This window comes from Paenibacillus barengoltzii NBRC 101215 (assembly GCF_004000745.1).
Taxonomy (GTDB): domain Bacteria; phylum Bacillota; class Bacilli; order Paenibacillales; family Paenibacillaceae; genus Fontibacillus; species Fontibacillus barengoltzii.
Genome location: NZ_BILV01000012.1, coordinates 1 through 107,834, shown reverse-complemented (window position 1 = coordinate 107,834; position 107,834 = coordinate 1). Strand labels below are relative to the sequence as shown.

Annotated in this window: 95 protein-coding genes, 1 tRNA gene, 1 pseudogene and 1 other annotated feature; of the genes and pseudogenes, 28 read left to right on the top strand and 69 right to left on the bottom strand. The window is 51.6% G+C overall.

What is annotated here, in order from left to right; genetic code table 11:
• Positions 1 to 119 precede the first annotated feature (119 nt).
• Positions 120 to 338, top strand: a complete 219-nt coding sequence (locus tag PBA01S_RS05490; protein WP_009226010.1) for a helix-turn-helix domain-containing protein — start codon at positions 120 to 122, stop codon at positions 336 to 338.
• A gap of 99 nt (positions 339 to 437) precedes the next feature.
• A complete protein-coding gene (locus PBA01S_RS05485; RefSeq protein ID WP_127575513.1) occupies positions 438 to 941 on the top strand; it encodes a GNAT family N-acetyltransferase in 504 nt (167 codons plus the stop codon).
• A gap of 28 nt (positions 942 to 969) precedes the next feature.
• On the opposite strand, the gene PBA01S_RS05480 is transcribed toward PBA01S_RS05485, so the two are convergent.
• Complete coding sequence (locus PBA01S_RS05480; protein ID WP_127575512.1) at positions 970 to 2,535, bottom strand: carbohydrate-binding protein; 1,566 nt, start codon at positions 2,533 to 2,535, stop codon at positions 970 to 972.
• A gap of 475 nt (positions 2,536 to 3,010) precedes the next feature.
• Here PBA01S_RS05480 and PBA01S_RS05475 point away from each other — a divergent pair, with 475 nt between their 5' ends.
• A complete protein-coding gene (locus PBA01S_RS05475) occupies positions 3,011 to 5,170 on the top strand; it encodes an alpha-amylase family glycosyl hydrolase (protein ID WP_127575511.1) in 2,160 nt (719 codons plus the stop codon).
• A gap of 113 nt (positions 5,171 to 5,283) precedes the next feature.
• Here the strand turns inward: PBA01S_RS05475 and PBA01S_RS05470 are convergent, their stop codons facing one another.
• Positions 5,284 to 5,628 (bottom strand): winged helix-turn-helix transcriptional regulator, encoded by a 345-nt coding sequence (locus PBA01S_RS05470; protein ID WP_016311976.1) that lies wholly within the window; start codon positions 5,626 to 5,628, stop codon positions 5,284 to 5,286.
• A gap of 145 nt (positions 5,629 to 5,773) precedes the next feature.
• Here PBA01S_RS05470 and PBA01S_RS05465 point away from each other — a divergent pair, with 145 nt between their 5' ends.
• Positions 5,774 to 6,844, top strand: coding sequence for an LLM class flavin-dependent oxidoreductase (locus PBA01S_RS05465; protein ID WP_016311975.1), 1,071 nt, complete (start codon positions 5,774 to 5,776; stop codon positions 6,842 to 6,844).
• Positions 6,845 to 6,846: 2 nt separating this feature from the next.
• Complete coding sequence (locus PBA01S_RS05460) at positions 6,847 to 7,407, top strand: NADPH-dependent FMN reductase (protein ID WP_028537740.1); 561 nt, start codon at positions 6,847 to 6,849, stop codon at positions 7,405 to 7,407.
• Positions 7,408 to 7,467: 60 nt separating this feature from the next.
• Here the strand turns inward: PBA01S_RS05460 and sstT are convergent, their stop codons facing one another.
• Both sstT and PBA01S_RS05450 read right to left on the bottom strand, forming a co-directional pair.
• Positions 7,468 to 8,709: a serine/threonine transporter SstT gene (gene sstT / locus PBA01S_RS05455; RefSeq protein WP_028537739.1), complete on the bottom strand. Its 1,242-nt coding sequence runs from the start codon at positions 8,707 to 8,709 to the stop codon at positions 7,468 to 7,470.
• A gap of 103 nt (positions 8,710 to 8,812) precedes the next feature.
• Entirely contained in the window at positions 8,813 to 9,952 is a 1,140-nt protein-coding gene (locus PBA01S_RS05450; protein WP_085170302.1) for an NAD(P)/FAD-dependent oxidoreductase, read from the bottom strand.
• 98 nt (positions 9,953 to 10,050) lie between these two features.
• Between PBA01S_RS05450 and PBA01S_RS05445 the strand changes: the two genes are divergently transcribed.
• Positions 10,051 to 10,362, top strand: a complete 312-nt coding sequence (locus PBA01S_RS05445; protein ID WP_016311971.1) for a YbjQ family protein — start codon at positions 10,051 to 10,053, stop codon at positions 10,360 to 10,362.
• 78 nt (positions 10,363 to 10,440) lie between these two features.
• On the opposite strand, the gene PBA01S_RS05440 is transcribed toward PBA01S_RS05445, so the two are convergent.
• The 3 genes from PBA01S_RS05440 to PBA01S_RS05430 all read right to left on the bottom strand — a co-directional run bounded on the left by PBA01S_RS05440 (position 10,441) and on the right by PBA01S_RS05430 (position 13,316).
• Positions 10,441 to 10,896 carry a GNAT family N-acetyltransferase gene (locus PBA01S_RS05440; RefSeq protein WP_085170332.1) on the bottom strand — a complete coding sequence of 152 codons (456 nt, stop codon included), beginning with the start codon at positions 10,894 to 10,896 and terminating at the stop codon, positions 10,441 to 10,443.
• A 33-nt stretch (positions 10,897 to 10,929) separates the two neighbouring features.
• Positions 10,930 to 12,015, bottom strand: coding sequence for an aspartate-semialdehyde dehydrogenase (gene asd, locus PBA01S_RS05435; RefSeq protein ID WP_127575510.1), 1,086 nt, complete (start codon positions 12,013 to 12,015; stop codon positions 10,930 to 10,932).
• 78 nt (positions 12,016 to 12,093) lie between these two features.
• Positions 12,094 to 12,359: a binding site (T-box leader), on the bottom strand.
• A gap of 72 nt (positions 12,360 to 12,431) precedes the next feature.
• A complete protein-coding gene (locus PBA01S_RS05430) occupies positions 12,432 to 13,316 on the bottom strand; it encodes a helix-turn-helix domain-containing protein (RefSeq protein ID WP_244268291.1) in 885 nt (294 codons plus the stop codon).
• A 135-nt stretch (positions 13,317 to 13,451) separates the two neighbouring features.
• Here PBA01S_RS05430 and PBA01S_RS05425 point away from each other — a divergent pair, with 135 nt between their 5' ends.
• A complete protein-coding gene (locus tag PBA01S_RS05425; RefSeq protein WP_127575508.1) occupies positions 13,452 to 15,437 on the top strand; it encodes an alpha-amylase family protein in 1,986 nt (661 codons plus the stop codon).
• Positions 15,438 to 15,473: 36 nt separating this feature from the next.
• On the opposite strand, the gene PBA01S_RS05420 is transcribed toward PBA01S_RS05425, so the two are convergent.
• From PBA01S_RS05420 to PBA01S_RS05410, 3 genes are all read right to left on the bottom strand, one after another.
• Positions 15,474 to 16,070, bottom strand: a complete 597-nt coding sequence (locus PBA01S_RS05420) for a hydrolase (protein WP_127575518.1) — start codon at positions 16,068 to 16,070, stop codon at positions 15,474 to 15,476.
• Between the two features lie 33 nt (positions 16,071 to 16,103).
• On the bottom strand, positions 16,104 to 17,312 hold the full coding sequence (locus PBA01S_RS05415) for a multidrug efflux MFS transporter (protein WP_028537733.1): 1,209 nt from the start codon (positions 17,310 to 17,312) through the stop codon (positions 16,104 to 16,106).
• Between the two features lie 117 nt (positions 17,313 to 17,429).
• Complete coding sequence (locus tag PBA01S_RS05410) at positions 17,430 to 18,260, bottom strand: AraC family transcriptional regulator (RefSeq protein ID WP_127575507.1); 831 nt, start codon at positions 18,258 to 18,260, stop codon at positions 17,430 to 17,432.
• Positions 18,261 to 18,402: 142 nt separating this feature from the next.
• Here PBA01S_RS05410 and PBA01S_RS23445 point away from each other — a divergent pair, with 142 nt between their 5' ends.
• Complete coding sequence (locus PBA01S_RS23445) at positions 18,403 to 18,522, top strand: DUF6199 family natural product biosynthesis protein (protein ID WP_486187852.1); 120 nt, start codon at positions 18,403 to 18,405, stop codon at positions 18,520 to 18,522.
• Positions 18,523 to 18,566: 44 nt separating this feature from the next.
• Here PBA01S_RS23445 and PBA01S_RS05405 read toward each other — a convergent pair whose 3' ends face one another.
• From PBA01S_RS05405 to PBA01S_RS05395, 3 genes are all read right to left on the bottom strand, one after another.
• Positions 18,567 to 19,100 carry a polymer-forming cytoskeletal protein gene (locus PBA01S_RS05405; protein WP_016311962.1) on the bottom strand — a complete coding sequence of 178 codons (534 nt, stop codon included), beginning with the start codon at positions 19,098 to 19,100 and terminating at the stop codon, positions 18,567 to 18,569.
• Positions 19,101 to 19,323: 223 nt separating this feature from the next.
• Complete coding sequence (locus PBA01S_RS05400) at positions 19,324 to 20,001, bottom strand: SDR family NAD(P)-dependent oxidoreductase (RefSeq protein ID WP_127575506.1); 678 nt, start codon at positions 19,999 to 20,001, stop codon at positions 19,324 to 19,326.
• 180 nt (positions 20,002 to 20,181) lie between these two features.
• Positions 20,182 to 25,266: a discoidin domain-containing protein gene (locus PBA01S_RS05395; RefSeq protein ID WP_127575505.1), complete on the bottom strand. Its 5,085-nt coding sequence runs from the start codon at positions 25,264 to 25,266 to the stop codon at positions 20,182 to 20,184.
• A gap of 369 nt (positions 25,267 to 25,635) precedes the next feature.
• Here PBA01S_RS05395 and PBA01S_RS05390 point away from each other — a divergent pair, with 369 nt between their 5' ends.
• Positions 25,636 to 26,514 carry an ATP-binding cassette domain-containing protein gene (locus tag PBA01S_RS05390; RefSeq protein ID WP_127575504.1) on the top strand — a complete coding sequence of 293 codons (879 nt, stop codon included), beginning with the start codon at positions 25,636 to 25,638 and terminating at the stop codon, positions 26,512 to 26,514.
• On the top strand, positions 26,511 to 27,299 hold the full coding sequence (locus PBA01S_RS05385) for an ABC transporter permease (protein ID WP_016311958.1): 789 nt from the start codon (positions 26,511 to 26,513) through the stop codon (positions 27,297 to 27,299). The genes PBA01S_RS05390 and PBA01S_RS05385 overlap by 4 nt, the downstream gene beginning before the upstream one ends.
• A 58-nt stretch (positions 27,300 to 27,357) precedes the next feature.
• Here PBA01S_RS05385 and PBA01S_RS05380 read toward each other — a convergent pair whose 3' ends face one another.
• The 3 genes from PBA01S_RS05380 to PBA01S_RS05370 form a co-directional block, all read right to left on the bottom strand.
• Positions 27,358 to 28,161 (bottom strand): TetR/AcrR family transcriptional regulator, encoded by an 804-nt coding sequence (locus PBA01S_RS05380; RefSeq protein ID WP_016311957.1) that lies wholly within the window; start codon positions 28,159 to 28,161, stop codon positions 27,358 to 27,360.
• A 100-nt stretch (positions 28,162 to 28,261) separates the two neighbouring features.
• Positions 28,262 to 28,951 carry a VOC family protein gene (locus tag PBA01S_RS05375; protein ID WP_016311956.1) on the bottom strand — a complete coding sequence of 230 codons (690 nt, stop codon included), beginning with the start codon at positions 28,949 to 28,951 and terminating at the stop codon, positions 28,262 to 28,264.
• A 57-nt stretch (positions 28,952 to 29,008) separates the two neighbouring features.
• Positions 29,009 to 29,326 carry a thioredoxin family protein gene (locus PBA01S_RS05370; RefSeq protein ID WP_016311955.1) on the bottom strand — a complete coding sequence of 106 codons (318 nt, stop codon included), beginning with the start codon at positions 29,324 to 29,326 and terminating at the stop codon, positions 29,009 to 29,011.
• Positions 29,327 to 29,495: 169 nt separating this feature from the next.
• Here PBA01S_RS05370 and PBA01S_RS05365 point away from each other — a divergent pair, with 169 nt between their 5' ends.
• From PBA01S_RS05365 to PBA01S_RS05355, 3 genes are read left to right on the top strand one after another with little or no spacing between them, the layout of a single operon-like run.
• Positions 29,496 to 29,822, top strand: a complete 327-nt coding sequence (locus tag PBA01S_RS05365; protein WP_085278250.1) for a YnfA family protein — start codon at positions 29,496 to 29,498, stop codon at positions 29,820 to 29,822.
• A 16-nt stretch (positions 29,823 to 29,838) separates the two neighbouring features.
• Positions 29,839 to 30,765, top strand: coding sequence for a serine hydrolase domain-containing protein (locus PBA01S_RS05360; RefSeq protein WP_127575502.1), 927 nt, complete (start codon positions 29,839 to 29,841; stop codon positions 30,763 to 30,765).
• Between the two features lie 33 nt (positions 30,766 to 30,798).
• Complete coding sequence (locus PBA01S_RS05355; RefSeq protein ID WP_164744090.1) at positions 30,799 to 30,951, top strand: LysR substrate-binding domain-containing protein; 153 nt, start codon at positions 30,799 to 30,801, stop codon at positions 30,949 to 30,951.
• Between the two features lie 85 nt (positions 30,952 to 31,036).
• Here the strand turns inward: PBA01S_RS05355 and PBA01S_RS05350 are convergent, their stop codons facing one another.
• From PBA01S_RS05350 to PBA01S_RS05335, 4 genes are read right to left on the bottom strand one after another with little or no spacing between them, the layout of a single operon-like run.
• The gene (locus PBA01S_RS05350) at positions 31,037 to 31,852 is read right to left on the bottom strand and encodes a carbohydrate ABC transporter permease (protein ID WP_016311952.1); all 816 of its coding nucleotides are present in this window, start codon (positions 31,850 to 31,852) and stop codon (positions 31,037 to 31,039) included.
• 11 nt (positions 31,853 to 31,863) lie between these two features.
• Complete coding sequence (locus tag PBA01S_RS05345) at positions 31,864 to 32,736, bottom strand: carbohydrate ABC transporter permease (RefSeq protein WP_127575500.1); 873 nt, start codon at positions 32,734 to 32,736, stop codon at positions 31,864 to 31,866.
• A gap of 1 nt (position 32,737) precedes the next feature.
• Positions 32,738 to 34,024, bottom strand: coding sequence for an ABC transporter substrate-binding protein (locus PBA01S_RS05340; protein ID WP_127575499.1), 1,287 nt, complete (start codon positions 34,022 to 34,024; stop codon positions 32,738 to 32,740).
• Between the two features lie 11 nt (positions 34,025 to 34,035).
• Complete coding sequence (locus tag PBA01S_RS05335) at positions 34,036 to 35,175, bottom strand: LLM class flavin-dependent oxidoreductase (RefSeq protein ID WP_127575498.1); 1,140 nt, start codon at positions 35,173 to 35,175, stop codon at positions 34,036 to 34,038.
• A gap of 167 nt (positions 35,176 to 35,342) precedes the next feature.
• Between PBA01S_RS05335 and PBA01S_RS05330 the strand changes: the two genes are divergently transcribed.
• Positions 35,343 to 36,221 carry a helix-turn-helix transcriptional regulator gene (locus PBA01S_RS05330; RefSeq protein WP_016311948.1) on the top strand — a complete coding sequence of 293 codons (879 nt, stop codon included), beginning with the start codon at positions 35,343 to 35,345 and terminating at the stop codon, positions 36,219 to 36,221.
• A 5-nt stretch (positions 36,222 to 36,226) separates the two neighbouring features.
• Here PBA01S_RS05330 and ybaK read toward each other — a convergent pair whose 3' ends face one another.
• Both ybaK and PBA01S_RS05320 read right to left on the bottom strand, forming a co-directional pair.
• Positions 36,227 to 36,703: a Cys-tRNA(Pro) deacylase gene (gene ybaK / locus PBA01S_RS05325; RefSeq protein ID WP_127575497.1), complete on the bottom strand. Its 477-nt coding sequence runs from the start codon at positions 36,701 to 36,703 to the stop codon at positions 36,227 to 36,229.
• A gap of 98 nt (positions 36,704 to 36,801) precedes the next feature.
• The gene (locus PBA01S_RS05320; protein WP_127575496.1) at positions 36,802 to 38,112 is read right to left on the bottom strand and encodes an MFS transporter; all 1,311 of its coding nucleotides are present in this window, start codon (positions 38,110 to 38,112) and stop codon (positions 36,802 to 36,804) included.
• 150 nt (positions 38,113 to 38,262) lie between these two features.
• Between PBA01S_RS05320 and PBA01S_RS05315 the strand changes: the two genes are divergently transcribed.
• Positions 38,263 to 39,375, top strand: a complete 1,113-nt coding sequence (locus PBA01S_RS05315) for a DNA alkylation repair protein (RefSeq protein WP_127575495.1) — start codon at positions 38,263 to 38,265, stop codon at positions 39,373 to 39,375.
• 104 nt (positions 39,376 to 39,479) lie between these two features.
• Here the strand turns inward: PBA01S_RS05315 and PBA01S_RS05310 are convergent, their stop codons facing one another.
• Positions 39,480 to 40,190, bottom strand: a complete 711-nt coding sequence (locus PBA01S_RS05310) for a FadR/GntR family transcriptional regulator (protein WP_164744089.1) — start codon at positions 40,188 to 40,190, stop codon at positions 39,480 to 39,482.
• 167 nt (positions 40,191 to 40,357) lie between these two features.
• Here PBA01S_RS05310 and PBA01S_RS05305 point away from each other — a divergent pair, with 167 nt between their 5' ends.
• Positions 40,358 to 41,770 (top strand): FAD-binding oxidoreductase, encoded by a 1,413-nt coding sequence (locus PBA01S_RS05305; protein WP_127575493.1) that lies wholly within the window; start codon positions 40,358 to 40,360, stop codon positions 41,768 to 41,770.
• Entirely contained in the window at positions 41,767 to 43,131 is a 1,365-nt protein-coding gene (locus tag PBA01S_RS05300; RefSeq protein WP_255315294.1) for a (Fe-S)-binding protein, read from the top strand. The genes PBA01S_RS05305 and PBA01S_RS05300 overlap by 4 nt, the downstream gene beginning before the upstream one ends.
• A gap of 88 nt (positions 43,132 to 43,219) precedes the next feature.
• Here the strand turns inward: PBA01S_RS05300 and PBA01S_RS05295 are convergent, their stop codons facing one another.
• The 8 genes from PBA01S_RS05295 to PBA01S_RS05260 all read right to left on the bottom strand — a co-directional run bounded on the left by PBA01S_RS05295 (position 43,220) and on the right by PBA01S_RS05260 (position 51,940).
• Positions 43,220 to 44,143 (bottom strand): BadF/BadG/BcrA/BcrD ATPase family protein, encoded by a 924-nt coding sequence (locus tag PBA01S_RS05295; protein ID WP_016311941.1) that lies wholly within the window; start codon positions 44,141 to 44,143, stop codon positions 43,220 to 43,222.
• Between the two features lie 17 nt (positions 44,144 to 44,160).
• Positions 44,161 to 45,303: an exo-beta-N-acetylmuramidase NamZ family protein gene (locus PBA01S_RS05290; protein ID WP_127575492.1), complete on the bottom strand. Its 1,143-nt coding sequence runs from the start codon at positions 45,301 to 45,303 to the stop codon at positions 44,161 to 44,163.
• Positions 45,304 to 45,350: 47 nt separating this feature from the next.
• Complete coding sequence (locus PBA01S_RS05285) at positions 45,351 to 46,568, bottom strand: anhydro-N-acetylmuramic acid kinase (RefSeq protein ID WP_127575491.1); 1,218 nt, start codon at positions 46,566 to 46,568, stop codon at positions 45,351 to 45,353.
• Between the two features lie 16 nt (positions 46,569 to 46,584).
• Positions 46,585 to 47,445, bottom strand: a complete 861-nt coding sequence (locus tag PBA01S_RS05280) for a carbohydrate ABC transporter permease (RefSeq protein ID WP_016311938.1) — start codon at positions 47,443 to 47,445, stop codon at positions 46,585 to 46,587.
• Positions 47,446 to 47,466: 21 nt separating this feature from the next.
• Complete coding sequence (locus PBA01S_RS05275) at positions 47,467 to 48,390, bottom strand: carbohydrate ABC transporter permease (RefSeq protein ID WP_016311937.1); 924 nt, start codon at positions 48,388 to 48,390, stop codon at positions 47,467 to 47,469.
• Positions 48,391 to 48,474: 84 nt separating this feature from the next.
• Positions 48,475 to 49,929 (bottom strand): ABC transporter substrate-binding protein, encoded by a 1,455-nt coding sequence (locus PBA01S_RS05270; protein ID WP_016311936.1) that lies wholly within the window; start codon positions 49,927 to 49,929, stop codon positions 48,475 to 48,477.
• Positions 49,930 to 49,959: 30 nt separating this feature from the next.
• Positions 49,960 to 50,874: an N-acetylmuramic acid 6-phosphate etherase gene (murQ, locus tag PBA01S_RS05265; protein ID WP_127575490.1), complete on the bottom strand. Its 915-nt coding sequence runs from the start codon at positions 50,872 to 50,874 to the stop codon at positions 49,960 to 49,962.
• 202 nt (positions 50,875 to 51,076) lie between these two features.
• Positions 51,077 to 51,940, bottom strand: a complete 864-nt coding sequence (locus tag PBA01S_RS05260; RefSeq protein ID WP_016311934.1) for a MurR/RpiR family transcriptional regulator — start codon at positions 51,938 to 51,940, stop codon at positions 51,077 to 51,079.
• A 375-nt stretch (positions 51,941 to 52,315) separates the two neighbouring features.
• Between PBA01S_RS05260 and PBA01S_RS05255 the strand changes: the two genes are divergently transcribed.
• The gene (locus tag PBA01S_RS05255) at positions 52,316 to 52,747 is read left to right on the top strand and encodes a VOC family protein (protein ID WP_016311933.1); all 432 of its coding nucleotides are present in this window, start codon (positions 52,316 to 52,318) and stop codon (positions 52,745 to 52,747) included.
• A 20-nt stretch (positions 52,748 to 52,767) separates the two neighbouring features.
• Here the strand turns inward: PBA01S_RS05255 and PBA01S_RS05250 are convergent, their stop codons facing one another.
• The 10 genes from PBA01S_RS05250 to PBA01S_RS05210 all read right to left on the bottom strand — a co-directional run bounded on the left by PBA01S_RS05250 (position 52,768) and on the right by PBA01S_RS05210 (position 63,815).
• Positions 52,768 to 53,490 (bottom strand): N-acetylmuramoyl-L-alanine amidase family protein, encoded by a 723-nt coding sequence (locus tag PBA01S_RS05250; RefSeq protein WP_016311932.1) that lies wholly within the window; start codon positions 53,488 to 53,490, stop codon positions 52,768 to 52,770.
• 88 nt (positions 53,491 to 53,578) lie between these two features.
• A complete protein-coding gene (locus PBA01S_RS05245) occupies positions 53,579 to 54,955 on the bottom strand; it encodes an ABC transporter substrate-binding protein (RefSeq protein WP_016311931.1) in 1,377 nt (458 codons plus the stop codon).
• Positions 54,956 to 55,132: 177 nt separating this feature from the next.
• Complete coding sequence (locus tag PBA01S_RS05240) at positions 55,133 to 56,287, bottom strand: hypothetical protein (protein WP_028537707.1); 1,155 nt, start codon at positions 56,285 to 56,287, stop codon at positions 55,133 to 55,135.
• Positions 56,284 to 57,753, bottom strand: coding sequence for a sensor histidine kinase (locus PBA01S_RS05235; protein ID WP_127575488.1), 1,470 nt, complete (start codon positions 57,751 to 57,753; stop codon positions 56,284 to 56,286). The genes PBA01S_RS05240 and PBA01S_RS05235 overlap by 4 nt, the downstream gene beginning before the upstream one ends.
• Positions 57,754 to 57,756: 3 nt before the next feature.
• Positions 57,757 to 58,452, bottom strand: coding sequence for a response regulator (locus PBA01S_RS05230; protein WP_085169138.1), 696 nt, complete (start codon positions 58,450 to 58,452; stop codon positions 57,757 to 57,759).
• 148 nt (positions 58,453 to 58,600) lie between these two features.
• Positions 58,601 to 59,647: an HD-GYP domain-containing protein gene (locus PBA01S_RS05225; protein ID WP_016311927.1), complete on the bottom strand. Its 1,047-nt coding sequence runs from the start codon at positions 59,645 to 59,647 to the stop codon at positions 58,601 to 58,603.
• A 162-nt stretch (positions 59,648 to 59,809) separates the two neighbouring features.
• Entirely contained in the window at positions 59,810 to 59,950 is a 141-nt protein-coding gene (locus tag PBA01S_RS22685; protein WP_016311926.1) for a hypothetical protein, read from the bottom strand.
• A 19-nt stretch (positions 59,951 to 59,969) separates the two neighbouring features.
• A complete protein-coding gene (locus PBA01S_RS05220) occupies positions 59,970 to 61,139 on the bottom strand; it encodes a Ger(x)C family spore germination protein (RefSeq protein WP_127575487.1) in 1,170 nt (389 codons plus the stop codon).
• The gene (locus PBA01S_RS05215; RefSeq protein ID WP_127575486.1) at positions 61,132 to 62,238 is read right to left on the bottom strand and encodes a GerAB/ArcD/ProY family transporter; all 1,107 of its coding nucleotides are present in this window, start codon (positions 62,236 to 62,238) and stop codon (positions 61,132 to 61,134) included. The genes PBA01S_RS05220 and PBA01S_RS05215 overlap by 8 nt, the downstream gene beginning before the upstream one ends.
• Positions 62,235 to 63,815 (bottom strand): spore germination protein, encoded by a 1,581-nt coding sequence (locus PBA01S_RS05210; protein ID WP_255315293.1) that lies wholly within the window; start codon positions 63,813 to 63,815, stop codon positions 62,235 to 62,237. The genes PBA01S_RS05215 and PBA01S_RS05210 overlap by 4 nt, the downstream gene beginning before the upstream one ends.
• Positions 63,816 to 64,003: 188 nt before the next feature.
• Here PBA01S_RS05210 and PBA01S_RS05205 point away from each other — a divergent pair, with 188 nt between their 5' ends.
• From PBA01S_RS05205 to PBA01S_RS05190, 4 genes are read left to right on the top strand one after another with little or no spacing between them, the layout of a single operon-like run.
• Positions 64,004 to 65,602, top strand: coding sequence for a spore germination protein (locus PBA01S_RS05205; protein WP_127575485.1), 1,599 nt, complete (start codon positions 64,004 to 64,006; stop codon positions 65,600 to 65,602).
• Entirely contained in the window at positions 65,599 to 66,792 is a 1,194-nt protein-coding gene (locus PBA01S_RS05200; protein WP_127575484.1) for a Ger(x)C family spore germination protein, read from the top strand. The genes PBA01S_RS05205 and PBA01S_RS05200 overlap by 4 nt, the downstream gene beginning before the upstream one ends.
• Before the next feature lie 12 nt (positions 66,793 to 66,804).
• Positions 66,805 to 67,020 (top strand): hypothetical protein, encoded by a 216-nt coding sequence (locus tag PBA01S_RS05195; protein ID WP_009225966.1) that lies wholly within the window; start codon positions 66,805 to 66,807, stop codon positions 67,018 to 67,020.
• Between the two features lie 28 nt (positions 67,021 to 67,048).
• Positions 67,049 to 68,176, top strand: a complete 1,128-nt coding sequence (locus PBA01S_RS05190; protein ID WP_127575483.1) for a GerAB/ArcD/ProY family transporter — start codon at positions 67,049 to 67,051, stop codon at positions 68,174 to 68,176.
• A 3-nt stretch (positions 68,177 to 68,179) separates the two neighbouring features.
• Here PBA01S_RS05190 and PBA01S_RS05185 read toward each other — a convergent pair whose 3' ends face one another.
• Positions 68,180 to 68,956 carry an ABC transporter ATP-binding protein gene (locus PBA01S_RS05185; RefSeq protein WP_009225964.1) on the bottom strand — a complete coding sequence of 259 codons (777 nt, stop codon included), beginning with the start codon at positions 68,954 to 68,956 and terminating at the stop codon, positions 68,180 to 68,182.
• A gap of 146 nt (positions 68,957 to 69,102) precedes the next feature.
• Here PBA01S_RS05185 and PBA01S_RS05180 point away from each other — a divergent pair, with 146 nt between their 5' ends.
• Entirely contained in the window at positions 69,103 to 69,942 is an 840-nt protein-coding gene (locus PBA01S_RS05180) for a GNAT family N-acetyltransferase (RefSeq protein WP_016311918.1), read from the top strand.
• A gap of 57 nt (positions 69,943 to 69,999) precedes the next feature.
• On the opposite strand, the gene PBA01S_RS05175 is transcribed toward PBA01S_RS05180, so the two are convergent.
• Positions 70,000 to 71,724 carry an ABC transporter ATP-binding protein gene (locus tag PBA01S_RS05175; RefSeq protein ID WP_016311917.1) on the bottom strand — a complete coding sequence of 575 codons (1,725 nt, stop codon included), beginning with the start codon at positions 71,722 to 71,724 and terminating at the stop codon, positions 70,000 to 70,002.
• A 203-nt stretch (positions 71,725 to 71,927) separates the two neighbouring features.
• On the opposite strand from PBA01S_RS05175, the gene PBA01S_RS05170 reads away from it, so the two are divergent.
• On the top strand, positions 71,928 to 72,791 hold the full coding sequence (locus PBA01S_RS05170; RefSeq protein WP_016311916.1) for a class I SAM-dependent methyltransferase: 864 nt from the start codon (positions 71,928 to 71,930) through the stop codon (positions 72,789 to 72,791).
• Between the two features lie 3 nt (positions 72,792 to 72,794).
• Positions 72,795 to 73,565 carry an RluA family pseudouridine synthase gene (locus PBA01S_RS05165; protein ID WP_016311915.1) on the top strand — a complete coding sequence of 257 codons (771 nt, stop codon included), beginning with the start codon at positions 72,795 to 72,797 and terminating at the stop codon, positions 73,563 to 73,565.
• Between the two features lie 81 nt (positions 73,566 to 73,646).
• On the opposite strand, the gene PBA01S_RS05160 is transcribed toward PBA01S_RS05165, so the two are convergent.
• Positions 73,647 to 74,057, bottom strand: coding sequence for a MarR family winged helix-turn-helix transcriptional regulator (locus tag PBA01S_RS05160; RefSeq protein ID WP_016311914.1), 411 nt, complete (start codon positions 74,055 to 74,057; stop codon positions 73,647 to 73,649).
• A 119-nt stretch (positions 74,058 to 74,176) separates the two neighbouring features.
• Entirely contained in the window at positions 74,177 to 75,244 is a 1,068-nt protein-coding gene (locus tag PBA01S_RS05155; RefSeq protein ID WP_016311913.1) for a branched-chain amino acid aminotransferase, read from the bottom strand.
• A gap of 152 nt (positions 75,245 to 75,396) precedes the next feature.
• On the opposite strand from PBA01S_RS05155, the gene PBA01S_RS05150 reads away from it, so the two are divergent.
• Positions 75,397 to 76,317 carry a LysR family transcriptional regulator gene (locus PBA01S_RS05150; RefSeq protein WP_016311912.1) on the top strand — a complete coding sequence of 307 codons (921 nt, stop codon included), beginning with the start codon at positions 75,397 to 75,399 and terminating at the stop codon, positions 76,315 to 76,317.
• On the opposite strand, the pseudogene PBA01S_RS05145 reads toward PBA01S_RS05150, so the two are convergent.
• From PBA01S_RS05145 to PBA01S_RS05120, 6 genes and pseudogenes are all read right to left on the bottom strand, one after another.
• Positions 76,300 to 76,482, bottom strand: a pseudogene (locus PBA01S_RS05145) (helix-hairpin-helix domain-containing protein); the annotation flags it as partial. The gene PBA01S_RS05150 and the pseudogene PBA01S_RS05145 overlap by 18 nt on opposite strands.
• A gap of 90 nt (positions 76,483 to 76,572) precedes the next feature.
• Positions 76,573 to 79,011 carry a DNA topoisomerase IV subunit A gene (gene parC / locus PBA01S_RS05140; RefSeq protein WP_016311910.1) on the bottom strand — a complete coding sequence of 813 codons (2,439 nt, stop codon included), beginning with the start codon at positions 79,009 to 79,011 and terminating at the stop codon, positions 76,573 to 76,575.
• Between the two features lie 13 nt (positions 79,012 to 79,024).
• Positions 79,025 to 81,010, bottom strand: a complete 1,986-nt coding sequence (gene parE, locus PBA01S_RS05135) for a DNA topoisomerase IV subunit B (protein ID WP_016311909.1) — start codon at positions 81,008 to 81,010, stop codon at positions 79,025 to 79,027.
• 76 nt (positions 81,011 to 81,086) lie between these two features.
• The gene (locus PBA01S_RS05130; protein WP_127575515.1) at positions 81,087 to 82,076 is read right to left on the bottom strand and encodes an ABC transporter permease; all 990 of its coding nucleotides are present in this window, start codon (positions 82,074 to 82,076) and stop codon (positions 81,087 to 81,089) included.
• The gene (locus PBA01S_RS05125; RefSeq protein WP_174844464.1) at positions 82,069 to 83,055 is read right to left on the bottom strand and encodes an ABC transporter ATP-binding protein; all 987 of its coding nucleotides are present in this window, start codon (positions 83,053 to 83,055) and stop codon (positions 82,069 to 82,071) included. The genes PBA01S_RS05130 and PBA01S_RS05125 overlap by 8 nt, the downstream gene beginning before the upstream one ends.
• 42 nt (positions 83,056 to 83,097) lie before the next feature.
• The gene (locus PBA01S_RS05120) at positions 83,098 to 83,901 is read right to left on the bottom strand and encodes a GDSL-type esterase/lipase family protein (protein ID WP_016311906.1); all 804 of its coding nucleotides are present in this window, start codon (positions 83,899 to 83,901) and stop codon (positions 83,098 to 83,100) included.
• A 175-nt stretch (positions 83,902 to 84,076) separates the two neighbouring features.
• On the opposite strand from PBA01S_RS05120, the gene PBA01S_RS05115 reads away from it, so the two are divergent.
• Positions 84,077 to 84,149 (top strand) — tRNA-Lys (locus tag PBA01S_RS05115).
• A 158-nt stretch (positions 84,150 to 84,307) separates the two neighbouring features.
• Here the strand turns inward: PBA01S_RS05115 and PBA01S_RS05110 are convergent.
• The 9 genes from PBA01S_RS05110 to PBA01S_RS05070 form a co-directional block, all read right to left on the bottom strand.
• Complete coding sequence (locus PBA01S_RS05110; protein WP_016311905.1) at positions 84,308 to 84,814, bottom strand: DUF4178 domain-containing protein; 507 nt, start codon at positions 84,812 to 84,814, stop codon at positions 84,308 to 84,310.
• 33 nt (positions 84,815 to 84,847) lie between these two features.
• Entirely contained in the window at positions 84,848 to 85,519 is a 672-nt protein-coding gene (locus PBA01S_RS05105) for a PspA/IM30 family protein (RefSeq protein ID WP_016311904.1), read from the bottom strand.
• Positions 85,520 to 86,088: 569 nt separating this feature from the next.
• On the bottom strand, positions 86,089 to 86,634 hold the full coding sequence (locus PBA01S_RS05100) for a CAP domain-containing protein (protein ID WP_016311903.1): 546 nt from the start codon (positions 86,632 to 86,634) through the stop codon (positions 86,089 to 86,091).
• 146 nt (positions 86,635 to 86,780) lie between these two features.
• Positions 86,781 to 87,791, bottom strand: a complete 1,011-nt coding sequence (gene mglC, locus PBA01S_RS05095) for a galactose/methyl galactoside ABC transporter permease MglC (protein ID WP_016311902.1) — start codon at positions 87,789 to 87,791, stop codon at positions 86,781 to 86,783.
• Between the two features lie 22 nt (positions 87,792 to 87,813).
• Positions 87,814 to 89,319: a sugar ABC transporter ATP-binding protein gene (locus PBA01S_RS05090; protein WP_127575482.1), complete on the bottom strand. Its 1,506-nt coding sequence runs from the start codon at positions 89,317 to 89,319 to the stop codon at positions 87,814 to 87,816.
• A 168-nt stretch (positions 89,320 to 89,487) separates the two neighbouring features.
• Positions 89,488 to 90,525 (bottom strand): galactose ABC transporter substrate-binding protein, encoded by a 1,038-nt coding sequence (locus PBA01S_RS05085; protein ID WP_016311900.1) that lies wholly within the window; start codon positions 90,523 to 90,525, stop codon positions 89,488 to 89,490.
• A gap of 273 nt (positions 90,526 to 90,798) precedes the next feature.
• Positions 90,799 to 91,788 carry a substrate-binding domain-containing protein gene (locus tag PBA01S_RS05080; protein ID WP_016311899.1) on the bottom strand — a complete coding sequence of 330 codons (990 nt, stop codon included), beginning with the start codon at positions 91,786 to 91,788 and terminating at the stop codon, positions 90,799 to 90,801.
• Positions 91,785 to 93,575, bottom strand: coding sequence for a sensor histidine kinase (locus tag PBA01S_RS05075; protein WP_127575481.1), 1,791 nt, complete (start codon positions 93,573 to 93,575; stop codon positions 91,785 to 91,787). The genes PBA01S_RS05080 and PBA01S_RS05075 overlap by 4 nt, the downstream gene beginning before the upstream one ends.
• Positions 93,572 to 95,233: a response regulator gene (locus tag PBA01S_RS05070; protein WP_085278285.1), complete on the bottom strand. Its 1,662-nt coding sequence runs from the start codon at positions 95,231 to 95,233 to the stop codon at positions 93,572 to 93,574. Before PBA01S_RS05070 ends, PBA01S_RS05075 begins: the two co-directional genes overlap by 4 nt.
• 213 nt (positions 95,234 to 95,446) lie before the next feature.
• Between PBA01S_RS05070 and PBA01S_RS05065 the strand changes: the two genes are divergently transcribed.
• On the top strand, positions 95,447 to 96,037 hold the full coding sequence (locus tag PBA01S_RS05065) for a C40 family peptidase (RefSeq protein WP_016311896.1): 591 nt from the start codon (positions 95,447 to 95,449) through the stop codon (positions 96,035 to 96,037).
• A 148-nt stretch (positions 96,038 to 96,185) separates the two neighbouring features.
• Here the strand turns inward: PBA01S_RS05065 and PBA01S_RS05060 are convergent, their stop codons facing one another.
• From PBA01S_RS05060 to PBA01S_RS05020, 9 genes are all read right to left on the bottom strand, one after another.
• Positions 96,186 to 96,890, bottom strand: a complete 705-nt coding sequence (locus PBA01S_RS05060) for an ABC transporter ATP-binding protein (protein ID WP_085278226.1) — start codon at positions 96,888 to 96,890, stop codon at positions 96,186 to 96,188.
• Positions 96,887 to 97,693 (bottom strand): ABC transporter ATP-binding protein, encoded by an 807-nt coding sequence (locus PBA01S_RS05055; RefSeq protein WP_127575480.1) that lies wholly within the window; start codon positions 97,691 to 97,693, stop codon positions 96,887 to 96,889. Before PBA01S_RS05055 ends, PBA01S_RS05060 begins: the two co-directional genes overlap by 4 nt.
• Positions 97,690 to 98,985, bottom strand: a complete 1,296-nt coding sequence (locus PBA01S_RS05050; RefSeq protein WP_085169172.1) for a branched-chain amino acid ABC transporter permease — start codon at positions 98,983 to 98,985, stop codon at positions 97,690 to 97,692. Before PBA01S_RS05050 ends, PBA01S_RS05055 begins: the two co-directional genes overlap by 4 nt.
• Before the next feature lie 10 nt (positions 98,986 to 98,995).
• Entirely contained in the window at positions 98,996 to 99,979 is a 984-nt protein-coding gene (locus tag PBA01S_RS05045) for a branched-chain amino acid ABC transporter permease (protein ID WP_028537677.1), read from the bottom strand.
• Positions 99,980 to 100,017: 38 nt separating this feature from the next.
• Positions 100,018 to 101,232 carry a branched-chain amino acid ABC transporter substrate-binding protein gene (locus tag PBA01S_RS05040; RefSeq protein WP_127575479.1) on the bottom strand — a complete coding sequence of 405 codons (1,215 nt, stop codon included), beginning with the start codon at positions 101,230 to 101,232 and terminating at the stop codon, positions 100,018 to 100,020.
• Positions 101,233 to 101,527: 295 nt separating this feature from the next.
• On the bottom strand, positions 101,528 to 101,983 hold the full coding sequence (locus PBA01S_RS05035) for a GNAT family N-acetyltransferase (protein WP_016311890.1): 456 nt from the start codon (positions 101,981 to 101,983) through the stop codon (positions 101,528 to 101,530).
• Between the two features lie 116 nt (positions 101,984 to 102,099).
• A complete protein-coding gene (locus PBA01S_RS05030) occupies positions 102,100 to 103,893 on the bottom strand; it encodes an ABC transporter ATP-binding protein (protein ID WP_127575514.1) in 1,794 nt (597 codons plus the stop codon).
• Positions 103,894 to 103,952: 59 nt separating this feature from the next.
• Positions 103,953 to 105,722: an ABC transporter ATP-binding protein gene (locus tag PBA01S_RS05025; RefSeq protein ID WP_127575478.1), complete on the bottom strand. Its 1,770-nt coding sequence runs from the start codon at positions 105,720 to 105,722 to the stop codon at positions 103,953 to 103,955.
• A 252-nt stretch (positions 105,723 to 105,974) separates the two neighbouring features.
• Positions 105,975 to 107,834: dynamin family protein (locus PBA01S_RS05020; RefSeq protein ID WP_174844463.1), on the bottom strand; the 1,860-nt coding region annotated here is incomplete at its 5' end.

Genomic DNA, 107,834 nt, shown 5'->3' with positions numbered 1-107,834 from the left:
AGTTACTATAATCAATCTCCTTTGAAATATTTGGTATATGAATAGATTTTATGCGAAAAATGCATAAATCTCAATATGCAATTTTCGCATAGAGTAAACTTAGCATGGGTGATATATGAATGTATAAGAGGATAAGGGATTTAAGAGTAGATAGAGATTTGACACAGCAGCAATTAGCTGAGCATTTAAACATTTCACAAGCAACCTATTCGCGGTACGAAAACGGGAACTTGGATGTTCCGAGCTCTGTATTGATTAAGTTAGCCAATTTCTACAACGTTAGTATTGATTACATTCTGGGTCAAACAAACAACTCAAAGCGTTCTAATGAAAAATAACTATGTACTCGTGAATACCGCTTTTAATACTCTGATGCTGCACTTACGCAAGAGATTTTTTGAGCCTGTATTACCAAACCCACACCCCGAGGTGAGCCTATGATCACAATTAGACCGCTGCAACCCCATGAGTTCGATTTCTTCACGGATATGCACTACGAGTCGATTCATATCCCTCAGGGGAAGCCGCCGAAGGATGAGCTATTGAATGCGCCGCATCTGAAGAAGTATCACGAAGGTTGGGGGCGAAGAGGAGACCGAGCTTTCGTCGCCGTGAAGGACGATCAACATGCCGGGGCGGTATGGTATAGACTGTTCGATGAAACGAATCCAGGGTTTGGTTACGTCGATAACGAAACGCCGGAGCTGGGAATTGCTATACATCCGGATTTTCGGGGAATGGGAATCGGGCGGCTTTTAATGAATGAAATCATCAAGCAAGCAGCGCTTGATGGATACCATTCACTGTCCCTAAGTGTAGATCCCACCAATACTCCAGCCGTGGAACTCTATCAGAAATTAGGTTTTACCTACTTCGGGATCTCCGGAACCTCCTGGACAATGAAACTGGATCTTGCTCCAAAAACGAAACCCACGCCTTAATCCAAGACGTGGGTTTTCGTTTGCTCCCTTATTTCAACTTCCACAAGGCAGGTACATTCTCAGGCTCCCAGCCCGGAAGAGAGGTATGGGCTTGTAGGCAAATATAGATGTTTCCGTTGTAAGATACCTCGTCGTTAATATTGAAGGATACATAAGGTTGCCAAGGTTGGGCATCACCTGGAGAACCTGACGACGCCGTTGTCCCTTGAACTGTAGCTCCTGAGGAGACATTGCCGGCAGCATCTTTGGCTGTGACGGTAAATGTATACGTCGTGTTCGGTGACAAACCGCTAATGGTTGCCGTGGTATTCGTCGCATTTACACTTCCAGAGCCGTAGGAGATGGTATAACCAACAACCCCCACATTATCATTGGAAGCGGACCATTCCAGCGTGATACTGTTTGACGTAACTGCAGTTACCCGAAGCTGACTCGGGGCAGTTGGCGGCGTTGTGTCAGGAGTTGGATTCGGATCTGGGCCAGGATCTGGGTTCGTCCCTAAATTGTCTAAATATGCACGATGAGACCGAGAAAATTCAAAATTCGCCGCCTTGTCCCAGTTGATGGACCAGGTCATCAGGCCTTTGAAGCTGGGATAACCTTGCGGTTGACGTAATGTATAGCTTCCGCCAAACGATTGACCTTTAATCAGATAATCCAATGCTTTGTGTACGTTGGCTGGTGTCGTGTATCCTCCTCCCGCTGCCGCTTGCGTCGCCGGAAGGCCGATGAGCAGTTGCTCCGGACGTAGGGCTGGGAACTTGTAGTTCGCATTACCGCCGACATTAAACCCTTGCAATAGCATTTCAGCCATCGCCACTTGGAAGTCAGCGGTACCTTGAACGTAGGATCGGCCGTCTAACGCGGTCATCGGACCGGAGTTATAATGCTGCACGTGGAGATAATCCAGTTGATCCCGAAAAGCGTAAATCACCGGCAGATATGCACCCCATGGCCCGCCGTAGGCTACATAACCGCCTTGAACGTAAGCCGTTTCCGGCGCCATCGTCAACATGAAGTCCGAACCGTAGCTGTTCAAAATTTCACGTACTCCGGAAATCAAATTTACGATTCTCGGAGTCGTCGGATTTCGAAAATCCGTATCTCCCCCGTTTAAGGACAAAGAGCTGCCTTCGAGATCAATGTCCAACCCGTCAAAACCGTAAGTATCGATAATGCTCTTCATCGTCTGAACAAAAGTCTGCCGGGCTTGCTCACTGGACAGATCCACGGTCCCATTAGCGCCGCCCACGGAAATGAGAACCTTCTTGCCTTTGCCTTGCAACTCACGGATATCCGCCTTGAAGTCGTTGATGGAAGCGTTATACGGCGTAAATGCCATATTCCCGCTAGCAGGTCCCCCGACGGGCTCTGCGAACGCAACCTGAATGACATCAAAATCCGGTGAAACATCCCGCAGCCGGATATTCGCAGATCCGTTATCGAAGTTATGCCAATATCCAACAAGTATTCGTTCTCCTGTTGCTCCAACTGGCTTGGCTGCAGCATACGCTAAGGTTGAAAACAGCGGCACCACAAGTATCAAGGCGAGCAACCAAATCTTTGTCCTCCTTAATAAACTGACCTGAACCATAATTTTCCTCCTTCACTTGAATCGTCAATCTCTCAAGTCCCATGAAGTGTGAGATTGCAATAGATATCTTATTTTACATAATCATCCATTTTACCTGCTAGATTTTAGATAATTTTTATAGATTATGAGAAAATAGAGACTTGAAGTTTTGAGGATTGCTGCGAAATCGAGGAATTCAAGAGAGATAATCTAGCATTTGACAGCTTGGCACCCCTGATATAAAATGAAGTCACATCCTTAATTTGCCATATCTTACTGACTTAAGGATGAAAGTTGATCCCACAATTTGAGGGCGCTGCTTTCCTGATCCTCCCTATCAGGAACAACCCCGTAATCTTCCGTTGAAGATTGCGGGTTTTTTTTGTTTTGTAGCGGCGGGAAAGGAGGAACCGAACGATCCTACAGCGGTTGGCTTAAATTTCAAATGAAGTCTATGTTCAGAACAGTAGAAAAAGCTGGAAAGGTGGTTTGATCTATGAAACCGTTTTTAAAAAAATCCATTATCACACTCCTTGCTTCCACCTGTCTCTTTACAGCATGGCTCATCCCTTCCATCGCCGTACCGACGGCGAGCGCCGCTCCCGATACGTCGGTTCTTAACAAGCAAAGCTTCTCTACCGATGTCATCTATCAAATTGTGACAGACCGCTTCGCGGATGGGGATCCTAGCAACAATCCATCGGGCGCGGCCTATTCACCCGGTTGTACAAATCTGAAGCTTTATTGTGGAGGAGACTGGCGGGGGATCATTAACAAGATTAACGAGGGGTACTTTGCCGGAATGGGTGTAAGCGCTTTATGGATATCACAGCCGGTCGAAAATATTTACAGCGTCATTGACTACTCCGGTGTCAATAGCACGTCCTATCACGGGTATTGGGCCCGCGACTTTAAACGAACGAATCCGGCGTTTGGCAGCATGAGCGATTTTCAGGAGCTCATTAACACAGCGCATGCCAACAACATCAAGATCATCATTGATTTCGCACCGAACCACACCTCCCCTGCTTCGGAGACACAACCTTCCTTCGCCGAGAACGGTCGGTTGTACGATAATGGTAACCTGATTGCCGGCTACACGGGGGACACCAACGGAATTTTCCATCATAATCAAGGCACGAATTTCTCCTCGCTGGAGGATGGCATCTATCGGAATCTGTATGATCTGGCCGACATTAATCACCACAACAACGTAACGGATACGTATTTCAAAGATGCAATCAAGCTCTGGTTGGATATGGGGATCGATGGCATTCGGGTGGACGCGGTGAAGCATATGCCGGAGGGCTGGCAGAAGAACTGGGTTGCTTCGATTGCAGGATATCAACCGGTGTTTACCTTCGGGGAATGGTTCCTTGGCGTTGGCGAAAATGATCCGAACAACATCCGCTTCGCCAATGAATCCGGGATGAGCCTGCTTGACTTCCAATTTGGGCAAAAAGTCCGGCAGGTCTTCCGCGATAACACGGATACGATGTACGGCTTAAATAACATGCTGACTACAACAGCAGCCAACTACAAACATATCCATGACCAAGTCACGTTTATTGATAACCATGACATGGATCGTTTTAAGCTGGGCAACAACGACCGGCGATTGGAGCAAGCGCTGGCCTTCACATTAACGTCACGCGGCGTTCCGGCAATCTATTACGGGACAGAGCAATATATGACGGGCAATGGTGATCCGGCGAACCGAGGTTATATGAGTGGATTCTCGACTTCTACCACCGCATATCAAGTCATCGGCAAGCTGGCGCCGCTTCGCAAATCGAACCCGGCACTCGCCTATGGAAGCACGCAGGAACGCTGGATCAATCATGATGTATTTATCTATGAGCGAAAATTCGGCAATAGCGTAGCGCTGGTCGCCATTAACCGCAATACGACCACCGCCGCATCGATCACTGGCTTGCAGACCTCACTACCAGCCGGTACTTATACCGACGAATTAAACGGACTGCTGGATGGCGGCAGTATTACGGTAAGTTCTACGGGATCAGTCCCCGCCTTTAACCTGCCGGCAGGGGCTGTTGCAGTATGGCAATTTGCAGCCAGTGAGTCCGCACCGATCATCGGTAATATCGGAACGGACATGGGTAAAGCGGGCACAACGCTGACGATCGATGGCCGAGGCTTTGGGAATACGAAAGGAACGGTCTTCTTCGGTACAACGGCAGTCACCGGTAACCAGATCGTGCAGTGGGAGGATTCACAAATCCAAGTGAAAGTACCGGCAATCACACCGGGTCAGTATGACATCAAAGTCCGCAACGCATCCTCCGTGGACAGCAACAGCTATAGCAGCTTTAACCTGCTTACAGGAGATCAAGTCTCGGTTCGGTTCGTCATTAACAATGCCAACACCACGTTAGGTGAAAATGTCTATCTGACAGGCAACATCGCCGAGCTTGGCAACTGGGATCCGGACAAAGCGATTGGTCCGTTCTTTAACCAGATCATTCGAACTTATCCAACTTGGTACTTTGATGTCAGCGTGCCGGCGGGAACAACTCTGGAATTCAAGTTTATCAAAAAGAACGGGACATCCGTGACCTGGGAAGGCGGCTCCAACCACAGCTTTACAACGCCAACCAACGGTGTAGGCACGGTTGAGGTCGACTGGCAACCATAAGCAAGTTCATCTAACAACCAAATGAGCAGCTATGGATCAATTCCTTAGCTGCTCGTTTCTTATCTTTACGTAAATGCGCCCAACACCCGTGCCAATTGCACGGGTCTTATTTTTTATTTCACATGCAGTAACTTCTCTTCCTTCCGCAGCACATGACTGACCCCCCAACTGTGCATCGCGTCCAGAAGCGGCTCCAAACTTCTTCCATACTCTGATATCGAATATTCTACACGAGGCGGGACCTCGGGATAGACGATCCGTTCGATAATCCCCTCTTCCTCTAATTCACGCAGGTTCTGGGTCAGCATTTTTTGAGAAATGTCCGGCAGCTTGCGCTTAAGGTCACTGAATCTTTTTGTGCCTTCTTGCAACAACACCAACAGAATCATCGGTTTCCACTTTCCTACAATAATCTCCAATGCGTCACCGACGTGACAAAGCTCAGGTATCTTCTCCATAGCACAACCTCCTAGTTTCTTATTAGTTTCTTATAAGTAACTATACCACTAAAAAGTGCGTACTTACTATATTTTCGTAAGCTGATTATAATAAGCGCATAAGCAACATCACATCACCAAAAAATAAACAAGGGGTGAATTTCTCATGAACCAATATCGTATTGATCCCAGCAAAGGACTGGAGTTTGGCATATATACTTTGGGCGATCATGTGCCTGATCCCAAAACGGGAAAAAGCACTTCCCCACAAGAACGAATTCAACAAATTATCGAGTACGCTAAGCTTGCTGAACAAGCAGGTTTGGACTTCTTCAGTGTCGGAGAAAGCCACCAAAATTATTTCGCGACCCAAGCACACACGGTGGTGCTTGCTGCTATAGCTCAAGCCACAAGCAAAATCAAGATCGGCAGTACCGCGACGATTATCAGTACTTCGGATCCTGTTCGCGTGTATGAGGATTTCTCCACAATTGACCTCATCTCGAACGGCCGGGCAGAGATCGTGGCGGGGCGCGCCTCCAGAGTTGGACTTTTTGACTTGTTAGGTTACAATGTTCACGATTACGAGGAATTATTCGAAGAGAAATTCGATCTTCTGCGGTTGATTAATGAACAAGAGGTTGTCAACTGGAGTGGAGAATTCCGGGCACCGTTGCGAAATGCCAAGATCATCCCACGTCCGCTTAACGGCTCCTTGCCGATTTGGCGGGCGGTTGGAGGAAGTCCGGCCAGTGCGGTTAAAGCTGGTTTCGCCGGCGTTCCAATGGTAATGGCACATTTGGGCGGTCCCGCTTCCGTCTTCAAACGGACGGTTGACGTCTATCGGGAAGCCGCCAGAAAGGCTGGCCACAACCCGGACGAACTGCCTGTCGCCACTGCAGGCTTCTTCTACGCAGCCGAAACGTCACAACAGGCCCTGCAGGAGTTCTATCCTTACGTCAACGAAAGCATGATGAAATCGAATGGCCAAGGCTTCCATCGACAACTGTTCATGCAAGGCAGCGACCCGCATCACATCATTAATGCCGGTAGCCCTCAACAAATCATCGAGAAGATCCTCTATCAACATGAATTGTTTGGTCATCAGCGATATATCGCCCAAATCGATCTTGGCGGTATGCCGTTTGATCAAGTGAAACGGAATATCGAACTGATCGGCACAGAAATCTTGCCAGCCATCAAGAAATACACGAAAAAATCTGAAGGAGGTAAATAATGATGAAAGTCGTTGGATTGTCCGGCACCATCGTAGGTTCCAAAACCAAAACTGCCGTGGATTACACTCTAAAAACGATAGCGGAAAAGTACCCCGGCACGGAAACGAAGCTGATTGATCTGGCTGAATATCAAGTTCAATTTAGTGACGGTCGTAACTATTTGGATTATGAAGGCGATACGGGGATGATCACCCGAGCGATCATGGACGCCGACGTTCTGATTATCGGTACACCAATCTTCCAGGCATCGATTCCGGGAACGCTCAAGAATATTTTCGATCTGCTTCCACAATATGCTCTTAAGGACAAGGTGGTTAGTATCGTGGCTACCGCAGGCTCATCCCGCCACTTCCTCGTACCTGAACAGCAATTGAAGCCGATCCTGACTTACTTGAAAGCACAATTAGTACAGAACTATGTGTTTATTGAGGAACAAGACTTCTACCGTAAAGAGATTGTGAACGATGATGTTAAATTCCGGATTGAGCGTTTAGCCGAGGATACCATGATGTTGGCTGAAACCTATGCCAATATCCGAGAGGCTGCCTATAACGAGTTATGATAGCAAACCAAAGACTGCGCATGAAAAAAGGCTGACGAATCATCGCCAGCCTTTTGTTATTTAATCCAAGCTTGCCGTATTTGCGAGCGGAAGCGCCGCTTCCTTGCGTTTTTTGGCATATTCAGCCGTAGCCGTAAACAGCACGTCGGAGGAGGAATTCAGCGCCGTTTCGCACGAATCCTGCACGACCCCGATAATAAACCCTACCCCTACAACCTGCATCGCGATGTCGTTCGAAATCCCAAACAAGCTGCAAGCCAGAGGGATCAGCAACAGCGAACCGCCGGCCACACCAGAAGCTCCAGCAGCAGAGATTGCCGACAGAACGCTGAGAATTACCGCAGTACCGAAGTCCACCTCAATGCCTAACGTATGGACAGCTGCCAGCGTCAGGACCGATATCGTGACCGCTGCGCCCGCCATATTGATCGTCGCTCCCAATGGGATGGATACCGAATACGTATCCTTATTCAATCCCAATTTTTCGCTGAGACGCATATTCACAGGAATATTCGCCGCCGAGCTGCGGGTGAAGAACGCCGTGATCCCGCTCTCTTTCAAACAGGTGAATACGAGCGGATACGGGTTCCGACGTATGTTGATATAAACGATCAGCGGGTTGACGATCAACGCGATGAACAGCATGCAGCCCACCAAAACCACTAACAGCTTCCCGTAATCCAACAACGATTCCAATCCACTTACCGTAATCGATTCATATACAAGTCCCAAAATTCCAAACGGTGCGAATTGAATAACCCACTTGACGATTTGCGAAACAGCGTCGGAGGCGTGTGTAAGCAAGCTTTTGGTCTGATCACCTGCGCCCTTCAACGCTAGACCAAGCAAGATCGCCCAAGCCAAAATACCGATATAATTGGCATTCATCAGGGCATGGACCGGATTATCCACCACATTTAGCAGCAGACCTTTTAGCACCTCGACGATGCCTCCTGGCGGCGTTAAGCCTTCCGTAGCCCCTGCCAAGGACAGGCTGACCGGAAACAGGAAACTCGCAGCCACAGCGCTAGCCCCAGCCAAAAACGTACTGACTAAGTACAACACGAGAATCGACTTCATGTTGGTTTGCCGACCTTTTTGATGGTTCGCGATCGCAGCCATAACCAATAGCAGCACCAGTACCGGCGCTACGGCCTTTAGAGCGGACACAAACAGCGTCCCTAGGAGCGCTATGCCGCTGGCTTGGGGCACGATCAACGCCAAGAGGATCCCCACCACCAAGCCAACAAGAATTCGCTTCACAAGACTGATTTCATTCCATTTCTGTAAGATTGCCTTCATGTTTCTCCCCCGTATGTTTATGATGTCGCATCAGTGCATAGCGATAGTATACCACGTATTATGGACATCTGTCCTCCGAGTGGAAACATTTGTGCAATACTTTTCACAGATTGTCAGAAAATTCAGGCGAAAGAGCCAGATGAAGACGATAATTCTCCAATTGGATCTCCGTCTCCCGCCCTAACATGAGTTGGGCCAGCTGTGCGCCAATATACGGCCCCATCGTTAATCCTGAAGCTCCTAGGCCGTTGGCCGCATAGATCCCCTTCCATTCAGGTACCGTCCCGACGACCGGAAGAAATCCTGGTGTGAACGGACGAAACCCCACTCTCGCTTCCAAAAAACTGCCGTCCGCCAACCCCGGTGCCACCGACAGCGCCTTGTTGATCACTTCTTGCAAACCGCCCGCCGTCACACGGGTATCATAACCCTGCGGATCGTTTTCATGGGTTGCGCCAATCACAATCCGGCTGTCATCGAACGCCAGAATGTACTGATCTCCCGGCGGCATTACGACAGGCCAATGCTCGGTTGCAACGTCCGGCAGTGACAAATGAACAATTTGGGCTTTCTGGTAAGTGACCTGGAAGTCCAAACCTAGCGGAGTGAACAGTTGACGCGCCCATGCCCCGGCGCAAACGGCAACCGCATCAGCGTTGATCTCTTCCGTGCCGACGCGCACCCCGTTGACGGTGTTGCCGTCATGCAGAAGCGAAGCTTCGCCGCGGACGATCGTCGCCCCATGCCGTACCGCTGCCCTCAGAAGCGATTCGCGGAGCGCACGCCCATCAACGCGGGCGGCACCGCTCACATACAGGGCGTAGAACCCCTCATCCAACGGAGGAAACAACCGCTTTACTTCGTCCGGTTCAAGCAATCGAATCTCTCCCATCTCCGGGGCTTCTTGTCTACGGTCGACGGCCAGCTTCTCCAAGGCGACCAGCTTTTCGCGTTCCCGATGAAGACGCAGCGCCCCAACACGAGCATATCCTGTATCGTACGCTCCTTCCGCCTCAAGTTCATTGATGAAGGACTTGTAATAATGCGCGCCCGATTTGGCCAAGCTATACCAAGCTTTATTACGCCGTTGTGAGATCCAAGGGCATATTATCCCGGCGGCAGCGTCAGTGGCTTGTCCAGGCCCCCCACGGTCGACGACCGTAACCTCGGCTCCCAGCTTAGCCAACTGATATGCGGTTGAAGCCCCGAGAATCCCGGAGCCGATAACTATCATCTTTTTCACGTTAAAAGCCTCCCTTGCCTCCATTATAGTTTAAATTGAAACCATCACGGCATACCTTCGTAACAACCAATATGGCTCTAAAAAAAGGAGGACTCCCTATGATTATGACTACCACCCCAACCATTGAAGGATCTCCGGTCAAACGTTATCTTGGGATCGTGACCGGAGAAGTGATCATGGGCGCGAACGTGGTCCGCGATTTTCTAGCTTCGATCACCGATATCGTCGGCGGCCGTTCCGGTGCTTACGAGAACAAGCTTCAGGAAGCCCGAGACACCGCCTTCGCCGAAATGTCTGACCAAGCATCGCGCCTTGGCGCAAATGCGATTATCGGTGTCGATATCGATTACGAGGTCATTCGAGAAGGCATGCTGATGGTATCTGTCAGCGGAACCGCCGTCGTTGTATAGTCTCTGGAAAAAAATCAAAAACCCGCAAATTTGCGGGTTTTTGTGTGTTCCTGATTCGAATCGTTCATCTTTACTTGGTTATAATAACTTTGTCATAAATACGCTGTTCGGATCCTCGACATAATCTGCAAAGGGATCACAATACGTAAACCCAAAGCTCTCGTACAATTTACGGGCCGGAGCAAAAGCCTCCATCGAACCCGTCTCAAGGCTGATCCGCTGATAACCGCGTCGCACAGCCTCTTCAAGGATATGCGCCAGCATTTGCTTGGCAACGCCTTTCCCACGGTGCGGGATCGCAGTTCGCATCGATTTAACCTCACCGTGTTCGCGATTCAGCTCCTTAAGCGCACCGCATCCCGCGAGCTCGCCATCGATCCAGGCGCTCCAAAACGTGACATCCGGCTGCTTCAAGCCGTCTACATTTAACGCGTGGATGCTTTCAGGTGGAGAGGATTCCGCCATGTTCGCCAAGTGCTCGCCAATAAATGCTCTAATTTCAGGTCCGCTTAAATCATCCACTGTGATGGTGATCAACAGGCTCCCCCTCCCCCGGACAAACCTAGATTATTTCGCTTGAATATATCCTTCTGCTTTCAGCAACTCAGCAATCAATACCGCACCGCCTGCAGCTCCGCGCAGCGTATTGTGCGACAGGCCAACAAATTTATAATCGTACAACGAATCTTCGCGCAGACGGCCGACGGAAACGCCCATCCCTTGCTCAATATCGCGATCGAGCTTGGTTTGCGGACGATTTTCTTCTTCAAAATACGTGATAAATTGCTTCGGAGCGCTTGGCAATCCCAGCTCTTGCGGACGGCCTTTGAACTCAGTCCAGCGCTGCAGGATTTCTTCCTTGGACGGTTTCTTCTTAAATGACACGAATACGGTAGCCAAGTGACCGTCCGTCACCGGAACGCGAATGCACTGGGTGGTAATAATTGGAGAACTTGCTTTGACGATCTGTCCGCCTTCCACATGCCCCCAAATACGCAGCGGCTCCTGCTCGCTCTTCTCTTCTTCGCCGCCGATATACGGAATGACGTTATCCAGCATTTCCGGCCAATCGGTAAAGTTCTTGCCTGCCCCGGAAATCGCCTGATAGGTCGATGCCACAACCGTCGTTGGTTCAAAATCAAGCAAAGCGTTTAACGCCGGTACGTAGCTTTGAATCGAGCAGTTTGGTTTCACGGCAATAAACCCGGTGCTCGTACCAAGGCGCTTGCGTTGGGCTTCAATCACTTCAATATGTTGCGGGTTTACTTCTGGAATCACCATCGGTACGTCCGGCGTCCAGCGGTGTGCTGAATTGTTGGAAATCACCGGAGTGCCGGTTTTCGCATAGGCTTCCTCCAACGCTTGGATTTCTGCCTTCTTCATATCTACGGCGCAGAAGACGAAGTCCACGTCCGACGTCACTTCCTCAACCTTAGACGCATCCTGTACCACAATGGATTTCACGGCTTCAGGCATCGGCGTCGCCATTTTCCAACGTCCTTGGACGGACTCTTCATAGGTTTTACCTGCAGAATTGGCGCTGGCTGCAATCGCAGTCACCTCAAACCAAGGATGCTGATCCAGCAGCTGCACGAAACGTTGCCCTACCATTCCTGTTCCACCAACGATGCCTACTTTCAACTTTTGACCCATTTCTAACATCCAGTCCTTTCCTTGTGAGTATTGGAATTATGTCATAAAAAAATCCCGCCTCCAAGACGAGACTTTCGTCTTGGGGGCGAGATTGGTATGCTCGCGGTACCACCCCAGGTTCGCTAATATGTCGCCATATTAACCTCTTCAAGTACAGCCTGACGCTGCCAAGCGTATACTCTAGCTCTATAACAGGAGCTCCTGTCACACCATCCCGCCGATTTACACGTTCCGATGTGCTGCTCAGAGGCTTTCTTCAGTAAAGTCACGCTTTGCTCCTTCTCAGCGTACCGGAGCTCTCTGGAAAGGTTCGCTTTACTTACTCTTCTCGTCATCGCATTTACATTACATGTTGCGATAATATTACCAGATTCCTGGCGGAACGTAAACTGGTTTCAAGAAATTTTCAGCTTTACCTACTTGTCCTTTTCATCCATTTGAATGACGCGGAATCGGTTTCGGTAGGCTCCCGGGGTCAAGGACGTCTCTCGTTTGAACAATCGGGAGAAATAATTGGGGTCCGAGATCCCGCATTGCTCGCCGATCCGTTTGAGCGGCTCGTCCGTATGGGCAAGCAACCGCTTAGCCCGTTCAATCTGCTGATGATGACGGTATTGCAGCGGACTCATTCCCGTATGCTGCTTCAAACATCTTGCTAAATAATCAAAATGATAATGCAGGTCTCGCTCCAGTTCCTCTGCGTCAAACGGGAGGTGCAATCGTTCTTCCAAGTAAGCTGCCACCTGCTCGCTGAGATCCGCAGATCGGGATTGCGGACTGCCCTGCCGCATTCCCTGCTGTAACTGGAGGAGCAATTGTCCGAAGCGAAGCTGCAGCTCGAAGGAGCGATATGGCGTTAGCGTGCGATGCAGTGCAACCATCTCGTCCAGCATCGGGCGAATCGTTCGGAGATCAATGTCAGCGAACTTGGGAATGTCAATGATCGCCGGACGCGGTTCAGTGTCCTGATCCGTTCGGGCAAGGAGCGGTTGCTGCCAGCTCTGCTTGTCCACCAGCTTCGGCGGAAGATGCGGCGAGTGGCAAAAATGAATCCAATAGACCTCGGTTTCCTCCTCGGTTGGACGGGTTCCGCGGTGTCTTTTCCCCGCTTCCAGCACCAACATTTTGCCGGCATCCATCTCGTAGGAGCGCCCTTCCTCCTCCATATATAGAGCGCCTTGTGCGCAAACAATCAAGTCATACGCCTCAAAGACCCGTTCGGCATGGATCACCCCCGGCCGCCATACCGCACAGCCCACTGCGGCAATCAGCGGATACGGCGGTGCCGTGAACTCCAGCATAAGCAAATCCTCACCCCCTATGCGATGTAGAAATTGTACTACTTTTCGTCGTATTTATCAGCTGTAGCAAGCGGTGATTCTGCCTAGAATGGTAGGTAACGTACGATACTCATTTCTAGATCGGGAGGAACGTCCATGAGATTCCGTCAGGTTCATCTTGATTTCCATACCTCCGAAGCCATTGAAGGGATTGGCAGCCGCTTTTCCAAGCAGCAGTTCCAAGAAATGCTCCAGTTAGGCCATGTGGATTCGATTACCGTCTTCGCCAAATGCCATCACGGTTGGGCCTATCACCCTTCAACAGCCAACGAAATGCATCCGCATCTGTCCTTCGACTTACTGGGCGCCCAAATCGAAGCCGCCCACGAAATTAGCGTCAAAACACCGGTGTATCTCTCCGCCGGACTCGATGAGAAACTGGCGCGCCGCCATCCAGAATGGCTGATTCGCGATCCGCAGGAGAAGCTGAACTGGGCGCCCGATTTTATGACGCCGGGATACCATCAATTTTGCATGAACACCCCTTACTTGGACATTCTGGCTAACCAAGTTCGTGAAGTCGTCTCCAATTATGACGTCGATGGAATCTTCCTTGATATCGTTGGGGTGCGCGAATGCTATTGCCAATCCTGCGTCGCAGAAATCCGCAGACGAGGCGAAGATCCCCGTAACCTGGATGCGATGAAACTCCTTTGGGAGGAAACATTTCTTCGGTATGCCCAAACGATGGACGAAGCAGTACATCGCATCAAGCCTGGACTTCCAGTGTTTCACAACAGCGGTCATGTCAAGCGTGGCCGGCGGGATTTTGCGAAGCTGAACACCCATCTGGAGTTGGAATCGCTGCCGACGGGCGGCTGGGGCTATGACCATTTCCCGCTCTCAGCTCGCTATGCGCAAAGCTTGGGAATGGAGTTTCTGGGGATGACGGGAAAATTCCACACCTCATGGGGCGAATTTGGCGGCTATAAGCATCCGAACGCACTAAAATACGAGACAGCACTTAGCTTAGCAAATGGGGCCCGCATCTCGATTGGCGATCAGCTGCATCCAACCGGATGGATGGATCCGGCAACGTATGCGTTAATTGGGGAAGCATATCGGGAAGTGGAGGCTAAGGAGGAATGGTGCCGGGACGTGAACTCGGTCGCTGACGTGGCTTTGTTGTCCGCCGAGGCCGCAGGGGAGCCCGGAAACACAGCACAGCACGCCGATGCAGGAGCTGTCCGGATTTTGCTGGAGGGTCATTACCTGTTTGACGTTGTGGATACGGAAAATGATCTCAGCTCCTATTCCGTCGTCATCCTGCCGGACGTGATCACGGTCGACGAAGCGTTGAAGACGAAACTTACAGCTTTTATCGCAAATGGCGGCAAAATTTTGGCAACGGGACGCTCCGGCCTTTCGCCGGACGGTTCCCATTTCGAGTTGGATTTCGGCGCCAAACCTCTTGGGGATGCGGCGTTTAAGCCGTCCTACTTTCGCCCGGACTTCGAGCTGCCTTCATTACGTCATGCTTCCTTCGTGATATATACCGACGGTCAGGATATCGAACTTGAACCTCATGGAACAAAGCTGGGCAGCCGGGAAAATTCCTATTTCAACCGTGACCTGTTCACTTTCTGCTCACACCAGCATACGCCGTCTAACCTCCAGGACGCCGGTCCTGGTATGGTTGAAGGTCCCGCCGGCATCTATGCGGCTTGGAACCTGTTTGAGGATTACGCACTAAAAGGCAGCTTACCCGTCAAGGAGATTGTGCATTATGCCCTTGACCGCTTACTGAAACGTAAAACTGTACACACCAATCTTCCAGCACAAGGCGTGACGACATTGCAGGCTCAACCGTCCGAAAATCGCTGGGTGCACCACCTGCTTTATGCCTCGCCAGTGCGCCGAGGACTCAACGTCGAGGTCATCGAAGACCTGCCGGTTCTGAGCGACATCGAGGCCACGATCTCCGTGCCCGCACCAGTTCGAGAAGTGTATCTCGCACCGCAGGGTCTGAAACTCCCCTTCCGTCAGGCAAATGGCCGCGTCCATTACACCCTGCCGCCGTGGTCCTGCCACCAAATGGTTGTGCTGCAGTTTGAGCACGCAACCAACGCACAAAAGCCTTGAACCCCTTGGTTCAAGGCTTTCTTTTTTTCCACAAGCTTACTGCAGCGCCTCCAATACCTCTGCCGTCGACCGAATCTTGCCGATGCGTGGGAAGATATAGCGGCAGACGTAGTCATGCTCCTCTTTTGTTGATGCCGTCATGGCATCCTCGACGAAGATTTGATGGTACCCATGCTGAAACGCTTCGCGCGCGGTCGTGTCCACCCCGATGGAGGTGGAGATGCCGCAGAGCACGATCGTATCGATGCCCCGCCGCCGCAGCTGCAGACCCAGATCTGTGCCGTAAAAAGCACCCCATTGGCGTTTCGTCACGACATGGGTCCCTTGAATATTGGCCAGTTCTGGCACGATTTCATCCCAACCTTCAGGGTAAGCGCCTGGACTGAGATGACCGTCGGTATCAGGCTTGAGCATATCCTTGCCATCCAACGTAGATACGCGGACAAGCACCACAAATCCGCCTTCTTCGGCAAATGTCTGGGCCAACCGGCTCGCGTTTCTTACGACTTCCGCACTGTCGTACGGCGCACTTTGTCGGGACGGATGGCAAATCCCTTGCTGCAAATCGATAAGCACGAGTGCGGTTTTTTCCGCAAGGATCATCGTGTTCGTTTCGGGTTGGATCATTTCCATCATTTCTGCTGAACTTCCCTTCTCTTGTATACTTTACAGAGCTGCCGAATGGCTGGGCTCCCGCAGCTTTTTATACACCTTTGCATATACCCAAGCTGCGTTAATCAGGAGCAACACGCTGGTCAGCAGGAAGACATACGGGATGCCAAACCAAGCCGCAACTTGACCGCCCAGCACCGAACCGGCGAATACTCCCAAGTAGCCAGCCGCCATACTTAATCCAAATACCCGGCCGGTTAGATGCTCCGGGGTAATTTTCTTAATGAGGGTGTTCACCGAGGGATTGAGTCCCCCTGCAGCAGCTCCCAGCAGGAACCGCAGCCCCATCAACTCCCAGGGATTGCGTGCCATCGCCTGCGGGACAAACAAGATCCCCGAGACCAAGAGCGCTGCCAGCATCACTTTATGGGCGCCAATCCGGTCGGACAGCTTGCCTAGCTTAGGTGCTGCCAAGATATTGGCCAACCCGGATGCCGAGAAGATGATACCTGCCAGCAACGCCACATGGCTGCTGTTACGGGAGATTTCATTCACATAAACGGTAAGGACCGGCTCCACCGAATACATTGCAACACTCAGCATAAAAAACGTAGCAAACAGCGTCACCGTCAAGCCTTTTTCCGGCAACGCACTCCATACTTCCTTCATGCCTGCCACCTTCACTTCCGACCGTACAAACGTCTCTTTAACGAACAATAACGTCGTTATGAAGGCGATTAACATCAGTCCGCCAGTTAAGAAAAAGGTCTCTTCAATCCCGGCATGTTCAGCGATAAAGCCGCCGATCGTTGGACCTAGCAGCGAGCCGGCGATGTTGGACGTAGACAAGAGTCCTAGTGCCCAACCGGCATGGGCCTTGTCCGTCTGAGTAGCAATCAATGTCGTACAAGCAGTGCTGTAGCCGGTGATGATGCCCTGCAGGAAACGAAGGAAGATCAGCATATGGACATTGGTGACAAACCCCATACATCCAATGACAATCGCCATCCCGAGGCTGGCCCGTAAGAGCATCGGTTTCCGGCCAAATTTATCCGCCGCAAGACCCCAAATCGGCGAGAAAATCGCCGAGACGATAAACGTAATGCCGAAGGCTAGTCCGGAATACCGGGACACCGCATCCGCCTGATCCACCCCCAGCTCTTTGATGTATAGCGGCAAGATCGGTGCAAGCTGGCTCATGCCTATGCCGGTCACAAACATGCCGAACCAGCATACGATCAAATTTCTTTTCCAAATCGGCATACCCTTTAAGCCTTCTTTCTGTAACCCCCTGTCCTCTGCGCGTGCAGATGAACGTTAAGATGAACATTCTTGCAGAACAATATTAGCGCGAAGACTAGCTATACTCCATGCATTATCTTAAACTCCATGGACGATTTTGCTATAAAATTCCGATGGGCTCATCCCTTCGGTCCGTTTAAAGATGCGGCTGAAATAGAATTCATCGGCGAAACCAAGCTCCAACGCAATATCTTTAATTTTTTTATCACTTTCAAGGATCAACTCTTTGGCTTTATCAATTTTTAGTTTGTTAAAGTACTCAATGACGGTAAATCCGGTCGTCTGTTTAAAAGCTCGTGACAGGTAATACGTAGACAAATGCACCAGTTCCGACAGCTCTGCCAATGTAAGCCGCTCGCCCAGATGCTCACGCATGTACTGAATCACTTTCTCCACTTTGAGGGCAACCGCGTGGTTCTGATTTTGTCTTTGTGCATGGACCAAGATTTCATACAGCAGTTGCTCCAGTCCCGCTCTCGTCAGCAGCTCATACCCTGGCAATTTAGTGAACCAAGCAGCCGCCAAACGGCGAAAGGCATCCTCGACTAGATAACCGTTTTGCAGCACCTGCATGGATGGAAGCGGCAAATGCTCAGTTTCCTGCCCAATGGACCAGTTCCCGTCATCAAAGCGGATGCCCGCATAACTAAAATGGACGGAATAGAAACAGATCGGATCGGTTTCGTCCATCTGTATGTGATGAGGGAGACCCGCGTGGATGTAGAATAACATGCCTTCTTGAACGAGAAGTTTTTTGCGGTCCAACGTAATACTGCCCTTCCCCCCGGTGACGAGCAGTAATTCGTGATGCGTAAGTGTTCTACGGATGCTGCTTCTTAGCTGTTTACCGTCATTCGGCTGTTTACTGTTGCAATAATGGATATGAAAATGTAGATGGTTCAGGTTCATCACCGCTCGCCTCCTCAATGAGACTTCCTGTGAAGTTTCTATGCAGTTTACAGCTACTGCGATTAGACCATACGTACCGGTAAACCGCAACCTCCGCCGTGTGGAGACGTAAATATAGTATCTGATTAGGGGAGGAAATCATGTGGGGTTATGGGTGCGTGAGGCGGAGCCAAGTGATTTCTATTATCTCTCGTGCAAAATCAGCGGTATCGCGATTATTGGTATAGGGATCTATGTGTTCGTCCAATCGTTCTTCATCTAAAAAAAATAAGGCCAACCTCATGAGGTTGGCCTTTGGGTTTGCTGTTATTTCACTTCCGTTGCCCCTGTTACTTTACCGTCGATTTTCGCGCTGGCTTGCACGTCGGCATTGGCGAAGTAAAGGTTACCGTCGATCGTAGCGTTTTCGTACAGGTTGAAGCCGTTCGCTTCAACATAGACATCACCTTTTACGGTACCGCCTTGAATTCTCAGGTTTTCACTTTGAACCGTCAATTTCGGAACGGTTAAGGTGTAAGAAGCGGTCACGTTGTGGTCTTCATCTTGCGCATACAATGCGATCTTCCGGTAGATGTCTTTCGAAGCATCGTTTTTATCGTGGAATTCGCCAGCAACAACAACATCTTGATCCACCGTCAAGTCGTTGAGAATGGCGATGATCCAAGTCCCTTTCTCACTCACTGCATTCACGAATGCATCCGATTGATTGACGATTGAAGCCGATGTCGTAGCATCCGCTGGTTTATTGGCGTTAGCCGCCGAGTTCCCGTCATTTGAACCGCATCCTGCCAGCAGAGCCGCAGCAAGCCCGGCAACAACCAATCCTTTGACCATTTTCATATTGTTTCCCTCCTGTTTTTCTCTTCAGTTTGAATTATAAAAAAAAGTGGTTTTTGTTAATGTGATTTTTTTCACTTATATGTGCGAAATTTCACATTGCTAGTCACAGCTTGTTCATCTTTGACATTCCCTCCTCTAAATTTTCGTAATGGAAGCCGACCAACTCCCTGGCCGGCTTGTATCTATATGAACTCCCTCACGGGAGATGTATTTCATGCTTCGTTCATTCGAGCTGATGTGCTGGCGTCCCCATTGGCGAAGAGCCTGCGCCCCCGTCCACGCTGAATTCTGCACCAGTGACGTAAGATGAATCATCCGAAGCTAGGAATAACACCGCATTCGCCAATTCTTCCGGTTTCCCCATCCGGTTGAGCGGGATACTTTGCTTCAAATATTCTTCGAGCGGGCTAAATTCCGGAACCGATGTATCCCCCCAAATCGGTGTCTTCGTTGCGCCAGGAACAACGGTGTTCACGCGGATTCCCCGCGGCGCGAACTCTGCCACCAATACCCGTGCCATGCTGGTAACCGCTCCTTTACTTGCAGCATAAGCTGCATATCCTGGACTGCCGGCCTTTGCCAACACGGAGCCGTTTAAAATCACCGATCCGCCTTCTTTCAAATATGCGGAAGCTGCTTGAACTGTAAAGAACACTCCGGCGATGTTCACATCAAGGATCTTCTTGAACAAAGATGGATCTGCACTGCCAAGCGGCGTGTTGCCGCTGATACCGGCGTTCGCGAACACGATGTCTAACCGGCCAAAGCCGTCAACCGCTGCCGCGACGGCTTTCTCAGCACCCTCTGGATCTGATGCGTCTGACACTACGCCAATCGTGTTGGCACTACCCAACGCTGCAACAGCTTTATTCAATTTCTCCTGATCCCGGCCTATGTTCATTGACGAAAGGCTGCAATTGGACGCTTCCTCCTTTCATCCTGAGTTTATCATAATGAGAACGTTCGGTAAATTATTATTTTAGATTTATCGTTCTCGAATTATAAACTCAAAATAACAGCTCCCGGTAACGGAAGTATCCGTCCGGGAGCTGCGTCATTCTTACTTACTTCTATTCAACTTTTACCGATAGAGATTTAACTCGGCGATCGACCACCACCACGATGGCGTCGTGGAGGTTTGGATGATTTTCACATAACGCGCCGTTTGCCGAGGGAAGGTCGTTACGATCTGTTTGCTCGTTCCGACATCCTCAGCAACCAACGTCCAGTCCACCCCGTTCTCCGAGGCAAGGACTTGATAGCTGCGAGCATAGTCGTTGCCGCTCTCGCCCGAGTCCATGCTCAGTTTGCTGATCGTCCGCAGGCCGCCCAGATCAATCTGAATCCATTGGCCTGGTGTTTGCGCCTCACCGGACGTCCAGCGGCTGCGCAAATTGTCATCCAACATCTCCGAGATATCCGCAGTGGTAGAAGCGGTAACCATCCATCCAGAACGGTCCAGCACATTAAGGAAATCGTCCTCTCCCGCTAACGGTTCTGCAATCCATGGCGTCGAATCAGCGGTAAATACCTTCACATCATGAATAGACCACCAATGCGAATCGGTCCCCGTTTGTACGACTTTAAGGTAACGGGCCGTCTGCAGCGGGAAGGCTGCCGTTACGACGGGGCCATCTCCTTGCCCCGTAGCGACAGGTTCGCCCCAGGATTGACCGTCCAGCGAGACGTACACCTCATATCCGCGCGCATAATCCTCGTGGCTATGCGCACTGTCCATGACGATTTGGTCCACGGGCAGGGCCGTACCCAAATCCAGTTCGAACCATTCGCCGCCGCTTTGCTCGCGGCCGCTCGTCCAGCGAGTTGCTTCGTTGCCGTCCAGCATCGCTTCTGCTTCTTCACCGGAAGAAGCTGTAACGGACCAACCGTCAGGAATCAGTTCCTGTTGCTTGCCGATACCGTAATCATAGACGTTAAGCTCGGCAATCGACCACCAACGGTTAGCTTCGCCGGTTTGAACCAGCTTGAGATAACGAGCCGTTTGTGTCGGGAATGTAATCGACATGCGGCCCGATTGCCCTTGACCGCCGATCACCGGCTTGCCCCAGTTCTCCCCGTCGTAGGAGACATAGAGAAGATAGGAACGCGGATAATCATCACTGGCATGACCAGGATCAAGCACGAGAGAATCAAATTGATACACTGCGCCTAAATCCACTTTCACCCATTGTCCCTTCGCCTGATCGCGTCCATTCGTCCAAAGCGTGTCGCGATTGCCATCCAGCATGTTAGCCGGTACATCCCGGCCTTGCGAGGAGGAGGCAGTCACAACCCATCCAGAATGGTCTGCTAGAGAACCGTCCGATGGCAATGGATGCTGCGGCTCCGGATCTGGCTGCGGTTCAGGTTCATCCGGTTGCGGTTCTGGCTGTGGTTCGGGCTCCGGTTGTGGTTCCGGATCTGGCTGCGGTTCTGTCACTGGCGGCGTTACAGGTTCCATATTGCTGAATTCAGCCAGCTTCAGCTCCGTAATCGACCACCAACTGTCAGCAGGCTCTGTCAGCACAATCTTGATATAACGAGCCAGTTGCTTATCGAAGGATACAACCAAGCTTGGCGATACCCCAGTACCTGTTGCTACCGGTTCATTCCAGTTCTCGCCATCCGCCGATACGTAAACTTCATAACCATGCGCATAGTCGCCCCAGTTGGTGCCGGAGTTCATAAACAACGTATCAAACGCTTGCTCCGTGCCCAGGTCGATTTGCAGCCAGTCGCCAGGAGCTTGCAGTTGTCCCGAAGACCAACGGGTAGACAAATCGCCGTCCACAAGGCGCCCAACATCCTCAGAGCTGGAAGAAGCCGTGATCGTCCATCCGTTTCGATCGACGTATTTTACGCCTTGCGACGGATCCGGGCCTTCCAGCACCGTCTCTTCAAACGGATTCACTTTCGCTTGGGCTTTAGCATAGACCGTTGCCGATCCAAGCGGCCCATTGGCATTATAGAAATGCACCGTTTTGGCGCTGTCCGACGGGTTCCAGATTTGCGCCGTGTAGACACCATCTTTTTCATAGACGGTCACTGCTGGATCATCTGCCCAAATATCCATAGTTCGGGTACCTGTCGATACCATGCTATGAATAAACCAGTAGGCATTAAACACTTCGTTTTGCTGCATTTGGCTGGTATCCCATTTCGCCAGCGCCCCTTCCGGATCACCGATCGATTGGAACGGCCAAATAATGTGCTGCCAGGAACGTTCTTGCTGACCGCCGAGATCCTTAATCAAACCGGCGTACAGCTCGTTCGTTTTTTGCGGGTCCCGACCATAGTAAGTCATCCATTCTGCCGGCGGAAGCCAGTGAATGCCGTAAATCTGCTCCGGATCTCCGGAGAAATACGTACCAAACGAATAGGCGCTGCCGTAAACTTGGCCTACGGCTGCATGATTGAAGCCTTCCACCCAGTTGTCATGATCGTAGTTGAACCAATATTGTTCAGCAGCTTTTTCCTCAGTGGTGAAGCCCCAAATCCCGGTATCCCGGTATTCGTCATTGCCCGTCACAAGCCCCCACATATATTCGCCGACCCAGCTGAACAGAGCTTCGCCGGCAGCTTCCTGGTTATTGCCGCTGCGGTTGTCCGCATAGCCGCCTGCCCAGGAATGGCCTTCGTACGGGTCAAAGTTGCGGAGCCATGGGAACTGGCTGTCTGTTCTCGACGGGTTCGCATAGTCGCGAATCAGCAATTCGATCATATCGCGATAATCTTGAAGGAACTGCTGGTCATACGTCGCAAGAACTGCGGAAGCAAAGATGTAATAGCCGTACGTGAAGTGATGATCCGTTAAGCCGGTATTCACGCCAAAGCCGCTGCCATACGGGAAGATCGCGCCCCACTCATCCGAGTAATGGAAATAGTAGGAGTGCAATCGTTCTTCCGGCGAATAGGTATACCAGTCTGTCAAAATTTCCTTCAGCTTCGAGAGATAGAAATCTCTCCGTTCCGTATCACCAATTTGATCACTAATTAAGACACCTAAGGCCAAAGGATGAAGCTTCTTGCCTTGCCAATAAGGGTCATCACTCATGATGTCCCCCGACACATCCGCATCTAATTGATCCAAGTATGCGATTAACTGTGCGCGGGAGTAGGTTGGATCGTTAGGTTCTACGAACTGAGGAATGATTCCATAGAAACGGTCTTGTGTCGTAAAAGAGTTCCCTTCCCGAATCTTCAACAAACCACGGATCGAAGGGTAGCTTAAATCCGTTAACGGTGAGCTCGAAATCTTCCATTGATGCGGAAGCAGTGCCATGAGCGTCTCCGAAGAGAAGCCAGGTCGCTTCAGCTCTGTGATCGATTCAAAATCCGTTGTCACGAGCGAAGTCGCTTGATCGTAACGGTAGTCCACTCTCGTATCCGTGACGAAGGCATAAGCGTGCTGATAATATTTGCTAAGGTCTCTTGCCGACGGCAGTGTAGCCACAGACAAGTAATTTCCGCCTTGGCCGAATTTGATCTTAATCGTATTACCGAGCTTCATAAACACCGTGCCTTCTGGAGCATACACCCCGTAATGGCGAACGAACGTCTGCGGCTGCGGCGCTTTGTCCTGATTCGTCACTTCGATGCCGATGTGGTCCGTGGTCAGAGTGTCGCCGTCATTCAGCAGAATCGGCTGGTTGTTATCATCATACAGCCGGGTGATGAACTGTGACTGGAGAATCGCCGCATCCGGGTTTTCAAATGTGTTATAAAGGAACGGCGAGCCTTTGACGAACGTCGTGCTCATTTTCGCTGTATCATCGTCGCTCATGACAACCGTGGCTGAATAATCGCCATATCCGGAAATCTTCGTGACAACGTTAGCAGGGTTGATCGTATTCGTCGACAGAATCAGATCCGATTCGCCGTCGGCATCAATCGAACCTCCACCGCCCGATACGTAACCGGCTCCCGGATTCAAAATGTTCAGCCCCTGCTTGGTATACCAATTTTTCAGGGGAAGCGTGATCAAGCTGTTCCCGTCGCCCAGATTTGAAATCAGAATGTTTTGCCACCAGTCATTGGACGGGATGGGGCTTTGAATATTGGATGTGCGGTACTTCGGATTTTTAGGCTCCAGCATCGTTACATCGTTGATTTCATAACTGCCCGCACCAAGCTGAACGGCGGAAGTGGTTGGTACTTCCGGAATGTCATAAGTGGATTTCGGATCCCCTTCCCGGTAGGCATAAAGTCCAAACTCGTACAGCGAATACCCGTTCGTTGTGCCGCGGCCTAGACCCGCCATTTTCACGTAACGTGCTTTCGCGTACACCGGAATGTTCTCCCGTCCTCCCGATCCGTTGAGTTCACGGTAAACGGTGGTCCAGTTCTGCGCATCATCGGACACTTGGATATCGTAGGCACGTCCGTAAGCCGCTTCCCAATTGAAGGATACGCTGCCGATTTCGCTGACTTCACCAAGGTCTACGTAAATCCATTCGTTATCCTGATAAATGGAAGACCAGCGAGTATCGTTGCTGCCGTCGGTGACGTTGCTCGCCAAATAGTTCTTCTCTTCCATTTTGGCTTTATCCTCAGCCGATTTGCTTGGCTCATTAATCTCCAGCGAAGACGCCGTTACCGGCTTGCCCAGCGCCAGGTTGACGGCAGCTGGCTTCGGAGGAAGACTTACGCCGCCGGTGCCATAAACGTTAAATTCATAAATGGACACCCCGTAAGCTTCTTGAGCCCGCTTGGTGCTGTACACGCGGACATAGCGGCCTTGGGCAGCAACGTCCACCTCGGTCCATCCGCCTTTGCCTTCCGTAGTGGAATACACGGGCTCCCAATGAACTTCATCATCAGATACCTCAAACTGAAAAGCGCTGGCATAAGCGTTCTCCCATTTGACGGAAATCTTCGAAATGGTCGCGCTGGCGCCCAAATCGACGTAGATCCATTGCGGATCTTTCTTCCACACACTTTCCCACCGGGTGTTCTCATTCCCGTCAACCGCCATGTCCGGCGTGTTACCGCCCAGCGAAGAGGAACTGTAGACCGGTCTATATAGTGATAATAAATAATCGCCCTCAGCGGCATGAGCTGCCGGTGCCGGCAAGACTTGCACACTGCTGATCAATAAAATGATCGCGGTCAATAAATTCGCCCAGACAGTCCGGGCATGGCGCTTGCTCACGAACGCTCTTTTCATGATTTCTCTCCTTTGTTTTGATTAACTATAAAGCGCTCTACCACCGACTCCTACCCTATTTCTTCACGTTTACTACCTCTCCATCGGCACGTCCCCTCACTCTGCAAAAATGTTCTCGGAAATGGTCCTATCGTGGAAAAAAGTACCACTCCACATTGGATTATCGTCCGATGATTCACCAATTTGTAGAGCAGACATCCTGAATTCTAAAAAACAGGAATATAGTACCATATATTCGAGATCGTATTCCGTAAGTCTCAGAATCACATAACAATTGTCCTATTCACATTTGGATTGACTTAATTATTGTATACGTCATATACTGTTTATATAATATACAATAATTAAGATGGGAAAGGAGCCAACTTGATGAATGCAATCGAAGTGGACCGTTTGTACAAAAGCTTTGGCAATCAGACGATACTCAATGGCGTAGATTTGGTTGTCCCTGCAGGCACGGTATTTGCGCTGCTTGGCCCCAATGGCGCAGGTAAAACAACCCTCATTCGCATCCTCTCCACACTGACTGCGCCGGATGCAGGAACCGTACGGGTCGCTGGATACGATGTGGTCGCCGAGAAAAACGAGGTCAAGCGCTCGATCAGTCTCACCGGACAATTCACTGCCGTCGATGAGGTGCTGACCGGAGAGGAAAATTTGGTGATGATGGGCCGTCTCTCCGGGCTTTCCGCGAGAGCAGCCCGTTTGCGGGCGATGGAGCTCTTGGAACAGTTCGACTTGACGGCTGCGGCCCGTAAACGGGTAAAAACCTACTCCGGCGGTATACGTCGCCGCCTGGATCTGGCCATCAGCCTCATCGTAAGCCGCCCGGTCCTGTTCCTCGACGAACCTACGACAGGACTGGATACGCAAAGCCGCCGCGTGTTATGGGATGGTATCACGGAATTGGCCCAGCAAGGCCATACCATATTTTTGACAACGCAATATTTAGAAGAAGCCGATCAGTTAGCTGATACGGTGGCCGTTCTCAAGGACGGACACATTGTGGCGACCGGCACCGCGGAAGAACTGAAGGGGCAAGTTCACAGTGATCGGGTTGAAATTAGAGATGTCGAAGACCAACTGGTCTCCCGGGTGCCGACCGATGGGACTGTTGAGGATCTGCTTAGAATATTAAGCACATTGCACGCACAGGTGCCGTCGAATGCGAGAGTTACGATTCAACGCCCAACGATGGATGATGTGTATATTGCCCTGACTTCCGGTGAGAAGGAGGTATCGGCATGATCAAAGCCCAACTTTCCGCACGACAGCCCTCGGTATGGACCACCAATGCGGTATTTGTCGGCCGCGGTATTCGCCACAGTCTAAGAGATGTGGACACCATGGTCATGGCGATCCTGCTGCCAGTAATGTTGATGCTGCTGTTCACCTATGTTTTTGGCGGGGCCCTGGACCCTACCGGCAATTATGTCGATTATGTGGTCCCCGGAATTATCCTCCTTTGCGCCGGGTTTGGTGCCTCAGGGACCGCAGTGAAAGTTGCAGAGGACGTTACCAACGGGGTGATCGACCGCTTCCGGACGATGCCGATTCAAAGCCTGGGCGTAATTACCGGCCATGTCGCCGCCAGCCTCATTCGGAACCTCGTCGCCACGGCAATCGTCATCGGTGTAGCCTTACTGGTCGGCTTCCGCCCATCCGCTAGCTTTGGAGCGTGGCTCGGAGCGGCCGGCGTGATTATTTTATTTATTCTGGCGATCACCTGGTTGTTTGCTGCGATTGGGCTGGTTGCCGGCAGCGCTTCTGCTGCCAGCGGGTATGGATTCATTTTGCTGTTCCTGCCTTACTTGTCCAGCGCCTTCGTCCCAACTCAATCCATGCCGAAGTGGCTTCAAGGCTTCGCCACCCATCAACCCATCACGCCGGCCAATGAAACAATCCGCGCATTGCTGACCGGCGGGCCAATCGAAAACCATGCTCTGTGGGCAGTTACATGGTGCCTGTTTCTCATCGCCGGAGCCTTCATCTGGTGTCGAGTCGTGTTTCATCACCGTTCAGTACAACGCTAACAACTAAGTCATAAAAAAACAGGGAATCGAATCGCTTCGATTACCCTGTTTTTGCGTGTTACACCTGTCCCTTTGGCTTTGGAGCGAGGTTCAAATAATGCTCCACTCCATCTAGAATCCGTTCCAGCCCAAATTCGATGTCGTTGCCAATGTCGCTCTCGGCTTCATTTTCGCTGGTGTATTCCCCCGACATCACAAGCGGATGCAGATACGGAAAACGCTCCGGGGTCACGAGTTCCTTCAACGCCGCACTGTAGCTGAATCCGCTGAACTCGTCCAGACTGGTGCCTGAACTTAAGGCCCGGTCCATGTCCCGTTGCAAAATTCCACATGCCCGCGCATAGCTGCTTAGCAGCAAGATGATCGACATTTTCGCGTAACCGCTGATCGGAAACTTCTGCATTCCTTGCAAAGCCCAATCCACAATCCGCAAGCTGTTAGGGGTAATCGGAGCACCGTAAATCGGAAGGTCAGCAAACCAAGGATGGTCCTTATAGACCTGTACCGTACTCCAAACGAATGTGCGCATCATCCCCCGCCAGTCGTCCGGATCCGGGGACTCTGGAAGAGAAATGTCACAAACCGCCTCCTGCATTAACAACAGCAAATCGTCTTTGCTTGGGATATACCGATACAACGACATAGCCGTATACCCTAATGCCCCGGCAACCCGACTCATGGACACGGCAGCGAGTCCGTCTTTATCCGCAAGCGCCACCGCTGTATTAACAATCTCCGGAATGCTAAGCTCCCGTTTCGGCCCGCGTGTGGGTTCCGGAATTAATCCCCACGTTAAGGCTACCCCGTGTGGAAGACCTTTGGTATAGGTTCGCTCGTCCGCTTTATTTTCTTTTCTGTTCATGTCTAACGTCTCCTATATCTGCGAGAAGTTCATGGCCTAAACCGCTTATCCTATAAGCAATATACCATAAACTCCAGAGCATCAGCCATGAACACGTACGTTAAACCTCGGCTTCCATTCGTCCGGGCGCGGTTAACGAGAACTCATCCTGCGTTTGGAAACTTAATTGTCCGACGCCAGCCACAGTAAGTTCAACGGGGTAGAAACGTGCCGGGATACCATTGGAGAAAAACCACTCCCGCTGCTCCCTCACCACGATCAACAGCCCGTGTTCGTCGCCAATCGGAGTAAACGCAGGATCGTCCTCCTGAAAGTTCGTAAGCCCCGCCGCATTCAGCCGATGAACGAGCGGGAGGACCTCGGAGGTCACGATGCCGATTTCACTGACGCCCATAATATCTTCAATCGAGAAGTCATGGCTAAGCTCACTGGGCAAATTGTGCCGGGCGATTAATTCCAAGATATTGCCGGACGGATCTTTAAAGTACACCGCATGGGCATTCCAAGCAGTGAAAAACACTTCGTCCTTCCCCTGTTCTTCGATCAGCGGGACCCGCGCAGCCAACCACTGCTTCGCTTCCGCGAACTTATTTTCCGGTATATTCAGTGCAAAATGATAATATGGAGATTCATTCACCTCAGCGGAACGGAACGTAACCAGCGTCGCGCCCGCCTGAATCGTGAAATGCTCCAGACCGTGCTCAACTAAGGCGAACCCCAGCGTTTCGGTATAGAAGACTTCCGTCTCCTGAAGCTGCCCAGACCATAACGTCATGTGCGTAAATTTCATGTCCCTCATCCCCTTTTTTCGGTTGGGCGATGAACATCGCTTCTGCCGCTTACCGCATTAAGCCAAGTTCTCCAGGTATTCGCGGACTTGTCCCGGCGTCTTGGCAAATTTGCTGTGCAGATGGGCGATCTTCTCCCCATTTTTATACACGAGCAAGCTTGGAATCCCCCGCACCTCGTTAGCCTCAGCCAGCGGCTGGAATTCCTCTGCATCCATCGCGTAGAACTCTTTGTCCGGATGCTCCTGAATGATATCCCCGATAAACCGATCAAGGTTCTTGCAATCCGGGCACCAGGTCGTATCAAACTTGATCACCGTATATTGGTCTCTTTGAATTAATTGCTCGAATTGCGATTCCGATTGGACACGTTCCATCCGGATCCACTCCTTTAATTGTTGTTTTGATAGTTTAATTTTGAAGATTTGTTTACATTGATTATAGCGCATCCATGTAAAGAAGCCAGTATCTTCATCAAGGTTTCATCTTCGCGGATCCATGGTACAATCTTTGGTAAAAATAACGCGAAAGGACCTAAGCTGCATCATGCTCCTCGCCATCCTCTTGTTTATTGTCGCCGGACTCGCCGAAATCGGCGGCGGTTATTTAGTTTGGCTGTGGTTGCGCGAATCCAAACCGCTAGGGTACGGAATCGTCGGCAGCCTAATTTTGATCGTATACGGCCTGATCCCGACACTGCAGAAATTTCCGAACTTTGGCCGTGTGTATGCAGCGTATGGCGGCGTATTTATTGCGCTCGCAGTGTTATGGGGCTGGTGGGTGGACAAGAAAACACCCGACCTCTACGATTGGCTTGGCGCCGCAGTTTGTCTGATCGGCGTCTCCATTATCCTCTGGGCACCACGACATTAGAAAGGACATCCCGGATATGAATGTATCTTCCATTTCGGCAGCCATCGCGCCGCTTGATTTAAGAAGCTGTTTAATTCACACTCAAGGCAAGCTGGTGCTTGAACATTATCGCAACGATCAAATTGCGGACGAGCTCGCCAAAATTAATTCTTGTACAAAAAGCTTCCTCTCCGCCTTGCTCTGCATCGCCTGGGATCAGGGGCTCCTGCCTTCTCCCGACACACCGATTCGCCGCTTCTTTCCACAGCTGGAGAAAGATCCGGATGAGCGAAAACGTGAGATTACATTGCGTCATCTGCTCACGATGACGGCTGGGTGGAATTGGACGGAGTTTGGCGGACATAACTCGTTCCCACGTATGACCCGGTCGCCCAATTGGGTTCAGTTTGCGCTGGAGCAGCCGATGGCTGACCGCCCCGGGGACCGGATGGAATACAACTCCGGAGCGTCTCAGCTGTTATCGGCGATCCTTGTCCAAGTCACCGGCATCCCGGTGGCGCAATTTGCCGAGGAGCATCTGTTTGGCCCGCTGGGCATTGAGACGTATCGTTGGCAGCAGGACCCGCAGGGCATTCATACCGGTGGATTTGGCATGTGGCTTCGTCCGCAGGACATGTTGAAATTTGGTTTGCTTTACTTGCAGGGCGGCAAATGGGAAGGCCAGCAGGTGATCCAGGCAGAACTTGTGGCGGAATCCGTAAAGCCTGCGATCGATGTCGAATCCCCTTGGCGCGGCTGTTATGCTTGGCATTGGTGGGTGGACGTTTATGGAGAGGACGGGCATCCGAGATTTGATTTTTTCTATGCTCGTGGATACGGTGGGCAGTTCATATATGTCATTCCTAGCTTGGAGACGGTGGTTGTGCTGACCCAAGATCAACGGAAGCAGACACGTCCGCCAACAGAGATGTTCCGCTTATGTATTGCACCTTATTTAGTGTAAAAAAAGAACCGGTATTGCACGAAGACCATGGGCTTGGAACTCGATGGGCTTGCATGGATTCCGATTCAAGAAGAAGGCTGGCAATGGGAGCTCGGCCTGAAATGGCGAAAAGACCGTTACGTCTCACCGGCGGCTAGACGGTTTATCGAATACGTCAAAAGTCTGAGCGAGGAGAAGCAAAACTAGTGACATGAACAAGCCCATTCCACCATTGGAATGGGCTTGTTTTTCGATTAGACGCGGGTCAAGATGCCATCTGCACGCTAACTTATTATCCTTTCAACGATCCTGCCAATGCACCAGCAATAAAGTATCGCTGCAAGAACACAAAAATCACGATCATCGGAAGCGCCGCAACAACAACTCCAGTCATTAACAACGGATAATGGGTGACATACTCGCCTTTAAATTGAAGCAAAGCTAACGGCAAGGTCAGCTTATCTTTTTCCACAAGCAGCAGCATCGGGAATAACAGATCATTCCAAACGATCACAAATAAAAAGGCTGCAGTGGTTGCTAAGTAAGGAGCACATAACGGCACAACGATTTGCGTAAACAGCCTGAGTTCACTTGCACCGTCAATCTCCCCCGCTTCCATTAATTCTTTGGGCAATGTATTCACAAAACCCGACAGGATAAAGACGCTTAGCGGCAGCAAGATCGTCAAGCTGACCATAATCAGCCCGAAGTGGCTATTCGTCAGCGACCACTCCCGAAGCAACGCATAGATCGGGATCATATTCACCTGCGACGGAATCATCAAACCGATGGCGAACAGCGCAAATAATAGCTTCCCGACTTTGCTCTTTCCATACCTCATGATCGCATACGCCATACTGCTTGCCAGCAGCAATTCTGCCGCTACCGTAACGAAAGTAATCAACGTGCTATTCCAAAAATAACGCCACATCATTTGCTTGGCAAACAAGCTGCGCACATTATCCAAGGAGAATTGGTCCGGCCACGAAAGCGGGTTGGCATAAAACTCGGGATTCGTTTTTAAGGTCGTGATCACCACGATCAATAGAGGAGCCAGAATGACTCCAGCAAAACCAACAAGCATCACTTTTCCAACGATACGGAGCATTCTATCCCCCCTTAATAACTAACGCGATCTGTGCGCAGCAGCTTAAATTGGACAAAAGTAATCACTGCGACCAGGATCATAAAGTAGACCGAAGCCGTAGCCGCTTTACCAAACGTGTAGTTAAGAAAGGCAGAGCTATAAATATACGTAGATAAAATCTCCGTGGAGTAGTTAGGCCCTCCACCGGTCATCGTAAACACGAGATCAAACGCCTTAAAGGATTGGATTGTCGTATAGGACACCACCAAAGCTGCCGCCGGGGCAAGCAACGGCCAAATGATGCGAAAAAACAATCGAATCTGAGACGCTCCATCCAAAATGGCAGCTTCCTTCAATTCCTTAGGGATCGATAAAAGCCCGGCGATAAATAATACCGCCATCTGCCCAATATGAGCCCACGCTTGCACCGCAGCGATCGAAAAGATCGCGATTTTCGGATCGCCAAGCCAGTTTTGAGCCACGCCTCCTAACCCGATATTTTGCAACATTAAATTGACAGCACCCAAATTGGAATCATAAATAAATGTCCAAATAAACCCTACGGATACCGATGACAATATCGTCGGCAAGAAAAATAACGCGCGCAAGAAAACATTCCACTTAGTTGTTTTGTAAATCTGCAACGCTAAGAGCAAGGAGACAACGGTTTGCACAAGAACCACGGTCAACATAAACTTCACATTATTGCCCATAGCTTTGCGAAAGATGATATCTTCACTGACCTTCTGGTAGTTTTGCAAGCCGACAAACTGATAGGACGGTGATAAGCCGTCCCAATTCGTTAAAGAATAGTAGAGTGCGGAGATCGTCGGGTATAAAAACAACACCGCATATAAAGACAACCCAGGTAAAACAAACGGAAGCAATCGCAGATGTTTTCTCATGCTACTCCCCGATCTGCTGTTCCACGATCGCTTGCGCATCCGCCGCGGCTTTTTCCGCTGATTCCCCGCTTAGTACCGCCTGGATGGAATTGGTAACTGCCTTTTGAACTTCGGCGTTGGAGATCGTAAACCGCGGCTGGAAGCGGGTCCGCTTCTTCGTCCATTCGCTCACGATTTGGAGTTCTTCCGAAGTGTATTCCACATCTTTGACGGTGACGTTCTGACCTGTACCATTCGCATATTCCCCGGCGATATCTGGACGACTCAAAAATTCAATAAACAGCTTCGCTTCTTCAGGGTGCTTCGATTTACTATTGACCGCCAGCATAAATGTGGTGGTATGAATCCCTTCATAAACCGCCTGATCCGCAGATACGGTAATCGGGGCTAACAGACCTTGCTTTAGATTAGGGTTGCTCGCTTTATTCGAGGCAAGATGGTAAGAGCCGGTTGCCAGAATCGCGGCCTGCTCCTGCACGAACAAAGCGATGGAAGAATCCTGTTTCGCGCCGACGGCGTCCTTCTGAAAATACCCTCGATCATTCAGTTCCTTAAATTGCGACAAAGTGGTCACCCACCATCCATCAGTGAGCTTCGCTTCCCCGGCCTCCAACTTCACAAAAATCTCCTCATCCGGCGCATTATTCATCACCATGGAGTTCATGAGTTGCCCAGGCCCAATGTCCGCTCCTGGAAAAGCAATCGGCGTTAGGCCAGCCTGCTTAAACACCTCCATAGCTTCCAAGAAGCTGTTCCAATCCCGGGGAATATCCACGTGATACTTCTCAAACAGCGAAATATTGTAAACCGGAATATTATAGACCAACTGATACGGTAACGCATATTGTTTCCCATCCAATTGTCCAGCAGCGATTAAGTTCGGCTCGAAATGGTCCAGCCAGCTTTCAGTAGACAGATCCGTAAAGAGCCCTGCCTTGGCGATCGCTTGAAACTGCGCTCCTGGAAATACGGTGAATACATCCCCGACGGAGCCGTCGGCGATTTTAGCTTGAGCGGTCGATTGATATTGATCCGACGGGAACACCTGAGTCTCAACCTGGATGTTCGGATTTTCTTGTTCAAACTTGTCTATGATGCGGTCCAGCACTTCCACATCTTCGCCGCGCCAATGAATAAAGCTCAGTTTCACCTTCTCTTGTTGATCTCCGCCGCTGTTGGCATGACTTGACTGAGTCGTGTTTTGACTGCTCTGGCTACTGTCGCTGCCGCATGCCGATACGAGCAGCACCAGCGTAAGAATGATGATGTATCCGCTCCATTTTCTCATATCCGATCCTCCTAATCCTGCTTAACCAAGCCGCGCTCAGCCATTTTTTGCTTTAATACCGGCATCAGTAAGCGCCCTGAAATCTCCGCTTCCTCCAAATGAGGATAACCGGACAAAATAAACGAAGTCACACCAAGATCCACGAACTCAAATATCCGGTCTGCAATCTGCTCCGCTGTACCAACAAAAGCGACGGCACCGCCTCCGCGGATCGCTGACAATCCCGCCCACATATTTGGCGCAATCACATAATCGTCCTGAATCGATTGATAATACAGATCCATTTGCCGGTTTTGACCTACGGCATCGGTTTTCGCATGCAGCTTTTCTCTGGACTGAATGAGCTCTGGATCGGCTTTGCTTATTAGCTTCCAGGCCGCAGCCCAGGCTTCTTCCTCTGTTTCTCGGACAACTACTTGAGCACGCATGCCATACCTTAATGTGCGTTTGATCCCCTGCTCTCTCTCAAGTTCTTGCAGATAGTCTTTCATTTCTTCGATTTGCGATCGAATCCATTGAAGGGGCTCAGCCCACATTAAATATACATCCGCGGTCAAAGCTGCCGTCTTCTTGCCGGCAACCGAGCTTCCTCCAAAATAGATGGGAGGATGAGGCTGCTGCAAGACAGGGGGCTGACAGGAGCCGCCTTCAATAAGATAATGCTTGCCCTCAAAGTTAAACCCTCCATCCTTCGCATCCCCTGCTTCCCATACCCCCTTGACTACCTTCACAAATTCCAGTGTCCGTTCGTACCGTGCATCATGCTGGTCATACAACGGATCGCCGCAAGCCTTCAAGTCCTGTGGATAATGACCGGTCACAACGTTGAACATCGTTCTACCGCCGGTCATTTGGTCCAATGTGGCTGCATTGCGGGCTGCAAGAACTGGTGTGATTAGGCCTGGACGCAAGGCAACTAAACTCTTAAGCTTCGAAGTATGAGCAGCGATCCAGCTCCCAACGACAAAACCATCCCAGCAATCGCCCCCGGTTGGGATCAGGACAAACTCATAGCCCGCATGTTCCGCTGCCTTGGCAATCTCTGTCAGATACTCCGGAGAAGCCGGCCGTTGCGGAGGAATCCCTACATATTCGCCATCTCCGGTGGTAGGCAGGAACCATCCGAATTCCACATGCTGCTGTTCTGACATGACTTCGCCTCCATGTGAAAAATAAATAATTATTTTCCTATGTTTTTACTAGGTTTAATATGATATAAGTTAGAGTACACAAAGTTGTCACAAGTGTCTATGTCCTTTTGTTGCAGATTGATTTGTCTCTTTGTGGGGGAGTACCAGGCTTAAGGGGAGTGAGTGCAGTGGAATTGGTAAAGGGGATTCAACTTGAACATTGGAACGAACATGAGCATGAGTGGCTGGCGATTTATCCGCTTCAGCCCACCGATTTCGAGAAGCAGCATGGGATTTGGCCACTTCGCATCGGGGCGAATCTCGCCAAGCCTCACTATCACATCGGACCACGTGTTACCCATAATTATTATTTGTTGTGCGTATTGGAAGGAACGGGCACTTTTATCCAACAGAAGAAGCAGTATCACCTTCAGCCTAATGATATCTTCTGCCTGTTTCCTCAAGTGATACATGAATATTATTGCGATCCTCAGCAACCCATCAAGAAGCTGATCTTGGCCTTTGACGGTAAACAAGCGCTGGCGACATTGGCGCGGCTAGGGCTGACACCGGAGCATCCGCATATGCCCAATCGCGTGGTGGATCGAACCATTTCGGCTTTTCTCAACTTAATTCATCAACACCAGCAGGCGCTCGCGCGCCTGCACGGGATGTATGCCATCTTTCAATCGTTGGAACTACCAACCCCGCTGGTTCTGCAGCAAGATCTAACTCTGGACTGGCTTGATAAAGGAAAGCAGCTCATCGAGCACCATTTTTCGGAACTAATTACCATTGAGGAGATCGCCACTTCGGTTGGCATCGAGCGAACGCATTTTTCCAAAATGTTTCGCAAGACCTATGGCACTTCTCCCGTTAATTACCTGCTCCAACTCAGAATGCAGGAGGCTCAGCTGCTCTTGCAGCATACCAATTACACTATTGCCGAAATCGCTAGAGCTGTAGGTTACCAAGACATTTCTTCCTTCTCAAAAGCGTTTAAGAAGCGATTAGGGATATCTCCAATCGAATATCGTATGAATGGGAAAAAGGAGCAAACGAGCTAATTCTCTTACTCACGAATCAGCGGCGCGAACTTCCCCTTGACCTGGGCCGCCAGCTGATAAGGCGTCAGCTCCATCTGCAAACCAATCCGACCTGCCGATACAAGCATCGTTTCCAGTTGTTCGGCCGTTCTGTCGATAAAGGTGGGGAACTGCTTCTTCATACCGATCGGAGAGCAGCCGCCGCGGACATAGCCCGTGTATTGCTGCAAATCCTTTAGCGGCAGCATCTCGATCTTTTTGACCCCGGCGGCCTTGGCTGCCTTCTTCAGGTCCAGCTCCTCCGCAACCGGAACAATAAATACAAATAACGATGAGCCTTGGCGGGCTACCAACGTTTTGTAAACTTGTTCGACGGGCTTGCCGATCTTCTCCGCCACCGCGGTTCCATGAATTTGTCCGTCCTCGGCATCGTATGCAAAGATGTGATATGGGGTTTTCGATTTGTCCAGCATACGCATGGCATTGGTTTTGACTTCGGCCATGGTTTCCACTCCTCTAATCTTCCTGGGTCCTGTATTCAATTATCGTAGCATTTTTGCAGGAAGCAGGACAGGCCGGAAACGGATGAAGTTGTTTTTTCCTATGCCGTTACGGGCGGCTTCGGTTCAGAAGAAAAAGGATCGTTTATATCCCGCAAGGCATCCGCCTTTCCTCGGTTTAGGTTCAATCTCATCACGACAGCGATCCCTAAGCCAAAAAACAGCAGCAACGACAAGATCCCCAGGCGCGAATTGCCAGTGATTTGTCCAATGAGCCCAAAAGCAAACGGCCCAAAGATCGAGGAAAACTTGCTCGTAATGTTAACGAAGCCAAAAAATTCGCCCGTCCGGTTCGGCGGCATCAGTTCGCTAAGAATCGTGCGGGAAATCGATTGACTTCCCCCTTGCACAAGCCCCACCATAACAGCGAGTATGTAAAAATGCAGCGCGCTGCTCATGCCAAAGCCCAAGAGAACAATCACCACATAGGTCCACAGCGTGCCGATCAACACACGTTTGGAGCCGAGACGTGTTGCCGCTTTGCCGAGCAGGATCGTACTAGGGAATCCAACGAACTGCGTAATTAATAGAGCCAAAATCAAATCGCTGGTACCGATCCCCAAGGTCGTGCCGTAGATCGTGGCCATCAGGATGATCGTATTAATCCCATCATTGTAAAACCAGAAGGCCGCGATCATCCGAAATAGCTGCGGATAACGGCGAATATCCTTGAATGTACCGCGAAGCCGCTTAGAAGCAGCACGTACGTATCCTCCAGCCGTAAGACCGGTTGCTTGCTTCGGAAGGTTAGAGACGTTCCGCATTAACGGCAGTGAGAAGACGAGCCACCAAAGCCCCACGGTCAAGAAAGAAAGCTGGGTGCCCGCAAGCTCATCCCTCATCCCAAACCAGTGCGGCTGTTGGATCATCAGCAGGTTGACCGCCAGCAGGATCCCGCCGCCGATGTACCCGGCTGCATATCCTTTGGCTGAGACATCATCGCGTTTTGGCGATGGTACCAAGTCCGGCAGTAACGCATCATAAAAGGTGAGGCTCCCCGAGAATCCAACGGTCGTCACGACAAGCAAAGCCGAAGCGAGCAGCCAGTCCCCTGGGCCAACGAGCGCGAACCCCAACGTACCTACGATACCAAGCAGCGCAAACCAGGTCAGAAACGTTGTTTTGCGGCCAGATATATCCGCAATAGATCCCAGCAATGGAGAGATCACCGCCACCAACGCCATGCCGATGGAATGCGTATAGGCCAAATAGGAAGCCGCAGTCGTTTCACTTAACCCTTGCGCAGCCACCCCGGCATAAAAGATGGGCAGCACGGCAGCCAACACCGTTGTCGAATACGCGGAATTGGCCCAATCATACAGAATCCAAGCACGGATTGCCGATTTTTTCATTTGGGGCTTCCCCTTTCACTACCAAATGGTTAGATTATAATCAAATACGTTAACAGCGTGTATCATCATGGTTTGCGCTCAATTAAATCGTTATCGTAAAATAGACCCCTGAAACTTTCAACCTCAGTTTGGATAGAACGGAGAATAGACATGGCAGATACATTAAAATCAATTTATAGTGAGGAATTTCTGCGGGATTTCGGCAGCAAAGTGAAGGAAGCTTACGCTCCCTTTGATACGGAACGATTCGTGACTGACGTGATGGACGAAACTTGGGACAAGTTGGAGCTCAAGGCGCGGATGCGGCAGATCTCGTTAAAGCTGGGCGCTTTGTTGCCTGCCAGCTTTGGAGAAGCGCTGGACATCTTATATGCCATTGATGATACCTGCGTGGGGTTCCCCTACCTCTTCTTTCCCGATTTCGTAGAGGTGTTTGGTCAGGCCGAAGCGGACTGGGAGCAGGCGATGCAAGCGCTGGAGCGCTTCACGTCTAAATCGTCCGCGGAGTTTGCCGTCCGTTCATTTATTGAACGGGACCCCGAGCGGATGATGCGGCAAATGTTGGCCTGGGCGCAGCATAACAACGAGCATGTACGCCGCTTGGCCAGTGAAGGCTGCAGGCCGCGCCTGCAATGGGGACAAGCACTGCCGATGTTCAAGCGTGATCCCGCGCCAATTTTGCCGATCCTGGAGCAAATGAAGGCCGATCCGAGCTTGTATGTTCGCAAAAGTGTGGCCAACAACCTGAACGACATCGCTAAGGACCATCCAGACCTAGTGCTGGAGATCGCCCGGCGCTGGAAAGGCTCCCATCCGCACACCGATTGGATCATTCGACACGGCTGCCGGACGCTGATCCGACGCGGCAGCCCTGAGGTTCTGGAGCTGTTCGGCTACGCCACCGGCGAGGACAGTGAGCCTCTGACAACAGCTGCCTCGCTCGTAATTGAACCAAACGTACTGCGGATCGGTGAGGCCAGCGAGCTCCGTTACGAGCTGACCATCCGCTCAGGCGCCCCGGCCAAGGTGCGCATTGAATACGGCATCGATTTCGTCAAAGCCGGAGGCCGCACGTCGCGGAAGCTATTTTTATTGTCGGACAAAACGGTACCCGGCGGTTCACGCCTCAGCGGCACTCGGCGGCATAGCTGGGCTGACTTGTCCACCCGCCGCCATTACCCTGGCGAACACCGCATCGTGCTGCTGGTCAACGGCGTGGAAACGGCGGCAGCCCAACTCACGCTGCAAGCGGGCGAAGCATAAGAAGCTAGCAGACAACCGGGGGCAGCATGTAATACTTATACGTCTTGAATGCTAAAGAAAGACCTGATCGTAAGGAGTCAGGTCTTTTCGATGTTCGTATCCATTCAGTTGATTTCCGAAGAACTCGGTTGATCCGAAGCTCCCATCAGCGCTTGTCCAACCTTGGTTAGGTGCGTCCGCATCAGGTCTGCCGCTGCCTGCGGGTTCTGCTTGCGGATCGCCTCCAGCATTTGGCGGTGCTCCTGGAACAGACGGTGGGCCGATTCCTGCTCGCTGAACAGCCACAAGCTGCGGCTGTCGCGGATCGTACGCATCATCATGGTGGAGATGCTTTCCATCATTTGACGGAGCAACGGGTTTTGCGTTGCTTTGGCGATGGCTAAGTGAAAATTGACGTCATGCACCTGGCTGACTTCTTCGTTCCCGATCGCTTCCTCCATTAGAGCAACGATCTCCGAAAGTTCAGCCACATCGGCTTCACTCCGGTGGAGGGCTGCCAGCTCAATGCTTCCAACCTCCAGAATGCTGCGCACCTCCAGCAGTTGCTGCAGGTCCTCGCAGTTCTTGATTTGCTGGGCTGCCATTGATTCTAATGCCTGCGCCCGGACGTAGGTTCCGCCTCCCTGCCGCGTCTCCAGCAGGCCCCGGGCTTTCAAATGGCTGATCGCCTCGCGGACGGTGGAACGGCCAACGCGATAGCGTTTGGCCATATTTTCGATTGTCTCCAGCTTCTCTCCCGGCTTCACCTTCCCGGTTGCAATGATCCGCTCCAGTTCCTCGGTGATGATTTCGTAATTTTTTTTGCCTAAATCCATGATTACTCCCTCTTCCGGCCGCGGCCTTCCTAAAACAATCATCATTCTTAAATTACAGTCTATACAATTTACCAGCGATATGGTAGATTTATTTCAAATTTAAAATTCATCTGATGACCTGATTAATCTGATAATTTGTTTATACCAGAAAACGGGAGGAATGTGAATTGATCAGTCCCGAAGTGAAAGCACAGCTTCAAGCCCTCGTCGGGGACAAATGGGTGTTGGACCGCCCGGCCGATCTATACGCCTATTCCTATGATGCTACGCCGATGTACCAATCCTTACCTGACGCGGTCGTTTTCCCTGCCTCGGCTCAGGAGGTTTCCGGCATTTTGCGGTTAGCGAATACGCACCAGATTCCGATTATCACCCGAGGATCCGGTACCAACCTCGCTGGCAGCACCATTCCGATTCAGAGCGGGATCGTCCTTAACATGAACCGAATGAATCAAATCCACGAAATTGATACGGCAAATCTGACAGCGACCGTTGGCCCTGGAGTTGTCACCGCCAACTTGCATCATGCCGTCGAAGCGTTAGGACTGTTCTATCCGCCAGACCCAGGGAGTATGCGGATTTCCACGATTGGCGGAAATATCGCCCAAGGGGCCGGAGGGATGCGCGGACTCAAGTACGGCGTAACGAAGGATTACGTGATGGGCCTGGAATACGTGCTGCCGTCGGGCGAGATTCTGCGCTGCGGCGGGAAGAACGTCAAGGACGTCGCCGGATATGATATGACGCGGCTGCTCGTTGGTTCCGAAGGAACGCTTGCCGTCATCACGGAGGTTACGCTCAAGCTGCTCCCATTGCCGGAAACGAAGCGAACCCTGGTCGCTTATTACCGGAATTTGGTGGATGCCGCTAAAACCGTCGAAGCCATCATCGCCTCGAAAATCATCCCAGCCACCGTAGAGTTCATGGATCAAGGAACGATGAAGGTCGTGGACGACTTTGCGAAGCTCGGTCTCCCTTTGGAAATGAAGTCGATGCTCCTGATTGAACAAGACGGGCCGGCCGAAGTCGTTAACCGCGATATCGAGCAGATCGCGACCATCGCCCAAGAACACGGCGCTGCTGGAGTCGAAGTGGCCAGCACACCCGAGGAAGGCGCGAAGCTGCTGGCTGCGCGGCGTGCGGCGTTATCGGCCCTCTCCCGACTGAAGCCGACCACGATTTTGGAGGACGCCACCGTGCCACGGTCCCGTCTGGCGGAAATGGTCGAAGAAGTGGAACGGGTTGCCGAGAAATATGGGGTACAGATCTGTACGTTTGGTCATGCCGGTGACGGCAACCTTCATCCGACCTGTATGACTGATGAACGGAACCGGGAGGAAATCGAACGCGTGGAGAAAGCGTTTGAGGAGATTTTTCACGCGGCGATTCGATTAGGAGGCACGATTACCGGGGAACACGGGGTTGGGTTGGCCAAGAAGGACTTCCTGCACCTGAAAACGGGTGAAGCCGGCCTGGAACTGATGCAGCGCCTCAAAGCCGCTTTTGATCCAAACGGTATTCTCAATCCCGGTAAAATCGTTAACTTTACAAATCGGCGGAGATTGGTGGTGCAACGATGAGCGGAGAAAACCATTCATTATCTAAGGAGTTCGCCTCCCCTGCCTGCGGCGGAACAACGGTCCTCCCTATGACCCATACAGACAGCAACCGCCTGCAACCCTTTGATCTGGATGAAATCATGAACTGTATGCACTGCGGGTTTTGTCTGCCTACCTGTCCAACCTATCAGCAAACCGGGCTGGAAACGTACAGTCCCCGCGGACGGATTGCTTTAATGAAGGGCGTGGCAACCGGGCAGCTCCCGGTAAATGAGGAATTCGAGCAACATATGAACGCTTGCCTGGGTTGTCGGGCTTGTGAAACGGCTTGTCCTGCGGGTGTGCCTTACGGGAGCTTGCTGGAAACCGCACGTCATGTTGTGCAGGAAACGAAGCAAGAGACGGCGAAGCCCTCGGTACTGCGCAACTTGATTTTCGAACGAATTTTCCCGTATCCGAAACGTGTCCGTCGTCTGGGCAATGTCCTGTGGGGAGCTCAAGCGCTGGGTCTGCAAGCCTTCGCCAATCAAACCGGTCTGATCCGGGTGTTGCCGAAGTCGATGCGCGAAATGCAGAAGGCGGTCGAAACAGTTGCTTCCCCGCGCGAACGCCGCAAGCGGGAGCAACACATGAAAGCCGAAGGCGAAACCAAACTCACGGTCGGCTTGTTCACCGGATGCGTCATGGATGTGATGTTCTTCGAGACGAATCAGGCGACGGCGCGGCTGTTAACCAAAGCCGGCTGCGACGTCGTGTTTGTCGAAGCACAGAACTGCTGCGGAGCGATGCATGCCCATTCCGGCGAAATGGCTGGCGCCAAAGAACTAGCCAAGCGGAATATCGAAGCGTTTGAACGAGCCGGAGTTGACTTCATCGTGAACAATGCCGGAGGCTGCGGGGCGGCGTTAAAGGAATACGGGCACTGGTTCAAAGGTGATCCGGTGTGGGAGGAACGAGCCAAGCGGTTTGCTGCCCGCAACCGCGACGCGAATGAGCTGCTAGCCGAGCTCCCCCCTCTCCAATTCAGCAAGCCGCTGAATTACAAAGTCACGTATCAAGATTCCTGCCATCTTGCCCACGGTCAAGGTGTGCGTAACCAACCCCGTGAGCTGCTGCGCCGCATCCCGGGATTGGAGCTTGTAGAAATGCGCCATCCTGACAGCTGCTGCGGCTCAGCCGGGACGTACAACCTGACCCAATTTGAGATGTCGATGCAAATTTTGGACGACAAGATGGAAGAGGTCCGTGAGACGAAAGCTCATCTCATCGTTACCTCGAACCCGGGCTGTCTGCTACAGATGAAACAAGGCATTTTGCGAGCCGGCTTGGATAAGCAAATGGAAGCCGTGCATATTATGGATCTGTTAGACCGGGCTCTGTAAGCTCTGCTTGGCTGATCAGAGCACAAGGAAAGGCGTTTCCCTTCATGGATGCAACCTGAAGGGAAACGCCTTTTGTGCGCCGGGCGGCTTAGCCCCGCCCGGGCGCCAGCGCGCGCAGCGCCAGCATGACCGCGCCGTAGGCCGCGTCATGCTTGGGCAGCGTGCAGGTGAGCCTGGGGAAGCGCTCGCTGAGCGCTTCCCTAACGCCCGCCTGCACGTGCGCGCTGCGGAGCAGCACGCTCCCGGCCAGCGCCAGCTCGCCCTCCTCCAGGGCGAGCCGGCTGGCCACGGGAGCGGCCAGCTCCGCCAGAGCGATCGCGCTGCGCCGCGCGATTGCCAGCGCCGTGCTGTCGCCAAGCTCGCAGGCTTGCGACAGCAGCGGGGCTAGTGCGGCAATGTCCTTCTTGTTCGTGTCCTTGCTGTACACGAACCCGATCAGCTGCCGCACCGAATCGATCTCCAGCTGCGCATAGACCAGCTCCGTGATCGCAGTGGGACCGCTCCGTCCGTCCGCCGCCCGGACGACCGCGCTCAGCAGCTCGCGGCCAATGAAATAGCCGCTGCCTTCGTCATCGATCAGGTGACCGAAGCCCCCTGTTCGATGGGTTTCCCCGCGCGCATTCCGCCCGAAGCAGATGGACCCGGTCCCGGCGATCAGGATCATGCCGATCGAGCGATCTAACGCCCCGCACAACGCGGTTTCGTGATCGCCTACCAAGTCGAGCCCGCCGTGGTAACCGCCGGAGCGGATCAGCGTTGTCAGTCGCTCCGCAACAACCGGGTTGCTAATCCCCGCCGCGCCGAGACACATCTGCACACAATGATCAAGCCCGCCGCACACCTCGGTCGTAATCTGCAGGAGATGACCTAGCGTTTGTTCCACCGATCCGGCATCCTGACCGTTGAGATTCAGCGGACCGACGGCGAAGGAGCGAACGATGTTCCCTGTCTCATCGGCAACCGTTGCTTTCGTTTTCGTACCGCCGCCGTCGATGCCAACGACATATCTCATTTGAATCCAGCCTCCCCTCAGGCATAGAGGTGATATTGCTGCTTCATCGCAGCGAACGCCCGGCTCTCTTCCCGGAACTGTTCCAATAGCTCCGGAAGCGGCAAAGTCCCTTCGCGAAGCAGCTTGTCGCCGCTCAGCATATCGATGAAGGACAAGTGGTTCTCCTGCATCGGCGGCAGGAAAGCAAATTCCTCGTAGTTTCGACGAATGGTATCCAGCAGGATATATCCGGTCTCCACCGCATGCAGCGCCCGAGGATCGGTCACATACAACTGGACGCCGCCGCAGAGCTCCCTCTCGTGTTTGGAGGTCGTCGGCTTAAAATACACCGGCCGGAACAGCACGCCCGGCAATCGCTTCGCATTCATTTCCGCGGCCAGCTGCTCCGGCTGAATATAAGGCGCACCGATCATTTCAAACGGGAACGTCGTGCCGCGCCCCTCGGATAGATTTGTCCCTTCAAACAAGCAGGTGCCCCCATACAGCAAGGCGGTCTCAAACCTAGGCATATTGAGCGACGGATGTACCCAGATCCGCCCGGTTTCCGGATAGAGCATGCTCCGGTCCCAGCCTCGGCACGGGATCACATGCAATTCGGCATTCCAGCCCATTTGCTCGTTGACCATGCGGGCCACTTCCCCGGCAGTTAAACCGTACCGTACACAAAGTGGATAGTTGCCGACAAACGACTCAAACCCCGGCTTAAGCACATTGCCTTCCACCGTAACACCATCCAGCGGATTCACTCGATCCAGCACGACAAAAGGCTTGCCCGCTGCCGCACAATCCTCCAGCGCGTAAAGCATGGTATAGATGTAAGTATAGTATCGAATACCTACATCCTGAATATCATAGACGACGGCATCAACCTCATCGAGCATCTCCGGTGTCAGCCGCTTGGAATCTTGTCGGTAAAGGCTATGTACCGGCACCCCCGTGATCGGATCGATGTAGCTGTCGACCAGCGCACCAGCGGCCTGATCTCCGCGAACCCCGTGCTCGGGCGAGAATAAGGCCGTCAGATGAAACTGGTCATGCAGCACCTGAATTGTAGACCTAAAATCCGAGGTAAGGCCGGTCGGCGCTGTAATTAACCCCAGCCGATGGCCTTGCAGCAGATTGGCATATTCCGAAAGCCGATCAATCCCGTTTTCCACCATCCTATTAACATCCCCTCTCTACAATTGCACGTTGACCGACCGTCGAATTACCGCTTGGGAACTGAATAGCTGATCTTCCCCATCACCACGGGATGAGCGGCGCCGGTGACCCGCGGGAGATTGTTCGGCACCCCATCCAGCGTGCAGCCCGCTAATAACGCAAACGCTACCGCCTCTTTGGCGTCGCTGTGAAAGCCCAGCTCTTCCTGCGTCATCACAGCAACCCCCATCGCGTTCATCTCGTCCGCCAGTATGCTCATCAGCACTGGGTTATAGCTCCCGCCTCCCCCAACAATCAACACATCGGCTGCATGCTGGGCCCGAACAAACCGGCGATATCCTTCACCAATCGTCCAGGCCGTAAGCCGGGTGACCGTAGCCACCAGATCCTCTGCTGAAAGACCATACCGTGCCTGGTACTCTAACAGACGGTCAATGTAGGCCGCATTAAACAGCTCTCGTCCGGTTGACTTCGGAATCGGCTGCTCGTAGTAAGGCTCCTGCATTAATTCTTCAAGCAGCCTGGCATGCACTTGGCCGCGCCGGGCCAGACTTCCGCCAACATCCATCGTGGCTGCGCCTCCAGTCAGACGCGTCACCACACCATCGATCAATACGTTCCCGGGCCCCGTATCAAATGCATACACCTCATCTGATCGACAGTTCTGGGAAAGAACGGTCATATTTCCGATCCCTCCGATATTTTGCAACAGCAGCGTCCGCTTCTCCTCACGATACAGCAAATATTCCGTATATGGTACCAGCGGAGCTCCTTGGCCTCCCACGGCCATATCTGCGACGCGAAAATCAGAGACGCAAGGGATTCCTGTCCGGGCTGCAATCACCGCCCCTTCCCCGATTTGAACGGTATACCGTAAATCGAGGCCCTCCACGAGGCTCGCGTTCGGCGCATGATAAATGGTTTGGCCATGGGAGCCAATCCAGGCGATTTCACCGGGAGTTAACCCGGCTTTCCGAATCACCGCCAGCGCCGCTTGGGCGAACAACTCACCCAGCCACACGTTCAGACGACCTACCCGGTCGATCGTCGCTTGCCGGGGATCAAACATGGCAAAGATCTCTGCCCGAACCTGATCTGAATATGGCGTGTTTTCGTACGCTACCAATCGGACTTCCGGTTTTTCACTTCCATCTAGGTCACCGCGAATGGCGATCACAGCAGCATCGATGCCATCGACCGAGGTTCCTGACATCAAACCTACCGCATAGCGGTAAGCCGCAGAAGTTCCGCGAGGACGTCCCATCCCCTCACCTCCAGGTTCATCCCTTCACCGCGCCAACCGTGACGCCTTCCAGGAAATATTTTTGCAAGCTGAAGAACAAGATGAACATCGGCAAGGCCGAGATCGTCGCCCCCGCCATCATCGGAGCGAAATACGTGGTGTTCGCGAAACGGAAGTTTTTGAGCCCTACCTGAATCGTTTGCATGTCCATCGTGTTCGTAACCAGAAACGGCCAGAAGAACGTGTTCCAGCTATCCATAAAGGTGAGAATGGCCATGACCGCCATCACGGTTTTGGAGAGAGGGAGAACGATCTTCGTGAACATCTGAAGCTGGTTGCAGCCTTCCACCTTCGCGCATTCTAAAATTTCGGACGGAATGGAAGTCATGAACTGCTTGGCAAGAAAGATGTTAAATACGGTGACAAGACCAGGCATAATCAACGCACCGTACGTATTTTCAATCTGAAATACGTTCACGATCAAAATGTAAAGCGGCACCTGAGTCACTTGATACGGAATCATCATCGCGCAGAGCATGATCGAAAACAACAGCGATCTGCCGCGAAAACGGATTTTGGAGAAGGCGTAACCCGCCAAGGTCGCAAAGAGGACATTCGACACCATCACGCTGGTCGCCACAATTAGCGAATTCAACAACCAGCGATAGGAATACTCGCTATAGTCGAAGAAAAACTTGTAGGAATCCAGCGATATTTTGCCCGGCCACAACGAATAGCTTAAGGCCCCCGCTTCCACAGGATCACCGAAGGAGGAAATGATCATGAAGTAGATCGGAAACAGCGTCGCCAGCGCAAAAAGCAGAAGAACGATCATGAGCCCTGCGTTGCGGATTCGCCTCACGTATGGATGGCCGGTATGATTACTGTATAGTGCCATGGGTTCATCCTCCCTCCCACGCTAATATTCGATGTCGTTGCCCATAAATTTGAACTGGAGCAGGGAAATGCTTGCAATAATCACCGTTAGAATCAAGGATTGTGCCGCCGCCTCTCCGAATTCAAAATACTTGAAGGCATTGTTAAAAATCAGCAACCCCACCATCGTGGTCGCGTTATCCGGACCGCCTCCAGTCATCAGATAAGCGTTCTGGAACACCTGGAAAGAACCGATTACGCCGGTCACCAGCAGGAACAACGTTGTTGGCTTAAGGCAGGGAATTACAATGTACCAGATCTTCTGGAGGAACGATGCCCCATCCAGCTCCGCCGCTTCATAGTAACTGTGATCAATGCCAAGCAGCGCCGCCAAATAGATGATAATGCTCGTGCCGTGACTGGACAGCCAGGCCATCAACACCAGCGAGAACATCGCCGTTGAGCTGGAGCCCAGCCAGTTCTGGTTCGTGATGCCAAACAAGCCCAGCAGCTGGTTTAAGATCCCGCTCGTCATTGGATCAAAGATCCAGAGCCAGACAACCGACAGGGCTACACCGGATGCCACCGCCGGCAAATAATAGATCGCTTTAAAGGTCGTTTGCATTCCTTTACGCAGCGGATGGATCATGATGGCGATCACAAAAGACAGGAACAAAGAAACCGGAACAGTTAAAACAGTATAAACAATCGTGTTCTTGATCGATTTCCAAAATAAGCTGTCAGTGAAGGTATTTGCATAATTCTCCCATCCGACAAACTGGGAACCCAGCGGTTTGTATTCCTGAAAACTGATAATCAAAGCGCTGACAACAGGATAGGCGGTAAATACGGCGTAGACGACCAGCGCCACGGCGATAAAAGCGTATGCCCAGCTCGTGTCACCTTTGATCCGCAGCATTTTCTTCTTGGTTGGGCCTGTCGTCCGCATTTTTGCCAACTGGGCCATCGTGTCCAAACTCCTTTTCGCTAGTGTAAAAAAACGGTTCGGATAGCCGCAGACCTTCCCCACGGCTATCCGATCCTCCATTGGTTAGTCGATCACTACGCCGTCTTCCCCAAACATCTTGATCGCTTCTTTTTTGACAGCTTCGTACATTTCCTCCGGCGTAATCTCATCAGCCAACAAAGCTTGCAGCTTCGGAATGATCACTTCATCCTCCAGCTTGATCGCCTGGGCGCCAAGCTCCACCGGGATATCCGGACGTGCCGGATTGGCGTGGGATAACAAAGTTTCGACTGCGGCAACGTTATCCGGATTCCGGTTCACCGTCAGGTCCTTCGCCGCTTCTCTTCCGCTCTTGGTAATGTGCGCCGCAAACAGGTCATTGTTCGTCAATGCCGCTACTTTGCCGCTGGCCAGATAGTAGGCCGCCTTCACGACATTAGCTTTATGCTCGGCGGTGGGCTCCTTCTTGCCGCGGAAGGTGACATAACCGTCCACGACTGTGCTGGAGACCGGCTCTTGGCCCAGGAACGTGGGGACAGGAAGGACAATGTACTCAACCGGAATGCTGCCAGCGACCGCACTGCCGTCATTAGCCTTCAGCTTCTCATTGTTTTGATTTGCCGAGTTCTCGAAGGTGGCCAGCCCTTTCCCGGTAATCATCGTTTGTCCGGTCAGGAACATGTTCCAGCGTTTGCCGGCATCGACGGAACTCAGTTCCTTCGGCATCGAGCCGTCATCAATCATTTGCCGTACCGCCTTCAACACTTCCAAATAATTTTTGCTGGTGTAAGCAAATTTTAAGTCTTTGGTGAATGCAGCAGGCATCCCGGCATTTTTGATGAGGATGTTCAGATAATCCTTAGCCGTCACCCCGGCAGTTGCGAACACGAAGCCGTACCGTTTGATCGTATCGCCTTCCTTCACGACGCCTTTTTTGATCGCTTCACGGAACTCTTCGTATGTCCAACCGTTTTGCTGTACGCTTTTCCAATCAATCCCTGCTTCTTCAAGGAATTGCTTGTTGCCGCCAAGGGCGTGAACTTCCATATAGGCCGGGAACCCGTACAGTCCATCCGCTTTCTTCATGTACTCAAGCGGTGTCGGGTCAAAATCCGCGACCATTTCCGGGGTTACGGTATCGGTGATGTCCATTAACATCCCCTGCTGCACGTATTTGGAAATTCCGTCCGAGCCAATAAAGGCAATATCCGGGGGACTGCCGGCATTCACCTGCGTATCCAGCTTTTGCGTCATGTCCTCCCAGCTTGCCGGTTCAATTTTTAAAGTCAAATTGGGATACAGGGCGTTAAAATCTTTCTCGATTTCCTCAAAACGACTTTGGAAGTTGCCTGAAACCGGCGGAAGTAACGCAGTGATCGTGTCTTTGGCCTCGGCAGGCGCTTCAGCGGAGCTATTGGTGTTGTTGGGAGTCGCGGAATCGCCGCCGTTTGCGGCTTTGTTCCCCGACCCGCATGCCGTCAATAAGCTGATCGACATGGTTAATGCCAATACAGATGCCCATACATGCATTTTTCTCATCGCCAAAAATCCTCCCCCTGGATAATCGTGTTAAACCACTTTGTTTTGTGTGCGAATCGCCAGCTTGAGATTTCCGTCACACTCGGTTAATCGACGCTCAGCCTCCTTGGCCTCCATCCCCGTCTTGATCATCAGGATCGCAAGCTTGCAGTTCAGTGATGCCTCCTCCAGCACTTTCGCTGCGGTGGCACTGTCGACACCGGTGGCGATTTTGAGGATGCGGATAGAACGGTCATACAGCTTCTTGTTGCTCGCCTTCAAGTCCACCATCAGGTTATTGTACGTCTTCCCCAGCTTCACCATCGTGCAGGTCGTGAGCATGTTCAGCACCAGCTTCTGTGCCGTTCCTGCCTTCAGACGGGTAGAGCCCATAATTGCTTCTGGTCCTACCACAGGTGAGATACAAATATCGCAGACTGCCTCCAGCTTGGATGCCTTGTTGTTGACGATGCCAATGGTCGTTGCCCCCAGCTCAGCAGCTTTCTTCAAGCTCGCAATGACGAAGCCGGCGCTGCCGCTGGCCGAAATACCGATCACTGCATCCTTGTTCGTCACCCCAAGCCGTTCAATTAATGCCATCCCCTCCTCCTCGTTATCCTCATAACCTTCGACCGCTGCTCTTAAAGCGATGTCTCCACCGGCGATATGCCCTTGCACCAGCTCAGGATCAACGCCGAAGGTTGGTGGACATTCCGAAGCATCCAGCACCCCCAATCTGCCCGAAGTCCCTGCCCCGATATAAAACATTCTCCCCCCCTGCTTCAGCAGTTGGTGCAGCGTATCCACCGCCTTGGTAATCTGCGGAATTTCCGCAGCCACAGAGGCGGGTACCGTGGCATCCTCCCGATTCATAAGACGCAGCATTTCTTCGGTTGAGCATTCATCAATCCTTAGCGTATTTTGGTTGATAGCCTCCGTCGTCAGCCCAGCATAGTATTCTTCCATGGCGTCTTCATTCTCCTCACTGATGATCTGGTTTGATCCACCCTTTACTTGAGTCTTAGTTTACGGTGGTAAACTTTACCACGTCAATAGATTTTGAAATAAAATTTTACTGTGTAGTATATTTTTGATTTTTTACTCCTTTTTTCAACAAAAAAAGACATCGGATCGTCAGGATCCAATGTCTGATGTAAGCTTGTTTCCTTTATCTTTTGTGCTTCGCGGCTAAAATACTATGCGTCTTGGTCAAATACTTCTTCACATGTTGATATTCTGCACTGGCCACTCCGGCAAACAGCATGTCTATGATCGTCAGCATCGCAATCCGAGAGCCCATCGCCCCGCTGCGCATGGTGATCTCCGGTGTGGAGATGCCGAGCAGGATATCCGCCTTATCGGCAAGCTCGCTTTTGTTGTATTTGGTAATGGCGACCGTTGTCGCGTTGTTCTTCTTGGCAATCTCCAGTGTCTCTATAATTTCAAGGGTACTACCGGAGTTTGAGACGAAGATGGCAACGTCACCTTTGCCAAGCAATGTCGCCGCAGTCAACTGACTATGACCATCGGTGTACGCATGGCACATTTTATTAATTCGTGAAAATTTCTGTTCCCCGTCCTGGCACACCAATCCGGAGGCGCCGATCCCAAAGAACACGATGCGGTTAGAGGCTCGAAGCGCTTTAACGGCACGAGCAACCTCGCCGCGATCCAGCACACTTAACGTATCCTCAATCGACTTCATATTGTTGCGCGAAATGTTGGCAATGATCGTATCCAGGTCATCGCCCGGTTGGATATCGGTGTACTGATCCTTCCGCTCGTCGTCCATCGAGCCAAGCGCTGCGGAAATACTGACGATAAAGCTGCGGTAACCGCTGTATCCCATCGTTTTGCAGAACCGAAGCACCGAAGCATCGCTTGTTTTGCTCAGCTTGGCCAAGCTTTTGATCGAAAGATGGGGAATGTCTTCTGTATTGGCGAGAATATATTCCGCGACCATGCGCTCGACCGGCGTCAGATTTTCCTTCATATCGCGAATCTTGATCAGGATATTATCATGAATAGCCATCTTCATTACCTACTTCACTATTTGGATATATTTACTAGACTTGCAATCATATCTTAAGCGCAAAGCTGACAAAAAACAAGCAAACCATGTGAATTTTTTTTGGAAATTCATTTCATTCGTTTGAAATTATATTTTAAAGTTAAAACATCTTTATGATATTAATTTACGAATTATATTATCGTAATGTAAACAAAAAATCTCTAGTTTACTGTATTTTCCTCCTATCTCCCATCGAATGTCTTTTGGAAATAGTGAAATAAATCTTGAGTTAATATATCCCATTTATGGATTGTGTCTGATTCAAGTTGGTGGATTCTGGGTAAGCTTTAAGGGAGTCTATGCACAACGAGAGTTATTTAAGAGGAGGAGAAGGATATGCCGATTGACGCATATTTGTATTTCGACGGCAACTGCCGTGAAGCGGTGGAGTTTTACGCCCAAGCGTTTGGTGTGGAGCGGCCGCAAATCATGACCTACGGCGAAGCGCATGCGGCTGAACCGGATTATGCGCTTCCCGAAGCAGCAAAGGATCGGGTCATGCACGCCAATCTGCAGGTAAGCGGCAGTCATCTGATGTTCTCCGACGTGTTCCCAGGCTCCCCTTATACCGTTGGAACGAATATCAGTTTGGCGCTGGTCAGCACCAATCGAGAGGAAATCACCGCCGCGTTTGAGCGTCTCAAGGAGGGCGGAACGGTGAAGATGGAGCTGCAGGAAACATTCTGGAGCCCTTGTTACGGCAATGTAACGGACAAGTACGGCATTGAATGGCAGCTCAGTTATGACGACGGGAGAAACAGCAGGTAATCCTGCGGTTTCTCCCGGGTTTATTTTCCGAAATATTGTTTAAGCGCATCCACTATTGCTTGCGCCGCTTTGTCCTGCCCCGCTTCACTAAATAAGACCGACTCATTCTCCGCGTTGGTCAGAAACCCGATTTCGGCCAGAACCGCTGGAACTTCGCTCGTTCGCAGCACTTTCCAGCCTTCTTGACGAACGCCCCTGTCCCGAAAACCCAAGGCTTCGATTAAATGCTGGTGGATCATCTCCGCCAGTTCATAACTGCCGTCTCCTCTGTTGTAGTAATACGTCTCCGTGCCGGACACTGGCTCCGACCCTTCATACGTGTTGCCATGCAAAGAGATGAATGCATTTGCATGCAGCTCGTTGGCGACCTTGGACCGATCCTCCAGCTCGATAAACTCATCACTTGTACGAGTTAATACGGGTTCGAACATCGGATCCTGCTCAAGTCGTTCATAGACCTTCTCCGCTAGGGCCAACGTAAAATCCTTCTCTTCTCTGCCGCTCATGCTGGTCGCTCCCGGATCCTTCCCGCCATGTCCGGGATCAATGACGATCCGGTACTTCCCGGCGGTTCCGCCGGGAACGGCCCTTTCCTCACCAACCGCCGGTCCGGACGACAAGAACCGATGAACGGAACCTCCGTGCTTCTCACCACCAAGGGTAATCACACCCCCTAAGGACAGCAAAACCATAATGATCCCCAAGACAGCCACGAAATACGCGATCTTCCCACTTTTCCCCATAACTTCTCCTCCGAGTGTTCTCTATCTCCCTCAAATCGGAACCGACCCTCTCCCAGAATCGGATCCGTGCTGTTCATGATCACTGCTGCTATTCATTGAGATACGTCGTGACCTTGTTTTGGATCAGGCCTGCGACGTCCTCAGCGGATTTTTGCCCGCTGAAGAAAGCTTTGGACTCTTCAGTAATGATTTCCGACAGTTGATCCGGCTGAAATTTAGATACCATATGGGTCGCACCGGTCAGAAACTGCTCAAACGCAACCAGCTTGTCCAGCTCGACTTGGACGGGTACCCCCTTCAATGGGCCCTCCTTGGCGGTTTGTACGGCTCCTTCTTTTTTCAACTGTTCGACTTCCTGTTTGTAAAGCTGCTTATTGAGCGGGAAGCCGGCATGGTTCGGATCGACCGGCACTTGATTCGAGATCATAAATTTCACGAAGTCCCAGGCTTGTTCCTTGGCTTTGGAGCTGCGATTCAATCCGATGCTTTGATACGGTTGAAAGTACCCGCCGGCCCCCACGTCTTGGGCATGCGGCTTGACGTAAAGCTTCATGTTTGGACTCCGATAGCTTTTTAGTGATTCGAAGTAATCGGCAGGCGAATTGATCTGCACAGGGAAGAAATAAGGGGCTCCCTCCATGCCAATCACTCCGTCTTCGGCCATGTTCTGCACCTGCTTCATTAAGCCGGTAAAGCTGCTCGTGTTGAATTTGGCCATTCCCTTGGGCTCGTCCACAAATAGCGATAAATTGTCGGACACCATCCAATTCAGCATGTATTGAGGTTCTGTTTGGATGACATGCGGATACGTTTTGTTCACCAATTGCTCGGAAAGAACGGCGAAATCGTTCCAAGACCAAGATTGGTCGTCGATCTCCACTCCAGCCTTCGCGAGCGCTTCTTCGTCGCCGGCCAGTCCGAGCAGGAAGAATGAAGTCGGCATCGCGTACAAGCCGCCGCCAAGCTTGGCATTGTCCAATATATTTGAGAAATAGTCCGTTTTCTTAAAAGTAGGATCTTGTGCGATCAACTCATCGAAGTTAACAAGCAGTCCGTTCTTTACATAATTGGCGGCCGGCAAATCATCCAGGATGAGCAAATCCGGCCCCTTTCCTGCCAGCATGGCCGTATTCGTTTGGGTCAGATACTTCTCCATCTCCGCCTCCATATGAGCATCATCGGATTGCACGAACTGAAGTTGGATGTCCACCTCCGGGTGGATCTTTTCATATTGGTTGACCAGCTTCTCCAGACGAGCATCTGGAAAAAAGCTCGACAGAACCAACGTTGTTTTTCCAACGTCATCGGGATCCTGGCTTGGCGGTTCGCCCACGAGGTTGCCCGATTCACCGATTTGGGGATTTGGAGACGCTCCTCCCCCACCATGACAGGCAGCTAGTGAAAACAATAGGATGAAACTCACCGCTGCCGTCGTTATTGCTCTTGTTTTGATTGAAGTTTTCAACGTCCTATACTCCTTTCGGCCGCATGACGATAAGGCAATTCCTGTTTTTTGGGCCACCTTCATCGTAAAGGGGAGATGTCACCATCGTTTGACCGAGTTGTCAACAAAATGTCTCCAAACTGTAAACACAAAAAAACAGGAGCGTTTCAAACTCACGCTCCTGTTTAAGCTAAGACGTTATTTCAATTCGATAATGAAGGGCAGCCAGTCAGATTCCTGAACGGAGTATTCCGCGCTTGGCACGACGGCAGGCCCCTGTGAACTGCGAATCAGACTTCTCCCGCCAAAGATCAACAATCTTCGATTATCCTCGCTCCAGGACATCTGGTAGGGCAGCACCCCCTGATATATTGGACTCGCATTGATTATATTGTTGCCCTGTACTCTACCAGCAAGCAAGGTACCATCTTCCTTACTATAGGCGATGGTATGACGGTCTCTGGACAGCTCGAAGGTAAGGGCATAATCCAGTAGCACAGCCACTGCCTCATTCCGCAAATCGTATGCATACAACGTCCCGTCCTGACTTAGGAAGGCTACTTGATTGTCATTGAGCCATGCGGCTTGGCCATACCGGCTTAACGCATGTTCATATTGAGCGACGAATTCCCCGTCCTTCAACTTTCCGGCTACCAGCCTCGTTTCATCGATCCGTTGGACAAGAAGAAATGCGTTGTTCCCGTCATCGGAGACATGGACTGAGTTGTACAGTTCCGTCTGCCCTTCCTTCAGAAACGGAATCTTGTAAATTTCCGAAGTCCTATTTTGCATGTCATAGACCACGATCTCAGATTGACCTGTCACTTCAGGTTCCGATACATAATTAGTGAAGGCGAGATACCGACTGTTGTCCGACCAAGTAAACTGTTTCGTCGTGAGCTCAGAAGTGTCTATGGTTTTTAGCTTGAGATCTGCTTCTCCGGTCAAAGACAGCAGCTGAAGCTCATAATGGCTTCCCTTCTCCTCAATGGCGGTAATTCGCTTGCCGTCCGGGGATAGATCGAAAACGTACTGCTTGGCCCCCAATGCGCGAACCTTCTGCAAGTCCTCATATGGGGGCTTGATTTCCTCGAGAATTTGCGATCCGTTGGTTCCGTTATAAACCCCCAGCAAAGAATCGGTACCAAACCACCCCAACAGTCCGCCTTTGGCAGCGAGAGGAATTCGATAGATTTTCTCTACCTTGAAGGGCCCCGTAGGCTCGTCTGCATGTTGACTTTCCTCCGCATCCGGGATAATGATCATCTGGGTCTGGGGGCTGCCAGCACAGCCGGGCAGTAGAGTGACCGCGATCAACAACGATACAGCGATCATCCATATTCGCAGTTTCATGCCAACTCTCCTTCCGACTTCATGAATGGCAGCTCCACCACAACCGTGGTCAATTCGTTTTCGCTCGTCATCCGAACAGTCCCTCCATGATCATCCACGATCGATTTCACGATGCCCAGTCCCAAACCAACGCTCCCCGTCTCCTTCGCACCATGCCGCTCAGGGACATAATACGGCTCGAAGATTTCGTTTAATTGTTCCGGTGGAATTGTCTCCCCCAGGTTGGCAAATCGATAACGAACCTGCTCCCCTGCCCGCTTGGCTTGAACTTCAATCTCCGAATACGGTTTGCTGTATTTAATCGCGTTGTCCAGCAAATTGATGAAGATCTGCCGGATGCGGTCTTCCTGTCCGTAGACGTGAAGCCCTTCCTCGATCTCGCTGTGTATCGATTTATGGTAGCGCTTGGCTTTAAAGGCCAATGCCTCGCACGTATCGCGCAACAGTTGTCCCGTGTCCACCTGTTTGAACTCTTCGCTGCCTGCCGTTTCCCGCGATAATTCCAACAATCTCAGTACCATCCCATGCAATCGCTCACTTTCTTGAACGACATGGTTCATGCCTTTCTCAAAAAAAGCCCGATCCGACTCCCCTTGCTGGCGGATGATTTCTGCATATCCAAGAATGGAAGTCAGCGGCGTCTTCAGCTCATGGGTCACATTGTCGAAGAAGGTTTTCCGCTGCCGATTTAAACGCTCCAGGCGGTCGCGGTCTCGTTCGATGCGAGCAATTTGCTGCTTGATCTGTCCGATCATCTCGTTAAAGTTCGCGGCCAGTCGACCAATTTCATCCCGCCGCGTCGGTTTGACGTCAATGCGCACGTCCAGATTCCCCTTCATCACTTCGCTCGAGGCATTGCTGAGCTTGACCAGGGGAATCGTCAGATTACGGGACAACAAATAAGAAAATAAGAAAGCTACAGCCAATATGCCAAAAGCCAAATACGTGATGGTCTTCAGAATGGTATCGCTCTGCTCGTACAGCAAAGAGAAGTCCTTGGCAAACCGCAAGATTCCCACATGACTTCCATCAATGATCACCGGGTAGGAGTAATGCACGGCGGCCGTCCCTTGTTTATAGGTGATCGTGTAGGCGGTTTTGCCCTCGAGCGCTTGCTTTAAATCCTCATCAGTTGCACCGGCAAACGCCTCATTGGATGAGGCATGAAGCAGCACCCCGTCCACCGTATAGGCGCTGACCTCGCTGGAGGTCGCCCGTTTCAGGTCACTGACGATCTCTTCAGCCATTTGCCCGAAATAGAGATCGTCGTTCGTGAAGTGATTGATTAAGAACGCCTGCCGAACATAGATGTTGCTGTTTTTCTTCAGACCAATCAAGTCGTCCGTGATCATGTTCTGGTTGTTCTTCTGGATGAGGTGGTCTACCGTTTGATTCAGCAATAGAAAGGACAGGGCAAAGATGAGAAAAAAGCCGACAAGAAACTTCCCTCGAATCGTGCGAACCATCGCTTAGTCCACCTGTTTCTCGAATTTATACCCGACACCGAACACAGTTGTGATCAGGTCGCTCGCGTCGAGCTTTTTGCGCAATCGCTGGATATGCGTGTCAACGGTGCGCGTATCGCCAGGAAAGTCATACCCCCACACGAGATCCAGCAGCTCCGAACGCGTATAGATTTTGCCCCGGTGATGATACAGACGCAGCAGCAGATCAAATTCCTTTGGAGTTAAATCTACAGGCTCTCCGTCTTTACGTACGAGCCTTTCGCTTTCGATGACCTCGATATTCTTGAAGCGAATCCGCTCTTCCTGCGGGGAAGTTTCAAGCCCGGCGGCAGGCTGAACCCGCCGAAGGATCGTACGGATTCGGGCGACCACCTCCCGCAAATCAAATGGCTTCGTAATGTAGTCGTCCGCCCCAAATTCCAGACCCAGAATTTTATCAGTAATATCGGATTTTGCCGTAATCATCAGAATTGGAAGGTTGTAAACAGCCGTTACTTTCTTGCAAATGTCCAGACCACTTTGGTCCGGCAGCATCCAGTCCAGCAACAAAAGATCCGGCTGGAACGTCTTCATCAGCTCTAGCCCTTCGGCTCCGCTTCCGGCGGTGCGGGTGTCAAACCCTTCCTTAGACAACCCGTAAGCCAACAAATCGGCAATAGCCGCTTCGTCGTCGATGATTAGGATTCTCGTCTTCTCCATAAGCGCCTCCATTTTACTTCCTCGACACCTATTGTACCCGTCTGACGACGCTCAGAAAAGTTTGGCGTACAAGGGGTCTCAACTAAATAAAAAACAACCCTTGCTCCTTCGATGGAGTGCGGGTTGCTTCCACTGGATTTATGTAATTTTACATAAACACATGCACTAAATCGATATTTCGTTCTCTCGACAAATCCCGGAACTGCCACTCGTCGATTTGCACCAACGGTTTGAAAATATCAGTAGGGTTGTTCCAAACAATCGTCGCCGTTTCACCGTTGCTTAGTTTCACTTTCTTCCCGATGAAATTCGGCAGAAGATTGGCCGTCAACGCTTGAACCGCCTTCTCATTCAGCTTGCCGAAGCCGAGATTATAAATGTTTCGCAGCACCGTCAAGATATCCTGCCGCGAACCTGATGCGTCTGGAGACGTCATCGCTATGTATTCATTCGCTACCGCAACGATTTCGGCATAAGGATGAATTTTCTCTTTGCGCAAGCCAGCCGGATAACCGGAGCCGTCTTCCCGTTCATGATGCTGAAGTGCGACGAGAGCCGTCACTTCTTCCCCTGTCGATCGGCGGATAATGTCATAACCGTAGGAGGTATGACGATTCATTTCCTCCCGTTCTTCCCCCGTTAATTCATGCTCGCGGTTGCGAAGGGATTGCCGCACCTGACTCTTCCCGATATCGTGCAGATACCCCGCCTTGCTAATTTCATAACATTCATTTGGCGGGTGTCCCAACCAAGTGGCAATATAATAGGATAACAGACCCACCTGCAATGAGTGGTTATAAATATTAACATCCTCTTCCGTGAAGGCGATCAGGAGTGACACAACATCCTTATTTCGATCCAGGACCTCAAGCATAGGCACCAAATGCTGCTCAACCATGGATTGATTAAACTTCCCGGTCGTCAGCGCCTCTAAAAATAACGTTTGATACCCCTTCACTGTAAAATAAAAGTTATCGCGCAAATGCTGGATAAAGCTTGAATTCTTGCTAGAGTTCAGGGTAACTTCCCCTTCGCGTAATTCGATATCGACATAATCGATACTCTGCCGAATCAGCAGGGCGATTTCCTCCGCATGAATGCTTGTCCCCTTCGGAAGAATGTGCAACCCGGCTCGGTTAAACACATCGGTTCTCAGACGATCCCCTTCCTGAAGCTCCATGACGTGAGTTCTCATATAACCCCCCCTTCTTAATCTGCGCGTACACCGCCTAAAATCTACCTTTACATATAAATATCGCGCAAACCTACTCCGCCCTGAATAGTCCTAAAGGCGTGTTTTGGAAGGGGGGTTATTGCTGCTTTATTCATTGGGATGCAGGTCAAAAGCCCCGGATATTCACTTCCTCTTCCATGGTGGATCCCCGTAATGATGCAGCGCCTGATTGATGGAATAGACAATCCAAGGAATCACCGCCGACAATACTGCACAGACCCAGGTCATCGTGGTAGGAAGCCGATCTCGCACGATATTCCACATGAGCTATTCTCCTCCTTCCTTATTTGGTTTCCAACGTTGAACCTACGATGCGAATCTTGGCGCGGACTTTTACTTCGATATCGCATCGGGAAAAATAACGTTCGCCCTGCTCCCAATCGTCCTTGATGCTCTGCCAAAGCGCATGATGCCTGCGATTCAGCTCGTCTCCTAAATCAAGAACATCCACTCTAAATTCCTGCTGCAGCTTCGTTAATGTTCCATTGGTGATGCGGATTACTTCTTGCTCGGTTTTCTCCTCGAGTTCCGCAAGCTGATGAGCGGAAAGCAGATCCAATCGCTCCTGGGTCTCACCAACGTTTCCCTCCAACTCCAGATGGATGGTAAACCGGATATGCTCGGGATCGGACACATCCGCCTGAATGCTCTGACGCAAGCCTTTGATCTCATACGCCATATACTCGTCATTCACATGGATCTCCAGAACCCCGTCCTGGGCGGTGCCGCGTAAAATGTTTAATCCCGAAGTCTCCTCTTCGTTCAGGAGCCCCTTCAGCTTCTGAGCATTGTCGAAGAGCGCAGTCCCCGATACGGAAACCTCATTTCCCAGTTTACGGATGATTGGAAGGGCGAAGCTGCTCTTGGACAAGATGTAGGCTTGGACTTCTCCGATGTTCGTTGGCGGATAAATGCTGGAGCTCTTCGTTGGATTTAGTGAAGTGGATTCAAAAAACATCACCGGGAGCTTCTCATTTTTCGGATTCGTCGCCAGTACTTCACGCGCATCTCCTTCCGTCACCATAATTTTCGTGGCTCGACGCATTTCATGGTCACGGAGGAAAAGATCCAATACAGAGGCAAGCTCTCCGCTTTCAGACAGTTTCCGAGAAATCAGGATCATGCGCATATGTTGCAAATAGGGGCTGCGGCTCGTTTGATAGGACATCTTGCGAGCCGCCGCAAACATCGTATTCGCGTTAGTAGACAGGTTAAAGTAAGCTTTGGAAGAACTCCCGTTTTTACTGTCGCCTTCTCTTGCCTGCAGCCCCCCTGGAATGACAAATTGGTAGGTAAGGATAAATTGCCCGTTCTGCGCCTCTTCCTCATCGGCAAGATCGATTCCGGCCCCTACGACAAACCCTCGATCTTCAATTTCGACCCGGTCCCAGCAACCGGTCAACCCTAAGGCTAGGATTAGTGCGGCGAACCCAACACAGCAAACTCTACGCACGTCCCTTCACCCCCCGCAGGATCGCCAACAATAACAGAAGGGTTGGAATGACCATCCCCACCCCGATGCCAGCGTAACTAATCCATTCAGCAAACAGCTGAAGTTCATCTATATTTTGCGGCTGCATGATGATGAGGAACAGAATCGGGCCTAACCCAATCGCCAGCGCCATGCGCTTCGCTTTTGAAAATACAGCTTCTATCGCCGAGAGAGACACATCGAAGGCCATCGCCGCTGAATTAAATAGCGTAAGTATCCAAACTGAGAAAAAAATCGACTCAAACCGTTCAAAAAAGCCCCCGGGTACCTCAACTTGCTTGGCCAACTCCTCCGTGGGATACAGCGTGCTGGCGGTCACCTCAGCACCAAACATGCCCAAGGTGATTAAAAACACGAGCAAATAGAGAATAAGCGGAATAAGCATCCCCAAGGTGGAGGCTTTTACGGCTTTCTTCGGGTTGTTGAGGATTGAATTATAGAACAATAAAATCTCAAACCCGAGAAATGAAAAGGTCGACTCCTTGGAAGTTATCACCAACTCCCGCCAATCGGTCACAAAAAACGGCATTAGGTTATGGAAATCAAAATGGCTGATATTCATCAATAATAAGACGAAGATCAGCATGATCACGATGGGTAAAAACAATGTATTTAACCGGAACAAGGTCACACTAGGTCCGGATACGCCATAGATGAGCACTAGGAGAAAGACGAGGCTGACGATCTCTACCGGTGTCCGATCGAACAAGTAAAGGCGCGAAATGCTTGCAACGCCTCGGGTCTCATAAGCCACGAATGCTAACATATATACAGCGAACATAAGAGTGATCAGGAGGGCCAGCGGCTTTCCGATGACCGCACCGCCGATTTCATACAGGTTCTGCTTTGGAAATCGGCTGATGAGCTTGGCGACAATCCACGAAAAGAATATGGCACCAACACCGCCGATGAGAATCGATACCCACCCATCAACAGAATGTGTCTTTTGTACGATGATACGCGGCAAAGTAAGCAACCCGAAACCAATGAGCATATTCGCAACGGAGGCGAACACTTCATAGGTGCCTACTTCTCGATCTCCGTACTCAAAGGACTTCATGTACCGCCCTCCCTACTTCCCATCCTGGATTCATCTTTGGTTTGCAAAAATTGAGGCCGCTTCGACAACATCGGTAACGGGGCTCGAATGATCATATCCCGCCAGTCGCGATAGAAGCTGGGGGACAACGGTGTAAAATATGGAACCCCGAAGCTATTTAATCTCGACAGGTGAATGCAGATCATAATGAGGGTCAAGATGATCCCGTACAGCCCAAACATGGAAGCGGCAAGCATAATAATAAACCGCAAGATACGGAAAGCAATACCTGCGCTGTAGGCAGGGATGGCAAAGGAAGACATAGCCGTCACTGCAACGACAATGACCATAATTGGACTTACAATCCCCGCCTGCACCGCCGCTTCGCCGATGACCAGACCGCCTACAATCCCGATCGTTTGCCCGACCGGCTTGGGCAGGCGGATCCCGGCTTCCCGGAGCAGCTCCAACGTCAATTCCATGAGAAAAGCTTCGATGACGGCTGGGAACGGCACGCCTTCCCTAGCTGCCGCAATCGAAAAGGCCAGCTTGGAGGGAATCAACCCTTGGTGAAAGGACACTAGAGCGATGTATAACGATGGAAATGTCAACGATACAAATACCGCCGTATATCTCAAGATCCGAATTAAAGATCCAATCAGCCAGCGCTCATAATAATCTTCCGGTGACTGCATTAGAGTTTCGAATGTCGTTGGCATAATTAACGCAAATGGCGTACCTTCCAGTAATATCACAACTTTACCTTGTAGAATCGCTGAAGCAGCCTTATCCGGACGTTCCGTATGCAGGATCAGAGGGAACGGTGTCAAGAAGCTGTCTTGGATGAGCTGCTCGATCATCCCGCTTTCCGGCGCATCGTCAATATCGATCGACTCGACTCTTCGTTTTACCTCTTGGACAAGCGCAGGATGCACAATGCTATCGATATAAGCGATAATGAGCTCTTTCTTCCCACGTTCCCCAATGCGGTAGGGATCGAATCGAAGTTTCGGATCCCGGATCGTCCGCCGAAGCAGGATAACATTCGTCTCAATGCTCTCGTTAAAACCTTCACGCGGCCCGCGGACTAGAGCTTCCGTTTCGGGCTCCTCCACGCTCCGTCCTGTCCATTTCTTACTGCCAATCAGGAGAACCTGATCCAGATCATCAATAAGTAACGCGGTATCCCCAGACAACAAAGATACGAGAATCTCGTCAAGGGATCGCGTTGTTTTATATTTTTGAACCGATAGAAATTGCTTGTCCAACCGCCGGTACAATTCTTGTCCGGTGATGGGCTCAGAACAGTTAATGGCGGAATACGCCTGCTGTATGGATGTAACGATATGATCGTTAATCATTTTCAAATCCGCTAGACCGGCAATACACACGATGGCGCATGGAGGAGTCCCTTCAGCACCGCAGATAAACCGGGTCACTAAATCATCAGGAGCATTCAAGAGACGAACGATGCTCGCAACCGACGCATGAACGCTCCGTGTGATGCAGTCGTCAGCCGAAGTGTTACTTTGCGATTCCCCGCTGTTTCGGATTGGACTGCGCTTTTTGTGCGTATTTCGGAACATTATTCTTGGCATGAGAACCCTTCCCCACTGGACTATTCTTGTTGATGATATCGTTACCCTTTATTACCAACTTGCTTCAAAAATAATCTCGTTTCGATTGATGTTGGTCTTCACTCCGGATTTGCCAAAAAATTAGTATATTTCTCCTGTCAACGGCGCATCTTAACTGGGAATAGTCGGCTAAGGAAGGAGGTAGCTCCATGCCCATCATAAGAAAGCTGCAGCGTCGAAAACACTCCCTCGGGGGAAAGTCAGGCAAAACACCGACACTCCCCCCAAGCCGTACGGATGCGCCAGCCCTCTCTAACGATCAAAGCTTACAAGCTCGGTTAGAGTGGATGAAGCAGGTGCTTAAGGATAGCTCAGACATCATCTATCGCGAATTTACGATCAGCTCGGGTCAATCGTGTGCCCTCGTCTATGTTCGCGGAATGATTGCACAGGAAACGGTCCAGCAATTTATCGTACGCAGCTTACAACGAGAAGCCTCGTTACTGCAGGAGAAAGATATTTATCAGTTCCTATTCGAGGATAAAGCGTTAAGTGTATCTCAAGCTACCGTGATCGATGACTTAAATCAAGCGATTCAAGCCATCCTGAACGCCGAAGCTTTGCTGATGATCGACGGGGATAAGCGGATGTTGACGTTCTCCATTTCCGCTTACCCGACGCGCAGTATTGATGAAGCTCCCAACGAATCTGTCATCCGCGGGTCTAGAGAAGCCTTCATCGAGGACTTGGAGAAGAATTTGACCATGATTCGCCGCCGGATTAAAAGTCCACATCTGAAAACCCCGACGGTCAATAAAGGTCGGGAAACTCGAACCAGTATTGTGCTGGCTTATATGGAGAACATATGTAAGCCGGAATTGCTGAAAGAAGTGCAGCGTCGCATGTCCAATATCGATATGGACGGAATTCTGGGTTCCGCCTACGTGGAAGAAATCATCGAGGACAACCCTTACACGCCTTTTCCGCAACTTCAGTACACAGAACGACCTGACGTCGTCGTCGCAGCGATTTTGGAAGGAAGAATCGCCATCATTGTAGATGGTTCACCGATCGCATTGCTCGCTCCGGTGACCTTGCCGATGCTGCTGCAATCGGCGGAGGATTACTATCAGCGTTATGTCGCAGCGAACTGGATTCGCTGGATTCGTTATTTTTTCGTAGTTGCTTCTTTAACTCTGCCGTCCATTTATATCGCAGTCACCACGTTTCATCCGGAAATGATCCCTTCCCAGCTGCTGATTACGATCGCTGCTTCACGGGAGATCGTCCCCTTTCCGGCACTATGGGAAGCCTTTGCGATGGAACTTGCGTTTGAAGCGCTTCGTGAAGCTTCCATTCGAATTCCAAAATCGGTCGGGCAAGCCGTATCCATTATCGGCGCCTTGATCATCGGCACAGCTGCAGTTCAAGCTGGGATCGTCTCAGCGGCCATGGTGATCATCGTCTCCTTAACGGGGATCGCTTCGTTTATCATCCCCCATTTCGATTTAGGCTTGGCGTTTCGATTGCTCCGTTTTCCGATTATGATCCTAGCCTCCATGTTTGGGTTGTACGGCGTCACCTGCGGGTTAATCCTGATTTACATCCATTTGGTCAATTTGGAATCTTTTGGACTTCCCTATTTATCCCCGATTGCTCCGCTCATGGGCAAGGATTTGGGAGATACGTTCATTCGGGTTCCTTGGTGGAAGATGCACAAACGACCGATGCAACTCTCGAACAACGAAAACCGACAAAACTCAAATCCTCGCAGTTGGGTAAAAGAGAAGAAAGGTGATTTCGAGTGACGAGAATCCACCGCGCTATCGCAACAGCAACATTGATTATCTTGCTCTTCATTGGCGTTGGCGGATGCTGGTCCGCTCAGGAGCTTAACAACCGTGCGTTTGTGAACACGGTACTCATCGATCGGACGGAGGACGGGCAGGTGGAATTGACCGTAGGCATTCCGCTCCCGAACCGGATGATTCCCGGGGAAGCCGGCGGGACGGGGCAACACCAAGGGGATCCGTTTAGCTTTATAACTAGACGAGCAGAAAACCTAAGTCAGGCTTTAAATCTACTTCAAATTGACGTGCCTCGGAACATCACTTTTGGTCAAACCCGCATCGTTGTGGTAGGCCGAAGAGAGGCGGAGCATGGCTTGGACGAAGTTGTTGAATTTGTCTTCCGTCAGCCCTCCTTCCGGCTGAGTGCCAGCTTGTTCGTAACCCCGGGTGACGTTAAAGAAATCACGAAGGCACCGATGGTATTCGAACGGATTCTCAGCGACATCCTGCGGAAATACGTCAACAATCACTATGTGTTGGACACTACTGTCAAGGATTACAAGCTGGCGCTATACCAAGGAGGGGATATTCTGATTCCGCTGCTGTCCTTCGGAGAGCTTCCAGAAATTGCAAAGGAGAATCCAAAAACGAACCGTTGGATGGGCTCCGGAGGTGCAGCGATTTTCAGCGGCGGGAAAATGGCGAAGATCGAGCTCACTCCTCTCGAGCATCGAACCGCGCTGTGGATCAGCTCTCAGCTAAAAAATACAACGCTCACCCTCCCCTCTCCCACCGATGAGAAGGAGATTAGCTTTTACATCGAAGGCATAAAGACGAGTATAAAACCGAAAGTACAGGGAGATCAGGTCTCGTTCAAAGTCGATAGCAGTGCAAAAGCTTATATCGAAGCCTCACTGTCTCGCATCGATTTGAAGGACCCGCAAGTTCTCCGTGAATTGGAGAAACTCCTGAGTAAGGACGTGGAAGAGCAGTTTATCCATGTGCTGGACAAGACTCGGAAAGCCCGATCTGACGCCTTCCTCATGAGCCAATATCTGCATTGGAGTCATCCGAAAATTTGGCATTCGATGCAAGATCAATGGAAGAATTACTACGCCAAGGAACTCCCGATTGAAGTTGATGTGAAGATTAAATTAAACCGTACGGGCGGTGTGTTTCGTTCTGTAGTCCAAGAAACCAATAGATAGCGAGGGATCAATGTGGTCTATATCGGCATCCTGTATGTGCTCATCATGCTGGCAGACTGGATGATACAGAAAAAAGAGGGCGTTCAGCTAAAAAAACGGATGACGGTTCTACTCGTCTCCATCTGTTTTTTTGTCATCTCAGAAGTCACATTTAAACTGAAGGATCAATGGAATTTCATCATGATGATGGAATATTTACGCAAGTCGATGCTGGGCGGATCGTTTTGAAACGATCGGACTTTAGGAGGCGGAATGAATGCTCAAGAACATAACAACCAATCAAATCTTTATGCTTTTCAGCTTACAAACCTTCACCACCGTCGTTGCTTTTTATGCAGGAATGTTACTAGGAGGCAGCAAGTATTCTACGCCGATTGCCGTTGTGGTGGGCGCTTTGCTGGGGCTGCTGTTTTGCTACCCAGCCTATAAGCTCGCTTCCTCTCGCCCCAACGAGTTTTTTGTAGAGTTCGGGGGCAAAGTGGTGGGCCGCCCCCTCCATATCATTTTCGTAATTTACATCGTGATACTCCATCTTTTTCTAGCTGCTCTCAATTTAAGGGAGCTTGCTGATTTCTTGTTATCGGAATATTTGATTGGTACGCCAGGGTGGGCGGTGATCGCTATCTATGGAGTATGTGTTACCTATGCTGTTCGCTGCGGGATCCTGACGATCTTCCGTACGGCTGAAGGTTTTTTCCTCATTTTTGCCGCCGCCTTCTTCTTTATTCCGTTTATCGGGTTTCAGGAAATGGAATTGGATATGTTCAGCGCCTTGATTAACCATCTCTCGGCAAGAGATATGGTTGCCTCAATCCTAGATACGATGGCGATTTTTGGAGAGATGGCATTCTTGTTTTTGCTATTTCCTTATCTAGAGATGCCAAAAAAAGTGTTCCGCACCCTCTTCGGGGCTACGCTCACTTCATTGCTGCTGATCGTGTTGCATCTCATTCCGATCCTGCTGACGTTTGGACCGAACCTGGGAGCCAATCTGGTTTACCCTGACATGGAACTGGTTCGTTTCATTCGTGTCGGCTCATTTATCGAAACGATGGACCCGATCTTAATTATTTTGTGGCTGACCAGCATCTTTGTAAAAATTGCGTTTGTGGTATTCAACGCGGTCTTATGCATTGCCCAATTGACTGGCGTGAAAGATCATAAACCGTTCACGCTGCCGGTTGTCGCCTTTGTATCCATTTACGCCATGTCGATTGCCAGAACCCCCCCGGAAATTATTTCTTTCCTGTCCTGGGAAGGGGCGCCGATGTTCTTTTTCGCCGAATTTCTCATCCCCAGCTTCTATTGGTTAGTGGCTGCAATACGCAAAAAAGCCTCCGGCTCCAAAACAGCAAAACCCGCCGGGAGTACCCCGACGGGTTAAGGCTTATTTCGTCGACAGCCAAGCTCGTTCCTGATTCCATCGCAAAGCCACCGGCGTTTCAAAGAAATCGGATAACCCGGTTTCGTTCAGGACATCCGACGTTTTCCCTTGCGCGTAGACTTCTCCCCGCCGGAGCAGCAGCGTATGCGTGAAAATCGGCAAAATTTCCTCGGTATGGTGCGTTACATACAGCATATGCGGCGTATTCGGTTCGGCGGCCAGCTGTGCGATGCTTTCCAGCAATCCTTCCCGGGAGATGAAATCCAGCCCGTTCGTTGCCTCGTCCAGGATGAGCAGCTGGGGCGAAGCCATCAAAGCCCGAGCAATCAACAGCTTTTGCTGTTCACCTTGGGAACAGGTCTGGTAAGTTCGTCCATGTAAATGGCTGCAATGGAGCTGGTTCATGAAGGCTGCAGCCCGGTCGTAATCCTCTGACGTTGGTTTCTCGTAAAGTCCGATGGTTGCAAACTTGCCGCTTACCACAAGATCTTCAGCTTTTTGCCCCCCGTGCAGTCTGGCCTGCATCGAAGAACTAACCCACCCAATCGTTTTGCGCAGCTCCCGCAAATCTACTTCGCCAAACCGGTTCCCCAGTACGCTGATATGGCCAGATGTCGGCCAGAGGTAGCCGCTGATCATGTTCAGCAACGTCGTTTTGCCTGAACCGTTCAAGCCTAGCATCGCCCAATGTTCTCCCTCGCGGACCGTCCAATCGATGCCGTTTAATACGGCTTTCCCATCCCGGAACCAAGTCACTTGTTCCATTTCGATGATATTCATTCCTAGTACCTCCGAAAAAATAAGTAGATTTGCAGTACTTTCAAGCTACCCCCGTACTTGAGATATGTCAAGCGCGGATGCCCACGATTTCACGTGCCAATTTCCTTCCGATCCGCTAGAATACGAATGAAGGGAAGTGAGCTGGCATGAATCTAACATGGACATGGGCTGACGTGGAAGCCCTCCAACAACACGTAGAGCAGCATGATGGAATTGCTTTGAAGTTAAATTGGGACACCTTACACTCCCGCAAGGAAGAGAGTGCCGCAGATTTGATCGAGTTCCGCGACGGGCAACTGGTCGCTTTTTTAGGCTTGTATCCGTTCGGAAGCACGCTGGAGGTCTGCGGCATGGTTCACCCGAATTACCGCAGACAGGGTATTTTCACCTCCCTGCTGCGGCGTGGTTTAAACCTAGCTACAGTGGGTTCGTATCCGAAGATCCTTTTGAATGCACCTGGGAACTCCGACTCGGCCAAGCATTTCCTTGCCACCTATCCTTGCCGCTATGAATTCAGCGAATTTCAAATGAAACACTCCCCTAAAGTGGCTTGCGCGAATGCTCCGTCCAGAACGACTCAGATCACGCTTCGATCCGCGGAGGACGCGGAACGGCCGCTGCTCGCTCGCCTCGATCAGGAGGGATTTGATCTCCATCCGGAGGAAACCCGGTTGTACTACGAGAAGTTAACGGAGGAAGAAGTTCGTCAGAACGAGCTCATCGTGCATGAAGGCGAAGCCGTTGGGAAAATTCGGGTGTCCCGTCGTGATCAGGAGGCTTGGATCTACGGCTTTGTTGTTACTTCATCCCGGAGGGGGCAAGGCATCGGTAGTACTGCTTTGCGTCAGGTAGTTGAACGCGAACGTGCCAAAGGCTTTGAAATCTGGCTGGAAGTCGCACTCAACAACCCCCAAGCCAAGAAACTTTATGAACAGACGGGGTTTCGGGTTTGTCGATCCCAGGACTACTATGCTTATTTGCGTTGATTCTAAAACGAATCAGACCGCAGGCTCTACGGAAGAGCTCCTGCGGTCTTCGTTCATTTAAGCATTCAAATGTCCAAACTGGGCCTGATGCAGCCGGCTGTAATGGCCTCCGGCGGCCATCAGCTCCTGATGGCGTCCCTGCTCGGTAATCCCCTCTTCCGTTACTACAACGATACGGTCAGCGTTCTTGATCGTGGCCAGCCGGTGAGCGATCACGAGTGTGGTTCTTCCCACGGACAGCTCGGCCAGCGATTGCTGGATCGCCTGCTCCGTTTCGGTATCCAGGGCGGATGTCGCTTCGTCCAAAATCAGGATCGGCGGATTTTTCAGGAACATTCTTGCGATCGCCAGCCGTTGCTTTTGCCCGCCGGACAGCTTGACACCGCGTTCACCAATCACCGTCTCCAATCCTTCCGGTTGCGAGCGAATGAAATCCTCGAGCTGCGCCCGCCGCGCTGCCTCCCAAATCTCCTCTTCCGTTGCCTCCAACTTGCCGTAAGCGATGTTCTCACGAATCGTCCCCGAGAAGAGATAAACGTCCTGCTGTACAATCCCTATATTGCGCCGCAATGAGGACAGAGTTAGATCGCGAATATCCATCCCGTCGATGGTGATCCGTCCGCCATCCACATCATAGAAGCGCGGCAGCAAGCTGCATAGCGTAGTTTTGCCGGCACCTGACGGCCCTACGAAGGCGACGGTTTCCCCGGCTCGAATCTTCAAGCTGACGTCCTCCAACACGGGAGACGCCCCTTCATAACCGAAAGAAACCCGATCGAAATGAATGTCTCCCTTCAGCGTTCCAACCTCGATCGCATCCGGGGCATCGGCTATGTCCGGCTCGGTATCCATAATTTCCAGATAACGCTTGAATCCGGCAATCCCCTTCGGATAGATTTCGATGATCGCATTGATTTTCTCAATCGGCCGTATAAACACGTTCGCCAGTAACAAGAAACCAACGAACTCCCCGTAAGTCAACTCCCCTTGAATGACAAACCAAGTCCCGCAAACCATGACGAACAACGAAACAAGCCGCATTAGCATGTAGTTGATGGACAAGCTGCCGGCCATGATTTTGTAAGCCAACAGCTTCATAGCGCGATAGGCCTTGTTATTTTCCTCAAACAGCTTTTGTTCGTGCTTTTCGTTAGCAAACGCCTGAACGACGCGAATCCCGCCGATATTCTCCTCTACACGGGAATTGAAATCCGCGAGTGCGGTAAACAAGCCACGATAGGTATTAGACATTTTGCCATTGAAATATAGCGCCGCCCAAACCAGCACCGGCACAACAAGGAAGGTCAGTACCGCCAGCTTCCAGTTAATCGACAGCATCAGCAGGAACGAGCCGATCAGGGTCATACCGGCGATAAAGACGTCCTCCGGTCCGTGGTGCGCCAGCTCTCCGATATCGTCAAGATCGTTGGAGATCCGCGACATCAGTTGTCCGGTCTGATGGTTATCATAGAAGCGGAAGGACAGCTTTTGCAGATGATCAAACATCTTTCTGCGCATGGTCGTTTCGATGTTAACCCCCAGCATATGGCCCCAGTACGTGACGATGTAGTTCAACGCCGTATTCAAGAGATATACGCCCAGCAGCGCAGCCGAAGCCCAAATGATCAGCGCCCAGTCGCGACCCGGCAGCAGCTTGTCCACGAACTGGTTAACGGCGACCGGGAACCCGATCTCCAGCAGACCCGCCACCACCGCACAAGTGAAATCCAGAATAAACAAATGTTTATAAGGCCGGTAATATGAAAAAAAACGACGTAACATTTCCAATGCTCTCTCCTTGATCCTCTAAAACTTAGCATTTTATTAAAAGACTACCACATCCGCGGAATGAATTGAAGATCGTTTTCACCAGGAAGGTAGCATGTCGATAGAAAAATAAGGTACAATAACTACCGAATCTACAGAACTTAAGGACATGCCCGAACGGGCGGGCCGCATAAGGCGGCGGAAGGAAGGATCAACACATGTATGTAGCAAATGATTGGCAGGATTATGAAGTCATGGACACCGGAAACGGAGAAAAGCTGGAGCGCTGGGGGGACGTCATTTTGCGGCGCCCCGATCCGCAGATCATCTGGCCGATCGCCAATGAAGATCGCAGTTGGCGCGATGTGCACGGGCATTACCATCGCAGCTCCTCCGGCGGCGGACAATGGGAGATGAAGAAGCAGATCCCCGACCGTTGGACGATTTCCTATGACCGGTTGAAATTTTATATCCGCCCCACCAATTTCAAACATACCGGATTGTTTCCGGAGCAAGCCGCCAACTGGAGGTGGATGATGGACAAGATCGCCGGCGCGGGTCGGCCGATTCAGGTGCTGAACCTGTTTGCTTATACTGGCGGGGCCACCGTGGCCGCAGCTTCGGCTGGCGCTTCGGTTGTTCACGTCGACGCAGCGAAAGGGATGGTCCAATGGGCCAAGGAGAACCTGGCGCTGTCGGGTTTGGCTGACCGCCATGTACGCTTCATTACAGATGACGTGTTCAAGTTCGTACAGCGGGAGCAACGGCGCGGCAACCGTTATGACGCGATTATCATGGACCCCCCGTCCTACGGGCGTGGTCCGGGCGGTGAGATGTGGAAGCTGGAGACGAGCCTCTACCCGTTTGTAGAGTCTTGCTTGTCGATCCTGTCGGACAAGCCGCTCTTCTTCCTTATTAACTCGTATACGACCGGCATTTCGCCTACCGTTCTGAACAACATTCTGACGATGACCGTCAAGAAGCGTTACGGGGGACGGATCTCGGCCGGTGAACTGGGCCTGCCGATCACCCGCTCAGGGCTTCATCTTCCTTGCGGCATTCTCGGACGCTGGGAGGAATAAGCGATGACTTCTGAAGTCAAGCGGACCTCGGGACAGCCGGCGATGGCGATCCTATATGAAGACAACCATCTGCTCGGCATTGAGAAGCCGGTGAACATCCCTACCCAGGAGGATGCCAGCGGAGACCCCGATCTGCTGAATTTGCTGAAGGCGGACATCAAGGAGCGGTATAGCAAGCCCGGTAACGTGTATCTCGGACTTGTGCATCGGCTGGATCGTCCGGTCGGAGGTGCCATGATCTTCGCCAAGACTTCCAAAGCCGCTTCACGGTTAGCGGAGATGGTGCGAAGCCGCCGATTCAGCAAAACATATGTCGCTGTCGTACACGGAACGCCGCCGCAGCGGCAAGGGCGTTTGGCGGATACGCTGCTTAAAGACGAACGCACCAATACAGTGTCTGTCGTTCCAGCGGGGACGCCCGGCGGCAAAGAGGCGCGGCTCGATTACCGGGTGCTTGGCACTTCTGCATCGGAGCAGCTGAGCCTTGTGCAGGTGGAGCTGCATACCGGCCGGCCGCACCAGATCCGAGTGCAACTGAGCCACATCGGTTGCCCTCTGTATGGCGATCAGAAATATGGCGCAGGGCGGAATAAACCAGGCCAACAAATCGCCCTTTGGTCGTTGTACGTTGGGTTTCCGCACCCGGTGACGAAGGAGCCGATCGATCTGATCTCCCTCCCGCCGCGTGCGTATCCGTGGGACCTGTGGAAGGAAGAAACGTATACCCGCCTTGCAGCGTTGCTGCAGGCTGGGGGGAACGGAATCGAGATGTGAAAAAAGGCGGGACGTCTAAAGCTGACAAATCAGCTCCTTGACGTCCCGCCTATTCATTAGACTCCCTCGTAGGCAAGTTCCTTATTTCGTTCCCGAAATTTTGCCCAACAGAAATACGAGCAGTTGTTGATTATGGCTTGAGATGCGATTCAACACGCCGCTTAAGTAGGCGTTGCGAACTTCGATCCCCCGGCGAACTTCGGATTGTCCTTTATCCGTAATTGATACCCACACGTTGCGGCGATCGTTCTCATCCCGGTCGCGGCGAATCAGTTCGCCCCGCTCCATACGGTCCAGAAGCATCGTTACTGCAGCCGGCGTCGTGGAAAGAAACGGAATCAAATCGGACGGCTTCAGATTGCCCTGCTGCTCCAGCAGCTCCAGAACGGTCAACTGCGACGTCGTTAGTGTGGGAGCCAGCTCCTCCTCCATGTGGGTCTGATAATCCTTCACGATGAGATCAAGCAATCTGGCAAATTCAGCGGTATGCAATCTTATCCCTCCTTGCCTTACATCACCATTTGGATAATTCGCTGCTTCCTTCGCAAATTCCTGCTGCCTTGAAGCAATTATCCAAGGGTTTACGGCAAAGGGGCACCATCCCGTTGTTTTTAACGGACGGAATACCGCCATCCGAAGGAATCCTCCCGCTCTCCGCGTTGGATTCCGGTCAATGTCTCGTACAGTTTTGCCGACAATGCTCCGGTTTGGCCTCCAGCAATCTCCATGTCATGACCTTCCCACGTCATGCTGCCGATCGGAGAGATGACCGCCGCCGTTCCGGTGCCAAACGCTTCTTCAAGTTTCCCTTCCTTATGGGCCTCGAACAGCTCTTCAATCGAGATCCGGCGTTCCTTAACGGGAACTCCCCACTCCCGAAGAAGATGAATGACCGAGTCCCGCGTGACACCAGCCAGAATACTGCCGTTCAGTTCGGGAGTGACCACTTCCCCGGCAATCTTGAAGAACACGTTCATGCTGCCCACTTCTTCGATATACTTCTTCTCGATTCCGTCAAGCCATAACACCTGGGAGAAGCCCAGCGATTTGACATCTTCCTGGGCTTTGATGCCTGCGGCATAGTTCCCCGAGGTTTTCGCTTCACCGGTACCGCCGCGAACCGCCCGAACGTACCGATCCTCCACATAAATGCGCACCGGATGGATGCCTTCGCGATAATAAGCCCCAACCGGCGATAAAATGACGATCAACCGATACTCCTCTGCGGCCCGCACCCCAAGACCTGCTTCAGTGGCAATAATAAACGGTCGGATATATAAAGAATTGCCTTCGCCTTCCGGCATCCACTCTTCCTCTAAAGCGAGCAGGCGGCAAATACCTTCCAGCACTTCCTCCGGATCCACCTGAGGAATCCCAAGACGTTCGCATGAATGATTCAACCGGCGTAAGTTCATATCTGGTCGGAACAATACGAGCTCTCCCTGCGGTGTCCGGTAAGCCTTCATACCCTCAAACACTTCTTGCCCGTAGTGGAACACCATCGCCGATGGATCCAGCGAAATCGGTCCATACGGCACGATTCGCGGATCGTGCCAGCCTTGATCTGCCGTATAATCCATAAGCAGCATATGATCGGTAAAATATTTGCCAAAGCCCAGCTGATCGGCAGCCGGCTTCGCTTTTTTAGCCGTCGTTAATGTGATGGACCAATTTCCCATATTCATTTCCTCTTTCCCTTTATCGGATTCACGAACTAACGAAGCAATAATTACTCTGTCTTTCACTATACCGATTCTTTCTTCATTGATCAATAACATCGTTTCAATTATAATCATTGACAACATCTATGTATTAAGGAGAATGATCCGCTATGGAGCATCGTTTATTGGAATATTTCATCGCGGTCGGGGAGGATTTGCACTTCACCAAAGCTGCGGAAAGACTGGGGATTACGCAGCCCACGCTCAGCCACCAAATTCGCTTGCTGGAGCAAGAGCTGGGGACGGCCCTCATTCAACGGATTGGTAAAAAAAACTACCTGACCCAAGCAGGAGCAATCCTGTTGGAGCACGCCCGCCGGGTGGTTTATGAGGTAGAGCAGGCAAAATTGGAAATCGGCCAGATTACCGGCGTACAGCGCGGGCAGCTCCGCATCGGATGCTCCGGCAACCACCTGCTGGAAGACAAGCTGATCTCTTTCCACCGTCAGTACCCCGGAATTGAGCTGACGGTGCTTGAGCTCGCCACCGAAGAGACCAGAGCCGGACTGCTCGCCAACCAGCTGGATCTCGGCGTCGTGTTTCTGCCGCTCCAGGATGAGCAAATCGTCAGCCGACCGCTGTTCGACGAGGCGCTGGTGCTGGTTGTCTCCAGCCAGCATGCTTATGCGGAGCTGCCGGAAGTGACGCTGGAGCAGGTTGCACAGCTGCCGCTGGTGCTCTTTCCGCCGAAGTTTTACGTGCGGCAACTGCTGGATACGGCATGCGCTGATCAGGGCATTGAGATCCGGCCAGTCATGGAGCTGTCGACGATGGAATCCCAGGTCCAGATGGTCATCCACCACGTCGGAGGTACGGTTCTCCCCGGTTCTTATGCCCGGACGTTAACTAGCACGAACCGCCGCGGCGGAATCACCGTTGTCCCGTTGGCACAGCCCGTTCCGCACAAAAACGTCGGGTTAGTCTATCGCAGAAGTACGTTTATGGATCCTACGCTCCAAGCATTCATCGATCATCTTACCGAGGATCACGAGGGAGCAGTTCAAGGCTCGATTTTAGCTCCGAAACGTTAATCCTTGCGCACGCAAAGCCTCTCTCAGCTTAGGCAAGGAAGCGGGGCCCATGCCATGAAATCGCAGCACCTCTTGCTCACTCAGCTCGGCCAACTTCTCCAAAGTCGTTACGCCATTTGCTTCCAAGGCTCGTCTAGCCGGCGCGGATAACCGCGACAGGAAATGCGCTTCCGCCATTCTCCATCCCCCCCTTCACTACGGATTGTTTAAAAAAAACTCCGGGAAAGTTTCAAGCCCTTCCCCGGAGTTGATCGCTTATTCTTTGACGAAGAGATCCACGATCTCGTCGTTTTTGTCTACGGACATCATCGCTTTCCCTATGGACTTCCGGTCCGCGATTGGAGCATCTTCCGAGCTGAAGGTGTGCATTTGCCCTTCCTTCGTGACGGCCTGTAACAACACCGGCTCCTTGCAATGAATACCGCCAACTAAGCGGCTGCCGTTTGGTTTGACGCGTTTGCCTTCCTTAAATTCAAACGTCTGGACACCTTTGCCGCCCCGGCTTTGTACCGGATAGTCCAGCAGCAGGCTGCGCTTCGCGTAAGCCAAGTCGGATACGACTAGGACTTCGCCTTCCTCGCCTTCGACCCAGAGCGCGGCAACAACCTCATCGTCATCCTTCAGGTTGATCCCGCGTACCCCTGCAGATACCCGTCCCATCGGGTTCACTTCGTCTTCGGCGAACCGGATCGCCATTCCCTGCTTCGTTAATAGCAGAATTTCCTGGTTGTTCCGGCTGACCGTGACGCTCAGCACTTCATCGCCGTCGCCAACCTTGCAGGCGGCCACCGCACCGGAGCGCTTCGTTTCGTATTCTTTCAGCTCGGTTCGCTTCACTTGACCGTTCTTCGTCACGAAGACCAGACTGAGCTCTGGATTCTCGTCGAAGCTCTTCACCGGAATCACGCTGACAATGCGATCTTCCTTGGCCAGCGGAATAACGTTGACGATCGCTGTCCCGTTATCCTTCCATTTAAACTCTGGAATCTGGTGCACCGGCAAGAGGAAGTATTGCCCCCGCTGCGTAAAGATCAGCAGGTTCTGCAAAGTATCTACCTCCAGCAAATACTTCATGTAGTCGCCTTCTTTGACCCCGGAGCCATCGCGCTCCCCGCCGGATCGCGTAAACGACAGCATGCTGGTACGCTTGATGTACCCCTCATGGGAAATCGTAACCAGTACATCCTCTTGAGCCACCAGCACCTCAAGGTTGACCTTCAACTCCTCAACCTCGTCCTGAATGTGCGAACGGCGGTCGATCCCGTATTTGTCGCGGATCTCGAGCAGCTCTTTCTTGATCAGTGCGATCAGCTTCTTATCGCTTTCCAAGATGCCGCGCAACACGGTGATTTTCTTCTGGATGTCCTCCAGCTCTTTCTGCAGCGTCGTAATCTCCAGATTGGTTAAACGGTACAACTGCAGGGTCAAGATCGCATCGGCCTGCCGTTCGGTGAAGCCGAACATCCATTGCAGGTTGTTTTGCGCATCTTGACGGTTCTTGGAGGCTTTGATGGCTGCGATGACCTCATCCAAAATGTTAAGCGCCTTGACCAAGCCCTCCAAAACGTGAGCACGGTCCTCCAGCTTCTCCAGCTCATATTGCGTCCGGTAGGTCACAACCTCGCGCTGGTGGGCAATGTAGGCTTCGAGCATCGCTTTGAGCCCCAGCTGACGCGGCGCCTTGTTAACGATCGCCACCATGTTGAAGTTGTAGGTGACTTGCAGGTCGGTTTTTTTCAGCAAATAGGCCAAAATCCCCTGAGCATCCGCATCCTTCTTCAACTCGACAACGATACGCAGTCCGTTCCGGCCGCTTTCGTCCCGCACTTCGGCAATGCCGTCCACCTTTTTCTCCAGACGGATGTTTTCCATTGCCGTTACCAAGCGCGACTTCACCACCTGATAAGGAATCTCGGTGATAACAATCTGCTGCTTGCCGCCGCGTAGCGTCTCGATTTCTGTCTTGGAGCGCAAATAAATCCGGCCTTTCCCGGTCTCATAAGCTTCCCGAATGCCTTCCTCGCCCATAATAATGCCGCCCGTCGGAAAATCCGGTCCTTTCACGAACAGCCGAATTTCCTCTAGCGTCATTTCCGGCTTCTCCATCAAGGCGATGCAGGCATCAATCACCTCGCGCAGGTTATGCGGCGGAATTTCCGTCGCAAACCCTGCGGAGATCCCGCTGGCCCCGTTGACCAGCAGGTTCGGAAAACGGGCCGGCAGGACGACGGGTTCCTTCGCCGTATTGTCGAAGTTGTCCTTAAACGGCACGGTCCGCTTCTCAATATCTCGCAAGAGCTCCATCGCGATCGCCGACAAGCGCGCTTCGGTATACCGCATCGCTGCTGCCGGGTCATCGTCCTGCGAACCCCAGTTGCCGTGACCGTCGATAAGCGCATGGCCCATCTTCCACGGCTGCGCCATCCGTACCATCCCTTCGTAGATCGAAGAGTCCCCGTGCGGATGGTAGTTCCCCATAACGTCCCCAACCGTCTTCGCCGATTTCCGGTACGGTTTGTCCGGGGTATTACCGGAATCGTACATCGCATACAATATCCGGCGTTGAACCGGCTTCAACCCGTCGCGAATGTCAGGAATCGCCCGGTCCTGAATAATATATTTGGAATACCGGCCAAATCGGTCGCCTACAACCTCTTCCAAGAACGCCGGCAAAAAGTTTTCCAGCATGCTCACATCAATTCACCTTCTATTCCTCAAACTCCGTGAAATCCACGTTTTCCACGATCCATCGCTTGCGCGGATCGACCTTGTCCCCCATCAGCGTAGACACGCGGCGCTCCGCTTTGGCGGCGTCTTCGATCTGCACCTGCAGCATGGTCCGCGTTTCCGGATTCATCGTCGTTTCCCACAGCTGTTCGGGATTCATTTCTCCCAAACCTTTGTAGCGTTGCAGCTCGAAATTTTTGCCGAATTCTTTCAGGTAGTTCTGCAGCTGCTCGTCGGTCCACGCATATCTCACCGTCTCCAGCTTGCCGGAACGACGAGTAATCTTGTACAACGGCGGTTGCGCGATATAGACCCGTCCCGCATCGATCAGCGGCTTCATATAACGGTAAAAGAACGTCAAGAGCAACACTTGAATGTGCGCACCGTCTGTATCGGCGTCGGTCATGATGATGATCTTGGAGAAGTTACTGTCCTCCAGGGTGAAATCCGGCCCAATGCCTGCGCCAATCGCCGAAATAATCGCCCGGTACTCGTCGTTCTTGAGAATATCCGCCAGCTTGGCCTTCTCCGGATTCATCGGCTTCCCTTTCAACGGCAAAATAGCCTGTAGCTTCGAATCACGCCCCTGCTTGGCCGAACCGCCAGCGGAATCCCCTTCCACAATAAACAGCTCTGTGCGCGTATAATCCTTCGACTGCGCCGGCGTCAGCTTGCCGCCAAGGTTGGAGCTTTCGCTCCGCTTCTTGCCCGAACGCATTTCGTCGCGGGCTTTGCGAGCGGCCTCCCGTGCTTTGGAGGCTTGGACCGCCTTCTTGATCAGCGTCTGAGCAACCTGCGGGTTCTCTTCCAGGAACACCGCCATTTTCTCGCTCACGACCGATTCCACCGCACTTCGAGCCGATGCACTTCCGAGCTGGTCTTTCGTTTGACCGACAAACTCCACCTCGGACATCTTGACGCTGATAACGGCCATCATGCCTTCGCGCAAATCGTTACCTTCGAGGTTTTTATCCTTTTCCTTGAGCAAGCCGTTCTTCCGAGCATATTCGTTCATCACGCGGGTGTAAGCTGTCTTGAATCCGGTTTCATGCGTTCCCCCGCCCCGAGTTGGGATGGAGTTGACGAACGATACCAGCGTTTCGGTGTACCCTGCATTGTATTGCAGCGCCACTTCGACTTCGATATCCTCCCGCTCCGCATAGAAATGGATGACATCATGCAGCACGTCCTTCCCGTCATTAAGGAACTCCACGAACTGACTGGCTCCGCCCTCGTAAAAAAACTCGTCGGAACGGCCGACCCGCTCATCCTTCAAGGTCACCTTCAGGCCCGAATTCAGAAACGCGATCTCCTGCAATCGTTCCGCGAGCGTATCGTAGTTTAATCCGATCCCGCCGGTGAAGACGCGAATATCCGGTTTAAACGTTACCTTCGTGCCGGTCTTGTTCGTGTTGCCGATCACTTCAAGTCCAGTAACCGGCTCACCCACGTGTTCAATGCCTTTGTCATCAACCCAATATTCGAAGCGCATCCGGTGGATTTTTCCGTCCCGATAAATTTCCACTTCGAGCCACTCGGACAACGCGTTCGTTACCGAGGCCCCAACGCCGTGCAACCCGCCGGATTTCTTGTAACCCGATCCGCCAAACTTGCCGCCTGCATGCAGGATCGTATAGACGACTTGCGGCGTCGGTATCCCGGTTTTATGCATGCCGGTTGGAATCCCCCGGCCGTTATCGAGTACAGTGACCGATCCGTCCTTGTTCAGCGTAATGTCAATTTTCGTGCAGTACTTCGCCAGATGCTCGTCGACCGCGTTGTCAACGATCTCCCATACCAGATGATGTAGTCCCGACGAGCTCGTACTGCCAATATACATCCCTGGCCGTTTGCGTACCGCGACAAGCCCTTCGAGCACTTGAATGTCGTCCGCGTCGTATCCCGAAGACGGGCCATCGGCATTCGTGCCGGGTACGTCCTCGAACAAATCGATTTGTTCGGCCATTCATGCTCCCCCTTTAATTCTTTAGTCTACCTTTGTATGTAGTAGTCGAACAGATGTTTTGGTGCCTTTGTCCATTTTAATTCAAAATATCTTGTTTCGTAAAGACAAGGAATGAAACGACGAGGGCGCAAAGGCCCCAAATCGCCAGCACAGCCAGCGAAAATCCCAGCGTCATTCCCTCGATCGGAGCCGGTGTCCCCGCCAAATAATTCGTTAAACCAAGATTCACCATAAATAAATATTTGGCGCTGGTCCAGGAAGAAGCCATGTTCGTCAAAATATTTCCAGCGATCAGCGTCGCCATCATAATGACAATACTTGCCGATGTGCTGCGCACAAGCACTGACACCATAAACGCCAGGGCAGCCACCACCATGCTGACAAACCAGATCAGGCCGGCCTGCATGAATATATACAACCATTGCGGCACGGCATGTACACCCGAGATGTCTACTTCGGCCCCCCGCAGCTGGAATCCTGTAAATACCGGCATCGTCCATCCGCGGTAACCAAAAAATAACCCTGAGATGAAATAGCAGATCACACAGGTTGATACAATGATCAAGGACACAAACATCATCAGCGTGATCAGCTTGCTCAAGAGAACCTTCCATCGCCTTACCGGCCGGGTGAGCAGCATTTTGACCGTTCCGCTCGTCCGTTCCGAAGAGACGATATCCGATCCCACGCCCATAATTAACAACGGAATGAACAGTGTGGCTGCGTTATCCAAGAACTCCCGGGTAAAGGAGACGCCGCCCGGTTCTCGCGGATTCACATCATGCTCCAAATAATACTTCAACTGCTGAATATAAATTTTACGGTATTTCTTCCATTCCTCCGGCACCCGGTCACTGCCCAGCGAATTCTGGTTGTCCGTGATCGCTTGCTGTACTTCCCTGCGCCAGTCCGCCCCGAACTTCTCCCGTTTGTCCTCCGCTTGTCGCAGCTGGGCATAAGCAAACATCGGAACCAGCACGATCAACACGAGCAAGATGACGTAAAAGCGTTTCTTTTTGATCATCTTGATCGTTTCATTTTTTACTAAAGGAAGAATGTTATTCAATGCTTTCACCTTCCGTCATCCCCAGGAACAGCTGCTCGAGCGTTGGATTCACCCTCTGCACCGCCTCCACTCGTATCCCTTCCTGCACCAAACGCTGGACGAGGCCTGGGATCAATTCCGGCTGCATTTGAGTGACGATCGCCCGGCCTTGAATCCCTGCGATGATCGTATCGTCCAGTACATTTCCGACTTCGGTGACCACGTTGACCCCGCTCGTCGACCGCAGCAGCACCTCGCCGGGTTCCCGAGGCTCCAGCTCCCAGACGACATAACTTCGATTCGCCTGGATCAGCTCATCCACTTTGCCGACGGCGAGGACGCGCCCGCGCCCGATAATGGCCACCCGGTCGCACAGCAATTGTATTTCGCTAAGCAAGTGGCTCGAGACAAATACAGCCATTCCTTCTTCCGCGAGTCGGCGGATGAAGCTGCGCATTTCTTTGATCCCCTTCGGATCCAGACCGTTTGTCGGTTCGTCCAGAATCAGAAGCTTTGGCCGGCCTAACAACGCTTGGGCAATGCCCAGTCGCTGACGCATACCAAGCGAATAGGTTTTCACTTTATCATCGATCCGGCCAGTCAACCCAACCATTTGCACAACTTCCTCAATCCGCTTTCCATCGATGCCCGGCATCATGCGGGCGAAATGCTCGAGATTCTCCCGTCCAGTTAAATAGTTGTAAACCTCGGGATTTTCCACGATGGAGCCGACGCAGCGCAGCGCCAGCTCCGGTTCCCGCTGTACATGATATCCGCAAATATGTACTTGGCCTTCGGTTGGCCGAATTAAATCGACGAGCATGCGGATCGTGGTTGTTTTGCCAGCTCCATTCGGGCCAAGGAACCCAAAAATCTCCCCGGCATACACCTCAAAGTTCACATCGTGGACGATCCACTTCCGTCCGATTTTCTTCTTAAGCCCCTGCACCCTGAGGACAGGTTGAGGCTGCTCAGCAATGATCGGCTGCCGTGCTCCCATGCCGTTCACTCCTTCATTGTAAACTCCAGCATTATACCGTCATTAGCGCGCGATGCTTTGGACCATCCGTTCGGCAATCGCCTGGTAGCCATCCCCGTTCGGATGAAAATGGTCGCTCGACAAATACCGGGCCGCGTTATTCGTAAACAAGTCATACGTCGGTATGACCAACGTCCCTTCATATTCCCCGAGCGTCTTCATCGCCATTGCGTTCCAGCGCGCGACCGTATCATTTCCGATTTCGCGCATCCCCTCAAGATCGCTGAACGGGTTATATAACCCAACGTAGACGAGGAGCGCTTGCACGTTGATTTTCTTAATTTGTGCTACAATTTTTTCAAAATCCTCCGAGCTCTTCTCAATCGCCGCTTCGATTTCCGCCTGAGATGGGACTTGCTGCCCTGAGGTTAATGCCTCCGTGCCGTCAAACAGATCATTTCCCCCAATCGACAACAGGATAATCCCCGACTGCTGCAGGGCATATTTCACGCCGGGATCGTCCAGCATTGGCAGCAGTTCTTTCGTGGTTAGACCGTTAATTCCCAAGTTGTTGATCAGTTTAGACGTGGTGCCTTCTTTATTAAAAAGTTCTACCGCCCGGCGGGCAAATCCGCTGCCTGTATCGTCTCCAGTCCCTTTGGCCAAGGAATCCCCAAGGGCCGTCACATCCCAGGCTCCTGCTTTCACAGCGGGTTCCATTGGGGACGGTGGAGCCGGCGAATGACCCGCAGCTGCCGACGGATCGGCAATATCCGACACCGCATATACGAATCCAGCGAGCAGAATTAAAGTCGATATCAGTGACGCCAATCCCGCCCATAGCCAAATCCGGGACGTTCTGCTCATCTAATCCCTCCTGTTTCCACGCAGTCCTACATTTCGCTCACGATGAGTCACTCTCCAACTTATGTAAATAACATAAAACTTCTTGCAAAGAGATGCAAATTTTCTCGAAAAAGGGCTAGCATTTTTAAAACGACAGAGTTATAATAATTCTTGTCCTTAAGAAACCTTACTTTGAGGGTTATTAGCTTAGCTGGTAGAGCAGCCGACTCTTAATCGGCAGGTCGCAGGTTCGATCCCTGCATAACCCATTTATAGCATCCTCCACTGCATGGGCAGCCTGGGGGATGTTATTTTTTTGTGTATTTTTGGCGAAAAAAAGCGCGGGAATCGAGGGGATCACCTCGTTCTCGCGCTTCATCAGGCTTCATCGCGCTTTGAACCCTAGTTGCTTCAACGACTTATGGCCTCAATTGGCTCGAATGACTTTAATGTCGGCCGGAATCACTTTAGCGCCTTCGTATAACATAAACCGCCCGTTCTGCCACTCGATCCGCAGCAGCTTGCCGTCGTCTGACTGGTACTGCCAGACATGCTGCTCCCCGCCTTGCAGGAACGGCGTCTTGCCAACCACCGACACATAACCTCCGTATTCTTCTTCCAAATAGTACAGGGTTCCGTCAAGGTCCATCTGGCCCGGTACCTCGGTCGGATCGTTGAGCCGCCCGTCAATCGGCTCATAGAGGTGATACTGCAGCGACTCACGATCCTCGACCAGCAGATAGCGGATCTGACTGCCGTCCTGCAGCGTCAGCATCACCGCGTTACGCCCGCGATTACCTACCCGGCCGGTCACTTCGTAGGAAACGAGCGATACCTCACAGATGTCGCCCGGGGCCAGCGTGAGCATGCTCTTCTCCACGACGGGCGGCGCCGGTTTGGCAAACAGATTGCCGAGTCTTTTCCATACGCTCATGTTTGGTCTAGCCTCACTTTAGAATCAAGTCGCTTATTTTTTATCCTCATAGAGCTTCATCAACTCGGCCAATTCTGCTTCCACGGCTGCATCCTTGTTCAGGCTTTCGAACTCCTCATCCAAGGATTTCGCCTTCGCGTTCAGCTCATTGCTTGCTTCGGCTTGAGCTTCCATTTGCAGCATCTTCTCTTCCATCCGCTTCAGGCCGCTTGCTGCCGAATCGGAGTTAAACCCGGACATCGTCTTGTTGATTTCATTTTGTGCTTTAGCTGCATTGTAACGGGCAACCAGCGTTTCGCGTTTGTTCTTCATTTCCGTCAGCTGTTTGCGCATTTCCTCAAGCTTCGAACGGAGATTGTCAGCTGCGGCCTTGTTTTGCTCGTAGCTTGCCTTGTATTCTGCCATCTTCGCCTCAGCGGCTTTCTTCTCTTCGAGCGCACGGCGAGCCAGATCAACGTTTTGCGCTTGAGCTGCCTGATGCGCCTGCTGAGTGCGCCGCTCAACCAACGCTTGCTGTTCTTCATACAAGCCTTTAAACTTCTTCTCGATCGCGATTTGGGCAGCAACGGCCTTCTCCGCATCTTCGAGATCTTCTTGCATATCGCGGATATATTGGTCGGTCAATTTGATCGGATCCTCCGCTTTGTCAATCAAAGCGTTGATATTAGACATGGTCAAATCGCGTAATCTTTTGAAAATGGACATTTGCTCTTTCCTCCCGATTGAAATATCAGATTATGCTTATGTTTACGCTGCAAAGTTCGGGAGGTTTCAATAAAATATCGTAGAGACCTTATTTACCCATTTCCCGACTATTTCCCGCTCTAACGGAACCAGAAGACGTTATTCACCTCAAGATGGCCCTTCTCCAGCCCCAATCCCCCAAATAAGGTCACCTCGTTCCGTTAGAGTTCCCGATCCCGCCTGAACCGCCAAATAGCGTCTCTCCGTTCCGTTAGCACCCCATTATCCCGTTGAATCCCTCCGTCAAAATAGACCAACACCCGACTACTCACAAACACACTTCCCTCTCCCCAGACTCCGCTAAAATACAACAAAGAGCCCAGCTCCCAAGCCGGGCTCTATCCTGCATCTGCCCACATTTCCTACGTCCTATTGCTTGATGAAAAAGAATAACGAACCTAAGGGAGTCTACGTCCGCATTTGGGAGCCGCTTGTCTTCCTTCCATTCGCATCAATGGACAAGTGGCGGACAAGAGCGGCCCGTGGTCGTTATTCTTTTTCACGGTCAGCAATAGGGCGAAGGAATCCCTCTACTTCCCAATAAACTCCTGTACCCAATATCCATTATAATATCCAACGCCAATCAGCTTGTATTTCGGGTTCAGGATATTCGCTTTATGGCCAGGACTTTCCATCCAATCCTTAACCACTTCCTCGGCGGAACGTTGCCCTTTGCCGATGTTCTCTCCTGCGTAGATGTAGGTAATGTTGAACGCATCCATCATGTCGAAGGGTGAGCCGTATTTCGGCGACGTATGGCTGAAATAATCGGTTTTGAACATGTCGATGGCTTTGATTTTGGCCATTTTGCTCAGATTGGTATGTACAATCAGCGGCTTCAGACCGGCTTTCTTCCGCTCCTTGTTGACGAGCTCAACTACCTTGGACGCGTTCTCCGTCTGGATCTTCAAGTAGACCGCTGCAAGTAACTTCGACTGCGAGGAGTTGCTGGCGGCTGCTGCAGCATGCGCCGTTTCCGTTCCGAAACCGGTTCCTCCTTGCCCCGTCGTCATCACCAAAACCAAAGTTGCCACCAACAGCCCGGACAAACCGATTTTGCTCCACTTCTTCATCATGGCGTGCTCCTCCCAGCCGAATTTCCTATCGCCGATTCTAGTTTTCGTTTCTTCTCAAATTTTAACATATTTCGACGCCATCCGCTTGCTAAAAAAATGGAAAAAGGACGGCTCCAGAGCCGCCCTATCCATATCCTAAAAAGACCTTATTTCTTACTTGCGTATTTCCGCATATCGAACGCTACCGCAGCCACGATAATGGCACCTTTAATGATTTGTTGCCAGTAAGGTCCTACACCTACGAAAGTCAAGCCATAGTTGATGACCGTAAAGATCAGCACGCCTGCCATAATGCCTGGAACCGTACCAATCCCGCCGGTGGTGGATACGCCGCCAACGACGCAGGCTGCGATCGCATCTAGCTCGTACATGTTCCCATAGTTGTTCGTAGCACCGCCGGTTCTGGCTGCTTCCAGCACACCAGCCAAGCCATAAAGCGCCCCGGCAATCGAGTAAATCATAATCAAGTTTTTGGAGACGTTAATCCCTGATACTTTTGCAGCTTGTTGGTTACCGCCGATGGCGTACATATTTTTGCCAAGCCGGGTTTTATTGAACATCACCCAAACAATCGCACAAACCACAATCGCGATAATGACGATATAAGGAATCGAGAAGCTCCAGTTACTGAACAAGGAACCAGAACCCAACGTAGTAAAGTCGTTGCGCAAACCGCCAATCGGCTGGGATTGGTTCGGCTCCGTATCGAAATACAGGGAGTTGATCCCGTAGATGGCAACCATGGTACCGAGCGTCGCGATAAACGGTGGAACTTTAAACTTGGATACGATGACCCCGTTGATCAGACCAAAGATCAGGCCGACAACAATCGCGATCAAAATCGGCACAAACAAAGGAAGTTCCGGCAAGTTCGGGAAAAAGCGTCGGGCATAATCAACCTCTTGCAGCATAGAGGCAGAGACGACCGCCGTCAAGCCAACCATCCGGCCCGCGGACAAGTCCGTACCGCCGGTAATAAGGATAAATGCTACCCCAAGGGCGATGATTACCCGAGTGGACGATTGAATCAAAATATCACGTAATGTATTGAGTCCGATAAAGCTTGGATCATAAGCGGCGATGCCAATAAGCAACACGGCCAAGACAATATAAATGGCATTTTCGGTTACAAAGCTCTGAAGTTTCTTTGTATTCATGATTTTCTCCTCCTTCAAATCCTTAGTGCTGGGCTGCCAGACGCATAATTTCTTCTTCCGTAGCCTTATCTCCGTCCAATATTCCCGTCAGACGGCCTTCGGACATTACCATGACACGGTCGGACATCCCAAGCAGTTCAGGCATCTCGGATGAAATCATGATGATGCTTTTGCCTTGCTGTGCCAAATCCGCAATAATGGAATAAATTTCGTATTTTGCCCCGACGTCGATCCCGCGCGTCGGTTCGTCCAGCAGTAAAATTTCCGGGTCGGTAAGCAGCCAGCGTGCCAGCAGCACCTTCTGCTGATTCCCACCGGAAAGGTTCATGATCAGCGTTTTCGGCGACGGCGTTTTCGTCCGCAGCTTCTCTACCATTTGGTTGGCTTCCGCCTTCTTCTTCCGTTCATTCAGCAGGCCAAAAGGCGTTACATAACGATCGATGTTGGCAATAGCCGCATTCTCATGAACGGACAATACCGGGAAAATACCAGTCGTCCGGCGCTCTTCCGTCAACAGCGCCAAGCCGTACTTCTTCGCTTCGCTGGCGCTGCGGATCTTCACCTCTTTGCCGTGAATCGAAATCGTGCCGGATTGAATTTCACGAAGGCCAAACAACGCTTCGATTAACTCGGTGCGCTGCGCCCCAACCAGACCGCCCACGCCAAGGATCTCCCCTTTGCGCAGTTCAAACGATACATCCTTAAACGATTTCGGATCAATAGACGTCAAATGCTCCACTTTCATAATGACGCCGTTAGGCTTGTTGTGGCGATCCGGGAACCGCTGCGTGAGATCGCGCCCGACCATCTTGGAGATAATGAGGTCTGTCGTCATCTCCGATGCCGGCCACGTCCCGATTTTCTTACCGTCACGCATGATCGTTACATCGTCGGAGATCCGCAAAATCTCCTCCATTTTGTGCGAGATGTAGATGATCGACACCCCGCGCTTCTTCAAGTCGTTGATGATCCGGAACAGGTGCTCCACCTCGACGCTCGTCAAGGAAGAAGTAGGTTCGTCCATCACGATGATTCGCGAGTTGAACGAAACCGCCTTCGCGATCTCAATCGACTGGATTTTGGAAACGGACAGCTTGCCGACAATCGTATCCGGTTCCAAATCGATATCTAATTGTTTAAACAGCTCTTCCGTATCCTGATACATCTTCTTATGGTCGACGAATTGGAAGGGTCCCCATCCTTTCATCGGGAAACGTCCGAGCCAGATATTTTCCATCACATTGCGGAAAGGTACCGGATGCAGCTCTTGGTGAATCATCGAAACCCCAAGCTTCAGCGCATCGCTGGAATTGTTGATTTCCGCCTTTTGACCATTCAAATAAATTTCGCCGCTGTCCGGCTTATAAATCCCGAACAGACATTTCATCAACGTGGATTTACCGGCCCCATTCTCGCCCATCAACGCATGAACGGTCCCCGGTCGAACCTGCAGTGTTACGCCATCCAGCGCTTTAACGCCGGGAAATTCCTTGGTAATGCCCTTCATTTCGAGCATATATTCAGACATCGTTTTCGCCCCCTGATCATTTCTTCCGCATTAGAGGCACAGCATCGTTTCCTCCTGTGTTCCTATCCCCTGTGAAAAAACAGGAGGTCCGTACCTTTCGGCATCGAACCTCCCATGTTGTTCTAGCGAATATGAGAAGTCCTGCTGATTAACCTGCTCGCCGTACTCTTATTTGAAGTCAGCAGCGTTTTCCTTCGTTACTTTTTGGTAAGGAATCCACACATATTGATTGTCGGTGATATCAAAGCCTACGTTGTCTTTGCTGATCGTTTCGCCATTGGCCAGCAAGGAAGCCAGAGTCACCGCTGCTTTCCCTTGGTTCTCTGCATCGTTCAGAACCGTTCCCAGCAAGGTACCTTGTTCAAGCGCTTGCAGGGCTGGTGCCGTTGCGTCAACGCCAACAACCGGCATGTATTTATCGCCTGTGAAGTAACCCGCTGCTTTCAATGCTTCGATAGCACCGAGAGCCATGTCATCGTTGTTCGCAAGTACGGCTTCGATTTTGTCGCCATTTGCTGCCAGGAACGCAGCCATTTTCTCTTGGCCTTTTACGCGATCCCACATCGCGGTGTCTTCAGCAACTTTCTCTACCTTGATACCGGCATCTTCAATGGCTTGGACTGAATATTGCGTACGCAGCTCCGCGTCTTGGTGGCCCGGTTCGCCTTTCAGCATAACGTATTGCAGTACGCCGTCGCCGTTCTTATCTGCTTCCGGATGAGCTTTCCAATAGTCCACGATAATTTGTCCAGACAGTGTACCGGACTCTTCCGCTTTTGCACCAACGTAATAAACTTTATCCCATTTCTTCATATCTTCCGGCAACGGTTCGCGGTTCAAGAATACTACCGGCGTGTCTTTCGCTTTCGCTTTGTCGATAATGACCCCTGCCGCCGTCCGGTCAACCGGGTTCACGATCAAGGCATTCGTCTTCTTCGTTAAGAACAAGTCGATTTTATCGTTTTGCGTAGGTTGGGAGTTTTGGCTGTCAACGATGTCCACTTTCGCGATCCCGTCGGCATTTTTCTCGATCGAGTTACGAACACCTGTCATGAACGTATCGTCAAATTTGTAAATCGCCACGCCCACGTTTGGAGTAGAACCCCCGTTGGCTCCGCTGCTCTCTTTATCGCCGCCGTTGGAGCAGCCGACCATCGTCGCTCCCAGCATGGCTGCAGCCAGCATGACCGTTGTAAGCTTCTTCATATTTTTTGACCTCCTGAATGTGTATTTCTTAAGTGATATCCTCTTGGATACGTTTTCATTATGCATGGTTTCGGGAGTATTGCGAATCCAAAATTCTAAGGTTTTTCTATCAAAATTCTGATGATGTCGAATTGAATATCTAAATCTTTATAGCGATCGCCGCAAAAAACATCAAACAGCAAGCGCCCCGGACTCCCGGTGATCACTTGCTGTTTGCTCGTTCTATCTTTCATTCTAGAACACTTGACCATGATTGCCGTCTAAACTTCGCTATCATTTCACAAACGGAAACAGTAGCTTCTGGTTTTCAGGCCACAGCATATTATTCAGATCAATCAACTTCGTATCCGTTGGAATGCGATCCTCCAGCTTCTCGCCGCGGGCCGACTGGACAGCGGCAACAACCGCCATGTATCCATTGTTAAACGGGTTCTGCACGACCATCGCCTGTACCTTCTCCTCCTGCAAGAGTTCAAGCATCTCCGGCGGATTGTCGAAGGCGATCATCTTCACCTTGCCTCCGTATCCAAGCTCGTTAACCGCCCGGCCGGCTCCAATCGAAGATTCGGCGCTTAACGAAACGATGCCGTCCAGATCCGGGAATCGCTTCAGCATATCCGCCGTCAACTTATAGGCGAGGTACTCGTCCGAGCCACAGTATTGAATATCGACGACGTGGACATCGGGAAAGCGGGCGACGTAATCCAGGAATCCTTCCTCGCGCTGGTTTGCGTTACGAGCGCCTTTCGCAAAATTAATAATCCCGATTTCACTCACGGGCCCGGTGAGCTCAACCAACCGTTCGGCTGCCTTCTGGCCAGCCTCATAGTTGTTGGCCCCTACGAAAGTTTTGACCTTGGTGGAAGCGACCTCCGAATCCATTGAAATAACCGGAATGTCGTAATAGGAGGTTCGGTCGGTCACCTGACCCAACGCTTCATAGTCAGAGGCCGCCAGGATAATGGCGTCCGGACGCCGCTCAATCGCCTCTTCCATCAGTCGAATTTGACCGTCGACATCGTTTTCGTTCTCCGGGGCGACAAAATTCAACCGGACATTAAACTCCTTGGCCGCAACCTCCGCTCCCAGCTTGGTCGTCTTCCAATAATCACCGCGATCCATCTTGACGATCATATCCACGTCATAAAATTGCTGATGATCCGCCCCGCTCCCGGGACCACCGCAGGAGGTCAACATCGTAACCAGTGCCCCTGCCATTAACAGGACCCCTGCTCGATAGATGCACTTCGGCTTACGCTTCATGGCTGCATCCCGCCTTGTTCCAGACTATCCGGCTGTACAGCCGGGATCGTAATCGTGACCGTCGTCCCTTCCTCCGGTTCACTTTCGAAATGAAGCCCATAGCCAGGGCCGTAATAGAGCGTGATGCGTTCCTGCACGTTCCGCACCCCCACCCCTGAGCCCCTTTCACTGCGGATGTTTCCGCTGAGGAGCTTTTCCACCGTATCCGAGGTCATTCCAATACCGTTGTCTCGGATCCGGAAGATCAGGTTATCCCCTTCCAAACGAGCCTCGATATCAATAAATCCTTCCTCGGCCGATTTTTCGATCCCATGATGAATGGCATTTTCGACAAGCGGCTGCAAGATCAGCTTTAGGGTTGAGCATTTCAACGCAGCTTCATCCGCCCGAATCTCATAACGGAACTTGTTCTTGAACCGGATCGTTTGAATGATTAAGTAATGCCGGACGTGTTCCAACTCGTCCTGCACGCTGATGATATGTTTCCCCTTACTCAAGCTGATCCGGAAAAACCGCGACAAGGACGTAATCGTCGTGACAACCTCCTCGTTCCGTCCCAGCTCGGCCAGCCGGGTGACCGAATTTAACGTATTATAGAGAAAATGCGGATTGATTTGCGATTGCAATACATCCAGCTCACTCTTGCGTTTGGCTTCCTGCTCCTGAATGATCTGATCCATCAGCTCACGGATTCGGCGCAGCATCAAGTTAAACCGTTTAGACAACTGCTCGACCTCATACGCCCCGCTAACATAGACATTCGTCCCGAAATCTCCGCGTTCCACCATTTGAACCGAACGTTCAAGCTTGCGAATCGGCTGCGAAATCCGGGCCGAAACATAAATGCTAACGAACAGAATGATGGCGATAGCCAGAGGCAAAAACCAGGACAGAAAGTCGCCAACCTCCCGTTTCGTCGTCAAAAATTCATCCGCATAAGCCACCCCAACGATTTTCCAGCCAGCCGGCTTTACCGTCTGAATCGTGATAATCCGCGGCTCCCCTTCCAACTCATCGGAAAAACGGCCATACGAATAATTCAGCACCGGCTCCAGATTTTCATATTTCAACCCGGCATAAATGAGCTGTTGCTGCGGATGGTAGACGATATTTCCCACGGCGTCGATGATGTACACGTACCCTTTCTTGCCCAAGCTGATCCGACCGCTCAGCTCGTCGATGGTACGGAAGTTGATATCAATCACCAATACGCCTTGCTTCAATTCACCTTGATCCCGGTAGTTCACGGTTTTGCTCATGGATACGACCCAGCGGTACTGCCATTTGAACAGGTTCTGAATGTGCGGCGGAGTAAATTGCAGCTTCCCGGGATTCTGAACCGCCGATTCGAACCATAATTGCTCCTGGAGCCTTGTGTTTTGCCGCATGGGCAACCTTGGCACATTGCGCACCAGCTTCCCATCCTCGGTAAACAACGCCATGGAGACCAGATCCTCCCGAGTACTGAGTACGGTCTGCAGCTGCTCCCCTAGCTGATCGTTGGTGGGCAAGTAGGGAGCAACGGAGATTTTCAGCTCCACGAGGTCAAAAATATCCTGCATCCCGCTGACATATAGCTCCAGGTTGGAATGAACCTGTTCAATAATTTGCTCCAGGCTTAAGTAAGCGTTCTCTTCCGCAGCCTTAGAGAAGCGGTTGTACAGCAACGTTGTGACTAATACAACCGCCAATACGGTAACGGTAATCGAAGATAGAGAAATGAGCACCTGAATATTACGAATATGAAACCCTTGAAACAGACGTTTGAACCAACGCCACAACTTCATGAGCTTCTCGCTCCGATACGATATTCTTTCGGGGAAATGCCAAATTTCTTGCGGAAGCAGAAGCTGAAATAGTTCGGATCGGCAAACCCTACGCGCTCGGCGATCTCAAAAGCTTTCAGATCCGTTGTGACCAGCAAATCTTGAGCGGCATCCATCCGAACGCCCATCAAGTAATTGACAAAGGTCGTCTTCGTTTCTTTTTTGAAAATGTTACTGAAATACCCGGTACTGATATGAAGATGCTGACATACCTTAGCGATGGAGATATCGTGGTCACCATAATGCGCCTTGATATATTCCTTCGCCTCATCCACCAGCTTGTTATAACTGGATTGCCGATCTGTGGCGATGGATTGCTTCAGCTTCATGCAAATATCCAGGAACCAGGCTTTGGCTTCGTCGGCATGCGAAAATTTAATGAACTGTCCAAGAAACCCTGCCCCATCTCCAAACAATTTTTCGAAGTCAACGCGGATGTCCTTGGCAACCTTGATGACTGCGGTCAGCAGCTCCAGCAAATATACTTGGAAGTCCTGATACGATGCTTTGGTGTCCGTTAATGCCTTAAACAGTTCCTCCAGAAGGTGAACTAACTCCTGGTCACTGCCAACCTTCAAGCAACGCACCAGTTCTTTCTCCTTCATTTCATCCAATGACAACGGGTCCGTTTGCCGTGATTCCACATCCTCAATCCAAATCACTTTGTTTCCCCCGAGGATAACGCGGTAATCGAGCGCCTTTACCGCCTCTTCATAGGACCCGGCAAGCTCGCTTAATTGTCCTACCTCAGAACCGGCGCCAATCGTCACCGACAACTTGAGGAAGCGTTCCACGCTAAACCGGATTTCATCTAACAGTCGCAGCGTTTGGTCCGCAAGCGGCTTGTCCGATCCAGGTTCCCCTACGCTGAGCACCACGACCTCGTCATGATGGATGAATGCTCTGCATTTCGGATGGAGACTAGCAATTTCCTCCGCAATGTTAAAGACAGCAAAAAGCTGCAGCTGAGTGTCATTCGTATCTTTCAGAGACAACGTCGTACTTTTACCCGATGCTTCACTTTCGTCTAGTCCCCGCCGAGCTGGCACGGAATCGATGCGAATAGCAGACACCATATATCGATCCCCGCTGAGGTCCAGATCGTAATGCTCACATTTTTCATGAATTTCCGCTTCTTGCAGCCGCCGGGATACGAGCGAAGACAAAAATAGACTTTGCAGGATCGGCAGATTTTTGCGGTAGTGCTCGGTCAGCAGCTGCACATTTTCCTTCGCAGCCATTTCCTCGTCGAGCTGCAGCTTCACCTTACGTAAAATTTCGGCCAATTCTCTAGCTGAAAACGGTTTCAAAATATATTCATCGATTCCCAGTCGGATGGCCTTCTGTGCATATTCAAATTCCTCGTACCCGGTTAAAATGATGATCTTCGTTGCCGGATACCGTTCACGGATCCACTCGGAAAGCTGCAAGCCATTCATAAACGGCATTTGAATATCCGTCACCACAACGTCCGGCGCATGCTTCTCCACGAGCTCAACTGCTTCTTTGCCGTTCTCCGCCGTCTCTAGGACGACATAACCGAGACCTTCCCAATCGATTAGGCCCAATAGGCCTTCGCGCACATCTTCTTCGTCATCGGCTAAGATCAATTTATACATCGATGGACCATCCTCTTCCATGCCCTGATTTCCCCCCGATTTTAACGTATCGGTCCGCAAAAGTAAATTACGGATCATGCGGATCGGCGAGAAGGAACCAAGACCTTAGTCTAGTTTGTTTTCCGCCTTCGGTCCGTTTTGGGATTCCCATAATCCTAGTACCATGTTAATATCCAATGGAACTATCATCAACAGTAAATGGTGGTCGAAATGATGAACAATGAGAAGAAAATCTATGTTCTGCTAAGCAATCCAACAACCCTGGTGGCCAAAATGATCGGCCTCTATACGAGAGCACCCTACAATCATGCCTCGATCGCGTTTGATCCCGAACTGCGAGAGGTCTATAGCTTCGGTCGGAAACACCCCCTCATTCCGATCTTTGGCGGTTTCGTCAGAGAGGACATTCATTCCGGGGTATTCGAGAAAGCAACCTGCGCTGTATACAGCTGCAAGGTTAGCGCGGAGAATTACATGCGCATGCGCAACTTCGTGAAAACCTTTGAGGATAACGACGAGCTTTACACCTATAATTTCTTGGGACTCTTAGGGATCATTTTAAATATGGAGCTTGGCGGAGAAAACTCTTACTTCTGTTCTCAGTTCGTCAGCCGGGTCTTCCAAGAAGCCGGCGTTAACCTTCTGGAGAAATCCGCGGGATTAACAACCCCATCCGATCTATGCCGCTGTCCGCATCTCCAACTCGAGTTCCGCGGACGCCTCGAATCCTACCGAGAGCAATACTGTTATTCCCGCCGCACGGCAGCCGCATACGAGCAGAGCCGGTATTATGCGGCAAATTAAGTAGCGCTGATTAAGTAAACAAAAACCACGTAGTCCCTGCTACGTGGTTAATTTGAATACGGAAGTTCATTTGTCGTTTGTTAATAGGATTCAATGGGATAATCGTGCAAAAGTGTCCGGACAACGATAGGATCATCCTGCCGCAGGCTTAAGCCAAATAAGCTTCCTTCACCTGCTCGTTGGCGAGCAATACCCCCGCTTCGTCCTCCATCATGATTTCTCCGGTTTGCATCACATAACCGCGGTGCGCAATTTGCAGCGCTTGAAAAGCGTTTTGCTCGACGAGCAGCACCGTCATCCCCTCGCGGTTCAACTGCTGGATCATCTCAAAAATTTGCTCGACGATAATCGGAGCAAGTCCCATCGACGGTTCGTCCAACAGCAATATTTTCGGTTGCATCATCATGGCCCGGCCGATGGCCAGCATTTGCTGCTCGCCGCCGCTCATCGTCCCGCCCGTTTGCGTCATCCGTTCTCTGAGACGCGGGAAGTGGTCGAACACCCGCTCCATCCGCTGCTTGATCACCTTCTTGTCTCGCACGGAAAAAGCGCCCATTTCTAGGTTCTCCTTCACCGTCAAACGCGGGAAGATCCGCCGTCCTTCCGGCACATGTGCGATTCCCGCCAACGCCGCTTGATGCGGAGGCAAGTTGGACATCTCCGTGCCGCTAAAGCGAATGGTGCCGGTTGTGTTGACCTGACCACAAATCGCTTTGAGCGTCGTGGACTTCCCGGCTCCGTTGGAGCCGATCAACGAAACGATTTCCCCTTCTTCTACGGTTATGGATATACCTTTTAACGCTTCAATTGCCCCATAATAGGCGTGGACATCTTTCAACTCCAGCAAGCTCATGATATCACCTCGACTTGAACGGCATTGCCGCCTTGAACCGCGCTTTTGCCCAAGTATGCTTCAATCACTTTAGGGTGGGACCGAATATGATCCGGCCCACCTTCCGCAATTTTCGTTCCGTAATCAAGCACCAGGATATGCTCGGACAACTCCATCACCAGCTTCATGTCATGCTCGATCAGAATAATCGTCATCCCCGTTTCCTCCTGGATGCGTCGGATCAAGCTGATCAGCTCTGTTGTCTCGCGCGGGTTCATCCCGGCAGCCGGTTCGTCCAAGAGCAGCACCTTGGGTCTCGCCGCCAGAGCCCGGGCGATTTCGAGCCGTCGCTGCGCACCGTATGGCAGACTCGCCGCCTGTTCGTTCAACAGCTCTTGCAGCCCGACGAACTCCAGCAAGCGGTACGCCTCCTGATGCACCTGTTCCTCCTCGTGTCTGGCTCGAGGCAGTGAGAGCAATGTCCCGAAAATGCCTGTCTTCAGATGGGTATGCATCCCCACCATCACGTTTTCCAACACGGTCATACTGCCAAACAACCGAATATTTTGGAACGTCCGAGCGATACCTAGACTGACGATTTGGTGGGGCTTAACGCCAACAATAGATGCACCGTCCAACTCGATTGTGCCCTCGTCCGGGGTATAAATGCCGGTGATCATATTGAAAAAAGTCGTTTTCCCAGCGCCGTTCGGACCGATGACAGCGGATATTTTACCGCGGGGAAACGCGAAGTCAACGCCTCCAACCGCCGTCAGTCCGCCAAAGCGCTTCACCAGCTTGCTTACCTTCAGAATCGTCGTCATTGGCTCACACCTCCGCTTTGTTGATTGGCAGGCGGTAAAGTGGATAACGTATTGCCGGAACGCTGCGCCTTAAGCTTCGCGGCATCTACCTTCTTGTTCTTGGCGGCGATCAAGCCGTTCGGCCTGAAGATGGCAACGAGCAACAGGATTACACCAAAGATCAGGCGTTGCATCTTGGAAGGCGAGATTGAACTGGGAAGCTCGATTACTCCCTGCAGCGTCAACTGGTTTAGCCAGTTGGTGAGTTCCGTCAGCACCTGCAAATTCAAAATGGTGACCAACGCTGCGCCAAGAATAACACCAGGCACGCTGCCCATGCCGCCTAGCAGTACCATCACCAGAATCGTGATCGATTCAAGCAGGGTAAAGCTTGTCGGATCGATAAACGTCTGCTTCGCAGCAAACACCACGCCCATCATGCCAGAAAAGGAAGCGCCAATCGCAAAAGCCGTCAGTTTGGTGCGGATGAGCGGAATGCCCATCGATTGTGCAGCAATCTCGTTCTCCCGTATCGCTTTCCACGCCCGTCCCAACCGGGAATGCTCCAGCCGTTTCACACCGAAAATGACGATCGCCAATATAAAAAGGACGATAAAATAGAACTGGTTCGGAAACGTAAAGGAGAGACCAAACAAATTCGGCGGTTGTATTGAGGACAACCCCATCGCCCCGTTCGTAATATTCACCGGTTTATCCAAGTTGTTAAAGATAATCCGGATAATCTCCCCGAACCCCAGCGTAACGATCGCCAGGTAGTCGCCCTTGACCCGAAGTACCGGCAAACCAAGTAGCAGTCCAAACAGGGCTGCCATAAAGCCGCCAAGCACGATAAAAATCCAAAACGCGCCTCCAGGCAGCGGAAACAACTGGCCGGAGATGAATTCGTTGGCCTGCGGCGTGGCAAAAATGGCGTACGTATAAGCACCTACCGCGAAGAATGCAACAAATCCAAGGTCAAGCAGGCCGGCGAATCCGACGACGATGTTTAACCCTAACGCCATCGCAATGTAAATGCCGCACTGCGTCGCCACCTCCATATACGATTGATGAGCCGGGCCGCCGGAAGTAGCGAACGGAATAACTACCAGCAGCAGCATCGCACCAACCGCCCATTTAATCGAGGTTCGGAAGGTCGTTAAGTATAGCAGCAGCAAGGAGCCGAGCAAGAGCAGGAAGGCGATGACCGATTTATTCGAAAAATATACGCTTGCCGCTGTAACAAAGACAAACAGTGTCAATAACAAGGCTTGGGCAAGCTGGCTTTGGCCCAGCCAGAGCTTCAGTTTGTTCATAGCCGATCACCTACACTTTCTCTTTCACGGCTTTGCCGAATAACCCTTCCGGCTTGAAAATGAGTACCGCAATCAGGATCAGAAACGCGACAACGTCTTTATACTCCCCGCCCAGCGCACCGCCTGTGATGACAGACAGGTTCGCGGACGAGAACATTTCCAACACACCAATGAACAATCCGCCAAACATCGCGCCGCGGATATTGCCGATACCGCCAAGCACCGCTGCCGTAAAGGCCTTCATCCCCAAGATAAAGCCGATATAGGGATCGATGGTACCATACTGCTGGGCGAACAGAACGCCCGTCCCGCCGCCTAGCGCCGATCCGATAAAGAAGGTCAGCGCAATGACCTTGTTGACATTAATGGACATCAACGACGCCGTCTCCCGGTCCTGGGCAACCGCCCGCATCGCGGTTCCCCACTTGGTGCGGTTGACGAAAAAGTCAAGCCCCGCCATCAATACGACGGCCACCGCCACCACAATGATGGTATTGGTCTTCAGAAAGGCATCGTCAAACCCGCTCCATAAAGAGGATGCGCCCAGCTTCAGGTTTTCTCCGTAAAGTGAAATGCCGGTAACGATAAAATTCCCGGTACGGAGATCCGCGATAAAGCGGACAATATCCTGTAATAGAAAGGACACCCCGATCGCTGAGATCAATGAGATCAGCTTGGGAGCCCGGCGGAGCGGGCGATAAGCCACCCGTTCGATCCCGATCCCCAGCAACCCGGTTGACAACATCGCCATCGCTAGGATCAAAAAATAAGTAACGGCAGCGGGCAACCCGCCGAGCCAACCGGCCGAATTCATCGTCAACAAGGCTGCGGTGCCGACAAATGCACCGGTCATAAAGATTTCTCCATGCGCGAAATTAATAAATTCGAGAATGCCGTATACCATCGTATAGCCGATGGCCACTACCGCGTAGACCGCACCTAACGTTAATCCGTCCACCAAAACCTGGGGGAGTGTTTGCAGGATCATATCCATTTGTCCTTACCCCTTCTGCGTTATTGCCGTTCGTCCAATTACTTCGGCTGTTCGATTTCGGATACCATCGTGCCAGGATAAGTTGGTGAATCGAATTTATAAATGAAGACCTTGGCGTATTCGTTATCGCCTTTGTCGTCAAAGCTGACCTTCGTAGCAATCCCGTCGAAATCAGTGGTCGCCCGGACCGCATCGCGGACTTGCTCACGGGTCGGCAGCTTGCCGCTATTGTCCTCAATCGCTTTTTTCACCGCGTTCAAAATAATGTTCATCGAATCATAGGCATAAGCGGAGTAGTTCTCCACGGATTTGCCAAACTTCGCTTCGTATTTCTCCGCCCAGTCCTTGTTGGATTTCGTAACGTCCGTAGATACCGAGCTGTAAGCGACTTCCGTCAACTTATCGCCAGCGATGTCCACCATCCCCGAGGAATCCAGCGCATCCCCACCCATGATCGGCACCGTGATGCCCTTCTCACGAGCCTGTTTAACAATCAATCCAGCCTCGGCATACATCCCCCCGAAGAAGATAAAGTCCGGTTTCTTGCTCAGCACTTGGTTCAGAACACCGTTAAAGTCTTTTTCACCTACCGTGATCCCTTCGTACCCGGCGATCGTCGCTCCCAGCTCTTCAGCGGAGCTGCGGAAAGCATCGGCCAACCCTTGGCCGTAAGCAGTTTTATCTTGGATAACGAAAATATTTTTCGCCCCGACCGTCTTCACGGCATATTCGGCACCCGCCGGTCCCTGGAAGTCGTCGCGAGCGACAATCCGGTTCGCAATCTTCAGCTTCCGGTCTGTAAAGTCCGTTGCCGTACTAGCCGGCGAAACCATCGGAATATTGTATTTCTCATAAACAACCGAGCTCGGAATCGATACTCCGGAGTTCAAATGTCCAAGCACCGCCAATACCGCTTGATCCGCGCCGATCAATTCAGCGTTGGCGACACCTTTCTTCGAATCGCCTTGGTCATCGTAAGGAACGAATTGCAGATCAAATCCCAGGTCCTTAAATTCAGCCTGACGCTCCTCCAGCGCCATCTGTCCGCCCAGCTTAATCGATTCCCCTTGAATGGCCGAGCCCCCGGACAGCGGAGATTGCGAGGCGATCTTGATGACCGTACCTCCCCCTCCAGAAGCGCTGGTATTTCCAGCCGCCGGTTTTGCCGCGTTGCCGGTCGAATTACACCCCGAGAGCAACCCGATGATGAAACATGCACTAACCAGCCAGGCAATTCTTTTTTTCCCCTTCATACACATCCTCCTCAGATCAATCTTGTTCTAGGGCTTCGCCCCGTTCGTGTTATGTATCAGTCATATTATCTAACATAAATCACTTGCTAGTTCGCGATTTATGTTAGTAATCGTGACATCTGAAATCACCTTACTCCCTTGACTACGTAAAACTACAATTTCCAACTTGATTATCAGTCAATAAAGTAAAATAATTTTACACAGATGTCTTCTCCGTAGAACACAAAAAAGCCCCGCCCTTCTTCAAAGGCGGAGCGCTATCGCTTACAACGCTGTTTAATTTAATTTTCTAAGCTTAGTTCAACGGCTTATTCATTCGGTAGCCGGTGCATCTGAAGCCGCAATGTTCATAGAACGCTTTGGCGGCAAGATGGTTCTCGCGGGCTGTAGATAATACCAGATCTGTGCTGCCCCGTTCACGGGCCCACATCTCCGCCGCTTCGATCAACCGTCTTCCGATCCCTGTGCCGCGGTGTTTCTCATCAACAACCAATGCTGTAATCCGGGTTACCGGTCTACTCATGTCGTGTGTCTGAAGCTGCTTGAGAAAAGCTGTCCCAACGACCACGCCGTCAAGTTCCGCAACCAGGTTGCCTAGCAACAGCTGGCCTTCCAACATCTCTAAACGTTCCTTCAATACACTGGCCGTCATTGGATAACGCAGTTGACGCATTAAAGGAAGCATGTGTGGAACATCGTCGCAACAAGCCTTGCGAATGACCAAAGCCGGAGCTAACGCCTCACTACTCAATTGGACCAAACCACCTTTAATAAATTTGCCGTTTTAGTATCCTACTCTATTTTCCGGCTTTACGGGCAAGATTGCAATAGTTCTAATTAAAAATCTAAATATTTTTCGATAAAAAGTTACAAATAACGGAACTGTGCTTGGACTAAGCCGTAATAGATTCCCTTTCGTTCCATCAATTCCCTGTGGGTACCCATTTCTTTGATCTCACCATGATCCAGCACGATGATGTTATCAGCACTTCGGATGGTGGAGAGCCGGTGAGCTACGATAAACGACGTTCTGCCTTTGAGCAGCACCTTCAAAGCCTCTTGGATCTTCAGCTCCGTTTCCGTATCGATGCTGGCCGTTGCCTCGTCGAGGATCAGGATCCGCGGATTGGCCAGCAACGCCCGGGCAAACGACAGCAGCTGGCGTTGCCCCATGGACAGCACGTTCCCCCGTTCCTCTACTTCCGTATCGTATCCGTTTGGCAGTTTCACAATAAAATCGTGGGCATTTACCGCCTTCGCTGCGGCTTCTACTTCCTCATCCGAAGCCTCCAATCGACCAAAACGGATATTCTCCCGAATCGTTCCAGAGAAAATAAACGTATCCTGAAGCACCACGCCGATTTGACTGCGGAGGCTTTGAACCGTCACGTCGCGGATGTCATGACCATCGATGACAACTGACCCGCCGCTAGGATCATAGAACCGGCTGAGCAGGTTGATGATCGTGCTTTTTCCCGAGCCGGTGTGGCCAACAAGGGCAATCGACTGGCCGGGTTTCACCTCCAGATCGATGCCTTTTAGGGCAGGACGCCCTTTTTCATATTCAAAGACGACGTGGTTAAAGCGGATCTCGCCCGTGATCGCAGGCATCGGTTTGGCTCCTGGCTTATCCGCGATATTTGGCTCCTCATCGATAAACTCGAAGATCCGTTCCGAGGAGGCCATCGCCACCAGCAGCTGGTTGTACATTTGCCCCAAGCGGTTGATCGGGTCCCAGAAGTTACCCACATAGTTGCTGAACGCCACCAACAGACCAATCGTCAGTTCTCCCGACTGAATCAGGTAGACGCCCAGTACAAACAAGACAAATGTGCCGATGCCCCCGGTTATTTCGATCAAGGGGCCAAACGCCTGGTTCATCGCTGACGCTTTATCCCATGACTTCTTGTTGCTCAGGTTCATCGAATCGAAATAGCGCATATTCTCCCGTTCTTGCGTATAAGCCTGAGTGACGCGAATCCCCTGAATCGACTCGTTCAAATGGGAGTTGATCCGCGAGTTCTTCATCCGGACTTCCTGCCAGGCCATCCGGATTCTTTGCCGCAGTTTGGTGGAAATGAGGAACATGATCGGGACGGTAACCATCACCGCCAGCCCAAGCTTCCAGTTGATCAGCAGCAAAATCACGACGATCCCGGCCAGCTGCACACAATCGATCATCAGGTTAACGACCCCGTTGGTAAACAGATCCTGCAGGGAATTGACGTCATTGGTGACCCGCACCAGCACCGAGCCGGCCGGGCGTTTGTCAAAGAAGTTAAATGAGAGCTTCTGAATATGTTTAAACAAGTCGGCGCGCAAATCATAGATGACTCTCTGCCCAATGATATTCGTATACTTAATCCGGTAGACACCGGAAGCCCATTGAATGAGGTACAGAACAAGGACAGAGGCGGTGATGCCGTACAGCAACGATAGGCTGGTCTGTCCGTTCGCCGGGGCGATCGCGCGGTCGATGGCCAAACTGGTCAAATAAGGTACAGCCAACTTTGTCACGGTACCAAGCACTGTCATCGCGATGATCAAAGGCAACATTTGCTTGGCATATGGCTTCATATAAGCAAAGAGCCGACGGAATTGCTGCCAGTCAAACGCTTTATCAATCAGCTCATCGTCCTGATACACAAACCGTTCTTCGATTTTACCTAGGCCGGCATCCTTGCCGGACTTCGATTTCGACCTGGTCGCGGTATAGGTATTCACGCCTCTCCCTCCCCTTCATGCCCGAGGGCTCCAGCCAAATGGTCTGCATATTGGATACGGTATACATCCTGGTATGGACCTGGGATTTTAATTAGTTCCTCATGTTTCCCGCGTTGGATTACCCGTCCTTCGTTTAAGACCAGGATTTCATCGGCATGTCGCAACGAAGAGATCCGATGGGCGATAATAAACGTGGTCCGTCCCCGCATCACTTCTTTGAACCCGGATTGGATCTCCTGCTCAGTCTCCATGTCCACCGCACTGGTGGCATCGTCCAAAATCAGGATTTTAGGATTCTTGAGCAAGGCGCGGGCGATGGCGATCCGCTGCTTCTGACCCCCGGACAATCCCAGTCCCCGTTCCCCTACAACGGTATCGTAACCGTCCGGCAGCTCCATAATAAAATCATGTGCTTTCGCCAGTTGAGCAGCACGAATGATTTCTTCCATCGTGACGTCGGTCATGCCGTAAGCAATATTGTTCTTAATCGATGACGAGAACAGGAATGTCTCCTGAAACACCGTCGCAATTTGGCTGCGCAGACTGCGTACGCTCAGCTCCCGAATGTCTTGGCCATCCAGTAAAATGCAGCCTTTATTCACGTCGTAAGCACGCATCAGCAACTGAATGATCGTCGATTTGCCGGAGCCGGTGCCGCCAAGGAAGCCAATGACGGAGCCGGGCGGGGCATGGAAGTCGATATCTACGACCGCCGGCATTTTGTTCCCGTAAGCAAACGTCACTCGGTCGAACCGGACATCGCCGCGAACCTGATCCGGGTCCAGCTCTACCGCTTGCTCTTTGTCCTTCACATCGATCGGTTGATTAAGAATTTCCAGCACCCGTTCCCCGGACGCTTTAGATTGCGTATAGTTGTTGATATGAAAGCCTAAGCCCCACATCGGACCAATAATAAACCAGATTAAACTAAAGAACGCGACCAGATCGCCGAGCGACATTGAGCCCTTAATCACCAAGGTCCCGCCGACCGAGAGCAGCACCGCAACGCTGATGGAAGCCAGCAGCTCCATGACTGGAAAGAATCGGCTCCACAACGTGGCTGCGAAGATCTGATTATCTTTATAGCGCTCATTGCGAAGCGAGAATTTCTCCACTTCATGCGGCTCCCGGGCGAACGATTTGACGGTACGTACGCCTGTCACGTTCTCTTGAACCGCGGTTGTTAAGGAACTGAGCGCCAGACGCATTTCCTGAAAGGCTGGATGAATTTTAGACTCAAATTTGAGGGCTACGCCAGCCAGGAAAGGGATGGTAATCATCGTGATTAACGTAAGCTGCCAATGAATGGACAGCATGACCGCTGATCCAAATGTGACCATCAAGATCAGATTCAACAGCTGGGCAAAGCCAAACCCTACAAAGTTGCGAATGGCTTCCAAATCCCCCGTCAACCGTGACATTAAATCCCCGGTCTTCGCCGTGTCATAGTAGCGGAACGATAAAAATTGCAGTTTCTCGTAACATGCGTTACGTAACCGATACGCCAAGTAGTTCCCCAGTCTTCCGCCAAAAAAACCGTGCAAGAACTGCAGACACGCCTTCACGGCCACAACCGAAACTGCCGTCGCGGCAAGCCATACGACCTCTCCATAATTCCCCGGCCAAATGACATCATCGATCAGCTTGCGCAGCAGCATCGGGTAAACTAACCCCAGCCCAGTCGCAGCTGCCAAGCATATAATCGACAACACCAAGTAATTCAACTTAGCCTGGTAATACACCCGAAGTTGCCTAAGAACCTCCATGTCTCTCCTCCTACACCCGTTTGTGAACTGTACTTCAAATACCTCTTCACAACCAAACGGTTCCGGACGTCTTAGCAGCTGGATCAGGGAGAGTCGTCTGAACGCCGCGAAACCTGTCACAGCCAGAAAGCATGCGCTTTCAGGGCTTTAGTCCCTTGCAGTTTAACATCATGATTTTTCCGCGGCAAAGCGTAGAAAAGCCTAATATCCGGTAAATTCGAATATTAGGCTTCTATCACGGGTGAAACCCGCCTATTTATCATAAAAAGCTTTCATTTCCTCCACATCCCGCCCGATTTGAGCAAGGATGCTTTTCCAATGCGTCAGCTCCTCCGGAGAGACTTTGGAACCTTGAATACTCTGCTCCCATTCCGTCCATAAACCGCGGAACATTTCAGCGGTTTGCTCCTTCCGCAACGCGATTTCACGCTCATAATGCTCCTGGAAGAAGGTTTCCATCTCGTTAACGATCGCTTTCAGCTTGGCGAGCAGGGGCTCCTCCAGCTTCGCCCGCAGCTGCAAGCGACCGCCGCCTTCAAAGAACGCTTTGGGATTTTTGAAATACGGCCAATAGACTTCCGGCGCCAACGATCCGCTGTCCAGCAAGCCTTCCGGAATCGCCGGCGTATTCCAGCTCGTTTCTGCGCTGGAATAGCTGAGCGGCATATCCAGGGCCGCCTCATTTCGGCGGCACCAGCCTTCGGCTTCCCGGCGTAGCAGCGCCTCCGCTTTGCGCTCCAAGCGAAGCGAGGTAGCAAGCAGCTCCCGCTCCAATTCGCCTGAAACCTGATCCAGCCACCCGCGCAAAGCGACGGTGAAGTTCCGTTTCAGCGAACCGTTATGCTCCTGCAGTAAAGAGGGGTGGAAATATTCCGCAAACAGCTCCAGCGCCTGCAGGCGTACCCGCTGTACGACATGGAACAGCAGCTCGGCGTTCTCCTGGCTCCATTCCCGACCGATATCGACCTGAAGAAACTCGGCAACCGCCTGCTCAAACAGATCCCGGCGGCCACGCAAGGCGGCAAGCTGTTGCTCCGCATTTTCCGCGCTTTGCCCAGCAGCTTCCGTCCATTTGGACAACCGTTCTTGCATCTGCTTCATCATTTCCACCGCGGACGACACCGCCAGATTCCCAAGATCCTGCTCCAGGAACGTCGAGAAGCGTTGCCGGAACAGGGAGAAGCCTGGGTCGTCCGCCGTATTCTCCCGTCTTGCTGCCATCGCTCGCATACTGGATACTGCATATACGTTGGGCTGCTGGATGCCGGCGCTGCGAAGGCCGTCCCTTACATGCTCCACAACAGCCGTCAACTCTTCCTCCGAAGACGCCAGATCGGCGGCATTGACGACAAAGAACATTTTGTCGAGAGCGAAGCTGCCCTTCATTCGTCCCAACTGGCTCAGGAGCTGCTTATCGGCGCGCGAGAACGCGTGGTTGTAATACGTCACAAAGATGATCGCATCGGAATCCTTCATATATTGGAACGTAACCCCTGTATGGCGAGCGTGGATTGAATCGGCCCCCGGGGTATCCACCAGCACGATGCCTTGTTCCGTTAACGGACAACGGTAATAAAAATCGATTTCCGCCACGAAGCAGGCTTTCGTCTCGTCTGCTGCATAGCTGCGGAATTGCTCGGCTTCCACGACCTCCACCTGTCCGAGCCGATCGGCGGTTTCTGCCCAACCGGCAGCGGCGGCCTGCAGGAAGCTGTAATGCGCCCGGCCGGCCGCCGGAATGTCTTCGGGCTTCAAGCGCCGGACCGCCTCCATCCAAGCCGTCTCCTTCCATTCCCCTAAGCCCAGGGCTTGGAAGGAGTAGGCCAAATCTTCGCGGATCGCCTCGGCGCTCTTGAATTTGACGGCGGCCGTGTTATGGCGCTGATCGTCTGCCGGCGCCATCACGCGGATGATCGCCGCGGTGGTCGGATGCGGCGAGACGGGCAACACCGCTTCGCCAAGCAAGGCGCTGGCGAAGGACGATTTGCCGGCGCTGAACGCCCCAAACAGCGCCACGGTGAACACGCCGTCGCGCAGCTCGGCAGCGCGACGGGTCAGCTCCCGCACCCCGGTGCCAAAGGCCGGGTGGGGAGCCAGCCGCTCCGCCGCACC

What these genes read in the sequence shown, in the direction of transcription:
- PBA01S_RS05375 (WP_016311956.1), bottom strand. Translation starts at nt 28,951, where the DNA reads ATGAAATTTACGCACATGACGTTATGGTCTGGGCAGCTTCAGGAGACG.
- PBA01S_RS05385 (WP_016311958.1), top strand. Translation starts at nt 26,511, where the DNA reads ATGATCAAAGCCCAACTTTCCGCACGACAGCCCTCGGTATGGACCACC.
- PBA01S_RS05120 (WP_016311906.1), bottom strand. Translation starts at nt 83,901, where the DNA reads ATGAGCAGAACGTCCCGGATTTGGCTATGGGCGGGATTGGCGTCACTG.
- PBA01S_RS05405 (WP_016311962.1), bottom strand. Translation starts at nt 19,100, where the DNA reads ATGAAAATGGTCAAAGGATTGGTTGTTGCCGGGCTTGCTGCGGCTCTG.
- PBA01S_RS05445 (WP_016311971.1), top strand. Translation starts at nt 10,051, where the DNA reads ATGATTATGACTACCACCCCAACCATTGAAGGATCTCCGGTCAAACGT.
- PBA01S_RS05235 (WP_127575488.1), bottom strand. Translation starts at nt 57,753, where the DNA reads ATGGTTCGCACGATTCGAGGGAAGTTTCTTGTCGGCTTTTTTCTCATC.
- PBA01S_RS05345 (WP_127575500.1), bottom strand. Translation starts at nt 32,736, where the DNA reads ATGAGAAAACATCTGCGATTGCTTCCGTTTGTTTTACCTGGGTTGTCT.
- PBA01S_RS05420 (WP_127575518.1), bottom strand. Translation starts at nt 16,070, where the DNA reads ATGGAAATGATCCAACCCGAAACGAACACGATGATCCTTGCGGAAAAA.
- PBA01S_RS05370 (WP_016311955.1), bottom strand. Translation starts at nt 29,326, where the DNA reads ATGGAACGTGTCCAATCGGAATCGCAATTCGAGCAATTAATTCAAAGA.
- PBA01S_RS05485 (WP_127575513.1), top strand. Translation starts at nt 438, where the DNA reads ATGATCACAATTAGACCGCTGCAACCCCATGAGTTCGATTTCTTCACG.
- PBA01S_RS05025 (WP_127575478.1), bottom strand. Translation starts at nt 105,722, where the DNA reads ATGGAGGTTCTTAGGCAACTTCGGGTGTATTACCAGGCTAAGTTGAAT.
- mglC (WP_016311902.1), bottom strand. Translation starts at nt 87,791, where the DNA reads ATGAATACAAAGAAACTTCAGAGCTTTGTAACCGAAAATGCCATTTAT.
- PBA01S_RS05430 (WP_244268291.1), bottom strand. Translation starts at nt 13,316, where the DNA reads ATGCTGGAGTTCACGGCACCGCCGTATCCGCTGATTGCCGCAGTGGGC.
- PBA01S_RS05050 (WP_085169172.1), bottom strand. Translation starts at nt 98,985, where the DNA reads ATGAACAAACTGAAGCTCTGGCTGGGCCAAAGCCAGCTTGCCCAAGCC.
- PBA01S_RS05250 (WP_016311932.1), bottom strand. Translation starts at nt 53,490, where the DNA reads ATGGGGAAAAGTGGGAAGATCGCGTATTTCGTGGCTGTCTTGGGGATC.
- PBA01S_RS05400 (WP_127575506.1), bottom strand. Translation starts at nt 20,001, where the DNA reads ATGAACATAGGCCGGGATCAGGAGAAATTGAATAAAGCTGTTGCAGCG.
- PBA01S_RS05315 (WP_127575495.1), top strand. Translation starts at nt 38,263, where the DNA reads ATGGCAGATACATTAAAATCAATTTATAGTGAGGAATTTCTGCGGGAT.
- PBA01S_RS05475 (WP_127575511.1), top strand. Translation starts at nt 3,011, where the DNA reads ATGAAACCGTTTTTAAAAAAATCCATTATCACACTCCTTGCTTCCACC.
- PBA01S_RS05055 (WP_127575480.1), bottom strand. Translation starts at nt 97,693, where the DNA reads ATGACGACGATTCTGAAGGTAAGCAAGCTGGTGAAGCGCTTTGGCGGA.
- PBA01S_RS05310 (WP_164744089.1), bottom strand. Translation starts at nt 40,190, where the DNA reads ATGGATTTAGGCAAAAAAAATTACGAAATCATCACCGAGGAACTGGAG.
- PBA01S_RS05230 (WP_085169138.1), bottom strand. Translation starts at nt 58,452, where the DNA reads ATGGAGAAGACGAGAATCCTAATCATCGACGACGAAGCGGCTATTGCC.
- PBA01S_RS05460 (WP_028537740.1), top strand. Translation starts at nt 6,847, where the DNA reads ATGAAAGTCGTTGGATTGTCCGGCACCATCGTAGGTTCCAAAACCAAA.
- PBA01S_RS05295 (WP_016311941.1), bottom strand. Translation starts at nt 44,143, where the DNA reads ATGAGATATGTCGTTGGCATCGACGGCGGCGGTACGAAAACGAAAGCA.
- PBA01S_RS05065 (WP_016311896.1), top strand. Translation starts at nt 95,447, where the DNA reads ATGAACAATGAGAAGAAAATCTATGTTCTGCTAAGCAATCCAACAACC.
- PBA01S_RS05240 (WP_028537707.1), bottom strand. Translation starts at nt 56,287, where the DNA reads ATGAAACTGCGAATATGGATGATCGCTGTATCGTTGTTGATCGCGGTC.
- parE (WP_016311909.1), bottom strand. Translation starts at nt 81,010, where the DNA reads ATGGCCGAACAAATCGATTTGTTCGAGGACGTACCCGGCACGAATGCC.
- sstT (WP_028537739.1), bottom strand. Translation starts at nt 8,709, where the DNA reads ATGAAGGCAATCTTACAGAAATGGAATGAAATCAGTCTTGTGAAGCGA.
- PBA01S_RS05425 (WP_127575508.1), top strand. Translation starts at nt 13,452, where the DNA reads ATGAGATTCCGTCAGGTTCATCTTGATTTCCATACCTCCGAAGCCATT.
- PBA01S_RS05300 (WP_255315294.1), top strand. Translation starts at nt 41,767, where the DNA reads ATGAGCGGAGAAAACCATTCATTATCTAAGGAGTTCGCCTCCCCTGCC.
- PBA01S_RS05085 (WP_016311900.1), bottom strand. Translation starts at nt 90,525, where the DNA reads ATGAAGAAGCTTACAACGGTCATGCTGGCTGCAGCCATGCTGGGAGCG.
- PBA01S_RS05215 (WP_127575486.1), bottom strand. Translation starts at nt 62,238, where the DNA reads ATGAAGTCCTTTGAGTACGGAGATCGAGAAGTAGGCACCTATGAAGTG.
- PBA01S_RS05350 (WP_016311952.1), bottom strand. Translation starts at nt 31,852, where the DNA reads ATGCTCCGTATCGTTGGAAAAGTGATGCTTGTTGGTTTTGCTGGAGTC.
- PBA01S_RS05410 (WP_127575507.1), bottom strand. Translation starts at nt 18,260, where the DNA reads ATGAACCTGAACCATCTACATTTTCATATCCATTATTGCAACAGTAAA.
- PBA01S_RS05225 (WP_016311927.1), bottom strand. Translation starts at nt 59,647, where the DNA reads ATGAGAACTCACGTCATGGAGCTTCAGGAAGGGGATCGTCTGAGAACC.
- PBA01S_RS05255 (WP_016311933.1), top strand. Translation starts at nt 52,316, where the DNA reads ATGCCGATTGACGCATATTTGTATTTCGACGGCAACTGCCGTGAAGCG.
- PBA01S_RS05070 (WP_085278285.1), bottom strand. Translation starts at nt 95,233, where the DNA reads ATGTATAAATTGATCTTAGCCGATGACGAAGAAGATGTGCGCGAAGGC.
- PBA01S_RS05465 (WP_016311975.1), top strand. Translation starts at nt 5,774, where the DNA reads ATGAACCAATATCGTATTGATCCCAGCAAAGGACTGGAGTTTGGCATA.
- PBA01S_RS05480 (WP_127575512.1), bottom strand. Translation starts at nt 2,535, where the DNA reads ATGGTTCAGGTCAGTTTATTAAGGAGGACAAAGATTTGGTTGCTCGCC.
- PBA01S_RS05415 (WP_028537733.1), bottom strand. Translation starts at nt 17,312, where the DNA reads ATGCCGATTTGGAAAAGAAATTTGATCGTATGCTGGTTCGGCATGTTT.
- PBA01S_RS05290 (WP_127575492.1), bottom strand. Translation starts at nt 45,303, where the DNA reads ATGGTGGAAAACGGGATTGATCGGCTTTCGGAATATGCCAATCTGCTG.
- ybaK (WP_127575497.1), bottom strand. Translation starts at nt 36,703, where the DNA reads ATGGCCGAAGTCAAAACCAATGCCATGCGTATGCTGGACAAATCGAAA.
- PBA01S_RS22685 (WP_016311926.1), bottom strand. Translation starts at nt 59,950, where the DNA reads ATGTGGAATATCGTGCGAGATCGGCTTCCTACCACGATGACCTGGGTC.
- PBA01S_RS05155 (WP_016311913.1), bottom strand. Translation starts at nt 75,244, where the DNA reads ATGGGAAATTGGTCCATCACATTAACGACGGCTAAAAAAGCGAAGCCG.
- PBA01S_RS05125 (WP_174844464.1), bottom strand. Translation starts at nt 83,055, where the DNA reads ATGGGAGCACGGCAGCCGATCATTGCTGAGCAGCCTCAACCTGTCCTC.
- PBA01S_RS05075 (WP_127575481.1), bottom strand. Translation starts at nt 93,575, where the DNA reads ATGAAGTTGTGGCGTTGGTTCAAACGTCTGTTTCAAGGGTTTCATATT.
- PBA01S_RS05365 (WP_085278250.1), top strand. Translation starts at nt 29,496, where the DNA reads ATGCTCCTCGCCATCCTCTTGTTTATTGTCGCCGGACTCGCCGAAATC.
- PBA01S_RS05080 (WP_016311899.1), bottom strand. Translation starts at nt 91,788, where the DNA reads ATGAAGCGTAAGCCGAAGTGCATCTATCGAGCAGGGGTCCTGTTAATG.
- PBA01S_RS05180 (WP_016311918.1), top strand. Translation starts at nt 69,103, where the DNA reads ATGAATCTAACATGGACATGGGCTGACGTGGAAGCCCTCCAACAACAC.
- PBA01S_RS05185 (WP_009225964.1), bottom strand. Translation starts at nt 68,956, where the DNA reads ATGAATATCATCGAAATGGAACAAGTGACTTGGTTCCGGGATGGGAAA.
- PBA01S_RS05060 (WP_085278226.1), bottom strand. Translation starts at nt 96,890, where the DNA reads ATGAGCTTGCTGGAGTTGAAAGATGTCCACGCCTATTATGGGGCAATT.
- PBA01S_RS05175 (WP_016311917.1), bottom strand. Translation starts at nt 71,724, where the DNA reads ATGTTACGTCGTTTTTTTTCATATTACCGGCCTTATAAACATTTGTTT.
- PBA01S_RS05165 (WP_016311915.1), top strand. Translation starts at nt 72,795, where the DNA reads ATGACTTCTGAAGTCAAGCGGACCTCGGGACAGCCGGCGATGGCGATC.
- PBA01S_RS05390 (WP_127575504.1), top strand. Translation starts at nt 25,636, where the DNA reads ATGAATGCAATCGAAGTGGACCGTTTGTACAAAAGCTTTGGCAATCAG.
- PBA01S_RS05190 (WP_127575483.1), top strand. Translation starts at nt 67,049, where the DNA reads ATGCTCAAGAACATAACAACCAATCAAATCTTTATGCTTTTCAGCTTA.
- PBA01S_RS05110 (WP_016311905.1), bottom strand. Translation starts at nt 84,814, where the DNA reads ATGAGCGTATGGAAAAGACTCGGCAATCTGTTTGCCAAACCGGCGCCG.
- PBA01S_RS05320 (WP_127575496.1), bottom strand. Translation starts at nt 38,112, where the DNA reads ATGAAAAAATCGGCAATCCGTGCTTGGATTCTGTATGATTGGGCCAAT.
- PBA01S_RS05275 (WP_016311937.1), bottom strand. Translation starts at nt 48,390, where the DNA reads ATGGCCCAGTTGGCAAAAATGCGGACGACAGGCCCAACCAAGAAGAAA.
- PBA01S_RS05105 (WP_016311904.1), bottom strand. Translation starts at nt 85,519, where the DNA reads ATGTCCATTTTCAAAAGATTACGCGATTTGACCATGTCTAATATCAAC.
- PBA01S_RS05100 (WP_016311903.1), bottom strand. Translation starts at nt 86,634, where the DNA reads ATGATGAAGAAGTGGAGCAAAATCGGTTTGTCCGGGCTGTTGGTGGCA.
- PBA01S_RS05270 (WP_016311936.1), bottom strand. Translation starts at nt 49,929, where the DNA reads ATGAGAAAAATGCATGTATGGGCATCTGTATTGGCATTAACCATGTCG.
- PBA01S_RS05395 (WP_127575505.1), bottom strand. Translation starts at nt 25,266, where the DNA reads ATGAAAAGAGCGTTCGTGAGCAAGCGCCATGCCCGGACTGTCTGGGCG.
- PBA01S_RS05335 (WP_127575498.1), bottom strand. Translation starts at nt 35,175, where the DNA reads ATGTCAGAACAGCAGCATGTGGAATTCGGATGGTTCCTGCCTACCACC.
- PBA01S_RS05090 (WP_127575482.1), bottom strand. Translation starts at nt 89,319, where the DNA reads ATGTCTGAATATATGCTCGAAATGAAGGGCATTACCAAGGAATTTCCC.
- asd (WP_127575510.1), bottom strand. Translation starts at nt 12,015, where the DNA reads ATGGGTCAAAAGTTGAAAGTAGGCATCGTTGGTGGAACAGGAATGGTA.
- PBA01S_RS05490 (WP_009226010.1), top strand. Translation starts at nt 120, where the DNA reads ATGTATAAGAGGATAAGGGATTTAAGAGTAGATAGAGATTTGACACAG.
- PBA01S_RS05280 (WP_016311938.1), bottom strand. Translation starts at nt 47,445, where the DNA reads ATGGCACTATACAGTAATCATACCGGCCATCCATACGTGAGGCGAATC.
- murQ (WP_127575490.1), bottom strand. Translation starts at nt 50,874, where the DNA reads ATGGAAGAATACTATGCTGGGCTGACGACGGAGGCTATCAACCAAAAT.
- PBA01S_RS05470 (WP_016311976.1), bottom strand. Translation starts at nt 5,628, where the DNA reads ATGGAGAAGATACCTGAGCTTTGTCACGTCGGTGACGCATTGGAGATT.
- PBA01S_RS05360 (WP_127575502.1), top strand. Translation starts at nt 29,839, where the DNA reads ATGAATGTATCTTCCATTTCGGCAGCCATCGCGCCGCTTGATTTAAGA.
- PBA01S_RS05380 (WP_016311957.1), bottom strand. Translation starts at nt 28,161, where the DNA reads ATGAACAGAAAAGAAAATAAAGCGGACGAGCGAACCTATACCAAAGGT.
- PBA01S_RS05045 (WP_028537677.1), bottom strand. Translation starts at nt 99,979, where the DNA reads ATGGATATGATCCTGCAAACACTCCCCCAGGTTTTGGTGGACGGATTA.
- PBA01S_RS05170 (WP_016311916.1), top strand. Translation starts at nt 71,928, where the DNA reads ATGTATGTAGCAAATGATTGGCAGGATTATGAAGTCATGGACACCGGA.
- PBA01S_RS05040 (WP_127575479.1), bottom strand. Translation starts at nt 101,232, where the DNA reads ATGAAGGGGAAAAAAAGAATTGCCTGGCTGGTTAGTGCATGTTTCATC.
- PBA01S_RS05210 (WP_255315293.1), bottom strand. Translation starts at nt 63,815, where the DNA reads ATGCCAAGAATAATGTTCCGAAATACGCACAAAAAGCGCAGTCCAATC.
- PBA01S_RS05340 (WP_127575499.1), bottom strand. Translation starts at nt 34,024, where the DNA reads ATGAGAAAATGGAGCGGATACATCATCATTCTTACGCTGGTGCTGCTC.
- PBA01S_RS05150 (WP_016311912.1), top strand. Translation starts at nt 75,397, where the DNA reads ATGGAGCATCGTTTATTGGAATATTTCATCGCGGTCGGGGAGGATTTG.
- PBA01S_RS05205 (WP_127575485.1), top strand. Translation starts at nt 64,004, where the DNA reads ATGCCCATCATAAGAAAGCTGCAGCGTCGAAAACACTCCCTCGGGGGA.
- PBA01S_RS05260 (WP_016311934.1), bottom strand. Translation starts at nt 51,940, where the DNA reads ATGGCTATTCATGATAATATCCTGATCAAGATTCGCGATATGAAGGAA.
- PBA01S_RS05285 (WP_127575491.1), bottom strand. Translation starts at nt 46,568, where the DNA reads ATGGGACGTCCTCGCGGAACTTCTGCGGCTTACCGCTATGCGGTAGGT.